The following is a 115,343-nucleotide window of genomic DNA, read 5'->3' on the forward strand; positions in this document are numbered from 1 at the left end:
ATGTTACCGTTCGACTTGCATGTGTTAGGCCTGCCGCCAGCGTTCAATCTGAGCCATGATCAAACTCTTCAATTAAATATATCGAAATTTTGAATTGTCGTTGTGACACTCTTAATGAGTGCCCACACAAATTGTCTTGTTATCTGATTTTTAAAGAACAAAGTGCAAAAAGATTACTCTATTTGCGCAAGGAGGACTTCCGTCACATTCAGCTATTTAACTGAACCTTGCTGCTTCGTGGCTGTTTAGGCCCTGCCGAAGCGGGATGCGTATATTACGCTCTTTGTTTTCAGTGTCAACACTTTTTTGAAAATTTCTTTTCGAAGAAGCTCTTCTGAAAACCACCTCAACGCTGTTATCAAACCTTGCTGAAGTGAGGCGCGCATTTTACGCTGATGGCTTTCTGTGTCAATGCTTTTTTTGAATTTTTTCAAACACTACATTTGACTGAAAGCCGCTTCCAATAAGGCCTTAGGCGTTATTGTCGGGTTCGCGTTTTAGCGCGTTCCCCGTCGAAGTGGGGCGCATTATAGAGAGTTAGGCTCACAGGTCAACGCTTATTTTAAAAAAACTGTCATATTTGATTTGTTCGCTCAGAAATACATCATAACGCGTTCTTTATGTACAATTTCCGGCGGATTAACCGCTTCTGGCCCTGGAGAAGATAGTCATACGCGAACAAAGCATGCTAGCTTGTGGTTAAACTATTACTACTTATTCCTCTTAACTTAATCATTCGCAGAGATAACTATGCAACAAACGCTCAGTAGCTTTAAAGGAATTTCCCCCAATATTGGCAACAATGTCTATATAGCAGATTCGGTTCGCCTGGTGGGTGACGTAGAGGTCGGAGACGACAGCAGCATCTGGCATATGGTCGCCGCACGGGGTGACGTGAACTATATAAAGATAGGTGTTCGCAGCAATATACAGGACGGCACTATTCTTCATGTTACCCGTAAGTCTGCAGGCAACCCTGAGGGTAATCCGTTAATTATTGGTGATGATGTTACCGTTGGTCATAAATGTATGCTGCACGGATGTGAGCTGGGTAATCGTATTCTGGTTGGTATGGGCGCGATTGTAATGGATGGTGCCATAGTAGAAGATGATGTCTTTATTGGCGCCGGTACTTTAGTGCCCCCTAACAAGCGGTTAGCGAGCGGCTACCTGTATGTGGGTAATCCTATGGTGCAAAAGCGCCCGCTAAATGAAGCTGAATTGGCCTTTTTAAAACAGTCAGCGATAAACTATGTTGAGCTCAAAAACGATTATCTGGCCCAGGAGGGCAGTTAGCTGCCACGCAGAAAATCGATAACGCCTTCGGTATCGGGTTGCTTACCCGTCCAGATAGCAAATGCAGCGGCCGCTTGCTCCACCAGCATGCCAAGACCGTCACGCTGCTGGGTGGCGCCGAGTGTTGCGGCATGTTGCATAAATACCGTTGCCCCGCCATCCTTGCTGTACACCATATCGTAGGCGAGTTCACAACCGGCTAATAGCCTGTCTGGTACCGGCGGTACCTCACCGGACAGACTGGCTGAGGTTGAATTTATCACCACGTCGTAATGATTGAGTAGTTGAGGCGTATCTACAGCTCTCACCTTGTCATTATCGGCTTTGTTGGCAATAGCGGCTGCTTTGCTGACGGTTCTGTTTAATATATCTAACTGCCCTACTCCAGCATCCAACAACGGATGTACAACGCCTCTGGCAGCCCCACCAGCGCCTAAAATCAATACTTTGGCGCCAGCCAGATTGATACCGGCAGCGTGTAGATCGGCAACCAGGCCGATACCGTCGGTATTAAATGCACAGAGCTCGCCATCATCGTTGTACATTAACGTATTAGCCGCCCCTGCCATTGTTGCCGCCGGATTCCGATGTACAGCCATGGCGTACGCCTGTTCTTTAAAGGGCACGGTGACGTTACACCCCACGGCCTGTGGATCGGCAAAAAACGCGGCGACCGCTTCGGCAAAGCCATTAACCGGCGCTTCACGCTTTTGGTAAGAAATCTGCTCCTGACTCGAATTGGCAAACATCTGGTGAATTGTTGGTGATAAACTCTGGGCTATAGGATTTCCGAATACGGCAAACTTTTTCATGGGATTACAATCTATACTGGCTAAATTGGGGATCAGTAAACAAACTACTGCGCACTCTACTGATGTTGTTACACCCTATCAAGCAATTGGTGGTGAAAAAACCGTCCTGACTCTGGCAAACCGGTTCTACGACATCATGGAACAGGATCCTGTTGCAGCGGATTTACTCGCCATCCACCCACAACCGTTAACCAGAATACGACATGTTTTTTATTTGTACCTGACCATGTGGTTGGGCGGACCGAATCAGTATGAGCAAGAGCGCGGGCATCCGCGTCTTCGCGCCAGACACTTACCCTATACAGTAACACCAGCGCTAAAAGCACAGTGGATGTATTGTATGCGTAAAGCCATGTATGAAACCGTCGACAATATGCAAATTGCCGATCAGCTATTAAAAGCGCTCGACCAACTCGCTGACCACATGGTTAACCACGAGGATTAGTCCTAAAAAAGCCCTTCAAAGAAGGGCCAAAGGGTAGTGCGAAACACTTTTATAATCTGCTTGAAGCAAACCAATTAAGCTACTTAAAACTTATAGCCCATAGAAAGCGTAAAGACATAGGGGTCAATATCCACATCGACACTGCCTGCCACACCGGCAACCGTGAACTCGGCGGTGGTATCAATGGCAATGTAACGGGCCGATGCATTAACCAGCCATTTCTCATCGATTTGATAATCGAAGCCAATCTGACCAGATAAACCGAAAGAGTTATCTAATGACAGGTCGCTAAAGGTTTGCTCTTCACGTGATGAGGTAAAATCTTCATCGAAGAATATAGTGTAATTGATACCCACACCAACGTAGGGCGTAAATGCACTTTGTGTATCAAAGAAGTACAAAGCGCTGAGCGTGGGTGGCAGGTGCGTGACTTCAGCCAGTTTACCATCACCCAGGCCAAGACCATTGTCGGCAGTATTGATCAATGTTACGTCATGGCTGAAAGGCGTAGCGGCGAGCACTTCGATACCCCAATGCGCATCGAGCATATAAACCAGATTAAGACCAATTTGTGTATCAGAGCCGACTTCTGCACCCATCCCCACGTTACCGCCCAGCGCGTCAACGTAGACATTGCCTGAATCGTCGTTGGGGCTAACCGTAGTTAAACCAGCACGTACAATTATATCTCCGGCATCGTGGGCCATTGCGGCGGGGACACCTGCTAGTGCTCCAAGCACTATTGTCGCCAGAATTGATTTTTTCATGTTGTATTTTCTCACTCGTTAAGTCAATGGCTGCACTTTACGCTTCCGGCCAAATAAAAATTTGATCTAAAACAAGTTTAAAAATACGTTTTGAAATCTGTAGGTTAAGCTTGATCCACGTCAAGAAACCGGGGCGAACTGTTTGGTTTTTACCAGTCGGTTGGTGTAAGCCAGCTCTGCAGCTTTGCTTCGGCAGAGCCTTTGGGTGCCTGGTACCCATATTCCCAGCGAGCTAACGGCGGCATTGACATCAATATTGACTCAGTGCGCCCGCCGGTCTGCAGCCCGAATAAGGTACCGCGGTCATACACCAGATTAAATTCGACATACCGGCCGCGTCGATAGAGCTGAAAATCCCGCTCCCGCTCCCCGTATGGCAGGGTTTTGCGCCGCTCTATAATAGGCACATAAGCATCAAGATAGCCGTTGCCTACTGCTTTCATATACGCAAAGCATTGTTCAAAGTCCCACTGATTGAGATCATCAAAAAACAAGCCGCCTACACCGCGTGTTTCATCGCGATGCTTTAAGTAGAAATACTCATCACACCATTTTTTATGATCGGCATACACATTATCACCAAAGGGTTTGCAGAGTTTTTTTGCCGTGTCATGCCAGTGCTGAACATCCTCTTTAAACGGGTAAAAGGGCGTCAGGTCAAAGCCACCACCGAACCACCAAATGGGCTTTTCACCGGGTTTTTCGGCAATAAAAAAGCGAACGTTGGCATGAGAGGTAGGAATGTAAGGATTATGCGGATGAATAACTAATGACACCCCCATCGCCTGAAAACTTCGGCCTGCCAGTTCGGGGCGTGATGCCGTTGCTGAAGCTGGCATCTGGGTGCCAAAGACATGGGAGAAATTAACCCCGCCCTGTTCAATGACCGCGCCATTTTTAATGACCCGCGAGCGACCACCGCCACCTTCTTCCCGCTGCCAGGCATCTTCTTGAAAATGGCCCTTACCATCGGCCAGCTCCAGGGTATGGCAAATATTGTCCTGCAGAGCCAGTAAAAACGTTTTTACTGAGTCGATAGCCTGTTGCGTATCCAGCGAAGAAGCAGTCGTCATAATTAGTTCCGAATAATTGCGCCGCTCAGGGCATCGCGAATGGTAGATGGTTGTTGCGCGCCGCCAACTTCACCATCAATATAGTGCACCCTGTCACCAAAATACGCCCTGGCCTGCTGCTGAGTTACCGCTGGTGCCTGTCCGGTTAAATTGGCGCTGGTCGATACGATTGGTCGACCCAGCTTTTCGCATAAGGCCCTGGCACCCTGATGCGCCGTTACCCGCACGGCGATAGCTTCATGTTCACCGGTTATCCAGCCAGGTGCAGTGGCTGACTTGGGCAGCAACCAGGTCACCGGTCCCGGCCAGCAGGAAAATATACTAAAGCGCTTGTCCTGTGGGATAGCGTTGTCGTTAACATAGGGCAGCAGCTGAGAATAGTTTGCGGCCAATAAGATCAGGCCCTTTTCAACCGGTCGCTGCTTTAAATCCAACAGTGCCATAACAGCGTCTTCGTTGTTAGGATCACAGCCAATTCCCATCACAGCTTCAGTGGGGTACACCAATAGCTGCCCGTTCTCAAACGCTTCAATATCAGTATCCTGATGCACCGATTCAACGCTCATTTACCACGACCTCTTTAATTACTCTTGTGAAGTAGCTTCATCTTTCGGCTCTGTATAGCCACACAGGGGTTGTGGGCAAGCCAACCGCCCTTTCTTTTCGATCAGAATTTGCCAGTTACAGTCTGGGCAGGGTTTCTGAACGGGAGCGAAATTTACCACATAACGGCAAGCAGGATAACGGTTGCATGCAAAAAATCGTTTGCCGTATTTATTGGTTCGGTCAATTAAGTGGCCATCATGGCACTTCGGACAAGTCACTGTCGTATCAGACTGCGGTTTGGCGTTTTCGATGTGGTGGCATTCGGGAAAGTTAGTACAGCCGATGAACATGCCATAACGGCCTTTTTTGATGGCCATGGCAGCGCCGCATTCAACACAGCGGCTGTCCTCCATGACTTTTAATGTCGTGGTTTGAGTATCGTGAAGGGGTTTGGCGTAGTGGCATTGCGGGTAGCCACTACAACCAATAAAGGGCCCGGTTTTGCTGTTACGCACACGCAGGTCTTTGCCGCAGTCCGGACATTGCCCGAACTGTTGCTCCAGTGCGTGCTCGTGCGCAGCAAACAGCGAATGATCTATTTTAGACACAAACCTACACTTCTCTAAACAACGTAATTAGTGAAGTATACCGTCATGCTCTTCGAATAACAGATCTTCCATTTGTGCATAGGCATTTTCTTTGCCTGGTACGTTAAACAGTACCATCAGCACAACCCATTTGAGATCTTCTAAACAAAATTCCGGAGAATCAATCTCCATCACCCTGTCGATGACCATCTCGCGGGTCGTGGCTTCTAACACGCCAACTTGCTCCAAGAATAACAAGAATCCCTGACACTCAACATCGAGGCGCATTTGCTCCTGCTGAGTATAAATACGGCTTAGGCTACTGGAAACACCCTTGCACAAATAGGGGTTAATGTCGGTTTCTTGTAACGCAGCGAGCTTTTCTAACCACGCCAGCGCCTTGTAAATCTCATCGTGATGAAATCCTGCGCGGACTAACTCTTCGGTGAGTTCATCCTGATCAACCCGAATTTCGGTTTCACTGTGGATAAAATTCTCGAAAAGATACATGAGGATATCGAACATAGCATTTTCCCCCTCAATTTGCGGCAATTGTGTTACGCACTATTGCCTAACGTCGCAAACTCTATTGTAGTGATGTGGCCTTTTTTCAAGTGTAAGACCAGCGTTGCGTACGGTTTTGATGCAAAAAACTATGGCATCTGACTTCAAGTTATCTAAAAATTGGGTTAATGCCAAGTTTTAGGCCAACTTTTTTATCAGCCACTGTAAAACAGCATAGAACGAAAACGCCTCTCCCCCCCCCTGTTCGGGTTGTTGTGAGTACCGGCAACGGCCCTATAAACGCATGTAGCCACCAGGCACCGCAGCAACCAAGCCGCTTATTTCTAACTCCAGCATAACCGCCATGATTTTAGCCACTGGCATACCTGAGCTTTGGGCTAACTCATCGACACTTGTCAGCTCTGCATCAACTAACTCAAGTAAAGGGTGATCAGGCGCCGCGTCCATCCCATCATGGTTACTTTCCCTGGCCTCTGCTGCCCAGGCATACTCCTCAATAATATCCTTGCTGCAGGTAATCAGCTTAGCACCCTGTTGTATGAGGTGGTGGGGGCCCGCACTTAAACGACTGTTGATGTTGCCCGGTACCGCAAAAACATCGTTATCTAAACCGGCCGCCAGATTAGCCGTGATCATTGAACCACTTTTAATCTCGGCTTCCACCAGCACAACGCCTTGCGACAGCGCTGCGATGACCCGGTTACGACGTGGAAAATGATACGGCTTAACAGATACCTCAGGGGCAAACTCGGATACCAGGCAGCCTTCGCATTCAACAATGTGTTGTGCCAGATGCGTGTGCGTGCGCGGGTGCAGGTATTTTAACCCACCGCCCAACACCGCAACGGTGCCACCTGCTGTAGGATAGGCCCCCTGATGGGCAGCGCCATCTATCCCCAGGGCCAGACCGCTGGTCACGGTAATGCCGCTGGTGCCCAGTTCAGCGGCAAGGCGACGCGCCGTGTTTAACCCCTGGACGGTTGCTTTTCTACTCCCGACAATAGCAATTTGCATGGCATGTAAACGCGCGGTATTGCCGCGACAAAATAATACCAGTGGGGGCGACTCAAGTTGGCGTAAGCGGCTTGGGTAAGCCTCTGATGCAATATCAATAACGGTGTGTTTGGGGTCGCTTTCAAGCCATTGCTCAACCGCATTAATCGCCTGTTGAGGGGCTTTAATCAGGTTAATCTCTTGAGGCCGGAGGCCCAGCGCTGCCAGCTCGCTGACGCCAGCCTGAAACAGACTGTTTACGTTGAGTCCGCTATTTTGCAGTAACGCCAGCCAAAACGCTGGCGTTCGCCGGTGTATAACACTTAAACAACACCACTGTTGGGTGGTAGCAGTAAACAAGTTTTGCATATTCTCTTCCGTAACCTGACCCGGTCACGGCAGAGTCAGGGTTAAGGCTGGGCCACTATATTGCCGCTTCTGACCATTTCACTGGCCCGGGTTATAATGCCGTAGCTGGCCCGGCTAAATGTACTGAATATCACCAGCTCCCCTACCTTAATAGCGGGCTGCCGGAACGTTGAACTGCTGTCAAAAATAGTCAGAAGCGAATTATTTTCGCTGGCGTACTCAGGGCTTTCACCATCGATAATCGTTGGCCCCTGTTGATAGATCCCCATCACAGTACCGGCGCTGACCTGCGCTGCACCCAGGTCAACAATGACAATGTCGTGTTTACCCAGTAACTCGTGTTGATGCAGGCTGCCAACAATAAACGACCGCTGAGACTGAGTGGCCGCCACCAGTGCCATGTCGGCACCCGATTTAGGCTCAGTATCCAGCAGTTTGTCACCTCGCTTGGCCTCGGCGTTAGAGCCGGCAATTTTTACCAGCCATTCGCCTTCGGCGCTTGCTTCCACCATCGTGGCATCGGCAATGTGATGCACCTGAATACCCAACACATTGCCGTCGAGATCCGTAATTGTAGATTGCTTACGAATAACCCGATACTGATCGTTAGCACGGTCGTTACGCCGACTCATGACCAGATCATCACTGGCAAAGAGCATGGATGCCTTTTTATTGCCCAGCAAGTGAGGCAAGTTGTCATAGCTGCCGGGGTCGATAATTTCATGCTGCTGTATATAGGGCGCTATTGCTGACCAGGGAAGCAGATTAATCGGGTTTAGTGATTTGACTGTTCGTTCGGCATCAGGGGTCAGCGTTACGCGGTTTTTTTTGCTGGTCACTTCAAGCACCGGTTCACCGTCAATAAAACGAAGCGTCAGGACATTGCCCGGATAGATAAGATGAGGATTAATAATCTGGGTATTATTGCGCCATAACTCGGGCCACAGCCAGGGCTTATCCAGGAACATACCGGCAATGTCCCAAAGCGTATCGTTTTTCTTTACCGTATACTGAGTTGGCGCATCGGGTTTAATTTCCAGCCCCTGTGCCAGTCCGGCAGTCAGGCCAAGTATTAAACCGGCGCATAACGCGGCCCATTTTTTGATTTGTTTTACCATTATTCCCCCTCGCCAAAATACCAGAGCAAGCCAGCACCTTGTTGTATTATTAGCGCACAATCCCCAATTAATCAGTATAGAAACGATTAATACTGCACGAAAAGGTGCTTTAAGCTAGAATACGTGGTGTTGATGGCAGTTAAATAGCGTCATCAACGTTAGGGTATAGTTATTAATACAGAAAGAGTGTAAATATCGACAAATGGCAATTTTAGACGTATTACGATTTCCAGACGAACGTCTTCGTACCGTGGCTAAACCTGTAGAGGAAGTTAACAGCGAAGTAAAACAGCTCGTCGCCGACATGTTTGAAACCATGCGCGAAGAAAACGGTATTGGCCTGGCCGCAACACAGGTAGACCGTCATGTGCGCCTGGTGGTTATGGATGTTTCTGAAGAGCAGAACCAACCCCGTGTGTTTATTAATCCGGAAATTGTCAGCAAGGAAGGCTCTACTATCAGCGAAGAAGGCTGTTTGTCGGTGCCGGGTAACTATGCCAAAGTTGATCGTGCAGAGAGAGTCACAGTAACCGCCCTTAATGGCGATGGCGAACCCTACGAACTGACGGCCGATGGCTTATTAGCAATCTGTATTCAACACGAATTAGACCACCTGAACGGTACGTTATTTGTCGATTATTTATCGCCGTTAAAGCGCCAGCGCATTCGCAAAAAGTTAGAGAAAGAAGCTCGCCTGGCCGCGAAAGCCTAAGAAGGTATCAGTGACTAAACCTCTTAATATTGTTTTTGCGGGCACGCCAGACTTCGCGGCCACACATTTACAAAAACTGCTCGACAGTCAGCACCAGGTAGTGGCTGTCTATACACAACCGGATCGTCCTGCCGGACGGGGCAAAAAACTTATGCCCAGTGCCACCAAGCAAGTGGCGGTAGAGCATAACATTCCGGTTTACCAACCTGCCTCACTTAAAGACAGCGACGCCCAACAACAACTCGCCGCATTGCAACCCGATATTATGGTGGTAGTGGCATACGGTTTGTTACTTCCAGCAGCCGTGCTGGCGATACCCGCGCATGGTTGTATTAATGTGCATGGCTCTATCTTGCCACGCTGGCGCGGCGCCGCGCCTATTCAGCGCAGTCTGTGGGCCGGTGATACGGAAACCGGCGTAACCATTATGCAAATGGACGAAGGCCTTGATACCGGTGATATGTTACATATCAGTAAGCTGCCCATCACGGCCGATGACACCAGTGCCACGCTTTATGCCAAACTTGCCAGCAGTGGCCCTGAGGCACTGGTGCATGTACTGGATAATCTGCATAGCCTGCGCGCTGAAAAACAAAACGACGCCGAGGCTACCTATGCCAAAAAGCTCAGCAAAGAAGAAGCGTTTTTGGATTGGCAGCAGTCAGCACAACAGTTAAGCCGCAATGTTCGCGCGTTTAACCCCTGGCCAGTATGCTGGAGTCAGGTGAAGGATAAAAACATCAAGGTATGGCAGGCATCAGCCATGAGTACCCCAGCCACAGACGCTGTCCCTGGCACCATATTAGCCGCCGATAAAAACGGTATAGTGGTAGCCACCAGTGACGGCGCGTTATGCATAGAAAAACTGCAGTTGCCGGGCAAAAAGCCGATGGCAGTACAAGATGTACTAAACGGTCATCAGGACTGGTTTGCCGTGGGCAGTGTGCTGCCCGGCGAGCCGGTATAGCTGCCATGAAACTACCGGCAAAAAGCGATTTAAGAGCGGATACAGCCTGGGTGGTGTTTCAGGTGCTGGAGCTTGGCAAGTCGTCTCGTGAAGCCCTCGCCCTTGCACAGGCCAGACACAGTAAGCAAGACAGCGCCTGGTTGCAGGAAATGGCAATGGGCGTGTTTCGTCATTTGCCACAACTGCAAATCTGGCTCCGGGCGTTACTGGATAAGCCACTGAAAGGGAATAAAAAGATCCTGGAACACCTGATCCTGCTGGGTTTTTACCAGCTGGCCTTCAGCCGTGTCTCGGATCACGCCGCCGTCTCGGCAACCGTAAACGCCGCCGATGCACTTGGCGGGGTTGGTCTTAAAGGGCTGGTCAACGCGATACTACGTAATTTTCAGCGTCAGCAAATGGCCAGTAACACCAGCGACGACGCCATTATTCAGTCAGGCTTACCCAAGTGGCTGTATAAGCGACTGCATGCAGCCTACCCCACGCAGATTGATGCGATTGTTGACGCCATGAACACGCCAGCCCCCGTATGGCTGCGCATTAACCGTCAACGCAGCAGTTTGGATGAATACTGCAGCGCACTCACGGCGCGCGATATTCCTTTTACCCTCAGCGCCGAACACCCGGATGCCGTGATACTTTCGCAGCGATTACCAATTACCTCACTGCCCGGCTATGCAGAGGGCTGGTTCAGCGTACAGGATGGTGCCGCTCAGCTCGCCGCGCCGTTGCTTAACCTCCGCGCCAACCAGCGCGTCCTCGACTGCTGCGCTGCACCGGGTGGAAAGTCAACGCATATGCTGGAAACAGAGCCGGCTCTGGACAAGCTGATAGCGCTGGACAATGAATCTGCCCGTTTAACCCGCATGAGTGAAAACATGGCGCGCCTGCAACTCAGTGCTGAGTTGGTGTGCGCCGACGCTGCAGATACCCGCAGCTGGTGGGATGGCAATCAGTTTGATCGGATTTTATTAGACGCGCCCTGCTCTGCAACTGGCGTGATTCGCCGGCATCCGGATATACGATGGCTGCGTAAAGCGAGCGATATCGAAGCGCTGCAGACATTGCAATACCGCATTTTGGAAAACCTGTGGCCAACACTCAAATCCGGCGGCGTGTTAGTTTATGCCACTTGCTCGGTGCTGCCGGTAGAAAACACTGCGCAGATCGCGCGCTTTCTGAGTGAGCACAGCGATGCATCATTATTAAAGATGGATTCACAAGAAACCGCCGAACAGCCCGGCCGGCAAATATTACCCGGCGAGCAACAAATGGATGGTTTCTATTATGCGAGACTGCTAAAGTCTTAAAAACCAAGATCATAAAGTACTCTAACAACGACGATGAAAATAATCATCCTTGGCGCGGGACAGGTTGGCGGTACACTCGCTGAGAACCTGGTAGGCGAAAAAAACGAAATCACGGTCATCGATTCTGACCCCACTATTCTGCGTGCATTGCAGGATCGCCTCGATCTGCAGGTGGTTACCGGTGTGGGTTCGCACCCTGATGTGTTACGAAAAGCCGGTGCCGAGGATGCCGACATGCTGATTGCTGTCACCAATAGTGATGAAAGCAATATGCTGGCCTGTCAGGTAGCGTACAGTCTGTTTAAAACCCCCACCAAGATAGCCCGTGTCCGTTCAGAGCAATACATTATCTACCAGGAGCAACTGTACAAACAGCAGGATATTCCGGTTGATCATATTATTGCCCCGGAACAACTCGTTACCCAGGCCATCAAACGATTAATTGATTATCCCGGCGCCTTGCAGGTGGTTGAATTTGCCGATGGCCAGGCTAGCCTGGTTGCCGTTAAGGCCTATTATGGTGGGCTGCTGGTAGGTCACGCCTTATCGGCGCTCAAAGAACATATGCCCAACGTGGAAACCCGCGTGGCGGCAATATATCGACGTGGACGACCAATCAGACCACTGGGCACAACCGTTATAGAAGCCGACGACGAAGTGTTTTTTATTGCTGCCACTAAGCATATTCGTGCCGTAATGAGCGAACTTCAAAAGCTGGAGTCCAGTTATAAACGTATCATGATTGCCGGTGGTGGCCTGATTGGCGCAGGACTTGCCAAACGATTAGAGCACAGCCATAACGTTAAGCTCATAGAATACAGCCCGGAACGCGCGCAGTATTTATCTGCCCATTTGGATAAAACCATTGTATTTAGCGGCGATGCCTCGGATTCAGACTTACTGAGCGAAGAAGGCGTAGAGCAGGTCGATGCGTTTATTGCGGTAACCAACGATGACGAAGCCAATATCATGTCGGCCATGCTGGCAAAACGCATGGGCGCTCAAAAAGCCATGGTGCTTATTCAGCGCAGCGCGTATGTCGATTTGGTACAGGGCGGTGAAATTGACATCGCTTTTTCTCCGCAGCAAGCAACGATATCGGCGTTACTAACGCACGTTCGCCGGGGGGATATAGTTAATGTGTACTCACTTCGCCGTGGGGCAGCGGAAGCTATAGAGGCAATCGCGCATGGCGACAAAAACACATCGAAAGTGGTAGGCCGGGAAATTGGCGATATTAAACTACCGCCGGGCACCACCATAGGCGCTATTGTACGTGAAGAACAAGTGATCATTGCTCACAGCGATACCATGATAGAAGCCAATGACCATGTCATATTGTTTTTGGTCGACAAAAAATATATCAGCGATGTTGAGCGTCTCTTCCAACCCAGTGCTTTTTTCTTTGGCTAAGGGCTGTTGCCACAAGACGGCGCTTAACCACGCCAGAACGTGGGTGAAAACAGCACCAACAGGGAAAACACCTCAAGGCGGCCAAACAGCATGGCAGTCACTAACAGCCACTTACCGCCATCACTTACATCAGCGAAGGTGCCAGCCACCGAGCCCAAGCCAGGGCCTAAGTTATTGAGTGTTGCCGCCGTGGCGGTAAACGCCGTAATGTTGTCCAGGCCAGTCGCAATTAAACCAATCATAATCACAACAAACACAATGGCATAGGCTGAAAAGAAACCCCATACTGCCTCAACCACCTTATCGGGCATGGCACGTTCGCCCAGCTTAACAGAGTACACCGCTTTAGGGTGGATAAGCCGGTCGATTTCACGCCGGCCCTGCAGAAACAGCAAATACACACGAATAACTTTTAAGCCGCCGCCAGTTGAACCCGCGCAACCACCAATAAAACTCGAGAAGATCAGCAATATTGGCAGAAACGACGGCCAATTAGCGAAATCAGTGGTGGCAAAGCCCGCCGTAGTACTGATTGAAACCGCTTGTATAACGGCCTGATCCAGTGCTTCTTCGGCGGTACTGTAGTGGCTATGGAAAACCAACACCAGAAAGCATATTAAAATCAGGGTGACCTGAATAAACAAAAAGGCCTTGAGTTCAGGGTCTTGCCAGTAGCTTTTAATATTGCGCCCACTCGCTGCCGCGTAGTGCAGTGAGAAATTCAGCGCCGCAATCAACAGAAATACCGCACACACCGCATTTACCACCGAGCTGTCAAAATAACCGAGGCTGGCATCGTGGGTAGAAAACCCGCCAATGGCGATGGTCGAAAACGCGTGACAAATGGCATCAAACCAGTTCATGCCCGCCAGCCAGTAAGCCAGGGTGCACGCGGTTGTCAGCGACAAGTAGATATACCACAAGTGTTTGGCCGTATCGGCAATGCGGGGGGTCATTTTGGAATCTTTTACCGGCCCGGGTGTTTCTGCGCGATAAAGCTGCATGCCCCCTACCCCCAGGATCGGCAGAATTGCCACCGCGAGTACAATGATCCCCATACCGCCAAGCCACTGCAGCTGCTGACGGTAAAACTGTACCGAGTGAGGCAGAAAGTCGATGCCTTCGATAACGGTAGCCCCCGTCGTCGTCAGCCCTGAAAACGATTCAAAAAACGCATCGGTAACCGTCATTGACGGTTGCTCAAGCAAAATAAACGGAATAGCACCAAAACTGGCCAGAACAGACCAAAACAGCACAACAATTAAAAAGCCTTCGCGAGCGCGTAAATCCTGGCGATGATTACGGTTTGGATACCAAAACGCGCAGCCGGTAAGAATGCACATTAAAAACGCTAAAAAGAAGGGTAAGCCACTACCGTCTTCGTATAGTAGAGAAACGACCGCTGGCGGGATCATAGTTACTGAAAATAACGCAACCAGTAGACCCAAAATACGAATGATAGCGCGATAATGCATTATAGTTTTTAGCTTTTATAAAGAGTGAACAAGTAGTGCATCCTTCACTATATAGTGAAAGCGGCATACAACCAAGTTTATACCGCCATGCAAAACAATTTACTATTGTAGTGCAAATACAGCCTGCACCATTTTATCGATACCTTCACCGACCTCGAGGACGTTTTGTCCGAGCATGTAAGCTGGGGTCGTCACCAGCTTGGCCTGCTGATCAATGATAACATCGGTAACTTCGCAGCTGCGGTGTGTCACACCGAAGGTTTCCAGGGCTGCAGCCGTCTCCGCATCATTACCGATAGTGAGATTCACACCTTCGCCATAAACCCTGGCCGCCAGCGCAGGTGCTATACAAGCGTATGCCGCCGGTTTTTCCGCCGTCGCAAAAGCCTGACACACTGCCAGCACATCAGGGTCAAATTCGCAGTCGGGCCCCTCAAGTGCAAAGGTACAAAGGTTTTTAGCGGCGCCAAAACCACCGGGCAGAATCACTAAGTCAAATTCGTCAGGCTGACACTGCTCAATAGGTTTTACTTCGCCGCGTGTAATGCGGGCGGCCTCAACGAGTACGTTACGGGTCTCGCCTTCAGCTACTTCGCCGGTTAAATGATTAATAACGTGCAACTGCGGCTTGTCTGGCGCAAAACACTGAAACTTTCCCCCATGCTTTAGGATGCTGTGCAGGGTTAAAACGGTTTCCTGTATCTCTGCGCCATCAAAGACGCCGCACCCGCTTAAAATTACCGCTACATTCTTCATGATCATGCCTCCATACGCTGTCATTTGTGACTTATGCAATTTGATTTTTAGAAAAGCCAAAAACCAATAAAAATTTTATCAACCAATACTATGATTTCTTCAGGTATATGCTAAATTAATCGCTTAACCATTTTTAGCTTAATTATTAGACAGCTTGGTTATCCACAATATTATATGGAAATAAGAAAGTAGAACAGGGTCTGCAACACTTTTATTTTTCTTATATATTTCAATGATATGCTTGTAAACACAGTGACAAGCATGATCCCGGTTTAAAATTATTTGATCACATTAGATCACAAAGTTATCCACAACTTTGATCGCCCTCTGTTTGTCTGAAAAACCAACATTAATCTGAACACGCTGTTAGCCTGATCCCCATGCAGACAAAGGGTTTTGAGCTGTCTCAACGAACTGTATTCAGGCCCCGGATTTGACTTAATTGGCGATCTGAAGCGCAACGTAAACGACAAAAAACAAACACACCGGCCAACACAAATTGCACATTGGGATCAAACCTGATGATCAGGTCATAATTTCCCTGAACTGTTGCACCCGTCACGTTAAACGAGCGGATATCGCGCTGTTGCGCACTCCAGCAGTAGCCATCCAATGTGGTGTATGGCATGCTTCGCACCAGACTTTTGTAAAAGAAGATTTTAATCATGTCATCCTCTTCAAAGCCCCCATTTATTCTTATTGACGGCTCATCTTATTTGTTCAGAGCATTCCACGGCATGCCCCCTTTAACGAATTCTAAGGGTCAGGACACCGGCGCCATTTACGGCGTTATTAACATGCTGAAAAGCTTGCTAAAGCAATACCATCCAACACATATTGGTGTGGTATTTGACGCCAAGGGTAAAACCTTTCGCGATGACATTTATCCGGAATATAAAGCTAATCGTCCTCCCATGCCCGATGAGCTTCGCACTCAAATCGCCCCACTGCATGAGATCATTAAGGCGATGGGGCTTCCATTGATCATTGAAGACGGTGTAGAGGCTGACGATGTGATTGGCACCCTGGCCCGACAAGCCAGCGAAGCCGGTATTGATACCCTGATTAGCACCGGCGACAAAGACATGGCGCAATTGGTTAATCAGCACGTAACGCTGATAAACACCATGAATAACCAGCTGATGGATATACAGGGTGTTCGCGATAAATTTGGTATTCCGCCAGAGCTTGTTATCGACTTCCTCGCCCTCAAGGGTGACAAGGTCGATAATATCCCCGGCGTCCCCGGCGTGGGTGATAAAAGCGCACAAGGCCTGTTAAACGGTATTGGTAGTATTGATGAAATCTACAAGCAGCTGGATAAGATTGCCGAACTGGATTTTCGCGGCGCTAAATCACTGGCTAAAAAAATGGCCGAGTACGAAGAGCAAGCCCGTCTTTCATACCAACTGGCCACCATCGACGTGAATCTGCAGCTTAACTATTCGCCGGAAACCCTGGTACCCGAAGCAGCCGATACCGCCAGGCTCGCCGACTTATACAGCGAGTACGAATTTAAGCGCTGGTATACCGAGGTGACCAGTAACCAGACAGCCGTCGACGCAGAACCAGATAGCACAACAAATGAAGACGTGACGGCCAGTGAACTGGCCAGTGATGATATTACAGTGGACTACACCACCATATTCGATGAGGCGACTTTTGAGCAATGGTTCAAAGATATCCAAGCCGCTGAACTTACCGCCTTTGATACCGAAACAACCAGTCTCGATTATATGCAGGCTGAACTCGTAGGCTTGTCATTTTCTATTGAAGCCGGTAAAGCCGCCTATATACCCGTTGCCCACGATTACCCTGATGCCCCTGAGCAACTCTCCCGCGACTGGGTACTGGCGCAGTTAAAGCCGTGGCTGGAAGACCCAACCCAACTCAAAGTGGGCCAACATCTTAAATACGACAAAAATGTTCTGGCCAATTACGATATCCATCTGGATGGCATTGCCTTTGATACCATGCTTGAGTCCTATGTACTAAACAGTACGGGCAGTCGTCATGACATGGATACGCTGGCCCAGAATTATCTTAATCATCGTACCGTGCACTACGAGGAGATTGCTGGTAAAGGTGCTAAACAACTGACCTTTAATCAAATCGACCTAGAAACAGCAGCATTTTATGCCGCTGAGGATGCAGATATTACCCTGCGCTTGCACCAGGTATTGTGGCCCAAGCTTGAAGCGAATGAAGGGTTAAAGAAAGTCCTGCTGGAACTCGAAGTGCCATTGGCTTCTATCTTGTCGAGAATGGAGCAGCAAGGCGTTCTTATTGATAGTCAGCGCTTACTACAGCAGAGTCAGCAATTAGCCACCCGAATCATTGAGCTGGAGAAAGAAGTCCACGAACTGGCTGGCGAGGCCTTTAACTTAGGATCAACCAAGCAGCTCCAGCATATCCTCTTTGAGAAAATGGAATTACCGGTAGTTAAAAAGACCCCCAAGGGCGCCCCGTCTACGTCTGAGGAAGTCCTGCAAGAGCTTGCGCTGGATTATGAATTACCGCAAAAGATCATGGAATACCGTGGTTTAACCAAGCTTAAAAACACCTATACCGACAAACTGCCTAAAATGATAAACCATCGTACCGGGCGCGTGCATACGTCTTATCATCAGGCTGTCACCGCCACCGGCCGGTTGTCATCAACGGATCCCAATTTACAAAACATTCCAATTCGTAACGAAGAAGGCCGACGCGTGCGCAAAGCGTTTGTTGCCAGAGAAGGCTATCAGATTGTTGCCGCCGACTACTCGCAAATTGAGTTACGCATTATGGCTCACCTGTCAGGCGATAAGGGCTTACTGGATGCTTTTTCCAGCGGCAAAGACATTCACCGCGCGACGGCGGCTGAGGTATTTGGCGTCACCGAAGATGAGGTTACCGACAACCAGCGCAGAAGTGCCAAAGCAATCAACTTTGGTTTAATCTATGGCATGTCGGCGTTTGGTCTTGCCAAGCAATTGCACGTTAGCCGCAGTGAAGCACAGGAATATATGGATCTGTATTTCAAGCGTTATCCGGGCGTGCTTGATTATATGGACAGCACCCGCGAATTCGCTAAAGCTAACGGCTATGTTGAGACTGTATTTGGCCGTCGTCTTTATTTACCTGACATTAAAGCCAGCAACGGTGCACGGCGCAAAGGTGCAGAGCGGGCTGCGATTAACGCCCCCATGCAAGGAACCGCGGCTGACATCATTAAAATGGCCATGTTGCGGGTAAACGACTGGCTTCAACAAGCCAATAACGATGATGTCGCAATGATCATGCAGGTACACGATGAATTAGTGTTTGAAATAAAACACGCCAATATTGATGCCCATATTGCCACTATTACAGAACTGATGGAGCAGGCCGCTACACTATCGGTACCGCTGAAAGTTGAAGCAGGCAAAGGTGAGAATTGGGAAGAAGCACACTAATAAGTAATTTGATTACAAAAAAACATAACTAAATGGGCAAAATTTCAGCTATTCTGCGGCTAACAGGTAGTAAAATTACACTTTTGACTTGCCGTTTACGTTTCACTTATGTACGCTTACCGATGTAGGGTACAGAGGTGAGAAATCTTTTTTCAAACCTTTGCTTGAGCTCCGGTATTTGCCGGAGCTTTTTTTATTTAAGCGCCAGACAATAGCAAATGCGGTTATGGCAGCGCACTCTCACCCTCTCCTCCCGGTAAAGCCTGATTTAGGGATTTTCCTGGTTTTATTTATCACTGATTAACCGCAACGCGTTGCAATACGTTAAGTCGAATTCTTGCTGTAGTCTTTCACCGCCGGTTTCAGTTGGCTCACTAAAATGTGTGTCACAGAGGTAAAAATTTATGTGCTTTGTTAGGGTTTGAACACAAAAATACAAGTTTAAGCTATTGTTTAATATAGACTTATAAAATTAATTTAATTTTATTGCAATTAATCTGAACTTTCAGTGGGATTAGGTACTCTTATTATCGGTTTTTTTATGTGTTTTCTCTCAGTCCTTAACCCCATTCATCGAATGGGGTTATTTTTTATCTGCGACTTTCTATTCGCTACGTTGACTGCCGTAAAACCATTTCAGAGCTAGTCTGGCTGGTCTTGCCGCTCAATGCCAAACCACTTATTCAGTATCGCCTCGAACTCTGGTAAGCCCTGTCGGTTAAGCGCCGAGAAAGTCTGCACCGTTACATCACCACAAAAAGCCATTGCCGCTTCCCGCGCCATTAATAGCTGAGCCTTGCGCTTACCTGCTTTTAATTTATCTGACTTGGTCATTAACGCCAGAACCGGTAAATCAGCACTCACAGCCCAATGGATAAGATCCTGGTCGAGATCTTTGAATGGGTGACGAATATCCATTAACACCACCAATCCTTTGAGGCTTTTGCGTTTTTGCAGGTATTCGCCTAACGAACGCTGCCACTTTTCTTTCATTGCCAGCGGTACTTTGGCATAGCCATAGCCGGGCAAATCAACTAACCTGCGGTCTCCCTCCAGCTCAAAAACGTTAATTAGCTGAGTCCGGCCCGGTGTTTTACTGGTTCTGGCCAGGTTTTTTTGCCGGGTTAATGTGTTTAGTGCACTCGATTTGCCGGCATTAGAACGCCCGGCAAAGGCAATTTCGACGCCAGTATCATCGTCGAGGTGTTTTATATCTGGTGCACTGGTAAAAAATTTTGCTTTGCTGTAATAACTCATTCGATTACTCAAAATGTCAGATTATCTGCTACATTGGTCGTAGTTCATTATTAAACCGATGTTATTCCATAGTTTTAGCATGGAATAGGTTTTTCTGACGCGTTAAATGTGTAAAATACGCATGATATCACGTATATCCTATCAGCCGTTGGATCCTTGTAAGAGAATAATTATGAAAAAACTGTGTTTGTTGTTTTGTTTAACCCTTGGGTTTACTGCTTCTGTTACTGCTGAAGGAGACCCTGAAGCCGGGAAAGCAAAATCAGCTGTCTGTGCTGCCTGTCACGGACCTGATGGTAATAGTATGATTGAATTAAACCCCAAAATTGCAGGTCAGCACGCAAATTACCTGGCCAAGCAATTAATGGAATTTCGCCTGGCGTCTTCGACCGGTGGCGAAGAAGGACGTAACAATGCCGTGATGAACGGTATGGCTGCCCCCCTCAGTGATCAGGACATCGCTGACTTAGCAGCGTATTTTTCCAGTCAGGAAGCCAGCCCGGGCTCTACCCCTGAAAACTTTATTGAGCCGGGCGAAGCCCTTTACCGTGGTGGCGACGCAGAACGCGGTGTTACGGCATGTATTGCCTGCCATGGCCCAAGTGGTAACGGCATGCAACTGGCTGGATTTCCGGATATTAGCGGCCAACATGCTGCCTATACGATTGCGCAGCTTAAAGCATTCCGTGCCGGTGAGCGTCATAACGATATGAACGGCATGATGCGTGATATCGCCTCTAAGTTAACCGATGAAGATATCGAAATACTGGCTAATTACGTTGCGGGCTTACACTAAAACAAGCTAACTGTTTGTTTACACTCGAATGTTAACAAAGTGTAACATTCATGGTTGTAATTTAAGCCAGTTCCTGTAATCTATGCGTTGTCGTGAAACCTGTTGTGAAACAGTCCGACAGCAACAACAAGCAATTGTTCAGGACGATATTATAAAGTGTCAGGAAGACCCAGAACAAAAAATGCTCTGTAAGCAAGAAAAATAAGGGGAGCACTGCAGGAAGCCAGCCGCACAGAGAAGTGCACTAACGGGAGAGGTGTCATCTGACACTCAATTATAAGGTGATGGTGTGATACCATCGCCTTTTTTATTACGCTCAATATGATTGAATGCCCACTTTGCCAGTGTAAGAAAGTCATCGCTTTTCATCAGGATAAACTGCGCGTTTATTTTCGATGTAAACAATGTCTGTTGGTGTTTGTTGATCCGCAATCACTCCCCACTCAACAACAAGAGCTTGCTGAATACCAGCTTCACCAGAACACGTTGACCGACAGCGGCTATCTTAGCTTTTTAAACCGCCTGGTTGAATGCGTACTACCTCACCTGACATTGCCAGCCCCCAGCATACTCGATTACGGTAGCGGCCCGTGCCATGCACTGGCGCACTTATTTGCTCAACATGGCTATCATACTGATTGCTACGACCCGTTATTTGGCCCGTTTGAGATCCCGGCAGAGCACTACGATGTTATAACGGCGACTGAGTCTATTGAACACTTTCACAGGCCGGCCCGGGAGTGGCAACGCTGGATGACGCTGCTCCAATCCGGTGGCTGGCTGGCCATTATGACTAAACGCGTACTCAGCGCCGACAAATTTGCCCAGTGGCATTACAAGAACGACCCCACACATGTGTGCTTTTTTTCAGTCGAAACCTTTACCTGGTTAGCCAGAAAGCATGGCCTCAATGTGATCTTTCCCCAACGTGACATTGTATTGATGCAGAAGCCAAAGCAATAACGCGTTATAATAGTTAACAGATGAATTCACACTAGCAGAGCATTTGGCTCGATTGGAGCGTTATGGCTAAGAAAAAGAAATCCCGTAAAGTAGGTCTTATTGGCGTGCGTAAAGACCCTGATTTCGAACACAAGACGTCGTCCGGGCGGGTAAAAAAGCGCAAGGGCAACAGCCCGGGTAGTCGTCATAATGTCGAAGACAAACGGCAGCAAAAGTCCACGTCGGGCGGCAACCAGGATCCTCGTTTGGGGAGTAAAAAACCGGTGCCATTAATTAAGACACCTGTCGCGACGCAAAAGCGTAAGTTCGCAACACCGGCAGAAGAGCTCGCTGCGCTGGAAGCCGATAGCCGGCTTATTTCACTGCTCGATAAGCTCGATCAGGGTAAGCCTCTGAACAAAGACCAGCAACACTATGTAGATGAACACATGGCCCGTCACAAGGCGCTGTGTGAACTGATGGGCATCACCGCTGACGCCGACGAAAGCGATGACGACGAAGACGAATTTGCGGCATTGGATGCTATCAAACTAGATGACTTTGAGAGGTAAGCTACCCCTATGGTATGGATGATACTGGTAAGTATTGGGCTACTCATTATTGCTGTTCTGGGCGTTTATGCAGGCCGGTTAATGTTTCGGCTGCAGCAGCAAAATGCCCGCCAAAAAGCCGCCAGAGAGCAACGTCTGGAAACCATATTTGAAAGTGTTCATACCATTTCCAGAGCGATGCTACAGCAGCAGTGTAATGTCTCTGAGGGCGTCATTCGTATTTGCCGGTTGCTCAGAGCATTACCCGAAGAAGTCACCGAAGATTACGCCGCGAGCTACCCTGCAATACATGAATTGTTCAACGAAGTAAGTGGTTTTGCCATACTCGAAGACCGTAAAGCGCTGGATAAAAAGCAGCGTATAGCCGAGGATAAAGCCCGCGAAGCCATCGAAGAGCAGCACGAGTCTAAGGTGCTCAAAGAATTACCCGCGCTGATCACATTTTGCGAGTCGCGTTACCCGGTAATGGCCAGAGACCGCACTTCGTTGTAGCAATGGCAGTCAAGGGTGTGGTCGTTGACCATACCCACCGCCTGCATAAACGCATAACAAATGGTTTCGCCAACAAAACTGAATCCGGCTTTCTTAAGTGCTTTTGCCATCGCTCTCGACTCTGGCGTGCTGGTCGGCACTTCTTTGCTTGTCCGCCACCTATTAACCCTGGTTTGATGGTCTGTAAACTGCCAGATGAAGTCAGTAAAGCTTTGCTGATGACTGATAGCCAAATACGCTCGGGCATTGTTAATAATGGCGTTTATTTTTAAGCGGCTGCGAATAATCCCTTTGTTTTGCATTAAACGCTCCACATCCTCACCGGTCATTTGCGCTACCTTGTGCGGATCAAAACCGTAAAACGCGCGCTCAAACTCTGCCTGCTTTTTTAAAATGGTTATCCAGCTTAGTCCGGCCTGCTGACCATCCAGACACAATTTGGCGAACAGTTGCTGTGGATTACGCTCCGGCCTGCCCCACACATTATCATGATAATCCTGATAAATAGGTTCATCAGACACCCACTCACAGCGGGTTAGTTGTTCTGTCATTGTTGCGCTCCTTTCTGCCAGCAGGCGGATTTTAAGGTCGTGAGCCGGATAACCTGTGCTTTCTGATTAGTAATCGATGCTTTTTAGCCAGCCAAGTCGGAATTTAGTCCTTTCAGGCCTACATTCGACGGCCTGCAGAATGTATACTAACCCACCTTTTAGTCATCAGTCAGTTATAGTCGTTAATGTATGCACAAGTACGATATTAAAACATTTCAGGGCTTAATCCTTGCCTTACAGGATTATTGGGCCAGACAAGGTTGTGTAATTATTCAGCCACTGGATATGGAAGTGGGTGCTGGTACATTCCACCCAATGACGTTTTTGCGTTCGCTGGGCCCTGAGCCAATTAGCAGTGCTTACGTGCAACCATGCCGACGCCCTACCGACGGCCGTTACGGTGAAAACCCTAACCGCCTTCAGCAGTACTATCAGTTTCAGGTAATGCTGAAACCCTCTCCGGATAACATTCAGGAATTGTATTTAGGCTCGTTGCGTGAGCTGGGCTTCGATCCTCTCGTGCACGATATCCGCTTTGTTGAAGATAACTGGGAATCACCGACACTCGGTGCCTGGGGTCTTGGCTGGGAAGTCTGGCTTAACGGCATGGAAGTTACCCAGTTTACTTATTTCCAACAGGTTGGCGGACTCGAGTGTAAGCCGGTTACCGGCGAAATTACCTATGGTTTAGAACGTCTGGCCATGTATATCCAGGGTGTAAACAGCATTTACGATCTGGTGTGGACGGACGGTCCTATGGGCAAAGTGACCTACGGAGATGTATTCCACCAGAACGAAGTGGAGCAATCAGCGTATAACTTTGAACATGCAAATGTTGATGCCCTGTTTAACACCTTCGACGAATGCGAAGCGGCCAGTCAGTTACTGATCGAAAAGAACCTGCCGTTACCTGCTTATGAACAGGTTATGAAAGCATCTCATGCGTTTAACCTGCTCGATGCGCGTCATGCCATATCAGTCACCGAACGACAGCGTTACATTTTACGTGTCAGAACGCTGGCAAAAGCCTGTGCACAAGCCTATTACCAGGCACGCGAAGATCTCGGTTTTCCGCTTTGTCAGAAGGAGCAGTAACAGTGCGTACAGAGAATTTATTAATTGAGTTGGGAACCGAAGAACTCCCTCCTAAATCGTTGATCCAGCTAGGAAGCAGCTTTGCCGCAAACGTAGAAGATGCCCTCAACAATGCGGAACTAAGCTTTACTCAGGCCCATTGGTTTGCCGCACCGCGGCGCTTAGCGGTGTACGTTGTAGGTCTTGCTGAGCATCAACAGGATAAGATCGTTGAAAAACGTGGACCAGCCGTAAGTGCCGCCTTTGATGACGAAGGAAATCCAACCAAAGCGGCGGTGGGCTGGGCACGCGGTAATGGCATTTCGGTTGAGCAAGCCGAGCGACTGAAAACCGATAAAGGCGAATGGCTGCTGTATAAAGCCGAAGTGAAAGGCCAGCCGATCAGTGCCCTGCTTCAGGACATTGTTAATCAGGCGATTGCCAAATTACCTATTTCCAAGCCGATGCGCTGGGGTAACTATGAGACCCAGTTTATTCGTCCGGTACATACCCTGTGCACATTGTTTGGCAGTGAGTTAATAGCCGTTTCGGCACTCGGCATGGATAGCTCCCGGACTATTCAGGGGCATCGTTTCCACGGTGACAAAACCTTTGAGCTCGATCATGCGGATAATTACCTGACGGCGCTCAAGTCGCATTATGTTGTGGCTGATTTCGACACCCGTGCGTCGCAGATCGCCAGCTCGCTTAATAGTAAAGCCGAGCAGCTTGGCCTTGTTGCCGATTACGACGACAGCCTGTTAAATGAAATCGCCGCCTTAGTGGAATGGCCTGTAGTGCTGCAAGCCAGCTTTGATGAGAATTTCTTAAATGTGCCCAAAGAAGCGCTCATCTATACCATGAAAGATGACCAAAAGTACGTGCCGCTGCTTAATAAAGACGGTTCGTTGTCGAATCAGTTTTTGTTTGTGACAAACATCGAGAGCAACGATCCAATACAGATTATCAGTGGTAACGAGCGGGTTATCCGCCCTCGCCTTGCTGATGCTGAGTTTTTCTTTGATACCGATAAAAAGCATACCCTCGATTCAAGACGTGCATCCCTTGACACCGTGTTGTTCCAAAAGCAATTGGGTACGCTTAAAGATAAATCTGACCGTATCGCCAGGCTTTCGGCCTCGATAGCCAGAACAATTAACGCCGATCCGGCACACGCCGAGCGCGCAGGGTTGCTATCTAAGACCGACCTGATGACCAATATGGTCATGGAATTTCCGGATGTTCAGGGCGTAATGGGTAAATATTATGCCCTGCATGACGGCGAGCCCGAGCCGGTAGCCAATGCCTTATACGAACAGTACCTGCCGCGATTTGCCGGTGATGAGTTACCCTCCTCGCTGGAAAGCGCCGCCGTGGCACTGGCTGACAAGTTTGATACCCTGGTGGGTATTTTTGGCATTGGCCAGTTACCTAAGGGTGATCGGGACCCGTTTGCCCTGCGTCGGGCAGCCATTGGGGTGTTGCGCATTATCACGGAAAAATCGCTGGTGATTGACCTCGAGGAAGTCGTCAGCGAAGCGGTTGATATCTATGCCGACAAACTCAGTAATGCACAGTGTAACGAGCAAGTGGTCGATTTTATTCTTGGTCGCTTTAACGCATTGCTGCAGGATCAGAATGTTGATACTGATGTTATTCAGGCGGTTTCAGCACGTCGTCCAACACAGCCAACCGATTATTTAGCGCGTATTAATGCGGTAGCAGCCTTTAAGGAAAACGACGCCTCAGAAGCGCTTGCAGCGGCGAATAAGCGGGTTGCCAATATTCTCGCTAAGAATAATGTTGCCGGCGATGCCGATATCAGCGGGTCGTTGTTAACCGAAGAGGCCGAGATAGCACTTTATAACGATATCGAGGCTATCAAAGGCAGTATTCTGCAGCACGCCAGTGAGCGTGAGTATACTGAGGTATTGTCTCAGCTTGCCACCTTAAGACCGAGCATTGATGCGTTTTTTGATAATGTGATGGTCATGGCAGACGATGACAAGGTTAAACAAAACCGGCTGGCCCTGTTGCTGTTACTTCGCAGCCTGTTTTTAACTACCGCAGACATATCACTGCTGGCGAAGTAAGGTTAGCCATATCCGAATAACCAACAGAGACTAAGGGCACTAACAGGTGCCCTTTTTTATAAGGAAACCAATTATATGCAAAAACGCAGGTTCGCTATGGTTGCTGTACTGCTGGTATTTCTTGCCGGCTGTACGCAAACGGGCATGTATCCAATGTACCCGGAGCAAAAGCCGAGGATTGTTTTTTCTGACTGGTATTTACGTGGTGTATTTAACTGGTGGGAAGCCAAGCCTGCTTACCAGTTGCAGCGTGGTAATAGTAAGTGGTACGTAGATGTAGAGCTTATCGCCGATGGGCAGCCCTATGACTTTAAGTTTTCCAACGCCAACTGGACGCTGTCCCAGACCTGTGGCGGCAGTTACAAAGGATTAAGAGTTATCCTTAGCGAACCAACAGTGCTTAGCTGTGCAGAGCAAGCTGAAAACCTGCAGTTTATTCCAAAGACCACGGCAACGTATCGTTTTGCGGTGACAGGCAATACTGATTCTCAAATCATCCTGACTATTACGCAGCTTTAGACCAACCTGCGCAATTGAGATTTGCTGCCTGACCTGCATCAGCCAGGCAGCGGATCATTGCATACGAGATGCTACAACAGCGATTATGGAAGCGGTCTCGCGTGCGCTGCACCACGGAATATGGTGTTCATCAGCATCACATTTAAGCCATCGAGATAGGCCCTGGTTGCAGGCTCCTGGGTAAAGGCAATCACCATTCCCCGACCCATTGGTTGATGAATCAGATAGGGTTTATAGGCAATCTGAGACTTAAATTCATCCCAGATATAGCCACTTGCCATAACCTCATCTTTACCTTTAAACCACGCCACATTTTTACCGGATGCCAGCTTAATAGGTGAATACACATCATTACCGTATATCATGGCAACGACGTCCTGATTAACGCCAGCGGTTAGCCAGTGCTCCTGGTCGACTTCGACGTTGGCAAGAATACCGGCAACATAATCAGGCATGTCTTTGTCGTTTTCGATCATGTCGATAAAGCCCGCTTTATCCTTAATGACAGTACCGGCCACCACATCGTCACCATCTGCAGTCGGCGCGCTGGCCCCCTCTTCTTTTACCGCATACTCTCTTGCGACATCAAGTAAACCGGCACTCTCGGAGGCGGCCCATTGGGTTGCATCTGCCAGGGTAATTAATACCCCGCCTTTTTGTACCCAGTCTTTTATGTTTTGAGCACCACCTGCACCTAAATCACCTGCATAATAGCCTGACGGTAAAATGAGTACCTGATAATCACTCAGATTGGCGCGGCTTAATACATTGGCACGGATACCAGTAACCGGATAGTTAAACTGTTGCTCTATCACGAAACGCGTGTTGCCGGCACTTAACGAACTGGTTGGTTCATCCCAGGCCATTGCCACCTTAGGCGCTTTCATGGTGACAGTGTTACCACTACCAAAACTCGGTCCTTCTGTCACCCAGCTGCTATCGACCCCAACCACTTTGGCACCCGTTTCGTTAGCCAGTGACGCAATGATGGTTGGTAAATCGGCGTCGTTTTTGGCGACTTCGATAATCAACGACCCCGCCGGGAAACGACCAGCTTCCATTTTGAATGCCTGATCGGCACTTTTAACCTTAATGCCAGCACGTAGTGCTGCCGTTAAAAAGCGACCTGCAGACATATCACCCCAGGGTACGATGTAGGCAACCTTTGCATCAATGTTGCTTACATCAGCCAGTAATGGTGTATCGGCGCTAATAAAGTTGCCGTCAACCGATACGGCGCGTCCACAGTGGTCCGTATCGACGTTAAACATTAACGGTAACGACCAACCGGTGACATCATAGATTTGGTCACGCAGCTTATTGGCCCGGCGACGCTCTTGTTCTTTGATGAACTCGGCTGCCATATCAACCTGCTCGGTAAAGGTGGTTTTTACAAACAAACCACGGGGCTGTGCAGTATCAATAATGTAGGCACCTTCTTTATAGCTTGTACCACAAGCTTTAAAGCTTTCTGACGCCTGTTTTACCTCTACGCCATGCTCAGCCATGAGTGTGGCTAATCGATGCGTTCCTGCGCGATCACGTTCATTTGGTAATATATACACGCGTTCTTCATCATCATTTTTACCGGCCGCAATGGCGTTTACCTGATACTGATAAAAATCAGTCAGTATTTTTTCGCGATTTAAGGCAGTGGCCTCGGCCGTAGCCATGGATGCAACAAAGTGACGCTGAACGGTATCCTGGTAAGTTAATATCTCACCATCGGCCGTTTTAATGCGTTCACCACGGGCAGACGCCACCTCATAGGTTGCGGCTGACGCGCCATAGAAAGTTGGCCAGCTGTCGCCATAACCAGGGTAAAAGGCATCAAATACTTCGCGGGTAAAGTAACTAAAACCGAATTGGTCAAAATATTTGGCGTTGTTTTTGCCGATCAGCATGCTGTTGTCCAGCTGCCCTTCTTGCATGTAAGGGTTGATTGGCTGTGCTGACGGCACAAAGAAATAGCTCGAATCACTGCCCATTTCGTGGAGGTCAATAACAACCGTAGGCTTGTACTTATTAAGTAATTTAACCCGTGCTGCAGTTTCTGGTTGCGTGATTGCAAGCCAGTCTCTGTTCATGTCAAACAGATAATGATTTGAGCGTCCACGAGGCCAGGGTTCATTGTGTTCAGCACTAAGGCGGTCATCACTGTGCATGGCACCAACCGTTGAGTAGTAGCGGCTCACAAATCGCGCGCGGCCATCAGGGTTTTGTAATGGGTCGATGAATACCAGAGTGTTGTCTAAGATGGTTTTGTTCATCTTGACGTTGGTAGCGGCTAACAAATGGTAAGCCGTCATCATGGCAGCGTCGGTACTGGATATTTCGTTACCATGTACACCGTGCTCCAACCATACTGAGCTTGGCAGCTCGTCAATAAGCTTTTGCGCGGCAGATTTTGAGGTAACCCGTGGGTCGCTCAGTTTCGCCATACCTTCGACGTACTCATCGAGATTCATCAGGTTTTCTTCTGAGCCGATCACCGCGTAGATAAGCTCCCTGCCTTCCCATGTTTCGCCAAACTTAAACAGCTTTATGCGTTTTGGTGCAGCTTGTTGCAACGCTTCAAAGTACTTAACCATATCGCTGTGGCTGGTTATACGTTCCCCGGCGTTGTAGCCAAGCAGCTCTTTGTGGGTTGGGATGCTGTTGAGATATTGAGCCGAGGGCCACATTTGAAAAGTCGTATCTGCAGCCAATGTTGGCGCTGCAATACCCAGCGATGCTGCCAGCGTAGCAGCCAGAAGTAATTTATTGCCCATATTAATCCTTTTTTTTGTGATTTTGATTAATGTATATGGCTTTGTCTGCGCTGTCATGCTCAACAGTCTGCAATATGTGTCGGTCATCGAATAGGTACAAAAAAGCCCGATTTGTTATCGGGCTTTTTTTATTCAGGCAGCTATGAGTGAGATAGCGGCGTCTATACGTCGAGGTTTTCTACGTTGAGCGCGTTAGCTTCGATAAAGGCACGACGTGGTTCAACATGATCACCCATTAAGGTGGTAAACAGCTGATCACAAGCCACCGCATCTTCAATAGTTACTTGCAGCATTCTGCGGCTTTGCGGATCCATGGTGGTTTCCCATAATTGATCCGGGTTCATTTCGCCCAGTCCTTTATAGCGCTGAATATACTGACCACGCTTGGCTTCACTCATTAACCAGTCCAGCGCATCTTTAAAGTGTTCAACCGCCAGCTTGCGGTCGCCACGTTTAATGTAGGCGCCTTCTTCCATCATTCCGTTAATGGCTTCATTCAGGGCTTTGATACGTTGATATTCCGGTGACTCGATAAAATCGCGCCCCATATTATATTCGTATTCGATGCCGTGCATGCGCATGATAATGGCAATGTAGTATTCACTTCGCTCTGCATCACGTTTGATCTCATACTTGTACAATGCACCATCGGTTTCCTGAGTTTCCAGCGCACTGGTAAACTCTGAGGCAAATTCCGCTAGCGCACTCTCATTAGTCAGATCATCAGTCGACAATGTTTTGGTGTATATCAGTTTGTACCACAAGCTCGTTGGCATAACGCGGTACATGCGGGCAATAAGCTTTTCAACGCCCTGATACTGATTAACCAGGTTCTCTAAGGCTAAACCTTTTACCGGTAACGCCTCATCGCTAGTGTAAAGCTCTGCACCGTCAATCGCGATTGAAGTGAGGTGTCGGGTTAGCGAATCATCGTCTTTAAGGTACTGCTCTTGTTTGCCCTTTTTCACCTTATACAGTGGTGGCTGGGCAATATACACATAGCCACGTTCTATAATTTCTGGCATCTGGCGGTAAAAGAATGTCAGTAATAGCGTTCTGATGTGCGAGCCATCAACATCGGCATCGGTCATAATGATGATGCTGTGATAGCGCAGTTTATCAGGGTCATACTCGTCACGACCAATCCCGCAACCCAGTGCGGTGATCAACGTTGCCACTTCCTGAGAAGACAGCATCTTGTCAAATCGTGCTTTTTCGACGTTCAGAATTTTACCTTTGAGCGGTAGGATAGCCTGGTTTTTACGGTTACGACCTTGCTTTGCCGAGCCGCCCGCAGAGTCACCCTCCACTATGTACAGCTCGCTTAGTGCGGGATCTTTCTCCTGACAGTCGGCAAGCTTACCGGGCAAGCCTGCTAGGTCCAGGGCACCTTTTCGACGTGTCATTTCACGTGCTTTTCGGGCCGCTTCACGTGCCCGTGCCGCATCAATTATCTTGTTAGCGATAATCTTACTTTCGGTTGGGTTTTCCAGTAAGTAGTCGGTCAGCTTTTCGTTCATTGCTGACTCAACAGCAGGACGTACTTCAGATGACACCAGTTTATCTTTGGTCTGAGAAGAAAACTTAGGGTCTGGCACTTTTACCGATACCACCGCAGTTAAGCCTTCCCGCGCATCATCACCGCTGGTTGACGCTTTTGCTTTTTTATTGAGGCCTTCCTTTTCCATGTAGGTATTCAGCGTACGTGTTAGCGCACCTCTGAAACCTGCCAGGTGCGTACCACCATCACGTTGTGGAATATTATTGGTAAAACAGTAGATGTTTTCCTGAAATCCATCATTCCACTGCATCGACACTTCTACTGAAATACCGTCTTCACGCTCGCTGGAAAAGTGAAATACTTTGTTGTGAATAGGTGTTTTATTACGATTCAAGTATTCAATAAACGCCTGAATTCCGCCCTCGTAATGGAAGTGATCTTCTTTGCCATCACGTTCATCTTTAAGACGAATCGACACACCAGAGTTCAAAAACGATAACTCTCTTAATCGCTTAGCCAGTATCTCGTAATGAAATTCGACATTAGTAAAGGTGTCAGTACTTGGCCAAAAACGCAGAGTCGTTCCTGTTTTGTCGGTGTCGCCTATTACGCCCAGGGGTTTTTGTGGCACACCATGTTGGTATTCTTGTTCGTAAGTTTTACCACCACGGCGTATAACAAGCTTAAGTTTGCGTGATAGTGCGTTAACCACTGACACACCTACGCCATGCAAACCGCCGGATACTTTATAAGAATTATCGTCAAATTTACCACCGGCGTGTAGCACCGTCATGATAACTTCCGCAGCTGACACCCCTTCTTCTTCATGTAGTTCTGTGGGAATTCCGCGACCATCATCTGAAACGGCAACCGAGCCATCGGTGTGGATTTGAACTGTGATCTCAGAACAGTGTCCAGCTAATGCTTCATCTATTGAGTTATCGACAACCTCAAATACCATGTGATGCAAGCCAGTACCGTCGTCGGTGTCACCAATATACATGCCAGGACGCTTCCGAACTGCGTCCAAACCTTTCAGAACTTTAATACTCGAAGAATCATAATTGTTCTGTTCTGACATTTAGTTTTACTCCTCGTTCACGGAACCATGTTCCACGTGAAACATTTTTTTGTCTTTATATTTATTCACAAATTCAAGTTGTTCTTGTTCAATCGCTGTAACAAAAACCTGGGTCTGTGTTTCTATTAACCCGTCAATGAATCTTTCTCGTTTGTCTGCATCTAATTCTGCACCAATATCGTCAAGTAAAAAGATACTGTGTCTATTGGTTTCTAAGGTAAACAATTTTGTTTGTGCTAACTGTAGCGCTGCTACAGCCATTCGTAGCTGACCTCTTGATAACACTTCCTGAGCCTGGTTTTTATCAACCTTAAAGCGTAAATCCGCTTTGTGCGGGCCCGCTGAAGTGTATCCAACTTTTTGATCGTAACTGTGTTTACGACGCAGAACCTCAGACAATTCAGTGTCTTTATCCCAACCCCTATAATACGAGATTTCGACTAAAAACTCAGGTAGAAATTGCAAACAAGTCTCTTTAAATATGGGTATTAACTTATTCACATATTCCAGCCGTAAGGCGTCTATGCGTTCACTCAGGACGATAAACTGTTGATCCCAGTAACCTGCATCAAATTCCCGAGAATCTCTATTATAGTCCTTTAGCAGCGCATTACGATGCCTAAGTACTTTTGTGAACTGTTTAATCAGATCTGCATAGGATTGTTCCACGTGGAACAATCCCCAATCACAAAAACGGCGACGTTCTGAGGGAGAGCCAATAACGAGGTCAGTACTTTGAGGCGTAAACAACTGGATGGGCAGTAAACTGACTAAATCCGTGAGCCGCTTAAAATGCTCACCATTGACACTGCATTTGAACTGTTCGCCGTGCCCCCTGCTCAAACCAATCTTATACTGCTTATCCCCTTCACTAATACAATTAGCGAATATAGTGAACGCATCACAATTATGCTGCACAACCGATTGATGCTTAGACGTTCTGAATGAACGTCCGTAGCCTAAGTAATGTAGCGCTTCCAATAGCGACGATTTACCGCTGCCATTTTTACCGGTAATAATACTTAGTGTTGGAGAAGGCAGTAGTTGTACCGAATCGAAATTACGAAACTGTGTGAGCTGAACCTTATCCAAAATCATAAAATGATGAGCTTAATAAAGGCGGGATGCTGTGCAAGGTAAATACTAATCACGTGATAAAACTTTACTGAGTAATCCTGGCAAACCGGGCTGGGAGAAAACATTAATCTTGCGACCAAATGTTAACACCCCAGCAAAACAGTATTCATGCACAGCAGCGACAGTCACTCTACAAACGCATGGGCATGATAACGTACAACGCCGCGTCGTCATCTGCATCTTCAATTAGCGCGCTGGAGTTGGCGTCCATCAAATTGATTTTAACGTTATTTGAATTAATCGAATTGAGTACATCAATTAAATAGGCAACGTTAAAACCAATCTCTAGTGAGTCACCCTGATAATCAATATCGACAATTTCTTCGGCTTCTTCCTGCTCAGGATTATTCGCTGTGATTTTCAATTCACCAGAAGAAATATTGAGGCGAACACCTCTAAACTTTTCGTTAGATAAAATTGCCGCTCTGGAGAAAGCATCTTTTAAAACACCTTTGCTTGCTAAAATTGCTTTATCACTCTCTTTAGGCAATACACGACGGTAGTCCGGGAAACGCCCATCAACGAGTTTACTGGTAAAAATAAACTCAGTGGAAAACATGCGAATATGATTAGCGCCGATTTGTATCTTTAAGAGCTTGTCGTCGTCTTCTATAAGGCGAGAAATTTCCAACACGCCCTTACGCGGAATGATCACTTGTCGGGCAGGCAGCGACGCCGCGGTATATTCGAGTCTGCATAAAGCCAGGCGGTGACCATCTGTAGCAACAGTTCTTACCAGGTTTTCTTCCGTTTCCAGCGACATACCATTGAGGTAATAACGCACATCTTGTTGTGCCATCGAAAAGGAAACACTATCGATAAGATGTTTAAGATTGGCACCTGAAACTTCGAATTCTGCTTCGCCTTCCCAGTCTTCAAGGTTGGGATAGTCACTGGCAGATAACGTCGATAAGGTATAACGACCGCGCCCCGCTCTTATAATCGCTTTATTACCATCCAGGGAAAAATTAATTTGCGTGCCTTCTGACAAGCCACGACAAATATCAAATAATTTTTTGGCAGGTACGGTGATTTCACCCTCAGAAAATTCATCTTCCAATTTGATGCTAGAGATCAGTTCAACCTCTAAATCTGTACCTGTTAGCCATAGTGCGCCTTCACTAACCTTAATTAAAACGTTAGATAAAATTGGCAGGGTGTGACGTCTCTCTACTGCCCCGGATACAAGTTGCAATGGTTGTAAAAAGTTTTCCCGGCTGATGGTAAATTTCATCGAATTCTTTTCTCACCTGTGTTGGTTTTTATTAAGAAGACAGCGTTCTGATTAAATTCTTATAGTCTTCTTTTATATCATGACTTTCTTCTTTTAGCTGCTCAATTTTGCGGCATGCATGCAACACAGTTGTATGGTCACGGCCACCAAATACATTGCCCAACTCGGGTAAACTGTGGTTAGTTAACTCTTTGGCTAACGCCATAGCAACCTGCCTGGGTCTGGCTACGCTGCGACTGCGCCGTTTAGACAGAATATCAGATACTTTTATTTTATAGTAATCTGCTACGGTTTTTTGAATATTATCAACTGTAACCAACTTTTCTTGCAGAGCGAGTAAGTCTCGCAGCGCTTCGCGAACAAAATCGATAGTAATAGGTCGCCCGGTAAAATTGGCATTGGCTATAACCCGGTTTAACGCGCCTTCCAGCTCACGAACATTTGAGCGCAGACGCTTGGCAATGAAAAACGCCACTTCATTAGGCAAGTTAATATTATTCTCGGCTGCCTTACGCATAAGTATAGCCACCCGCGTTTCAAGTTCCGGCGGCTCAATAGCTATGGTTAGCCCCCAGCCAAAACGTGATTTTAAACGGTCTTCAACGCCATCAATCTCTTTAGGGTAACGATCAGAGGTCAAAATAATTTGCTGGTTACCTTCCAGCAACGCATTAAAAGTATGAAAAAACTCTTCCTGCGAACGCTCTTTATTAGCAAAGAACTGAATATCATCGATTAACAATGCATCTACGGAACGATAAAATCGCTTAAAGTCTTCAATCGCATTGTTCTGCAAAGCCTTAACCATATCCTGAACAAACCGCTCAGAATGCATATAAATAATCTTGGCATTGTCTTTTGAATCTAAGATGCCGTTGCCCACCGCGTGCAACAAATGCGTTTTACCTAAACCGGTACCACCGTAAATAAATAAGGGGTTATAAGAGCCACCTGGATTATTCGCTACCTGACTTGCTGCAGCTCTGGCTAATTGGTTTGACTTACCCTCAACAAAATTCTCAAACTGATAATTGGGATTAATATTGCTTTTGTGGCTTACCCCTTCAGGAATAGGTATTACCTGATTAGCTCTTGGTTGAGATTGTCTTGTTTGCTCGACTGCTGCCCTAGCCACCGATGACGAGGACTGACTAAAACCCGCCGCATTACTGCCCGGAAAGGATTGAGCTTGTGGTGAATTACTGGCCGCAGGATCAGGCTCTGCCGGCGCCCTGCGAGTATCCTCATTGCCCCTGTTCGACTGCATGGGAGGGGTATTAACCGCGGCACTGCTACCAGTACCAGAAGAAGGTCTGCGCTGAACAACTTCAAAACGCAATTGCGGTGTTTGCTGGGATCCGCAAAACTCTATAAAAAGTTGATTAATTTTGTCCCGGTACTTTTCACGAACCCAGTCCAAAATAAACCGGTTAGGAGCATACAGTGTAACAGCATCGTGATCTTGATCTGAGGTAAGTGGTCTTATCCACATAACAAACTGCTGTGTTGGGAGTTCCTGGCGTAAACGTTCCAGGCACTGATTCCATAAAGACATATTACTATTATGCTCCGTTAGTAGGTGTAGACCTTATTTTTATTGTTCTTATTCTTTATTAAAGTTATGTAATGATGCAGAACGATACAGAAAGTAAAAGCTGATATTCGTGCGTTATCTGATGACAACACAGCAGATCTACTGACAACTTGTGGATTATCTTACTTATTCGATCCGATGTAAATCGGGATCTCATAAAAAGGCCTTAAATAAACCTTTAAAACGATGTTTCATAAAGAAAAACTTATAATATCAATATACGATCACACGCCTTGATCGAAGATCCTGTATAGGCGATCAGTAGCTGCGATCAGGCTTGACATCCGTCTCAATAACTGTCAGAGAACACTTTTCTGTGGATAAATACAGTGTAAAACCAATTTATGCACAGATGGCCGCTAAATCCTCACTCACATCGCGTTTATTTGTACAAAAATAAACGCTTTAAAACGCCATTGGCATTGACATCAGGCCAATAGATCTCTAGAATTCAGCGTCCTTTTGCAGCACGTACATTTTTTACGCAGTTGCAGTAACTATTATTTAACTACGAAAAGTGAGACTTTGGTCATGAAAAGAACATTTCAACCGAGCAATCTTAAGCGTAAACGCTCTCACGGTTTCCGTGCTCGTATGGCGACTAAAAATGGTCGTAAAGTACTAGCCGCTCGCCGTGCCAAGGGTCGTGCTCGCCTTTCTGCTTAGTGGTATCTGCCAAAAGTGGGCGAAAATCAATTTTCCAGGGAGTTAAGGCTACTTGCTCCCTCCCACTTTACCTATGTCTTTGATAACGCAATTCCTGCCGTTTCACCGTGCTTTACGGTGCTTGCCAGACATAATCAACTTTCCCATCCACGTATTGGCATTACACTCGCCAAGAAACGTATTCGCAAAGCAAACCAACGCAATCGAATTAAACGACTGATTCGTGAAAGCTTTCGTCATCGCGCTAACATACTGCCAGGTATCGATATTATTGTAGTGGGTAAAACCGGTGCAGATGCCCTATCGAACCAGGAAGTATTTGCCACGCTGGAAAAATTATGGAAAAAGCTCGAAAAGCGCTGCACTTCGGGCTAATAGCATTGCCCTTATGTCTGATATACTTCTACCGCTGGTTTATATCACCAGTACTCGGACAACGCTGTCGGTTTCACCCAAGTTGCTCTGTTTATGCATTAAATGCACTTAAATCGCACGGATTGCTATTTGGCGGTTGGTTATCTATCAAACGCATATTAAAATGCCAGCCCTTGCACCCAGGCGGATATGATCCGGTGCCCGAACACAAACAACATAATAAACACTCAAATTAAAAAGAGACCAGTATGGAATCGCAACGAAGTATTCTGATAATTGCAATAGCATTTGTAAGCTATTTGCTCTGGCAACAATGGCATGCGGATTACGGTCCTCAACCTGTTCAACCAATCAGTCAAACACAAACTGATAACGTACCAGCGGGTGTGCCATCTGCATCGTCAGTTTCTGCTAACAATGGTACCGATGAAGATGTACCGGTTGCCACTAACGATTCGCTCCCCCAGGCACCTGTTAACAGTGGTAATCAGCAGCACTATGTGACCGTGCAAACCGATACACTGAATGTCACCATAAACTTAGTGGGCGGTGACGTAGTTCATGCTGATCTGGTTAAGTTTCCGGTGACCCAGGGCTCAGAAGAGTTATACAGTTTATTACGCGCCAATGCAGGTCTGTATGTAGCGCAGAGTGGTTTGGTTGGCCAGGACGGTCCCGATGGGAGCTCTGAGGGTCGGCCCCTGTATCAGGCATCTGCCGAGTCGTATACGTTAACCGGTGACACCTTGTCGGTCCCCCTAACGTGGTCAAGTAATGATGGCATAAGCATTACCAAAACCTTTACATTCAGCCGTAACCATAACGATGTTGATGTGAGTTATGCTATCAGCAATAACTCGGGCAGAACTGCCACATTCCAACAATATGCGCAGCTTAAACAAACCACCGAAGAAGCGGAAGGTGGCAATATGTTTATGCCAACGTACCGCGGTGCAGCCTACTCTACCGCCGACAACCGTTACAAAAAGTACTCGTTCGACGATATTGAAGACGACAAACTGCGCATCTCCACCACCGGTGGCTGGGTAGGTATGCTGGAACACTACTTTGTGTCGGCCTGGGTACCACCGCAAAGTGAAACTAACTCGTTATACAGCAGAATGCTAAATGGTCAGTATGCCATTATTGGTTATACCGGAACTCCGGCGTCAGTGGCGTCAGGCCAAGCCCTCGAGTTGTCCAGCACGCTATATTTAGGGCCTAAGGATCAAGATAAACTTGCAAAACTGGCACCTGGCCTGGATCTCACGGTTGATTACGGCATTTTATTTTGGATTTCGCAGCCTCTGTTTGCCTTGCTTCAGTTCTTGCACAGCCTGGTAGGAAACTGGGGTGTCGCGATTATCCTCATCACTATTATTGTTAAAGGTGCCATGTACTGGTTAACCAAAAAGCAATACGAGTCGATGGCCAAAATGCGTAATTTAGCGCCTAAAATGCAGCAGCTTAAAGACCGTTTTGGCGATGACCGTCAGAAGATGTCGCAAGCCATGATGGAACTGTACAAGAAAGAAAAAGTAAATCCCATGGGCGGCTGTTTCCCACTATTGCTGCAAATGCCAATATTTTTAGCATTGTACTGGGTGTTGCTGGAAAGCGTTGAATTACGCCACGCTGATTTTGTGCTGTGGATTACAGATTTATCGGTCAAAGACCCCTACTTTGTGCTGCCAATATTAACCGGCGCGAGTATGTATCTGCTGCAAAAACTGCAGCCAACTACCATGACCGATCCTATGCAGCAAAAGATCATGCAGTTTATGCCTGTGGCAATGAGTATTTTCTTTATCTGGTTCCCGGCCGGTCTGGTACTGTACTGGCTTGTCAGTAATGTGATTACCTTAATTCAGGCTAAAATTATTTATGCCTCAATGGAAAAACGCGGCATAAAATAATCACCGCAGGAATACTTAACATTATCAAGCCCGCGTGAATGCGGGCTTTTTTTAAACAGGAGCAGCCCAATGCCTTCGTTTGATATTGTCTCAGAAATTAACATGGAAGAAGTGCGTAACGCGACGGAGAATGCCAATCGTGAACTGGCTACCCGCTTTGACTTTCGCGGCGTAGAAGCCCATTTTGAATATAAAGATAAAACCGTAACCATGCATGCTCAGGCAGAGTTTCAACTTCAGCAAATGGAGTCGATGTTTCGTAATGCCTGTGCCAAACGTAATATGGATACCTCTTCTATTGACTGTAAGCCACTTACGGTAACCGGCAAAAATCATCGTCAGGTTATTGCGTTTAAAGAAGGTATCGAACAACCCATCGCGAAAAAAATCGTTAAACTGGTAAAAGACGCTAAAATTAAGGTACAAACTGCTATTCAGGGCGACCAGCTGCGGATTACCGGCAAAAAGCGTGATGACTTACAGCAAGTTATGGCGTTGGTAAAACAAGCCGATTTGGGTCAGCCATTTCAGTTTAATAATTTTCGCGACTAACCACTATGACTCACCTAAGCCACACAGACACCATCGTTGCACAAGCCACGCCACCAGGCCGTGGCGGCGTAGGTATCGTTCGTGTGTCAGGTCCTCTGGCCCTCTCTGTTGCCCAAACCTTACTGCGCGTAACACTGAAACCACGCCAGGCCAGTTACACTGATTTTTACAATGCCAGCGGCGACGTTATTGATCAGGGTATCGCGCTCTATTTTAACAACCCTCACTCTTTTACGGGCGAAGATGTGGTGGAGTTTCAGGGTCATGGCGGGCCAGTCATTATTGATATGCTGCTGGAGTCAATTTTAAGCGTACCCGGCGTGCGTCTGGCACGGCCAGGTGAATTCAGCGAACAGGCATTCCTTAACGACAAACTCGATTTGGCCCAGGCCGAAGCGATTGCAGACCTTATCGACGCCAGTTCACAGCAAGCCGCAAGAAGCGCGTTACGCTCGTTACAAGGCGAGTTTTCTGAGTACATTCATGCGCTGGCTGAGGCCATTATCCAACTGCGGATGTATGTCGAAGCAGCTATCGACTTCCCGGATGAAGAAATCGATTTTTTATCCGATGGTAAAGTCAGCAACGATCTCAACAACATTTTGAGCAAAGTACATGATGTCAGAAACCAGGCAAAACAAGGCGCATTGCTGCGTGAAGGTATGCAAGTTGTTATTGCTGGTAAACCCAATGCAGGTAAATCCAGCCTGCTAAATGCGCTGGCCGGTCGTGACAGCGCCATTGTTACCGATATCGCTGGCACCACCCGTGATGTACTCAAAGAACACATTCATATTAATGGTATGCCGCTGCACATTATCGACACAGCCGGACTACGTGACAGCCCCGACAAGGTCGAGCAAATCGGTATTGCCCGCGCATGGGATGCCATTAATCAGGCCGACAGAGTACTCTTTGTGGTCGATAGCACCACATCGAGCAGCATTGATCCCTACCTTATCTGGCCTGAATTTATGGCCCGTTTACCAGCCGGTATGCCGGTAACGGTGATCCGCAACAAAGCCGATAAAACCGGTGACGACATACAGTTACAACAAAGTGTATCTGAACATGGTACCTTTACTACCATTGCATTATCAGCAAGCACTGGTGAGGGCATAAATCTGCTGCGTGATCATCTGGCGGCCAGTATCGGTTTAGACACCACCACTGAAGGTCAGTTTATTGCCAGGCGGCGCCATATCGATGCTATCGATACCGCACTTGAACACCTGCAAACAGGTAAGCAACAGCTTGAAGATAATCTCGCCGGCGAGTTACTGGCTGAAGAATTGCGCCTGGCGCATCAGTCGCTCACCGAAATAACCGGCGAATTTACCTCCGATGACCTGCTGGGGCGCATATTCTCGTCATTCTGTATTGGTAAGTGATCTGTCCCGGTAAAGCCTGTTAGCATAAACAGGGTGTAAATTTATTACCTGCGAAGCTATTGTTGATATAATAACGCTCAAACTTAAACTCAGCTAACAGGTTTTACCGGAGCAATATGGATCGTCACTTTACGTTACTTGTAGGTTCAGTATTAGGCGCAAGTGAATATGTCGCAGATGCTATAGCTGAAACCGTGCGCGCTCGCGGCTACAAAGCAACAATACTCACCCAGCCAGATATTGATGATATCGACGAAGACTCAACCTGGTTTATTTGTACCTCTACTCACGGTGCAGGCGAATTACCCGACAACATACGGGCTTTTGCCAGTCAGTTAGAAGGCGAAGAGCTCAGCGACGTAGAGGCATTTATTATCGGCCTGGGCGACAGCAGCTACGATACGTTTTGTCAGGGCGCAATGATAATGCAATCGCTGCTCGAAAAAGGCGGCGCAACACTCATCGCCGATCCGTTGCACATTGATGTGCTGCACCACCCGATACCAGAAGATCGCGCCGTAGAGTGGTTTGAGCCCATTCTCGATACACTCGATTAAATGTTTACCCAGGCCGAACTCAACGCACTGACTACCGCAGTGAGTAATGCTGCGCGGGTTTTATATTGCCTGGCCTTCAGACCCAAAGCCAATACCGATACCTTGTTAACGCCCCCGTTGCAGTACAAAGAGCTGCTGTTATTGGTAAATGGTGACCACAGCCAGCAACTGTTTACCCGTGGTCGGCAAATCAACTCCCTCATCGAGGAACTTGCTCTGGCAGGCCTGGTGACAATCCCTGAGACACTTAATCTCGATGCGTCGTTAAACGGTGAACAATTGCTGTTACCGCTGATTAAAAAAGACCAGCAGTATATGCCGCTGCACCAACAGCATCATGCTATGCATCGTGACTGGCAGCCCGATAAGGCCGTATTTGAAGATATTGCCACACTTATCGGGTTAATCGATAAATCTTACGACGAACAAAATGTTGGCGAGTTTGTCGCCTATTGGTTAGGCCGACCAGAATCGGTATTAAGTCCTTATCAATGGACGCAAAAATTTACCTATTCGTTAAAAAACAGACGCACCGCAACGGGCTACCAGGCAGTCAAAAAGGTAGGCAGCCAGAACGTTGTCATTGAACCTGGCATCGAAGCAGATGATAATGCCAGACAACTCGTTGCTAAATACGCCCACAAACCACAAAGTAAATAATCATGGATTCATTTAAAAATAAGCTTAATTCGCTGGCTAAAACACTGGGTAAATCGGTACCGAATGAATCTGAATATATCGATTATAAAACCCTGCGTAAGCATTACGAAGCGCAGGCAAACCGAGAGATAGCCCAGCTTCAGCAGCAAACTAAAAAACAACGTATAGAACAGTTACACGGTAAATCAGACCTTAACCCACGCTGGACATTCAGTAACCTGGTAGAGGACAGTGACGACGTCATAGAAGCGGTGAGCATTGCCCAGTCGTTTATTGCCGCTCACGAAGATAAAGCCTGGCGCGATGCAGGCTCACATATGATGATATTTTACGGTGACTATGGTCGCGGTAAGTCCCATATCGCCGGTGCAATTGCGCATCAGCTCATCGACCAGTTTGAAATAACCGTGTTATACCGTCAACTGTCAACCTTACTGGAAATGCGCTATTCATCGTATGATTTTGGCGCCCAGGATAATGTTGGTCAGAAGTTTCGTCAGGCCAACCAGGAACTGCTCGACGTTGATATGTTGATCCTCGACGAAGTGTGCGTTAACGAGTCGGTATTAAAGAAAAATGCCCAAAGCTGGCTCGGAAACCTGCTAAGACAGCGTCTGGTAAACAAGAAGAACTGCATATTGATTACCAACCATTCGTTAAACGATCTGGCTCAGGCGTTAGGCAGTTATTGCTTTGAATCACTCAAAGAATACGACACCTACAAAGTGAAATTTTCCGGACCAAGCCGGCGAAACGGCTTAGAAATGGATGACCAGGACGACTTACCACCGCCCCGTTATCAGCCCAATCAGCTGAGATAATCAGTTTGTGTCATAAAAAGCGGGTATCTATACCCGCTTTTTTTTGCGATCAATAAAATAATTAACCGATCCGAAGTGCTCAGATCTGGATAACTCTTTTCCACAGAAAAACACGCTTAAATGCCTTATAATACAGTGATTGAACCGATCCGATCGTGGATCTAGTGAACAACTTATCCCCAGCTAGATCAAAGCTAGATCACCGCTGTGTATAACCTCTCCTAAGTAGCTGTGTACAAGCTTTGATCTCAACTTTGATAAGATCGCAACGAACCTCGCATGTGGATAAAACACCCCCTTATGCACAGGATCAAGAACTGGTTATGATCGGGGTAATACAGATCTTGTTGATCGCGTAATTTAATGTTTTATATGCCAAATAGTGAGTTACCCACAGATCCTGCCGCCCTTAATAAATATAAATATAAAAGATCTATATAGATCCTATATATTAATAACGCGATCCAAAAATACCGTTTCAGGCTTTAATGTAGAAAATTTAACCATTTCCATTAGGCAAGATCTCAGCTAAAATACGCGCCCTTTTTTCGACACTGGCTAAACGATTAAATTTCGTGAGGTAACTATGTTCTATCAGCAAAATTACGATGTAATTGTCGTCGGCGGCGGTCATGCAGGCACCGAAGCTGCACTCGCTGCTGCACGGATGGGCGTTAATACATTATTGCTTACCCACAATATCGAAACCATTGGCCAGATGTCTTGTAATCCGGCGATTGGCGGTATTGGTAAAGGTCATCTGGTCAAAGAGATCGATGCATTGGGTGGCGCAATGGCACTGGCCACCGATCAGGGCGGGATCCAGTTCAGAACATTGAATTCCAGCAAAGGGCCGGCAGTGCGCGCAACCCGCGCCCAGGCTGACCGGTCACTGTATCGCCAGGCGATCCGCAGTATGGTTGAAAATCAGCCCAACCTGACGCTGTTTCAACAGAGCTGTGACGATCTGATCGTCGAAAATGATCGGGTATGCGGCGTTGTTACCCAAATGGGCCTTAAGTTTCGTGCTAAGTCCGTGGTGTTAACCGTGGGTACTTTCCTGGGCGGCACAATCCACATTGGGCTTGAGAATTATCGCGGCGGTCGAGCCGGCGATCCGCCCTCTATCGCCCTCGCAGAGCGTTTACGCGCATTACCGTTTCGGGTAGATCGCCTTAAAACCGGCACGCCTGCGCGTCTGGATATCCGATCGCTGAATTTCGATGCTATGCAGGCACAACCGGGCGACACCCCAGAACCGGTATTTTCGTTTATGGGTAGCCGCGACATGCATCCAAGGCAGATCCCGTGCTACATCACCCATACCAATGAAAAAACCCACGATATTATTCGCAGTGGCCTGGATCGATCGCCCATGTTCACCGGCGTCATCGAAGGGGTTGGCCCGCGTTATTGCCCGAGTATCGAGGATAAAATCACCCGTTTTGCTGACAAAAATTCCCATCAGATCTTTGTTGAGCCAGAAGGACTCACCAGTGTTGAGGTCTACCCTAACGGGATCTCCACCAGTTTACCATTTGATATCCAGCAGGCACTGATCCACTCGATTAAAGGCTTTGAAAACGCACATATTATTCGCCCTGGCTACGCCATTGAGTATGACTTTTTCGATCCCCGTGACCTCAAGCAAACCCTGGAAACCAAGTTTATTGACGGGTTGTTTTTTGCCGGTCAGATCAACGGTACTACCGGTTATGAAGAAGCCGGTGCCCAGGGCTTAATTGCCGGTGCGAATGCGGCCATTCAGGTGCAGGAAAAAGATCCGCTTATTTTGCGTCGCGATCAGGCGTACATGGGCGTATTGATTGACGATCTGGCGACCATGGGTACCAAAGAGCCGTATCGTATGTTTACCAGCCGTGCCGAATACCGTTTACTGCTGCGCGAAGACAACGCCGACCTGCGTTTAACCGCTATCGGCCGCGAACTGGGATTAGTCGATGACGCCCGCTGGCAAAGATTTGTGACCAAAAATGAGGCGGTGGAGCAAGAGCAGCAGCGTCTGCGTGGGCAGTGGATCCATCCGGAACACGCCGCCACGCCTAAACTTAATGAGCTGCTTAAAAATCCGGTAAGTCGTGAGCACTCGCTTGAAGAGTTGATTCGTCGGCCGGAAATGACCTACTCAACGCTGATGAATATTGCCGGGATAGGCCCTGGTCTTACCGATCCTATTGCGGCCGAGCAGGTTGAAATTCAGATCAAGTATGCCGGTTACATTGCCCGGCAGCTCGACGAAATTGCCAAAACACAGCGTCATGAAAATACCCTGTTACCGGCTGATTTTGATTACAGTAAGATATCCGGGCTGTCTAACGAAGTGGTTGCCAAGCTCAGCGACGCACGACCAGAAACCATTGGTAAAGCGGCGCGAATATCCGGAATTACGCCCGCCGCAATTTCGTTATTGCTGGTATACTTGAAAAAACACGGCATGTTACGAAAATACGAGAAGCAGTCAGCCTAAATGAGTTTTGAGCGCGAAAAACTAAGTCTTATGTTACGTGACGGTGCGGCAGCAATGTCGCTACCGCTATCCGGGCAGCAACACAATCTGCTGCTTGATTATGTTGAACGCATCCACAAGTGGAATAAAGCATTTAACCTTACGTCTGTGCGCGACCCTGAGCAAATGATGGTCAAACACATTCTCGACTCATTAGCTGTGGTGCCATTTTTGGATCAACAACACTATATCGACGTGGGAACCGGGCCGGGTTTACCCGGTATCCCGCTGGCGATTGCCTGCCCGGAAAAGTCGTTTACGTTGCTCGATAGTTTGGGTAAACGCGTGCGGTTTATGAAGCAATGTGCCTTCGAGATGAAGCTGATTAACATTAACCCTATTCAAAGTCGGGTTGAGGAACATCAGCCCGAGCAGTACTATGATGCAGTACTCAGCAGAGCGTTTGCGTCGCTAAAAGATATGTTGCACTGGTGCCAGCATCTGGTAGATTCAAAGGGTAAGTTTCTGGCCCTCAAAGGGCAGTATCCGGCCGATGAAATCGCAGCAATACCCGATGCCTTTACTCTGGAATCTTCTGTAGAGCTTTACGTACCGGGGCTACAAGGCGAGCGTCACCTGCTGACGGTTCAAAAATCATAGTTGGGATCAAACGTGGCTAAAGTAATTGCAATTGCAAATCAAAAAGGCGGTGTGGGTAAAACCACCACGGCGGTCAATGTTGCCGCATCAATGGCCGCCACTAAGCGAAAGGTATTACTGATTGACCTTGACCCGCAGGGTAACGCTACGATGGGCAGTGGCGTTGATAAGTACGAAGTTGACGCAACCAGTTATGAGCTTCTGATTGAAGACAAGTCGGTCGATGAGGTAATCGTAAAAAATACCACCGGCAAATACGACCTGATTGCCGCTAATGGTGATGTCACCGCAGCGGAAATTAAGCTGATGGAGCAATTTGCCCGTGAAGTCAGGTTGCGTAACGCGCTGCAGTCAGTGCGTGATTATTACGATTTTATTTTTATTGATTGCCCGCCTTCGCTTAACTTACTCACCGTCAACGCACTGGCGGCCGCTGACTCAATTTTAGTCCCCATGCAATGTGAGTATTACGCGTTGGAAGGATTAACCGCACTGATGGACACCATTCATAAACTGGCGTCGGTGGTAAATCCTGAATTAAAAATAGAAGGTGTGCTGCGGACCATGTATGATCCGCGCAATCGCCTCGCCAATGATGTATCGGAACAACTTAAACGTCATTTTGGTGAACAGGTTTACCGTACGGTCATTCCTCGCAATGTACGCTTAGCCGAAGCCCCCAGTTTTGGCGCACCGGCGATGTATTATGATAAATCGTCTACCGGTGCAAAAGCGTATTTAGCATTGGCCGGTGAAATATTACGGCGACGCGATAAGTCAACAGAAATGCCTGCCAAGGCTAGTTAATAAAAAAAATATTCAGGCATTGAGGATACTATGTCAGCAAAAAGAAGAGGGTTAGGACGCGGTTTGGACGCTTTATTGGCGACCAGTCAGTCATCCTCTCGCCAAGAGAATGGCGAACAGACAGAAAATTTCACCCAGCGTAGCGAACTCAGCAAGTTACCCATTGAATTTATGCAGCCTGGCAAATACCAGCCGCGTAAAGATATGTCGCCGGATGCGCTGGAAGAACTGGCCTCTTCTATTCGTTCACAAGGTATTATCCAGCCCATCGTTGTGCGTGCTGTCGGCGTTGACCGCTACGAAATTATTGCGGGTGAACGGCGCTGGCGTGCTGCGCAACTCGCGCAGCTTGATGTAATCCCCTGCCTGATTAAAGAAGTGGCTGATGAAGCGGCGGTGGCCATCGCACTGATCGAAAATATTCAGCGCGAAGATCTTAATGCCATGGAAGAGGCCCAGGCACTCGACCGGCTGATGAACGAATTTGAACTGACCCACTCAGAAGTGGCCGACGCCGTAGGTAAATCACGCACCACCATTACCAATTTGTTGCGCCTGAATAATTTAAATGATGACGTGAAGCTGCTTGTTGAACATGGTGACATTGAGATGGGCCATGCCCGCGCTTTGCTGGCATTACAAGGCGAAGCCCAGTCGGAAGCCGCTCAGATTGTTTCCGGTAAAGCGCTGACGGTGCGTGATACCGAAAAACTGGTGCGTAAGATTCTCGAACCGGCCGAACCCAAGCCGCCTAAAGAAATCGACCCGGACGTGAAAAGTCTGGTGAATCAATTATCCGATAATCTGGGTACACAAGTCTCTATCGATCACAACGCCAAAGGAAAAGGCAAGTTAGTGATTAATTTTAGCGACCTTGATCAGTTAGACGGCATTTTATCGCGCATTAAATAGCATTTTTACAGGCAATTTAATGGTTAATTTGTCTGACCTTTTGTTATAGACGCAGAAAATTTTCACAATAACATACAAAAAGTCCATAACGGTTGAATTCTATCGCTAAAACAGTATACTTCTGTCGCTTTTTGTTGGGTTTCGAGACCAGAGAATTTAAGTGACAAATAACTTGGCCGACAATGGAAAATCTTTGGCCAAAAAAGCGGCGCTTTTTCAGTGTGCGTCGGCGATAATTTTCATTCTCTTAACATGGGTGATAAGTACCGTTGATATCGCAGTCGCTGTAGCCGCCGGTACGCTCATCAGTATTATACCCAATCAAATTTTCGCATTGTTTGCGTTCAGATATGCCGGGGCCAGCCAAATGCGGCGGGTCACGAAAAGTTTTAGCCAGGGGTCAAAATTAAAACTGGCTGCAACAGTTATATTGTTTGCTATAGCATTCGCGGGGTTAAAACTGGCCCCGCTGCCGGTATTTGCCGGTTTTGCTATAGCCATAGTCAGCTACTGGCTGGCATTGTTTCGTCTGCGATAGTACTAACGAAAAAAATAAAACGCGTCGCCTTAACAAACACGACGGCGAAGGTCGTAAAGACGGAACCGGCAAAGAATTTTAAACTTTAATTTTTAGGTTGAACAATGGCATCTGAATACACTACCTCAGAATATATCAAGCACCACTTGACCAATGCCTCCATGTGCAGCACCGAGAATGGCATAGCGTTTAATGCGCAGTGTGCCGACGCTGGATTTTGGGTATGGCATGTGGACACATTAGGCTGGTCTATCGCACTTGGCCTGTTGTTTTTGGCGCTGTTTCGTTCGGCAGCCAAAAAAGCCACGACGGGTGTGCCTTCTAAATGGCAGGCGTTTGTCGAACTGGTTATCGAATTTGTTGATGACAACGTTAAAAGCACCTTTCATGGTAAAAGCAATCTGATCGCGCCACTGGCTCTGACCATTTTTGTTTGGGTACTTCTGATGAACCTGATGGACTTGGTTCCGGTTGACTGGTTACCGTCGATTGCCGGTATGATTGGTCAGTATGGCTTTGGTATGGATCCGCACGATGTGTATATGAAGGCCGTACCTACCACCGATCTTAATCTGACCTTCGCCCTGGCACTGGGTGTATTTGCGCTGATCATTTTCTATTCAATCAAAATCAAAGGTGTTAGCGGTTTTGTTAAAGAGCTGACTATGCAACCTTTTGGCCACTGGGCGTTTATTCCGGTTAACTTTATACTGGAAACCGTGACGCTGCTGGCGCGTCCATTATCACTTGCGCTGCGTTTATTCGGTAACCTTTACGCCAGTGAGCTTATCTTCATCCTGATTGCAACGCTGGGCTATTTCCAGCTGCCATTGCACTTTGTGTGGTCGGTATTCCACATCCTGGTGCTACCGTTGCAAGCCTTCATTTTCATGATGCTGACCATCGTTTATCTGAGTCTGGCATCAGAGGATCACTAAGAATATTGGGTTGTTGTGCGCTACCTGGCAGTACACGGCAACCCCATTGAAACGTGTTTTATTTACTTTAACTTTTAACTTTAAATTTAACTTAATCGGAGACGTACATGTTATACATCGCTGTTGCACTACTGATCGGTCTTGGCGCCCTTGGGACTGCCATTGGTTTTGGTCTGTTGGGTGGTAAATTCCTGGAATCTGCTGCACGCCAACCTGAACTGGCACCTCAACTGCAAGTTAAGATGTTTGTTGTAGCGGGTCTTATCGATGCCATCGCAATGATTGGTGTTGGTATCGCTTTATACCTCTTGTTCGCTGTTGGTGCTTAATTTTTATTAACTCAAGTCTATTAGCGAACATATATGAGGAGGAGCGGTTGTGAATATTAACGCCACTCTAATTGGTCAAACAATCGCATTCATCGTTTTTGTGTGGTTCTGCAAAAGCTATGTATGGCCACCATTGATGGCCGCGATTGAAGAGCGTCAGAAGAAGATAGCCGATGGCCTTGCTGCTTCTGATCGCGCTGAGAAAGACCTGGAGCTTGCTAAAGCCAAGGTTTCTGAGCAATTAAAAGAAGCGAAAGCACAAGCAGCTGATATTATCGAGCAGGCCAAAAAGCGCGGCAATCAACTTGTTGATGAAGAAACGCAACGTGGCCATGCTGAGCGTGAAAAAATTATCGCGCAAGGTTATGCCGAAATTGAAGCTGAACGCAATCGTGCCAAAGAGGAACTGCGTAAGCAGGTAGCAGCCTTAGCTGTTGCTGGCGCACAGCAGATCCTTGAACGTGAAATCGACGCTAGCGCGCAAAGCGACATTGTTGAAAAACTTGTCGCCGAACTTTGATAAAGGAGATGAGCCATGTCTGAATTGACAACCGTAGCTCGTCCCTATGCAAAAGCGGCTTTCGATTTTGCTATTGAGCATAATGCCATCACACAATGGCAGGACATGCTGAGCTTTGCAGCAGAGGTCTCTAAAAACGAGACTATTCGCAAGTTATCGACAGGCTCGATGGCGGCGGACAAGATTGCAGAACTCTACATTAATGTCTGTGGTGATTCGCTCGATGAACATGGTCAGAATCTGATTAAGATACTGGCTGAGAATAAACGTTTAACGGTACTGGCCGACATCTCTGCGATGTTTAATTTGTATAAAGCAGAGCATGAAAAAGAAGTAGAAGTGTCGATCACCTCTGCGTCTGAGCTTAGCGAAGCTCAGCAATCTGGACTCAGTACAGCGTTAGAAAAACGTTTGGCACGTAAAGTGAAGCTTATTTGTAACGTGGATCCTGCCTTGGTAGCTGGCCTGGTAATTAAAGCCGGCGATACAGTTATCGATGGTTCCGTGAAATCTAAATTGAACCGTCTCGCAGACGCGTTGCAAGCATAACGGGGATAAGAGCATGCAACTTAATTCCACTGAAATTGCAGAACTGATCAAGAAACGAATTGAACAGTTTGATGTAACCAGTGAAGCACGCAACGAAGGTACTATCGTCGCAGTAACTGACGGTATCATCCGCATTCACGGCCTGGCCGATGTCATGCAGGGTGAAATGGTTGAGCTTCCTGGAGGTCGCTATGCGATCGCACTGAACCTGGAGAGAGACTCTGTAGGTGCAGTGGTAATGGGTCCTTACTCGGACCTGCAAGAAGGACAAAAAGTCCAGTCTACTGGCCGTATTTTAGAAGTACCAGTAGGTCGTGCACTGTTAGGCCGTGTGGTAAACACCCTGGGTGCGCCGATTGACGGTAAAGGATCTATCGACGCTGAAGGTTTTGAACCTGTTGAAAAAATTGCACCGGGCGTTATTGAACGTCAGTCTGTTGATCAGCCGGTACAAACCGGTTACAAATCAGTTGATGCAATGATTCCAATTGGCCGTGGTCAGCGTGAGCTGCTTATCGGTGACCGTCAGACTGGTAAAACCGCGATGGCCGTTGATGCCATCATTAATCAGAAAAACACCGGTGTTAAATGTGTGTATGTAGCCGTAGGCCAAAAAGCCTCGACTATCGCTAACGTGGTTCGTAAGCTGGAAGAGCACGGTGCAATGGATCATACCATTGTAGTGGCAGCGTCAGCGTCTGAGTCAGCAGCACTGCAATACCTGGCGCCTTACTCTGGTTGTACCATGGGTGAATATTTCCGTGACCGCGGTGAAGACGCGCTGATCGTATATGATGATTTGTCTAAGCAAGCTGTTGCTTACCGTCAAATCTCATTGCTGCTTAAGCGTCCGCCAGGCCGTGAAGCTTACCCGGGTGACGTGTTCTATCTTCACTCACGCTTACTTGAGCGCGCTGCCCGTGTTAACGAGCAGTATGTTGAGCGTTACACCAAAGGTGAAGTGAAAGGCAAAACGGGTTCATTAACCGCCCTGCCAATCATTGAAACACAAGCCGGTGACGTTTCAGCATTCGTACCTACTAACGTAATCTCGATTACTGACGGTCAGATCTTCTTGGAAACTGACTTATTCAACGCAGGTATCCGTCCGGCGGTTAACGCTGGTATCTCGGTATCGCGTGTTGGTGGTGCAGCGCAAACCAAAATCGTTAAGAAGCTGGGCGGTGGTATCCGTTTAGCCCTGGCTCAGTACCGTGAACTGGCGGCGTTCTCGCAGTTTGCTTCTGACCTTGACGAAGCAACTCGTGCCCAGCTTGAGCACGGTGAGCGTGTTACCGAGTTAATGAAACAGAAACAGTATGCGCCATTGTCAGTGGCCTATATGGGTGTTTCCCTGTTCGCGGTAGAAAAAGGCTTTTTGAAAGACGTGGAACTGAACAAGATCCTCGATTTCGAAGCAGCCCTGCATTCATACATGAGCAGCGAACACGCTGAGCTAATGAAAACTATCAATGAAACAGGTAACTACAACAATGACATTGAGTCTCAGTTGAATGACGCTTTAACCAAATTTAAAGCGACACAAACTTGGTAATCAATGGCTGGTGGTGAAAACCACCAGCGAAACGTTGAGTAATCGGAGAGATAGTCATGGCCAGCGGTAAAGAGATAAAAGGTAAGATTGGGAGTATTAAAAATACTCAAAAAATTACCAGTGCGATGGAAATGGTTGCTGCGTCTAAAATGAAAAAGGCGCAGGAACGAATGGCTACTGGTCGTCCGTACGCACAAAACATGCTTAAAGTGATTGGTCACATTGCTAACGGTAACCTGGAATATCGCCATCCTTATCTGGAAGAGCGTGATGTAAAACGGGTTGGTTACATTGTGATTTCCACTGACCGGGGCTTGTGTGGTGGGTTAAACACCAACGAGTTTAAATTGGTAACCCAGGAAGTAAAAGCCTGGCGCGCCAAAGACGTCGAAGTGGACTTTGCAGCGCTAGGTTCTAAGGCGTGTGCGTTCTTTAAACGGTTTGGCGGCAACTTACTTGCTGCAGAATCCGGTTTAGGTGATGCACCGAAAGTCAGTGACATAGTGGGTGTCGTTCGTGTCATGCTTAAGGCATTCGACGAAGGAAAACTAGATAAAATATTTTTGGTTTTCAATGACTTTGTAAACACTATGACACAGCAGCCTGTAAGCAATCAATTACTGCCTTTGCCAAAGTCAGAGGACGAAACATTAAAGCATCGCTGGGATTATATTTACGAGCCGGATCCAAAGCCAATTTTGGAAGCATTAATGGTTCGTTACATTGAATCTCAGGTTTATCAGGGTGTAGTAGAAAACGCTGCGTCAGAGCAAGCTGCTCGAATGGTTGCAATGAAAGCCGCAACCGATAACGCAGGTAACCTGATCGATGATCTTCAATTGGTATACAACAAAGCGCGTCAGGCCGCGATCACACAAGAAATCAGTGAGATCGTGAGCGGTGCAGCGGCGGTGTAGGCAAAGGTTTATAAAAGTTAATGAGGACAAATTATGAGTCAAGGTAAGGTCGTCCAAGTCATTGGCGCCGTTGTGGACATAGAGTTTCCACAAGACGCGGTTCCAAAAGTATATGACGCACTTAAAGTTACCGAGGGTGGCTTGTCTGGGTTAACCCTGGAAGTGCAACAACAATTAGGCGGCGGTGTAGTACGTACCATCGCTCTGGGGTCTACCGACGGTTTGCGTCGTGGTTTAGACGTTGAAAACACGGGTAAGCCAATTCATGTGCCGGTTGGGGTTAAAACTCTGGGTCGCATCATGGATGTACTGGGTAACCCGATTGATGAAGCGGGTCCAATTGGTGAAGAAGAGCGTATGTCTATTCACCGTGAAGCGCCCAGCTACGAAGATCAGTCAAGCTCAGTAGAACTGCTTGAAACAGGTATTAAAGTAATCGACCTGGTTTGCCCATTCGCTAAGGGTGGTAAAGTAGGTCTGTTCGGTGGTGCCGGTGTTGGTAAAACCGTTAACATGATGGAGCTTATCCGTAACATCGCCATCGAGCACAGTGGTTACTCTGTGTTTGCCGGTGTTGGTGAGCGTACTCGTGAAGGTAACGATTTCTATCACGAAATGAACGACTCCAACGTACTGGATAAAGTATCACTGGTTTACGGTCAGATGAACGAGCCACCAGGAAACCGTTTGCGCGTGGCGCTGACCGGTTTGACCATGGCTGAGAAATTCCGTGACGAAGGCCGTGACGTACTGTTCTTCGTGGATAACATCTATCGTTATACCCTGGCCGGAACCGAAGTATCAGCACTGTTAGGCCGTATGCCGTCAGCGGTTGGTTATCAGCCAACGCTGGCTGAAGAAATGGGTGTTCTGCAGGAACGTATCACGTCGACCAAGACTGGTTCAATCACGTCGATTCAGGCGGTATACGTACCAGCCGATGACTTGACTGACCCGTCACCAGCAACGACCTTTGCTCACTTGGATGCAACGGTGGTTCTGTCTCGTGATATCGCGTCTTTGGGTATTTACCCAGCGGTAGATCCACTGGATTCGACTTCTCGTCAGTTAGACCCACAGGTAATTGGTCAGGAACACTATGACACAGCGCGTGGTGTACAGTCAGTTCTGCAGCGTTATAAAGAACTGAAAGACATCATTGCGATTCTGGGTATGGATGAATTGTCTGAAGAAGACAAGCAGGTGGTATCACGTGCGCGTAAAATTCAGCGTTTCCTTTCTCAGCCATTCTTCGTAGCAGAAGTATTCACTGGCTCTCCGGGTAAGTATGTTTCTTTAAAAGACACGATCAGTGGCTTTAAAGGCATTCTGGCTGGTGAGTATGATGATCTGCCAGAACAAGCCTTCTACATGGTTGGTTCGATCGATGAAGCGATGGAAAAAGCCAAAAAAGCTTAATTTACGCGTAGCCGGTAATAGCAATATCGCCGGCTAACAATGTAGACAGGCTTTACGGACCTATCAGGAGGTTATTATGGCAATGACAGTTCATCTGGATGTAGTAAGCGCAGAAGAGGAAATCTTTTCTGGTCTCGTTGAAACTTTGCAGGTGACAGGAAGCGAAGGTGAATTGGGTATATACCCGGGTCACGCGCCTCTCATCACTCCAATTAAACCTGGCATGGTGCGTTTGGTTAAACAGCATGGTGAAGAAGAAGTTATTTATGTTGCCGGTGGTGTGCTGGAAGTACAGCCTGGCAGCGTAACTGTTCTGGCGGATTCCGCTGTGAGAGCAGAAGACTTGGATGCACAAGCCGCTGAAGAAGCTAAACAACGTGCTGAAGAGCACATCGCCAATCCAGGCGCTGATTTCAATTATGCTGAAGCTGCCATTGAGTTAGCCGAGGCAATTGCGCAATTACGCTTAATTCAAAAACTGCGTAAGTAAATTGCAATGAATCATGATAAAAACCCGGGCTTTCCCGGGTTTTTTTGTATCTGTTGTTTTTAGCTTTATGTGCTGACTAAGCATCAATAACCGTGGTTTGACGCTATTGTTGTCGGCTCAACGGCGTGTGCATCGGTTGTAAATCTGCAGGTAACATAGGGTTTTCAAGGGTAATAAAACGAATGTGTTGACCCTCAAGGTAGTTAAGTTCAGTGGCAAAATATTCTTGCAGCAATCGGGCAATGTCACCATTTTCCTGCAGACGTTTTAAGCCAAATTGCAGCCGGTCGGCCATATTTTGTCTACCGGCAGGTACATAAAACACCACTGCAAAAGGGTACACGATCACCAGCTCAGGGACTGCAAAGAGCAAGTCCGGTTCGCTAGCCTGATTTAAATCGTCCTCCAGCGCCAGAATACTGGACGGAAAAAAGTCAAACCGTTTGAGCTCTAGCATACTGAATAACGTGGTGACATTCGCCGTATCATCCACCAGCATGTTATTTGCACGGAATACATCAACATCAAGCCAATCCCGTGCCAGGCCAACCGAAAACTTTTTCAAATCACTTAAGGTATTAACCCCGGTAAATGATTGCAGGTTATCCTTATGCACAACCAAACGCCGGTAACCCAGCAAATTTTGCATAATAGGCACCGGCACGACAAGGTTAACCTCGGCCGGGTTATTAATGTCGGTTGAACCTAAATACGGCCCACTTCGAACATTAATCACCTCGCCAGCATTAATTTCGCGACGAACACGATTAGTGCTCAACTCGAGTTGAACACGTTGAAGTTGATAAGGCCCAAAAGCTGAAGAACTTGCTTCAAGTGCCATTCGCAACAACGCGAACTCATAATTTTCCCTGGCTGGTGAATGTCCCCAATCCCAATACTTATAAACCTCATTTGCCCACAACGCAGGGCTGCACGCCCAAATAAGCATTATCGGTATTAGTGTTTTCATACCCACTCAGGCATCCTCCCTTATCAGATCAATAACACGGCCAGTTATTGCAGGCGGATCCGCCTGATAATTATCGTCAATTTGCAAAGGCATAACCCAACGATGCGTTGTTAATTGGTGATGCTACATTAGCGTGTACTATAAACGTTGTGATAGCACAGTTAGTAATGCGTGTATTTGTTAACGACACTATTTATATACGTTCCATGGCAAGAATCAGTTTGTCTTTGGTGTTAAGTTCATTTGACTGGTCTATCTATGCCTTGCCAGTGAAATGGTTAGCTGGTTGTGGCGTTTATACACCGGCTCTGCCGACGTTTGTTGTGTGTAAGGGTATGGACTATTACTTTGCCGAGAAAACCTCCTGTATAACCGTAACGGTAATATTGGTACAATTTTCGGAACGACAACGATGACCGATTCAACATTCATTAACTAGAACTGCCCTGCTGCGACATCCCCCGCTCCATGGCTTTTTTTGCTGAGGCATTCGGTTGGTCATTTAACGACTACACCAGGGTAAGGGCGCCGGGTATTGTGAGTTTAAAGAGCACGGGATTACAGGCGGTTTTAACCAGTCAGATAAATCATCGCTGACAGATAACGGAGCCGCACCACTGGTATTTTATAGTCCGTTACTGGCCGCCATGCTTGCCAGTGTAGAAAGTCATGGCGGTAAAATAATAAAACCTGTTTTTGCTTTTTCTGGCGGACAGCGTTTCCACTTTACGGAGCCCAGCGGTAATGAGTTTGTTGTCTGGAGCGATCATTAATGCGAAATTGAAGTGTATTCGCTACTATAGCGACTATGAGCGTCATACATTAATAGCGAACCGCACGTGTTGTAAAAGAGCATGAATAAGAAAAAAAATACTGTGCTGCAGTTGTGGATGTTGCCATTGCTATTTGTGGTTGGTTGTTTTGCCGTTAACTACGCCACCGGTGCCCTGGATTATCGAAACATCAGTAGTGAGAGTTCCCAACGGGACTTTAATGCGGCATTGGGTATGCCACTGGTTATTGGTTACCTGTGGGTTTCGCTGAGAATAATGCACCGGCGAGCCGCCAACGGCATGGCCGAATTTCTGGTTAAGATTAATCAGGTAAGTGCCTTCGAACGCCATATCAGAGTGCTCGAGGTTAAGCTGGTAAAACATGTAATACTGGCGTTGGCATTAGCCATATCGGTAACGTTAGTTTATTTAATCACTGAGGATTTACTGGCTTTCAATCAGCCTCTGTCTGTGCTGGTTCTCAACATGATGGCAGTGCCTTTTTGGTTTTTGATTTTTTTATTTACTGTGCAATCTGCATGCTTCCCCCGATATTTGTACCGACACCTGCTAAGGCCTAATATCAGTGACGTCAGCGCTATTTGTCATTGCAAACTCATTTACGATCTGGGCATGAATAACACTATATTGTGTTTAATGATGTTTGCGTTGTTTCCTGTATTTTGGTTTGGTAAAACCATACCAATTATCGATATCATAATCTTGTTTGTGGTATTTGCTGCCCTAACGATTTTATTGTTTTTGCCGGTTATCAGAATGATATTGCTGATGAAAAGGCACTGTCGCGAGAATATTTATGCACTGGAGCTTCGCATTCGCGAGCGCGTTGTTGCCGGGCAGAGTGACCAGAACATCAATGACTTATCAGATCAGCTAAACCGTCTTAACCAGCTTGATGATGATTTAAAGCATATACACTATTGGCCCGGAGACCTTTTGGCAAACCTGCAGATACTCCTGCTGACGATTGGTATACCTGTTGTTTGCCTGCTATTAGCCTGGGTCATAACTTGAAACCATCACAGTTGCTAACCTATCTGCGTGGTATTTAGTAAGCTATCTATTGCTTGTCTTTACTACGCTGAACAAAACTTTGCCAACGCCGGGTAAAGCTAGTTAATAATTGCAGTAATGGCTTGGTATCGAGTTGTTCAATGGTGTTTAAGCTGTATGCCACGGCTTCAAGCGTGGATAAGCTGATATCGAGCTTTGATTTCCTGATCGCATATTGCCCTGCATTGGGAAGTGCGAGTTTATAAAACGGGAAACGGTTCAACCATTCATTATTTTTCCACATGCCATAGGCCTGTTTCCAACTACCATCAATAAAAATAACTCGCTCAATCTTCGTCTTGCGAGCCTCTGTTATATTAAGAACCTGACTGTTTGGCGACGGGTAAAGAACAACAGTATTGAGCGGTTGTGAACGCAATAACTCCTGTAATGAACTAAAGTCTATGGCAGATTTACCTACATAAATTTTAATTTTAGCTAAACTATGAGTAAGTAACCGTACTGTATTTTTTGCATGCGATGCCTCTTTAGGGTGTTGCAGTATAATTATTTCTGCCTGGTTATTTACCGCAGCAATATCCTGGCAAAGGCATGTTTTTAACGGGTAGCCACAATCTGAGCAGCATTGGCGCATGGTAAATACACTTTTATGACAAGTTTGGTAAAGCGTACCGCAATAGAGCGGGTAAGGCACACAGTTAGTCTGGTACCAAGGGGGAAAATCGCAAGCTATGGTCAGGTGGCAGATTTAGCTGGTTTGCCCGGTCGCGCCAGATACGTGGGCTATTGTCTGCGCAATACGCCCGCAAGTGAACGTTTGCCCTGGCATCGTATTGTTCGTAGTGATGGTAAATTGGCGTTCCCTCCACAGAGTGATTCTGCCCATACACAGCAAACACTTTTGCATGCAGAGGGTATTCGTGTACAAAACAACCGGGTCAGTATCAGCGAGTTTGGCTGGCAGCCCGACCTGGGCGCACTGCTACATGAAATACCGTATTAATTGATAAGTGAAACAACGCATTATGACAACATTAACGATTGGTATTGATAAACTCGAAGTGGGTATGTTCGTGTTGAAAATTGCCGAGCAAAAAGCCGGAGCCGTGCAAATTAAAACGCGCGGACGGGTTACCAGTCTGGCTATTATTGAGGAGCTCAAGCGCAAGGGCGTTAAACGTGTTGTCATTGAGACTGAAGCATCGGCTGCCGGAGCCTCATCTGAAGTCGTTAAACCCGATGTGGTTCAGGACGTCCATAACCGTGTCCCCTTAGCTGAAGAGCTTCGTCGTGCCGAGCGCTTATATCGAAAAGGCCTGGATATTCAGGCCAGTTTGTATGATGCCGTTGATAAAGACAAACCATTCGACGAGAGTATACCCAATGAATTTGCCCGTGCCCTGGTAGGGTCACTGAACAGAAACCCCGATGCCCTCCTTTTGCTATCGCGCATTCGTGAAAAAGACACTTACCTGCTGGAGCACTCTTTAAACGTAGGCATTCTCTCAGCCAACTTTTCGCGCTTTTTGGGGTTGCCTGAAGAGCAAGTCGTCATGGCGGCTTACAGTGGCATGTTGCACGACCTGGGTAAAATAAAAATTCCTGATCATATTTTGCATAAACCCGGCAGGTTAACCGCCGACGAAATGGAAATCATGAAGCAACATGTAACCTTTGGTGTGGATTTTCTGACGGATATGAAAATCGATAATCATCTTATTCGTGTGGTGAGTGAACATCACGAACGACTCGACGGGCTTGGCTACCCTGCGCAAAAACCTGCCGATGATATTTCGTTTAATGGCCGTTTACTGGCGATTACTGATATGTACGACGCACTCACTGCCGATCGATGCTACAAAGCGGGTATGTCGAGTCAGAAAGCGTTGAATATCCTGTTGCAGGATAGTGAAACAAAGCTCGACAAAGGCTTATTACAGCAATTTATAAAATGTATGGGCATTTACCCCATGGGCTCGCTGGTAGAGCTGTCCAACCAGAAAATTGCCATAGTGATGAAGCAAAATCCGTCACAGCCTTTACAGCCTGTAGTAAAAGTGTTTTATACCAAAATCGGTAATCACTATGTGACGCCCAAAGACATAGATCTGTCGAAAGACAACAAGGTCGCGATAGAACGATCCGTTGTTGCCTCCGACTACGATCTCGATATCAATCGATTTTTTAACCAGTCAATCTCTTTGTAATGTTGCAAATTTGCGACATTCCTCCTTTGTCTGTAATTCTTTCACAGAGGAACTGATTTCCTGCCGCATTGGTGTCTTTTAATTTATGGTTCATCACGGGCCTTTGTTGTGCTATGTGCTTATTCCGGCGCGTATTCAGTTAGCATTAAGGCAGGTGTGCAATAGTAGATATCAAGTTGGAATAAGACTTGCTCAACTAATCTTACATAAGTAACGGAATAGAGGATGTTATGAAAAAGCTCATGTTAGTTTGTGCTGTATCGGCGGCCATCACAGTGACCGGCTGCGCAAATAGCAACAATACACAGCGCGGCACGGCTATTGGCGCTGTTGCAGGGGCCTTACTCGGCAAAGCAACCGGAGATAACGACAAGAGTCGGTATGCCTGGGGCGCCGTTGTAGGGGCGATTGCTGGTGGTGCCATCGGTAATTATATGGATAAGCAGGAAGAGGCACTACGCGAAGAACTGGCCGATACTGGCGTTGATGTGGTTCGCGAGGGCGATACGTTGCATCTTATTATGCCCGGCGATATCACCTTTGCCACCAACAGTGCAGCGGTTAGTCCTAATTTTAACCCCGTATTAAACGACGTGGCACTCATACTGAACGAGTATGAAAAAACCGTGCTGATGATTAAAGGCCACACGGATGACACCGGCGCCGAGGAATACAATCAGGCCCTCTCAGAGCGCCGTGCTAATGCAGTGAAAAACCTGCTAACCACCTACAACGTTAACAGCCAGCGCATTACTACGGTTGGCCTGGGCGAATACAAACCAAAAGTACCCAATACCTCGGCCGAAAATCGCCAGCAAAACCGGCGTGTTGAGCTTTCGATCGAACCGATTAAACGCTCCTAATCTGGTTGGCACCTGGCAGGTCTTCGCTAGGTACCGGCGTTGTCGGTTAGCTCATATGACACCAGGCCGGAAGTTACTGTAAGGCCTGGTGTGATTTTATTTGTTTGGCGACGTCACGGGCAATATCGTTAGGAATGGGGATGGTGAGATGGTACTGCGAGACTTTCCAGCCCTGCTCTGTTTTAACAAGAACGCCCGTTCCACGGGTCAGGCCCAGCGACGCGTTATCGAGAAGTTCATCAAACCACGCCACATCCCCGCCCGGAGAAAAATAAATATGTCGGTCCTGTAAGGTATACGTCCAGCCAGTCCCCCTGTCGAACACAGGTTTTGCATAGTTTTTAAAGGATTGCAGATCCCATGTTTCCGAGGCATCGGTACCAATAAATACCGCATCATCACTATAAAGAGCAAAATAGGCTTCGAAGTTGGCCTCAGAGGCATTGGCATGCAGCGAATTTAATACCCTATCAACAGCCTCCTCATTATTTGCTGACGCCGACAAGGCGATAAAACACATTAAACAGAACCATAGACGCATAATAAAAACCTTAATTGGGAATGGAATCAGACGTTTCAATTCGTTTTGATTGTGTCATCGAGTGTCCATTGGTTTACAAGAAATTGTTTTTTAATGGTAATTATTAAAAAGTATAGTTGCAAACCATGGCTTGTGGACTATTTTTTGTATAAGCCTTGTTTTTGGGGCCTTGTACCTAGTCTATATTCGGGGTCTGTTACTTTATGAACTTTTTATCAAAGCTCACCGTGGGTCAGAAGATCCTGCTTATACCCGTGATTGGCACGCTGAGCTTTATACTGTTTATTGTTATCAACAGTGTTGTATCGTCACAAAATGCGAGCAAGTTAGAAGTTGCTCAAAATATTGATTTTCCAGCCCTGCAGCTAAGCACCTCGGCGTTGACTAACATGGAAAAGGTGCGGGATACCTTAGCGTCGTCAGTCACAACCGGTGATACCGAAGCCATTTCTATTGCCAGCGAAAAAGCCGATGCCGTGCGGTCTGACTTAAAGTCGATCAGCCAGATCGCACCAGCGTTGAAAAATGACATTAGCGCGATTCTTTCGGCATTTAACGCTTACCATGATACTGCTGGGCCGCTGACATTGTCGATACTCGATAATACCGCTGACTTTGCCACCCTCGGTGAACAACTGGAAGTGATGAATGGCAAGTACGATGAGGCAATAGACAAACTCAATCAATTTAAACGCGCTCGACAGCAAACCTTTGAAGATGCGTTTGAACAATACAACAATGCCCAGGACTTTTTGTTTTGGCTGGGTATTGTTATGGGCGGGCTAACAACGTTAGTGCTGTTCGGTACGGCAATCCCGGTTACCCGAACAATAACTGGTAACCTTTCGCGGGTGGTTAAGTCGCTGCGCGATATTGCTGAGGAAGATGGGGATCTCACCATTCGTATCCAGACTAACGCCCAGGACGAAGTAGGCGACCTGGTAAAGTATTTTAATCGCTTTATGGAAAAACTGCAGCGGGTGGTGAAAGACATTGTTGATACCACCTTGCCGTTGTCTGACTTAGCGCAGAACCTCAACCAACTCACTGATGTAACGAATAAAAATATTGTCCGGCAAAAAGGGGCAGCAACGCACGCAAAAGACGCCGTAGACAACATGAATCACTCAGTGATTGCGGTTGCTGAGAGTGCTGCGGAGGCGGCCAGTGCGGCAGATGAAGCGTCTAACGCCTCGGCGAATGGTCAGTCAGTAGTAAACAGTACGGTAAGCAATATTCAGGCGCTGGCGAAAAATGTCGAGCAAACATCTGTTGTGATACGCCAGCTGGAAAGCGATTCGAATCAGGTTGGGGTGATACTGGATGTGATTAAAGGCATTGCCGAACAAACTAACTTATTGGCGCTTAATGCTGCGATAGAAGCCGCTCGTGCCGGTGAGCAAGGTCGCGGCTTTGCAGTCGTTGCTGATGAAGTACGAACGTTAGCTTCGCGCACTCAGCAGTCGACCGAACAAATTCAAAAAACCATTGAACAACTGCAAAATGCAGCGCAAAAAGCGGTAGAGGTAATGTCCAGTGGTACGTCTCAGGCTGAAGGCAGTGTTGCTGAGGCCAATAAAGCCGGTGATAGCCTTACTGTGATCGCTGAAACCATTCATCGCATCAGCACGATGAATGGTCAGATTGCCAGTTCTACCGACGACCAACAGGCCGTTGCTCGACAAATAGTGGGTTTTGTCGATGAAATCAATGCGCGTACCGATGAAACGTCCAACAATTCAACACGTTTGGCGTCGGCGAGTAACGAACTCGCCGGTTTAGCCAAAAATCTGGAGAATATCGCGCGGCAATTTCGCGTTTAACCAGTGTGGCGTGCCAGCTCATTAAAACCAAACCCGGGGATAACGGGTTCATACAATAATCGTCTGCTACTCAAGGGTAGCTGGTTATACATTTACCTGGAAAAAACTATGAAAAAACAAACGATTTTGGCCGCACTTGCACTGTCTACAGTGCCACTTAGTGCCGGTGCAGAAATTAATTTTAGTGGCTTTGGCAGTGTTGTTGGCGGGGTTGCACTGGACGATGAAGTGACTGTTCGTCGCTACTCCGATGATATTGAATTTAAACAAGGCTCGTTTTTTGCGTTGCAAGCGTATTCAGATTTAACGGAAGGGCTCAGTGCAACCGTTCAGTTGCGGGCGCGCGGCAGTGATGACTGGGAGCCGGATTTTACCTGGGCATATCTCTCTTATGAAATTGATCCAAGCTGGCGAATTCAAGCTGGTCGGCAGCGTATTCCATTTTATCTGTATTCTGACTATCTGGATGTTTCCTACGCATATCATTGGATCTCACCGCCGTCAGAGGTATATAAAGCGCCCTTTGATTCAATTGATGGTATTGCCACCATCCATAACTTTAGTGTGGGTGATGCGCTGGTGGATATGCGCTTGTATTTCGGCCAGGAAGATTTTGAGACCACTACTAATTCCTTTGAAATCAGCAATATCATCAGCGCGGTAGCCAGCGTAAATTACGGCTGGTGGACCTTTAAAACCAGCTATACGCAGTTTGATATAACCGGCGAATTAGGCCTGGAGCCGTTGGTGCAAGCGTGGTCCAACTCGCCATTTCCGTTAGTCGGCTCTGATTTAGATGTTAATGAGGATGAATATAGCGGCCTGGAAGTCGGTGTGATTTATGACAATCAGGATTGGTTATTCTTAGCAGAATATATTCCTTCATCGTTGGATAAAGGGGTTATCGGCGACTATGGCCCATGGATGATCTCAGTCGGAAAGCGCTTTGGATCGACGATGTTTCATGCCACGGTGGGTGAAGATAAAGTTGACGCGTACAATGAAAACTTTAAAAACGTACCGAGAGGGTTAGATGCCGGTCTCGATGCGTTAATTGGTGCTACCCAGGACGTTATTGATAGTAATACCTACACGCGACCCTTTTACTCGGTTGGCATGCGTTGGGATTTTCATCCTTCGGTGGCTTTTAAAGTGGAATACACCAACATCGATTATGAAAATCTGGGTAATCAGGGTGTCATTCAAACAGCGCTAGTGACAGTGTTTTAGGAGGCCGCCATCATGAATAGGTTTAACGCAAGGTTACTCGTTGTTGGCGCCTTTATGTTATTAAGCCGGGTAGCGGTGGCAGATGTCGCCGTTGTGGTAAGCCCGGGTTTTGCGGGTACGCCGGATCAGGCACAAGTGGCGCAGGTGTTTTTAGGTAAAGATAAATCGCTCACGCCATATATGCAGCAGGGGCCGCTGGCTGAGGAATTTATCGATAAGGTGCTGTCTCGTAATGCCTCTCAATATAAAGCGTACTGGGCTAAGCTGGCTTTTACCGGTGGCGGGCGACCACCTAAAGAGCTCGGCAGTGACGCCGAAGTACTCAGCACAGTAAGCGGTGCATCAGATGCCATCGGCTTTGTTGATGCTGGTGCGGTGAATGACTCGGTGAAAGTGTTGTTCACGCTGTAATAGCTTAAACAAAATAAAAAACCCCGCTTAAGCGGGGTTTTTTGTTAAGGGCTCGTCAGCGATTACATTCTGTAACGAATACCTAAAGAGAAGGTACGGTCGCGAATGTAAGTATCGCGCGGATACAAACGGGCGTCGTCAGCAGAACCACCACCAAAGTAGTCATTGGCAACATCATCTGCCAGGTTGGTGCCGTCAAACGTAACCGTTAGGTTTTCATTCACGTCGTAGTTGACCGAGAAGTCCAGTGAGCTGATTGGCTCATGCACAACCGAGCTGCCTGGTTGGTCGCCGGCTTCGTCGAAGCTGCCATACCATTCACTACGCCAGTTGTAAGCCAAACGCATGTTAAGACCGCCACGCTCATAAATTAATATCGCGTTATACGACTCATCCGATACCGACGGTAACGGCTCCATGACGCCCTCGGCGTTTTCCGCTTCGTGATCCATCAACGTGGTGTTGAGCTGAACCCCTAAGCCATCCAGCACACCCGGCAGGTTTTCGAAAAACTGCGTGTAGGCCAGCTCGATACCCTCAAGCGAGCCTGCACCACTGTTAACAGGACGAGTGATGTTGAAGTCCTGCCCGTCTACCGTTTCGATAAAACCACGGTATTTTACGTAGCCGTCAATGTCGCGATAGAACACGGTTGCGGTTAATGAGCTGGCTTCGGCAAAGTACCATTCCGCCGCTAAGTCATAGTTTTGCGATTCAACCGCTGCCAGTTCAGGATTACCGCCATCGCCATAACCCAGATCGCCACCTGTCTCTGAGGGCAGGAAGTATGTCACGCTGGGGTTAAGCGCGGCAAAGGCTGGACGGTTAATGGTCTTACCATAGGCAGCACGTAAATATACCTCGTCGGTTACCTGTAAGCGCAGGTTAACCGATGGCAGTAATTCATTAGATGATGTGTCTACCTTGATTGGCTCGGCCACACCATCGATGATGTTATTACCATTGAGCTCTGTTTGCAGTCGCACAAAACGAACGCCCGCCTGACCATCGAGGATCATGTCGCCGAACTCCGTTGAGAAGTTTGCCTGGGCGTAGGCGGCATAGTTTTTCTCGGTGTTATCGTAATAACGTGCCGGCAGAAACTCCGGTTCTGCTCTGGAGTAACCCATGGCTTCACGAATGTCACCGCGGTTATTAAGCAGATAGGTGGCGTTTGGCGTTAGCCACTGAGTATTATTCAGATCGGTGACATCACTCATGTAGCCCGATGGAGAATAGTCTTCCAGTCCCGGAAAATCTGACAGTAACAATTCATTGCCAGAGATGTTGCCACGCCCACCGGTTTCAGCTTCCTGGTTGAATGCTGAACGTTCATTTAAGCGTACACCCACATCGACTGAGTAAATCCACGAGTCCAGTGCAATGTTCGCGTCCAGAGTCCAATCTAAAGCGTCACCTTCCTGACGACCACGATTATCAAAAATGGTGTTGAGATTGTACTGGTCGAGGTTAGTCATATCATAGGGCTGACCATTGGCATCCCGAATATCGACATCAGAAATACCTGCACCATTCTTATCAAAGTTGTAGATAACAGTGTCGGCGAAAAAGGTTAAATCCAGAACAAAATTCTGGCTGGTTGCCTTGGTATCGGTATAGGCAAGATCAGATTTTAACGTTACCCGGTCGAACAACCATTCACCGCCAACCGCAAACTGGTAGGTGTCTGAATCGTTATAAAACGCCTGGTTACTGGTAATGGTGCCGGGTGCATCAGGACGCACGGCTACCTGGGCGACATTTGAGCCTTCTTTGTAAGACTCGATGTAGCCTTCGCCCCAGCCACCCCAGTCTGGTAACGGTACCCAGAAGTTAAGCTGGCTGGTTTGCTCATAATTTACACCAAACACGTCAACGTAGTAGGAGCTGTTGCTGTTAGGTTCCCACTGGAATGAGGCATTGAATGAGTCGCGCGTGCGGTCGCCATAGCGAAAGTAGCCACCAATAATATTTGGCGCCATGGCAGGTTCACCTTCAACATTCAGCGGCGCTGAGTTGGGATTATTGACTACCGAGTCAGGCAGTATAAACGGCGCAGTGATGAAGTTGACCTGATCCTGAAAATCTCGATCCTGATGAGATACACTGAGCATCGCACCAAAACGGCCGTTGCTGTTTTCCCAGTTATTGTTCAGCGTGATACTACCAATCGGATTCCACGACTCCGCTTCATCGCTGTAGGCGTAGCGCAAGCCACCTGCGGCAGAGAAACCGTCGTCAAAATCAAAGGGACGGCGTAATTGCACGTCAATGCTGCCAGCGATACCGCCTTCGATATCAGACGCGCTGATGGATTTTTTTACATCAACCGAGTAAACCAAATCAGCAGGGATATCCGCCAGAGAGATTGAGCGGCCGGTAGTGGTAAAAACATTGCGGCCATTCAGAGTGGTAATCACGTCGGGTAAACCACGGATCAATACCTGGTCAACTTCACCATTAGTACGGGCAACCTGAATACCAGTAACACGCTGCAGCGCTGCTGCTACGTTGTTGTCGGGTAATTTACCGATGTCCTGCGCGACGATAGAGTCGGTAATGTTCGAGGCATTCATCTTCATGTTTTGTGCGGAATTAAGGCTCGCCTTAACACCCCGTACATCGATAACTTCAATCGAAGCTTCATCAGGTACGCTTTCGTTTGTGTCCTGTGCGTATAAAGGTTGTGCAGTCATGGCAAGTACAATTGCACTGGATAAATATGCTCGTTTAAACATCTTTTTCTCCAAGAGTTTGTGATTGTGCGCAACCTACAGATTCAATCCTGTCTGCAGTGAGTGTTGCTGAGCGCATAAAGACTATCGATTGCTCAATTGAGCGTTATCGACGGTGACTATTATTATTATGAAGTTGGGTGATACTATTGTATGATAAAAGAGACGTCAACATGTCATTAACTATTTACTAATATAAATTCATGATTTTATTTTAAGATACAAGCGAAAATAGCTGAATATCAGATATTTATTTGGTTTATTTGGTTTTTTGGATTATTTTCAACCAACACTTTCTTAACAACTTCCTCAAGTGCGTATTTTTAATTGTGAATTAATTGTATTACAAAATATTAAGAAAATGTGTCGATTGGTCGCTGCTGAACGCATGTTGTACAATGCCTTTTATTTCAACAACTTTCTGGGTTGAAAACCGATAAGTGCATTACGTAGGAACCCCACATGCTTGATTGGCAGTTTTACCGATTTGACCAGCTCACCACGATCCAGCTCTATACCTTAATGAAACTGCGTACCGACGTTTTTGTGGTAGAGCAAAATTGCCCCTATCCAGAGTTGGATGATAAAGATCTGGTACAAAACACCGGTCATTTACTGGGTTACGATGGCACTACTCTGGTGGCCTACGCGCGCTTATTACCGCCAGGATTAAGCTACCCTCAGGTCAGTATCGGACGTGTGGTCGTGGCCGCATCAGCGCGCGGAAAAGGTTATGGTTTCACGTTGGTTAAACAAGCGCTGCATCAGTGCCAACAGTTGTGGCCGGATCAGGATATACAGATAGGCGCGCAACTTCATTTGGAAAAGGTGTACGAAAAGTTTGGGTTTAAGCGCCATTGTGATGATTATCTCGAAGACGGTATTCCCCATGTGGATATGCTGCTGACCAAAGGCGAGTCAGCAGCACTCTGATCTGGCATTACAATTTAATCAGTAACTTACCTTTATTACCGCCACTGAAAAACAGGTTGAGCGCGGTCATGGCACTTTCGAGGCCATCAAGCACATGCGTACGGAACTGAATATTACCGTTCATAACGTAGGGCGTGAGCTTGGCCAGCAACTGCGGTGCGTCGGCCAGGTGATCCGGCATGGCAAAACCCTGAACCGTTAAGCGTTTTTTAATCATGGGGATCCAGTTAGGCCCGGGTGACGGCGCCGACGCCGTATAATCGGCAATCATGCCGCACACTACCACCCGGCCATGGACGTTCATGCGTTCAAAAATATGCGCCTGAACCGGCCCGCCGGTATTTTCAAAAAACACATCCACGCCGTCTGGAGTAAGCGCAGCTAAGGTTGATTTGAGATCATCAGTTTTATAATTGATGGCACCATCAAATCCCAGTTCCTTGACAATCCAGTCGGCTTTTTCATCGCTCCCTACCACGCCAATCACGCGCAGACCATCAGCTTTAGCTAGCTGGCCCACCATAGAGCCAACTGAACCTGCGGCGCCGGTTACTACCAGGGTTTCACCTGGCTGAGGTTTACCAACGTTAAACAAGCCCTGTACGGCGGTGAGTCCGGGTAAGCCAAATACCGCCAGTGCTGTTTCACCATCGACTGCAGCGGTAAGTTTATTAATACCCTGGCCGTTACTGATTGCATATTCAGTCCAGCCCATCATGCCCATGACTTTATCACCGGCCTGGTAATCCGGGTGATTCGAGGCAACCACCTCACCATAGCCACTGGAGCGCATCCGGGTGTTAAGGGCTACCGGCGGAATATAGCTGTCTTCGTCAGGCATCATCCAGCCCAGCATGGCCGGATCCATCGACATATGGGTTTGTTTAATCAAAAACTCACCCTCGCCCGGCGTAGGGATGTCTTTTTCGACTACCTCGAACAGGTGAGGCCCTACTGGCTTACCGTCCGGGCGTGCCGTTAACAGAATTTCTTTGTATTGGCTCATTGTGTTCTCCTTCGTTTATACGGCTAAGTATTACATAGGAGCTTGCTGTCAAAAATGGTATAAAAAGGTAATTACTTTTGTTTTTAAGACAATAATATGGACAAGCTAAGAGCCCTTACTTACTTTGTAGAAACGGCTGAAAACGCCAGTTTCTCTGCCGCAGCAAAACGATTTGATGTCCCTGCGTCGTCGGTGTCGCGCCGTATAGCAGATTTAGAATCCAGTTTGGGCGCGCAGCTATTAAAACGCAGTACCCGCGCTGTCACACTGACCGAAGTGGGTGAGCTATTTTTAAACGAGGCAAAAGGGATATTAGCCAGAGTGAAACTGGCTGAGCAAACCGTGCACAATTATCAAACGGAACCCTCAGGTGTGCTCAAAGTCTCCGCGATGGCGGGCTTTGGTGAGCAAATTTTATTGCCCATACTCGAAGATTTTGCCAACCAGTACCCGAATATTACGCTTGATGTGACAGTCAGTGACGAACTGACCAAACTGGCCAGAGACGATGTGGACATTGCAGTACGGGGTGGGTTTGCGCCCAATGAGCATGTCATCGCAAAACGTTTGATGGATAACGCCTTTATTCCTGTTGCTGCGCCCGCTTATATTGCTCAACACGGCTTACCGGAGACACCACTGGCTTTAACCGGTCATTCAGGATTATTTTTTAAAACCCCAAGGGGACCTAACCGCTGGTTTTGCGAAATCAACGGTCAGTGGCATGATGTTTCGGGCAAAACGCTGCTAAGCAGTAACAGCGGACGCTGGCTGATAAATAGTGCGGTAAAGGGCAAAGGCATTTTGATGCTACCGCGTTGGTCGGTTAAACGGGAACTCGCGACGGGCCAACTTGTAGAACTCACCTTCGAACAACCGCTGCAGGTAAGTCGTGGTCAGGATCTGGGCATTTACTTGTTATATCAAAAAGTCGATTATACCAGCCCTAAGGTAAAAGCGGCGGTAGATTTTATTGTGGAGTCAATTTCCAGCCTCACTTCTAACCCCGCTATAAGCTTGATGAGTAAGGAATAAATGTATGAGCGAGCAAATAAATAAAGCCTGGCTGCAGCGACTCAAAGATGAAAGCTGGGAGGCCGAACTGTTAGTTGCTGCCATCAGCATTTATGGCACCCTGCAGTTGTTTACCTTTGTAGAATGGGTAACCAACCTGTTTATTAGCCTGTTGCCGCCCTCATTTTACCTGGTGGCTTACTTTGTTGTATTCACGGCTTTATTGGCCATCAGTATACTATCTTCGATGTTTATTATTCACTTTATGCTGCGAGCTTACTGGGTAGGTCTGGTGGGGCTTAACTCGGTATTTTCCGGCTACAGTTTTGAAGAATCAAACGCATCAAAAATCTATATTGAAAAGCTGGCAGCGCGATTGCCAGAACTGGATGAGAGCATCGATAAAGCGGATCGCTTATGCAGCGTGATTTTTTCAGCGGCGTTTGGCTTTTTAATGGCTTATGGATGGATGTTTTTTAGCAGCGCAATTTATATTTTAATTGCTAACCTGCTCTCTGACTATGTGTCTGGCCTCGTGCTGTTAATTCCAGTGATGCTGTTTGTCGTGCTAGCTGTTGCCCAGATGATTCTTATGGCGCTGAGTAATTTAGCAAAATATAAAAATCACCAGAGGCTGCAAACCACTTACTATAAAGTGTCTATGCTGGTTTCTGTGTTGAGTTTTGGGCCTTTATACAAAGCCATTCTGCAAATTAGTGCTATTTTTGGCTCTAATTTTAAAAAAGACAAAGCCCTGGTTTACCTGGTGTTAGTTTTTGTTGCCTGTGGCTTTTGCTTTGCGGCGGTTAAGCTGGTATCAACCAATGTGCCCTACCTGATTAACCACAAGGCGTTTTACAATTCAACCCTGGCAGAGCCGCGCTATTATCGCAGTCAGTCGAATAACGACACCTTCTTACTCGCCCCACAGCTAGGCAGTGATGTGATCAAAACGCCGTTAATAGAAGTGTTTATTCCGGTGTTTAGTCATGAGCGCTCAGTTCACAAAAGAAAATGCGAGGCCTATAAAAGCCTTTATGAACCGGACCGCCAGGCGCGCAGGCAGGCAACGCTTGAGTGTTATACCCAGTACCATGAGATTTTTATAAACGGCGAAGCGGCCCAGTTTGACGTAATAAAATCAGAGCACCAGCATACAGGCCAGTCCGGTGTTACCGCGTATGTAAAACTCAATAATTCAATAGGAAATGGCTTTCATCGTATAGAAATACGCAAAACGATCTTCGATGAGCCCCAGTCGTGGTCTATACCGTTTTATTTGCTTTATTAGGCTGAGTTTTGAAGTGTTCGAACCCTGATTAAAAAGTCATCCGTGGCTTATATCTTATTATTTGAGATGGTGTTTTTGTTAGTGGAGCGCGGACATTTTTGAATATTCTATGCGACAGGGATTAGTCTGCTGAAAAGCTCGCTGTCCACCTCCTCCTTAATGGGACATTTCTAAATGAGGTTTTCCAGTTTTGTTCGATAAGCGACTCGCACATTCACCCCAAATCAAATAAGGTATATGGGGTGGAATGGCGGCTTATGACGAACTACTCAATATTCTGGATCTTCTTGTTTAATTTGTTTTTAATTCTTTAAAAGCATATGTTTTATAATATTTATTTTGTTTTTTTTACCATTTATGTAACCGTTATTGCTTCACCAGCTTCACCAGCTTCACCAGCTTCACCAGCTTCACCAGCTTCACCAGCTTCACCAGCTTCACCAGCTTCACCAGCTTCACCAGCTTCACCAGCTTCACCAGCTTCACCAGCTTCATCAGCTTCATCAGCCTGTCCTGGATTACGAGATTCGAAACCCTGAATACTCCTATTCAGACTTTCATCTAAAATCGCGTGCATTCCAGTGAAGGTGCAAGGGTAAACATATTCATTGAGATATTGAATAACATCTGAGACATGCTCGAATGAGTTATTTTTGTCAACTTCAGCTTTGAAGTCTTTTTGTTTTTCTCTGACAAGCTTTTCAATTAACCCTAAGTCCGGAGTAACTAAGAACGCTGAATTGTATGCATCGAAAGCAGATTCAGCACTACTGAAAAGCGCTCCAGTTCCACCGACTACGGCTGAATTAACGTCTCCCAACCCCATCAAACCTGTTATAAAGCCACCAGCAATATTTGTCTGACTTTTAGCATGGTCTCGAAATGACTTGGTTCGCGCAACCCTGCGGAAAAAATCGCTGCATAACGTGCGAGCGTAAACTGTCCCTTCTTTCCAAAGAAGCCTATTAATACGCTGCTGGCTTCCCGATGGGAGATTGGTCAATTTCATTGAATTATCAGTGACTGTATAACCTGCTGACGTCAGTGCTTTAGAGTATGTCGCCCAATATCTGTCATTTGTAGAGTTAATCATTTTTCCGGCAGCGAAAGAGTTGTCTCCTTTGATAGTAGGATCTTCTACTGAATAGGGAGTCTGATAATTTGGACCAAAAGCGCAAGCATTTAGTACTGTACTGGCAATAAGTATAAAAACTCTTTTCATTCTAAGTCCCTTTAAGAATTGTATGAATTTTATACAGAAGTATTTCTTGGAATTCAACTACTGAATTTCTAGGGGAAGTGGACAGTACCTTCTATTGATAAACGTTGACAAGCTAAAGCGTTTATCTCAGATTTATACCGTGGTAGAGGGAATATCTGCCGCCTGTGCTTTTAAATATTCTGCTCTCGCGAAAATGTTGTCACGTAATGCCTCAAAATACGCAATGTCCTTGATCGTAACATACGCTTGTTCTTTCAGGTCGTTGATAAAAACATTACCAGACAGTTGGTTCAGTACTCTATCTGCGAGTCCAACTAATAGTCTCGATAATAGCCTTTTGTCAATGTTGCAGTTTTCCGCAAAGTCAGCCAGTTGATAGGCGTGAATGTCCTCTGGCTCAAATTCATCGCCCATCGCCATAGCTAACACATGCTTAAACTGCGGGAACATGGCGATATTCACCAGATCATAAGCAGGCGTAAATCGCGAATTGTGTTTATCGAAATACAACGAGACATTTTTGCCATGACTGTCGTAGTTGCTGATCATTAGATTGAATAATTGCCAGTGGATCAGCCATTGGGTGCTTTCAACGGGTGAAGACATGCCCTGGCAAAATACAAATAGTCTTTCTAAACTGGCCCCATCCCGAATGTGCTGAACGTCGCGGCCATCACCAAGGTTGCGTTCGTATTTGTGATCTCTTGATAAGTTGAGGGCCTGGCAACCATCGATCACGTGACGCCTCAACACTTTGTTATCGTCACTTATATATTTGCGGTCAAATCGTTTGACGATAAGTGCCGGGTGAGGGCCAAAACGTCTAAACGTCACATCGGCGGTAGGTAGTCCAATGGCTTTTGATAGCTTCATACAGAAGAATTCATTTAAAACCAGATTGGGGCAGTTTTTCTTTTCAAACTTGAGGATATGGGTGGAGCACAATGAGCCGCCGCCAAAGCCAATGTTCCCTGCTGCATCTATAAAAACATTTAGCTTGTCTTGCACACCCGCTACGCTGAGCCGTGGCTTACCATCCCATGTCAGCAGGCCGAACTCTTCCCTGTTATCGAGCCTTTCAATGAGCTCTGCATCTTCAAGCGCTCTAAAAACGGGTTGTGTGCCCTTTTCCTGACTTTCTTGTGCCGGTTTAAAGGTCACCGCCCCGGCTAAATCGTTGCCAATTGCACGCACTTGTGAATACACGTTTTTTTCTGACACACCGAGGTTTTCAGCCAGTAGTTTGCGTGCTTCTCCCTCTGGTAAGGCGTTATCAAGGTAGTTGTAGGCAACCTCTGGCGTATGTCGGTTGTTGAGTGGCAAATGGGGCGAAATGGCAAAGCCGTTTTGCTGCCATTGTGGCGAATAGCTTAGTTTTAACTGGTTGGTGATGCTATCCAGAGCCAATGTGCCGATAACATCATCACCGTAGCTTACATTCAGTTGGTATGCATGGGTGTTCGCCATCGGTTAAATCCATTCCTCGTCTGATGAGGAGTTTGCTGTCGGTGTTAGCGCTTTTGATGTCAGCTTGATACCCAACCCATTCAGAACAGAAAAAACCGCAGCTAAGGTACAATTCGCATTACCGTTTTCAATACGTGACAAGGTGTTAATGCCGATTCCACACAGCGCTGCGCAGTCGGATAGTTTAATACCGAGTTCTGTGCGCTTGGCTTTGATCAGTTGCCCAAGTATCACTGCGCTATCGATAAAGTCCGTACTTGGCATGTCTGAAGCAGTTACTTTCTTGGCCATGAGATTATGATTACTTGAGTATTGTTCACCATAACTGGTGATTATAGAGTGGTTATGAGAAATTTCAAATATAATCACCAATAATAGTGAATTTATATGTTTTGGTATGTGAAATGTCTTATATTCACCGATAACAGTGATTTATTGAGGGGTAATAATAAAAAGCCGCTAATTTAAGCGGCCGGGATGAAACTATTGAAATAAGCTAACCGTCATTCAATATTCTGAATCTGCTCGCGCATTTGTTCGATAAGCACTTTAAGCTCTACCGCCGACTGGGTAATGTCGGTACTGATGGATTTAGAGCCTAAGGTGTTCGACTCGCGGTTGAACTCCTGCATCATAAAGTCGAGTCTGCGACCACAGGCACCACCCTTTTGGAGGATTTTGCGGGTTTCGCCAACGTGTGAGTGCAGGCGATCGAGCTCTTCGGCCACATCGACTTTTTGCGCCAGTAAGATCATCTCTTGCTCTACCCGGGCGGCGTCGAGTTCTATCTGGGCTTCTTCAAAGCGGGTTTGCAGGCGCTCACGTTGCCATTGCAGAATTTCCGGCATACGCTCTGCGACTTTATTTGCCTCTGCTTCAATGGCGTCCAGGCGTTGCTCAATGAGTACTTTGAGATTGTCTCCTTCGGCACCGCGCGCGGCAATAAAGTCGTTCATGGCCTGATCCATTCCGGCCAGTAAGTCGGCCTGAATGGTATCGGTGTCGGCTTCTTCGGCGGCAATCACGCCCGGCCAGCGCAATACATCGAGTGGGTTTACCCCGGTCGACTGGCCGTGAGACTGCACCCAATCGGCAGCGTGAAGCACCTGTTTGGCCAACTCTTCGTTGAGATTTAATTTAGTCACGGCAGCGTCGTTAGCGGTAAAGCGCAGGGCACATTCTACCTTGCCCCGTTGCAGACGCTTACGGAATCGGTCGCGCAGCACGGGTTCCAAGCCACGAAACTGCTCTGGCAGGCGAAAGTAAGTTTCGAGATAGCGCTGGTTTACGGAGCGCACTTCCCAGACTGCTGTTCCCCATTCTTTTTTTACTTCGCAGCGTGCGAACGCCGTCATGCTATAAATCATTGTCGTATCCGTCGGGCATATTGCTGTACTTATGGCTTATTATCATACTACATTCAGCGCGGTAACCCTATGCCTTTGCATCCGCTTGCCGGGCGCTGGCTATTTATAAAGTGCAAATTGCATACAGATGTTGTGCGCTGATATTCGTCGTTCAACTTATGGGGCTAAATACGGTATACTATCGCGGTTAATTTATCCGAACACAGATAAACCCAATTTCAGGAGAACACCATGCGCCCAAGTGGCCGAACTGCCAGCCAAATCCGCCCAGTCACTCTTACCCGTAACTATACTTGTCATGCAGAGGGTTCTGTACTGGTTGAGTTTGGTAACACCAAAGTATTGTGCAACGCTTCTGTCGAAGAAGGTGTACCGCGCTTTATGAAAGGCCAGGGTAAAGGGTGGATCACTGCCGAATACAGCATGCTGCCTCGTGCTACGCATACCCGCTCGCAGCGCGAAGCGGCGCGTGGCAAGCAAGGCGGTCGTACGCTGGAAATTCAGCGTTTAATTGCGCGTTCATTGCGCGCTGCGGTTGATCTTAAATTATTAGGCGAAAACACCATTACCTTTGATTGCGATGTGATCCAGGCTGACGGTGGCACGCGCACGGCGTCAATCACCGGTGCCTGCGTGGCGCTGGTGGATGCCCTCACGTATATGCGCAGCAAAGGCATTATTAAAGCCAACCCGCTTAAGCATATGATTGCGGCCTTGTCGGTGGGTATTTACGAAGGTCTGCCCGTTGCCGATCTGGAATATACCGAAGACTCTGTTGCCGAAACGGACATGAACGTGGTGATGACCGAAACCGGCAAACTCATCGAAGTACAGGGCACAGCCGAAGGCGAACCCTTCTCGTTTGAAGAGCTACAGGAACTGCTGGATATTGCCAAGCATGGCCTGCGCGAACTGTTTGATATTCAAAAAGCGGCCCTGGCTTAAATTCTGGAGACGACATGAAAGCATTCCAACAAGCATTTATTGAGTTCGCGATTGCCCGTGGCGTTTTAAAATTTGGCGAGTTCACACTTAAATCAGGCCGTACAAGCCCGTATTTTTTTAATGCTGGCTTATTTAACCGTGGCGGCGATTTAGCCAGGCTGGGCCGCTATTATGCCGATGCGTTAACCGATGCTGGCATTGAGTTTGACGTGTTATTTGGCCCCGCCTATAAAGGCATTCCTATTGCCACCACAACGGCTGTTGCGCTGGCTGATCATCATGATATGGACGTGCCTTATTGCTTTAACCGCAAAGAGGCCAAAGCCCACGGTGAAGGCGGCAATCTGGTCGGGAGTCCGTTAACCGGAAAGGTTATGCTGGTGGATGACGTGATCACAGCGGGTACTGCAATTCGTGAATCCATGGGGCTTATTGAGGCCAACCAGGCATCGTTAGCCGGTGTCCTCATTGCCCTGGACCGTCAGGAGCGCGGCACCGGTGAGCTATCGGCAATTCAGGAAGTCGAGCGCGACTACAATACGCGTGTTGTGTCTATTGTAACGCTCAACGATGTGGTGACCTACCTGCGCTCAGCCGGTGGTTATGACGACGCAATTGCTGCCATTGAGCAATACCGAAAAAGCTATGGCATCTGATTCATCCATTAACTTCGACAGTGCCGATCAGCAACTCGACGCTCTGGGTTTGCGTTGCCCGGAGCCGGTAATGATGGTGCGCCTGCAAATGCGCAAGCTTGAAGACGGCCAGACGCTGTGTATTACTGCTGACGATCCGGCAACAGTGAGGGATATCCCGAGCTTTTGCCGGTTTATGCAACATACCCTGGTGGCCGCCAGCACCGACTCGACGCCCTACCGCTACCTGGTAAAAAAAGGCCTTTAGCGCAACGCCAAACTAACGTTCTGACAGTGCCTGCAAAAGTAATTGTTGCAGGCATTGTTTGTGCGCCAGCGACGTACCATGCACATCGCTAAGATGTATTTGCTGGCCTTGTAACAGCTGTTTCAGCACACTTACCCGCACGTTTACGCTGACAAATTCAGGTTGTGCATGATCCCTTTTCATACCCGAAGTCTCCTCACACTAATGCATTAGCACAGATTGCTGTAATACGCTGTTGCAACGCAGCCACTCTTTAAGCTGGCTGATCGTGTCGAGTAGTTTGGGTTCGCTGGCATACAGCGGCAGCAGCGCTGAAAGTTGCTGCTGGGTATCGGCAAGTACACTGTGATGCGCCGCGCTTTCAGGCTCTGGCTGTTGTTCGCAGCATTGTTGATGAGCCATTGCTGCGGCCGCAAATATCACTAAATCCTGATAGTGCTCGGCACTATGATTATCGGGTCGACGTAACGAAAACAATATTGACTGGGCTATTTCCCATACCAGCCGGTACAAATTAGTTGCCTGACGAATATCACCTTTACGTCGCGACGCGAGCGCTTCAGCTTTAAGTGTCTGGCGCTTAATGCGTGCCTGTTCAGGATGCAGTTGCAGCCATTTTCGGTAAACCGGACAGAGAACGGATGATTGCATGGCGGTATTCTCCTTGCGTTAGTAGATGTGACGTTACTAAATTAATGCAAATGAGAATTATTATCAACAATGTTTGGTGGATTTTTGTGCCGTTATGTTACCGGGGTAGCAAATTTAGCTTAAAACCCACCATAACCCTGCCACCACAATGCTAATTGCAATCATCGCTTTGACTTTGTATTTTTTGATAACGTGCTCAGCCTGGTTACCAATAATTTTAACGATGAGTGCGAGCGCAAAGTAGCGTAACGAACGGGCAATAACCGTGGCCAGTATAAACAGGCCAATTGAATATTGCGTCGCGCCGGCGGCTAACATGGCGATTTGAAATGGCACCGGTACAATCCCCAGCGATAACACAAACCAGAAACCCTGGACGTCCATTTTGTGTTTAATGGTTTCAAACTGCTTTTCAGAGCTAAACCACTGGATCAGATCCTGACCTATCGCGTCAAATAAGTAGTAGCCAATGGTATAGCCAAATACTGCACCAATCACGCAACCTACCGTTGCCATTAAAGCCAGTAGCCAGAGCTTGTCGCGTTTAGCCTGCATAAGCGGCACAAGTACCGCTTCCAGAGGAATCGGTACAATGGTCGATTCCAAAAAAGACGCAATGGTCAGCCCTCGCAACATATGCTTTGACTCAACCATTGCCCTGGTCTTGCGCCTTAAAGTGTCCTTTACCAAGTATATTTACCCTACTGTTTGTAGATTTTTCCGCTTTTCATTACAAAGTCGACTTTTTCAAGCACGCTAATGTTGCTCAGCGGATCGCCTTTCACGGCAATAATATCCGCGAGTTTTCCGGCTTCCAGGCTGCCCAGTTCATCACTGATGCCGATCATGGTGGCGGCATCAATGGTGGCCGACTGAAGAGCTTTTGCAGGTGGCATGCCAGCTTCAACCATCAACGCAAATTCCTGACCATTGTCACCATGGGCCGACACGCCACTGTCGGTACCAAAGGCGATTTTTACGCCGGCTTTATAGGCTTTGCCAAAGGTGGCCTGAATAAGCGGGCCAATTGCTGCGGCTTTAGGACGGACTATTTCCGGGAAGTAACCATCGATTTTTGCTTTCTGGGCTACAAAGTTACCGGCCAGTATGGTGGGAACATAATAGGTGCCATACTCTTTCATGAGATCCATGACTTCTGCGTCCATGTAGGTACCGTGTTCTATCGATGTAACGCCGGCTTTAATGGCGCGGATCATGCCTTCTTTGCCGTGGGCATGCACTGCTACCGTCATGCCGTAATCCTTGGCCGTGGCAACAATGGCGTCAAGCTCATCAGTCATAAACTGAGGGTTCTGGCCGCTTTTAGCCACACTCAGTACGCCACCTGTGGCGGTGATTTTAATTACGTCGGCACCATCTTTATAGCGCTGACGTACGGCCTCGCGGGCCTGGGCGACACCATTAACCACGCCCTCTTCCGGGCCTACATGGGGGCGGATCAGTTTGGCCATACCATTACTGGGATCAGCATGGCCTCCTGTAGTGGCTATCGATTTTGCGGCGGTATAAATACGCGGCCCGGTGGCGATGCCCTTATTAATGGCATTGCGCAGCGCGACCGTTTCGTTGTAGCTGTCACCCAAATTACGCACCGTGGTAAAGCCCGCCAGCAGGGTTTTATTGGCAAAGTCGGCAGCCGCCAGCGCGTAGTCGGCTTCGTTTTGAGTAAATCGTTTCAGGTATGAGGACGTACCGCTTTGTTGTGAGCTCAGGTGAACGTGCATGTCCATCAGGCCCGGTAGCACTGTGGCATCGGTTAAATCCACCAGCGTATCGCCGCTGGCAATGCTGATATGGCCGCGTTCCACCCGCGATATGGTATCGCCTTCTATGACAATCGACAGCGGGCCGGTTAGTGAGTCGCTTGTGCCGGTAAAGGCGTTTCCGGCATGTATAACGGTGGCAGCGTTCAACAGGCCGACTGGCAGCACTGCCAAACACAAAGTCACTGATTTCAATAGGTTCTTCATTTAAATATGCTCTTACTGTTGTGAACTTAGCTTCACTGTAAGTTAAGTCTGATAGATTTACAAAATTCTGCCTGATAAAGGCCGGGCCGGCTCAAAGGGGGGCGTCCTTGTACCGGGGAGTAAAACTATCGTCCTATGCTACAGGCAGCATCGCGCCGCGCTGGTGGCCGTTGCGCGTAACAGTGCGTTGAGGGGGCTGACTTTTTAAACTTCAGGGTGAAAATGATCGCTGGTGCTTTTAAACAGTTTAGGGCTACAGCCGTATTCATTTTTAAACAACTTATTGAAGTAGGGTACGTTTTTGTAGCCTACGGTATAGGCAATTTCTGACACATTTGAATCGTTATTTTCCGACAGCAGGCGAGCTGCCTCGTGTAGCCTTAGTTTGTTTAAATACGCTGAAAACGTATAGCCTAATTCGTCTTTTAAGATTTCGTTGATTTTGTTGCGGTTAATACCAGACGTATGCACTATGTAGTCGAGGTTGACTTCCGGGTTGGCATATTCTGTGGCCATGAGCCTCAGTATGGTGGTTTTGTCTTTGTCTTTGTGCGACTCGATAGATAATTGCTTGTAAGCAATTAACGGACGATCCTTTTGCATTTTTTCTCTGATGTCAGCCATTAAATGGGAAGCGTGTTGTCTGATCAGCCACACCAGCAACACAATCCAGCCCGCCCCACATAACGAACCAAACAGATATATATAAAACCAGTCCCTGCCTAAAAAGCTCAGTGAGCGAATATTAATATTAGACTGAACGTTCTTAGGACTTTGTATCGAACTGCCAAAGGAGATTTTTATCACTTTTGACAAGCTGTATTCCTGATCACTGAGTTGCTGCTCGTACCACTTATACCACCATTCCGGCGTGTCCAAATGGGTAATATCAATGTCAAACTGCTGCCATTCCTTATTACAGTGAAAATAGCGTGTGGAAATACGGTCTGAGCGCGCATCGTCAAAGTTCAATACATCCTCATCAAGGGTAAACAACGAGAAGGTCAGGGTGTTTTCAGGCATACATTTAGCCATAAACGACAGGGCTTTAAACTGCCTGAGATCAACGGTTATCGGTGTGCCCTGGGCGTCTACAAACTCCATTTCTCCCATTGCAAAGGGGCTTTCCTTATCTTCGCGGAGTACCATGTTTAGCGAGTAAGTGTAATCATCATCGATAATTTCTATGCTCGACGAGCCGCCTTCGGCGGCATCAGAGTAAGCGGTTGCCCGCCACTGTAATTGCGACGTTTCTGTAGAGGGTAACAACGGCACCTTGAGAAACGTTAAATCCACCGCAATAAAGCCAAGCAAAGCCGTAATCAGCAACATGAATATTAACGAATATGTAACTTTCTTATAGTAGCTAAACATATTTAGCTCAACAAACCTTGCTTAAAGTGACCACTGTAGTGGAGATATATAACCAAACAGTCGCCTGTCCGTCAACGAGTATAGATTGCCAGTGTATCTGGTGTTCACATGCGAATAATGCTTCTATTTTTTGCCTGAATTAATTGTATTTTTTGCACAGTAATAGGGTTTTTACCGAAAAAAATAACGCCAATCCCTTAATTCACTTAGCCTTCGCAATATTAACATTAAAGTAACAATAAGTTATTAAAAAGGTAACGATAGTGCTACAAGGTCAATGTGAAAAAAGGCTGTCTTCGGTTGCAACAGGTGCGGTTGAAATAAGTGATTTCTATATCACCTTAACTGCTCGCTTTGCCACCAAACTCGCCTGCTTTTTCGCCAGCGCCTGGCTGGTGTTGTGCACCTTTTCACTATTTAGTTTACAGGTTAGTGCTGCTAAGTCTATGACGCTGTCGTACACGCAACCGGGTCAGGATTGGGAATCAGAATCATTGCCTCTGGGTAATGGTCATCTTGGTATGACTGTATTGGGTGGCGTACAGAGGGATGCCCTCCAGTTCAACGAAAAAACCCTATGGACAGGCGGGCCCGGCAGCAAACAAGGCTATAACTTTGGTTTTCCGCAACAAACAGAGACCTATTTAAAGCGGGTTCAGTCGGTGCAGGCAGCGCTGACAAGTAAGGGCCAGCTTGCGCCGGAGCAGGTTGCAGAGCAGCTGGGCAGTGCTCAAAGTGGTTATGGTAGCTATCAGAGCTTTGGTACGCTGACCATTGACTGGCCGGCAAGCCATGGCAGCTATCATCACTATCAGCGCGAACTCGATATCGCCTCGGCAACCGCAGCAGTGCGTTATCAAACGCAGGATAGTCAATTTGTGCGCGAATACTTTGTTAGCTATCCGGACAACAGCATTGTGATCAGGCTTTCCGCCAGTGGCACTGAAAATATCAGTTTTAAGGCGTCGCTGAAGTTCCCTGAAAACCGCACTCGCAAGGCCCTGCAACTGAGCCCAAACGAAGTGCTTTATGCCGGCGTTTTACATGACAACACGCTGCAATATGCAGCCGGCTTAAGAGTGCTGAACAGTGATGGAACGTTAACTTATCAACCAGACGGGGGCTTTTCGGTCGACGGTGCGTCTGAGGTAGTGCTGGTACTTACTGCTGCCACAAACTACGCCTTGCAGCATCCGACCTACCGTGGCGAAGATGCGACGCATAAAGTGCGCCGACAGTTAGGTCAAACCCGCGGTGTTGGCTATGCCACGCTTAAACAAAACCATCTGGCCGATTACCAGCCGTTGTTCAAACGGGTGGAGCTCGATTTAGGTGGTGCGCCTATTGAGGACATGGCCCACGCGTTAGCGCATTACCCTGGCGACGAGCAAGCCGCCAACCGAGCCCTGGAACAATTGTATTTTCAGTATGGACGTTATTTGCTGATAGCCTCGTCACGCCAAGGCTCGTTGCCAGCTAACCTGCAGGGCATATGGAATAAAGACATCGTTGCGCCCTGGAACGCTGATTATCATTTAAATATTAATCTGCAAATGAATTACTGGTTGGCGCTGAGCACCAATCTTGCTGAAACCCTGCCACCTTTGTACAACTTTGTTGAAAACCTCACCGTGCCCGGCCAGCAAGCCGCGTCAACCTTGTTTGATTCCCGTGGCTGGGTGGCGTTTCTCAATACTAATCCCTGGGGGTCGATTGGCTTAATTAAGTGGCCAACGGCCTTTTGGCAACCTGAGGCAGCCGCCTGGATTGCCCTGCATTTCTATCACGGCTACCAGTACAACCAGGATCGCGATTTTCTTGCTGAGCGCGTGTACCCGCTGCTTAAACTCACCAGTCAGTTCTGGCTGGATAATCTTACCACCGCTACCGACAACAATAGGTTATTGGTGTCACCCAGTTACTCGCCGGAGCACGGCAACTTTACGGTGGGCGCCGCCATGTCGCAACAGCTGGTGTTTGATCTGTTAAGCAAAACCTACGAGGCGGCCGGGCAACTCAACGACACGCTGTTCAGGGAAGAACTCGCCACCGCACTGAACCAGCTTGAGCCCGGTTTGCGAATTGGTCAGTGGGGGCAATTACAGGAATGGCGTGAGGATATCGATGAGCAAGACAATCAGCACCGTCATGTTTCGCACTTATATGCGCTTCACCCTGGCAATCAGATATCACCGCTTACAACGCCCCACCTGGCGGCTGCAGCGAGCACGTCGCTCAATGCCCGTGGCGACGCCGGCACCGGCTGGAGTCGGGCCTGGAAAGTAAATTTTTGGGCGCGTTTGCTGGAAGGGGATCGCGCCTTACGCTTGCTCCGGCATCAGTTAAGAGACAGCACCTTAGCCAACCTGTGGAGCACGCATCCGCCTTTCCAGATTGATGGCAACTTTGGTGCCACGGCGGGTATGGCCGAAATGCTCCTGCAGAGCCATTTGGGTGAGCTACATCTGTTGCCAGCACTCCCCACTGCGTGGGGGACTGGCAAGGTGACGGGGCTGCGCGCCCAAGGCGACCTGACCGTGTCGATGGCATGGCAAAACAATACCCTGCAAAGCGCCACAATCGTCACCGGTAAAGACGCACAAGTGCGTCTGCGCAATCGCGCGCTTGAGGGCAAAGTAACGATTACCAGTAACCAGCACGTGCTCGACTATCAGCAGATAGAAGAGGGCGTTATTAGCTTTATAAGTAAAGCCAATCAAGAGTATGTCGTCCTTGTAGGCAACACAAAATAATCGCCACCATGCAGAAACCGTGGCAACAAACAACTCAACATGGACTTTTATTATGAAAGTGAAAAATTCAGGACCAAAACAGTTCAAACAAGCAAAAATTACCCACTGTATTTTGCTCTCTTTAGGGTTATTGGCACCTGGCCTAGCGTTGGCCCAGGAGACGACTGACGATGACGAAGAGGTTGTTGAAACAATTGAAGTCAAAGGCATGCGCTCGAGTGTTATCTCTGCCCAGGCTACCAAGATGAGCTCCGACAAAATCATGGACGGTATTAGTGCCGACGACATTGGTGCCCTGCCCGACCGCAGTGTTACCGAAACGCTGCAACGCATTGCCGGTGTTGCCATCGACCGCTACATGTCACTGGGTGATCCCGAGCATTTCTCCGTTGAGGGAAACGGCGTGATTGTGCGTGGCTTAACCCAGGTGCGCTCCGAATTAAATGGCCGTGGTACATTTAGCGCTAACGGTGGCCGAACCTTGAGCTTTGGCGATGTGCCGCCAGAACTACTGAATGCCGTGAATGTCTATAAAAGCCCCTCGGCAGACCAAATAGAGGGCGGTCTGGCGGGCACGATTGACTTAGAAACCCGACTGCCTTTTCATAGCGACAAACAGCAAATCTCTTTTGATATTACGGCTAACTATGGCGACGTGATTAAAGAAACAAAGCCCGCTTACTCGTTTTTGTACTCCAATACCTGGAATACCGACGTGGGTAAGATCGGCTTCTTATTTGATATAGCCAAATCAGAACTTTCCACACGTAATGACTCTATGTACGTGCGGCCGTTTTTCTATCGCGATGATATAGCGGGTTACGAGGGGAGCACGGTATATGTGCCGCGCGGTGCTGACTGGCGCACCATGTATTTTGACCGCGAACGCACCGGTGCTTACGCGGCAGTGCAGTATGCCCCCGATGAGAACAGCGAATTTACCTTAACTTACTTCTCCAGTGACTATGACATGCAGTGGAGCGAGGATGCCATTTTCGTGGATAACTGGCCCTATGGTGTGCAGGTGGAGTCCGGTGCGCAATTCAGCGACAGTGGTGTATTGGAAAAAGGCAGACTCACTCAGGACGGTGGTGTGCCGATGGGCGCCGATGTGCGTTCGTCAACCCAGGATGCGCGCACCGACGATATCGCGCTGCGGTATCGTTACAGTAACGAAAATTTAATTGTCGAAAGCTCCTTACAGCGGGTCGACTCAACATCGAAAGGTATCGATAACACCGTTGCCACCCAGGTCAGTGTGCCTTATATCGATGTGGATCTCACCGGCAGCCTGCCTACAGTGACCTCCGATGCTGATTATTTGTCTGATCCCAACAATTATGTTTGGAACTTTATTATGGACAATCAGTACGATCGCGAAGCCGACATGACCGCCGTGGATGTCGATATTACCTACATTCTTGAAGATTCTTTTATCGAAGCGGTCAGGTTTGGTGGCCGGTATAGTGATACTAACTCCGAAAATGCCGATACCGGTTACAACTGGAGTCCGTTAGCGCCGAACTGGTTACAAGCGGCGATTGTTGAGGGCCAGGAAAACATCGTGCCGAACGTTGATGAATTGTATCTCAACACCTTTGATAATTTCTTTGGTGGCGATGTGCCCTCTCCCGCCAACGTGTTTGCGCCAAAATCGAGCTTCGCACTGGATTACCCTGAGAGCTTTCAGGGGCTTCAGGATAAGTTTGTGTATGCTGATTGGTCGAGCTGGGCCTATTGGAACCAGCGTGATTTAAATGCCGATCAGTTCAAGAACGATCAGTCTGAAAAGACCTCAGCAGCTTATGTCATGCTGGACTTTTTCACTGACTCGCTGGGCAAGCCGGTGTCGGGTAATTTTGGCGTACGCTATGTAAAAACTGAAAATACTGCCCATGGCTTTGTGCAGTATCCTTTTAATCCGCTGTTTGGTGATGGGGCCTATACCGAGCTTAACGCTGAGCACGACTACAGCAACTGGTTGCCCAGCCTGAACGTTAAGGTAGAACTGACCGATGAGTTATTGCTGCGGTTTGCCGCTGCCAAAGCTATGGCACGGCCAAACTTTGCTGACTTAGGCGCCAATATTACCTTAAATGCCAACCTGACCAGCGCGGGTGAAGCCAGTCAAAATGCAGGTAACCCGCCGCAGGTGCAAGATTATGAATTAACACTGGATTCTACCCAGAACCCGTATCTTGATCCGATGGAGTCAACCCAGTTTGATGTGTCATTAGAATGGTACTACGCCGAGGATAGCTCCGCTTACATCGCGTTGTTTACCAAAGACATCTCAGGCTATCAGGTACCTCAAGCCTCGCAAGTGGAGTTTGGCGGCTTTACTTATAATGCCCGCTGGCCGGTGAGCAGTGCCGAAGCCGATATTACTGGTGTTGAACTGTCACTCAATCATTTCTTCTCGTCACTGCCGGCGCCTTTCGATGGTTTCGGTGTGCAGATGAACTACACCTATATTGATAGCTCCACTGACGGCGATCCATCGACGGCACCCGCCGATACCGATGGCTCAGGCTATGGACCTATGCCGTTTCGCGGGCTTTCTGAGAACGCGGTTAACGTGGTGCTCATGTACGAGAAAGGCCCGTTTTCAGCTCGCCTGGCCTACAACTGGCGTGATGAGTTCTTAATGTCGACCAATGCTAATGGCTTTGCCGGTACCGAAAATGGCATTTCGTATGGCCTGCCGCTGTTTAATGCACCGACGGCGTATATGGACGGCTCGGTGACCTATCGCATCAATGACAACCTGTCCGTGGTGTTGCAAGCCAATAACCTCAATGATGCAGTGACCAAAAATGAGATGCGTCAGAATGGCCCGGGTAATCACTACAGTGCATACCACGTGAATGATATTCGCTACGCGTTATCGCTGCGTGGTTACTACTAACCCTTGTTGTGTGCTTGCCAGGACCGGCTACATGGAATGTATATCGTCGCGTCCTGGCTTTTCTAATCCAGTTGCTACAGATAAGTATATGAATTTTTTTAAATATATGAGTGGTGCGATTATGTGTGTGCTGGGGCTGACGGCCTGCCAGTCGGCTAATGTGCATCACCAGAACCGTCAATCGCAAAATGCCTCGCAGGCGAGTGTGCCACTGCCTGACATTGTCACCCGAGAGGGTAAGCATGCCTTCCTTGTTGATGGTGAGCCTTTTTTATTATTGGGTGCACAAACCAATAACTCCGCAAACTACCCGGCCATGTTAGACAAAGTATGGCCTGTGGTAGCGGCTATGCAGGCTAATACACTGGGCATTCCGGTGGCCTGGGAGCAAATCGAGCCGGTCGAAGGCCAGTTTGATTTTAGTTTTTTGGATGTGCTTATTGAGCAAGCCGCCGAGCGCGATATTAAAGTGGTACTGCTGTGGTTTGCGACCTGGAAAAACAATGCACCCCATTATGCGCCGGCCTGGGTAAAGCTGGATAATCAGCGTTTCCCCCGAGTGGTTACCGAGAATAAACGGGTACTCAATTCTTTGTCGCCGCACGGTAAGAATACCCTGGCGGCCGACAAAAAGGCGTTTGTGCGGTTAATGACCTATTTGCGTGATCACGATCCTGAGCACCAGGTGATTATGGTGCAGGTACAAAATGAAGTGGGTACCTATGGGTCTAAACGGGACTTTTCGCCAGCAGCCGAAGCACTGTTTAATCAGACCGTTCCCGAGGCGCTGTTAAAGTTGTACCAACAACCCGCCGGCACCTGGCAACAGGTATTTGGTGAGAATGCCGACGAGTACTTTCATGCCTGGTCAATTGGTCGTTATGTTGATGACATCGCGGCGGCAGGTAAAGCCGTTAAAGATTTACCCATGAACGTTAACGTAGCGCTACGCAACCCGTTTAATCCGGGCGACGGGTATTCCATGGGCGGCCCGACTGACAATGTCATTGATATCTGGAAAGTGGCTGCACCCCATATTGATATGATTTCACCGGACATCTACTTTCGCGATCACAAAACGGTAAACCGGGTGTTGGAGCTTTACAGCCGCGATGATAACCCGTTGTTTGTGGCCGAGATTGGTAACGATCAGCCTTACGCGCGCTACTTTTTTTCTACCCTGGGCAAGCAGGGCATTGGTTTTGCGCCCTTTGGTATGGATTACACCGACTACGCTAACTTTCCCCTGGGCGCCAAAGTGGTGAACGACGAAACTATAGCGCCGTTTGCTGAGCTTTATTCGCTGATGGCGCCCTGGGCGTCGGTATGGGCGAAGCTAAGTTTTGAAAACGATACCTGGGGAGTGGCCGAACCGCACGATTCGACAAGCGATAAGGCGGTATGGAATGCCCGGGTATCGGCAAAATCTGACGATGATTCACAGTTTCAACAAACCCTCGACCTGGGTCGCTGGAACGCCGAGGTGTCTTACGGACGGCCGATGTTCTGGATTGACCCGCCAACGGGTAATCACCCCGCTTCGGGCGGCGCGCTTATCGCTAAGCTGGGTGAGGATGAATACCTGATCACGGCGTTGCGAGCGCGGGTAACGTTGAGCCCATCCAGCGAGATTGAACAACTGCCTTACATGATTGAGCGAGTCGAAGAAGGACATTTTGATGCCGATGGCAATTGGGTGTTCGAACGGGTATGGAATGGCGATCAAACCGACTGGGGTCTGAATTTCACGTCTCAGCCACATATTTTAAAAGTAAAAATGGCGACATATAAACAATGACTTTACTAACAAAAAGCACGGAGAAAGGCATGCGAAACAGCCATCTTACAGGGTGTTGTATTGCGCTGACGTTATTGTCAGCAACATTAATGACCGGCTGCGAACGAAGCAGTGTGACTGAACAGGTATCGATGGCCGGCAATTTTCAGGAGATTGCACAAGGCATTGTGGTTAACCCGGCACAGGGCCAGGCTAAAGCGGTTCGTTTGCAGGTGATGGCCGATGATATCATCAGAGTGACATCGCTGGCCCATAGCGACTTTAGCAGTGTGGCTGACAGCCTGATGGTGGTGGCCGAGCCCGGGGCGCCATTCAACACTGAGACAAACGGCAAAAAGGTTATGCTGACCACTGGTGCGCTCACTGCCGAAGTCTCGCTGACAGACGGACAGGTCGTTTTTAAAAACGCCCGGGGTGAGGTTTTACTGGATACGGTTAACAGCGGCGAGTTTGGCCCGGTAACGCAGGATCCTATTACGCCCGATGATGACTCTTATGCAATACGTCAGCAGTGGAATGCAAATTCTGACGAAGGCTTTTTTGGTTTGGGGCAGCATCAGAATGGCCAAATCAACTTCGCCGGGGAAAACGCCGAATTAAGCACTCACAACTTACAAATATCCATTCCGTTTGTGGTTTCAACCCGCAACTATGGAGTGCTATGGGACAACGCCTCGATAACCCGGTTCGGCGATCCCGAATTATCTGCGCCGCTTGATGAAGGCTTTACCCTGTATAATGAAAACGGCGAGGAAGGTGGCCTGACTGCCTATTACTACGACGGTGATACGCTCTTGCTCAAGCGCACCGAAGCCGATTTGGATTACCAGTATTTAGCCCATAACACGGTACGCGAAGTGCCATTCCCTGAAGAGCTGGGAGAGGTAAACCAGCCACGGGTTGAATGGAAAGGACAAATCAGCGCCGATGACTCGGGGTTACACAAGTTTCGCATGTACAGCAGTGGCTATGCGTCACTCTCAATTGACGGCGAGGCGCTGCTGGATCGCTGGCGGATGAACTGGAACCCCTGGTTTCATACTACCGAGACAACCTTAACCGCCGGCGAAAAAGTCGACTTTGCGGTGAACTGGGACTCTCAGGGCGGCTATTTTCGGTTGCTGCATAACGGCCCGCAGTCGAAAGCCAATCAGTACAGTTTGTCGCTGGCCTCCGAAACGGCCAAAGCTATCGATTATTACGTGGTGGCTGGCAACAATTATGATGAGGTGATTGCCGGCTACCGGACCCTCACGGGTAAGTCGGTCATGTTGCCCAAATGGGCCTACGGTTTCTGGCAAAGTCGCGAGCGGTATACCAATCAGGATGAACTACTGGATGTGTTAAAAACCTATCGTGAACGGCAAATCCCTATCGACAATATTGTGCTGGACTGGTCGTACTGGCCGGAGGATGCCTGGGGAAGCCACGAATTTGATAAAACTCACTTTCCCGATCCGCAAGCTATGATTGATACCGTACACGAGCTTAATGCCAATATTATGATCTCGGTATGGCCTAAGTTTTACAGCACCACCGATAACTACAAAGAGTTTGATGAAAAGGGCTATATGCTCAATAAAAACGTAGAGGTGGAAGGCAACCTGGACTGGATTGGTAAAGGGTATCTGAACGGCTTTTACGACCCTTATCCAGAAGAGTCTCAAGCCATATTCTGGCGCCAACTGGAAGAAAAGCTCAACGTGCTGGGCATTGATGCCTGGTGGCTTGATGCCTCAGAGCCGGATATTCACTCCAACCTGTCTTACATGAAACGCAAGGAGATCATGAGCCCGCTTTCGGTAGGTTCAGGGGCGGAGTACTTTAACTCTTACGCCCTGCCCAATGCGGAAGGCGTGTACAAAGGCGAGCGCGAAACCGATGGGCATAAACGCAGCTTTATTTTAACCCGCAGTGGGTTTGCCGGCATTCAGCGCACCGGCGCTGCCATTTGGAGTGGCGATACTGTACCGCGCTGGTCCAATTTAAAAGAGCAAATTGCCGCTGGCGTAGGCACAAGTTTGTCGGGCATGCCCAACTGGACCATGGATATCGGCGGCTTTACGCCGGAAAACCATTATCGCTATTACCAAGGGAAAGTGGTTGGCCATTATTCCGAAATGCCACCAGAGCATCAGCAGGAATGGCAGGAGCTAAACCTGCGCTGGTTCCAGTTTGGCGCGTTTGTCCCGCTGTTCCGCTCGCACGGGCAAAACCCTTATCGCGAGATATTCAATATTGCCGATGAAGGTACGTCGGTGTATGAGTCGCTGGTGTACTACACCAAGCTGAGATACCGTTTGATGCCGTATATTTATACGCTGGCGGGCGATATGTATCATAAAGATGGCACCATGATGCGCGGATTAGTCATGGATTTTCCGCACGACGAGACCGCCATTAATCTTAATGATGCCTATATGTTTGGGCCGTCGTTATTGATTAACCCGGTGTATGAGCATCAGGCCCGCACCCGTGAGGTATATTTACCGGGCCAGGGTAGCTGGTTTGATTTTTATTCCGGTAAAACCTATCAGGGTGGGCAAACCATCAGCGCCCCGGCACCGCTTGGTCAAATGCCGCTGTTTGTGCGGGCCGGTGCGATTATTCCAACCGGCGAAGACATTCAGTACGTCTACGACAAGCCGGATGGTGACTACACACTCAATGTGTTTACCGGTGCTGACGGCGAGTTTGAAATTTACCATGACGACGGCAAGTCATATGATTATGAAAACGGCGGCTATTCGTACACGCCAGTGGCCTATGACGACAGCACAGGCACGCTGACCATTGGTGAACGCAGCGGTGGTTTTGATGGTATGGTGTCGTCAAGAACCTACCATATCCGCTTTATTGGTGAAGGTGAGTCGCTGGCTGATTTTAGCGCCGCGCCCGATGCCAGTATTGTGTATACCGGTCAGCCAATTACAGTAAAAAATGGACAATAGAAATATGCGTAGTTTGTTAGCGTTAGTTGTTTTACTTTCCCCCTTATCGGCATGTACCGCCGATAAGGGGGCGGGTACCCCCCCACATAGTGTGTTAGGGGCGCAAATGTCACCCTCAACACCGTTGTTTATTGAAAACAACGGTGTTGTCGCCTCGCTATCAGAAGGTGAGACTGCACTGGAGGATGGTCACTTACGCGCGACCATCAGCGATAGTGACCGCGGTAAGGTGGCGGCCATTACTTTTGAGCAGGCATGGAGCGGCCGTTTGTTTGCCACGGCTAAGCAACCCCTTGATTTGTCGGACGTGATTAATAGCGGCGTTTTAACCTTTGCCATGAAAGTGACTGATGTTGCTCAGGCCGGGCTGCTAGTAGAAGTCAGTTGCGGCGAAAACTGCCGCAATGCCGTGGATATCTGGCCAAAAATGAAGCCCCTGCAGCAGCAAGGATGGCAAGAATTCGCTATGCCGTTGTCGTGTTTTGACCGGACAGGCGCAGACTTCTCGGCGGTGAAGCATCCGCTGCGGTTTTACTTTTATGGCACCGGTGCCTTCTCCATCGCGGATGTCGCCATTAAGCCCCAGGGCGAGGGCAATATGGCGTGCCCGGATCAGGATGCGATAACCGTAACGCCCGCACCGCTTCGAACCTACTGGGCTGATGAGTGGTGGATGTCACGCCACCAGCAGAAGCTGGCGGAAAAGGACGCAATAGACCCGGAGCTAGTGCTCATTGGTGATTCTATTACCCATGGCTGGGAAGACGCCGGTAAAGCGGTATGGCAGGCTAATTTCGGTCATATTCCTACGCTGAATTTGGGATTTAGCGGTGATCGTACCGAAAACGTCCTGTGGCGCTTTGAACATGGTGAGCTCGAAGGCATATCGCCTAAGCTTTCTGTCATTATGATTGGTACCAATAACACCGGCCACCGCATGGATACCCCAGCGAGTATTCGTGACGGTGTGGCGCAAATCATTGCTGAATTAAAGCAACGTGTGCCAGAAAGCCGCGTGTTGCTACTGGCTATATTCCCCCGTGGTGCAGATAACGCAGACAAAGAGCGGATGAATAATCAGCGCGCCAACACGCTGCTCAAGGCCCTCGCTGAAGAGCAAAATGTGATGTTTGCCAATATTAATCAGCAGTTTCTTGAAGATGATGGCACACTCAGTAAGGACATTATGCCCGACTTGCTGCACCCCAACGAAACCGGCTACCGGATATGGGCTAAGGCATTAGCCCCCTACCTGTCAGCCCATCTCGGCGACAAAAGCGGCGACGAATAGCGCCAGCCGCTACCACGGTAAGCAACATCGCGGATGCGATTGACGGCCCCTACATGCAGGCCGCCAATCGCAACCGGCCCCTGGCGGAAAATGGCACCGACAGGGTTAGTTGTTCGCTCTGATGACGTGTACATTACTGAACTTGAGCCTTAAAAGTTGCGTAAAACGAAGAGTGCTTAAATACAGTCGAAACGTTATGGAGCTGGTATGAACCGAATTAACCCTGCTAAATTACAAAACAGTAAATGGACAGCAGTAAAGCCGATAAATCGAGAAAAGCATTTCCTGGTATCAGAAATGGAGTTCGACGAGGATGGTTCTGTCATTGCGTGTAAATTGGAAGCGGTGCTTTCTAACAACGAGTATTCAATACAATGGACAGAGTTGAAAAGCCGGGAGAAATGGCTCCAGGGCTGGAAATAATGGCCTCGATTTGATGGCTTCAAATTGTTCTGCTGGCTCTACCGTTAGCTTGTTTGCGGCTCATGGTAAAGAAACGTTTCCTACGGTTATAGGGACGTAAGGGGCTGTTAGAGCATGAGTTTCGAACGATATCAAAAACATCAACATGTCGTTGCGGGTACCACCCTTGACGTCTCATATGACCGCTTTACTACTAAATTCGCACTCAGTGTCAATGGTGCTATGGCCTACTCCAGGCGCTTGTGGTTTTGACCCAGACATAATGCTCTGATTCAAATCGACGCCAATTCGTATATGCTAAGTATTTATTGGTTTCTAATCTGGGGAGCCAAATTAAAAAAAGCAGATGCTGTGGTAGTCGAAGAGTTGTTACCTAAACGTCGCAGACGTTCAATTTCACTGCTTGGGTATGGCGTTTTTATTATTTTGGTCAGGGCTGCGGTGGTTATATTTGCGTCATAGCAGCTAACAAACGAGTATGAGGCGGGTTGTTGGGATACTAACACGGGCCATGCCTCGTTACTTTCGTACAGACATTCGTAGCTTATGTCAGCGTTATGCATATGATAAATATTTATCCCTGTAGAGGTTCTATGCGGTTATTCAACAAGTTGTTATTGGTACATATTTTAATGATCAGCGTCGGCTTGCCTGTGCTTTCAGAGGCCAATCATGACATTGAGGATAAAATATACATCGCACAATCAGATGGAAAGGTAACCGCTGTGGTTTCTGGCGTTAAGTCGGATACATTCAGACTTAAACCTAAAGAGAGGGTGTTGTGGCGTAACGCGTCAGGTTATCTGGGCGCCGTGCTGACAGACGCTGGTTTTAATGTCATATCCGTGTCGTCAAATTACTGGAATAATATACGTCTTTCACCCTATGAAATAGAAACGGCAACTGCTTCCGTATCGCCATTTATTGCGCTGCTGGTCACAGAAGATCGTGCCATTGGCTACAATATTGCCACGGATAGTTTTTATGAAGTTCGCCTACCACTGTATGACAGTGTCATTGCTGTGAAGTCAGCTGAAAATGTTGCTGTTGTTGTTACGTCTGGCACGTTACTCGGACTCCAGTCTAAGTCTTCATATTTTACCGAAGCCCGGCTCAAAATTGGTGAAACCGTTGAAAACGTGCACCTGACCGATAATAACGTAACCGTTCAAACGCGGGAACGATTATATACTTTTACCTCTACAGGCTCTGGGTGGCAGGTAACAGATCTCGACTAGAGCAAGGCGGGCTTACAAATAACGAGTGCTGCCAACTGAACAATACTGTGGTGCTCGTTGGCGCCATCTGCTGCAGGTGCTATTGTTCACGGGCAGTAGGAGGATTTACCAGAATAAATTAATCTAAAACGACATGCTTTAAAGTCGCAAAAGGTAAAGTTACCCGTGTTTTATTTACTCTAAAGGAGAAGCTCACAGTGCACTTCCTGTTAATCTATGAAACCGTGCCCGACTACGTAGCGCTTAGAAGCAAGTTTCGAGCGGCGCATCTGTCCTATGCTCAGGCAGCTGTTGACAGGGGGGAGCTAATTCTTGGCGGCGCGGCCGGTGACCCTGTTGACAGTGCCGTGCTGGTATTTAGCGCCAATTCCGAGGATATTCCGCGCATCTTCGCAGAGAATGACCCTTATGTCATCAATGGTCTGGTGTCAGGTTGGCAAATTAAACCCTGGCATACGGTTGTCGGGCCAACGGCTTCAAATGCTGTAATTACCGGTAATACAACGGACGCTTAATACTCATTAGCGCATGTAATGCTGAGTACATTATGTACGCTGGCGCTTAGTTCAAAGCAATTTGCAGATTTCTCTAGCGATACAGATTTTGCCACTAACAAAAAAGCCACCTCAGGGTGGCTTTTTTAAATAACATTCAAGTTTGTTAGTGCTTACTTATTGGGTGCGGCTACTCAAACTGTCTTTTAACTCTCTCAGCTTGGCCTTAATGCGGCGCATGTTGTCCGGACCGGTGCGCAACAGTTGCTTTTGTGGCGCTGATAAGCTTTCTAACCTTTCGTCGGCGTACTTGTACATCACCGAATCGGTGTACACCTCAATTGGCATTTTCACTTCAGGGGTATCCAGTAAGGTATCAATGGCCTCAATGAGCACCTCAGTGAAAGGCTGATCAGGATCGCCAATTTCGGCATATTTGGCCTGAATTTCTTCCTGATAGCGCTCATACAAGGCAATTAAGTCTTCATTGCTCATGGATTCCAGCGCATCAACATAGGGCGTATAACGCTTATAGCTGGCAGCATCTATCCATTCTCTGTCGGCCTGGTTATACACTCTGAAGTCTTGTTCAGGCGGAGTCAGCAAGCGGTGGTTGGGAGCCATGTCCTCGTCGGCCAGATTGGTCGCCGATACTACAAAACGCTGCAACAAACCGTTCGTTACCAATAAGCGGCTAAGGGTTGGAGAGGTTGCTATTGTTTCCAGCGCAGATTTAATCGCGGTATCACTGATATCCAGCGGCTCAGGCTCTGCCATAGGTTCTGGCATAGGGGTAGCTTCCTGGTCGGGATCGATCTCAACGGGCTCTGGCGGCGGAGCGGCCTCAAAAGTGTCGGCCGGTTCAGGCTCTGTTTCTTCGGGCTCAACAACAGCCGGCGTTTCAACCTCAACAACAGGTTCCGGCTCTGGCTCACTGGCTGGCCAAAATAGGACCACTGCTAACACGATAACGATTACACCAATCACAATGGCATAAGGTAACCAGGATCGCTGTTCAGAATTTTCGCTCATAAATTATCCACCTTGATCGTTGGCTGCGATATTCATACTACCAGAGTTAATGGCAATTCGCTGAAAATCAATACACTTTTTCTCTATATTTGGATGATGACGCGCATCATTAGTTCCCATCAATATTAGACAGACAACTGACATGCAACAGTAAAACGTTAACAGGTTCGATTTTATAGACCGTATCACAAAAGGCGGGCTGACATTATTAAAAAGACCGATTTAGCGCAATTCATCCTTTAATTTGTTTCGCGCGTATGAGTGAAGGTAGCTAATTTTCAACACGGGTTGGTAAGGCCGGAGGTAACAACAATGCATAAATTTTTAAGTAGCGATATTGAAGGTACACCAATGGTTATTGATAACCTGGAGGTGCAGTCATACGAGATGAATGTTTATTTGGTGCAGATCACTGCTGATGGTCATACCGGTATTGTCTTTAATGCAAAAGGCGACCCGATGCGGTTTCACAGCGCCGGTCATATCCGCGAGTTCTTTGCCCACTGCGATATTAAGAATGCCTACATGAAGCACGACACCCCCTACGATGAAATGATTGGCAATCCACCAAAAGCCACGCAGTCCATGGCGTTGCCATTTAGCATGACCTTACCTTACTAGGGTTAGCCCAGCCAGCGCTGAGCGGCAATGCGCAAATCCACTTGTACATTAAGCCGCTTGGCAAGGAAATATAAACCGCCAAGCTTGCGGTGAATAAAAATCGCATCGGCAGGCGGTACATGCCAAAAGTCCTGGTCAAAACTCAGTGACATACCGGCAGCCTGCACGCGGGTGAGTAAGTCGCTGTTACCAAAGTCATAAGGGCCGTCGGTATACAGGGCTTCACAAGCCAGTTTACCCATGGCCAGTACCGCTGCCTGCTGGTCGTCAGTGTGAGTGTCCAGCATTAAGCCAATGTCCTGTGCCGCGCGTGCAACGCCTGTCATATCATCACTTGCCATGGCGCGTAGCAGGGCTAAATAGCCATCAGCAATAGGCGCAGGCACTTCCCGACAGGCGCCAAAGTCAAGTAACGCAATTTGTTGAGTATCTGGCATGTAGCGAAAATTGGCCATATTCGGATCGCTTTGAATCAAACGAAAATCAAATACTTCATCAAAAAACAGCCGGAACATATCGGTCATCAGCTGGTTACGGACATCGGCAGGCGCCTCGCTAAGGCTTTCAATGGGCTCGCTGTTAAGGTGCGTCATTGCCAGCACCGTGTCGGTCGACAGGGCGCTGTGAAGGGCTGGTACAACAAGAGCCGGGTAATCGCCAAGTGCGGCGCCGTAGCGGGACATCATGCGTCCTTCACGCCGGTAATCGGCTTCATCATGGAGCTGCTGTTTGGCCTCGGCTAATAATGGCTTGATATCCAGTGCTGCAGGCAGCATACCCGATAGTTTAATGATGCTGGCAACATTATCCACGTCGCTGTTAATGCTGTCGCGTATACCGGGATATTGCACTTTGAGGGCCAGCGTTTCGCCGTCCATGGTAATCGCCTTATGCACCTGGCCAATAGAGGCCGCTGCGATGGGCGCATACGAAAAATACAACAGGCGGTCTTGCCAGCCGGTGCCAAGGGCACTATCCAGCACTCCTTGTAGCTGGGCTTTGGGCATGGGGTCGGCGTCTTCGCGCAGACGTGCCAGTATGGCACTGAGCTGCGGTGATAACAGTTCACCGGCATCCATCGAAATAAGCTGGCCAAGTTTCATGGCAGCACCGCGTAGTGAGGCAAGTTGATTGGTAATGCGCTGCATGTTCTTTGGTGTCAGCAGCATGTCCGACAGCACCGGGCGCTGGCCCGAGAGTAATTTGGTGGTGCCCTGCGCGACCACACTACCGGCAATTTTGGTGGCTAAGGAGCCAATTCGTGACAATCTCGCTATGCGAGAACTGGGTACCGCTTTGTTTTTTGGGGGTTGGCTCATACAGCCTAAACGAGTTGTGAGAGTATTTGGATCAGCATACCTGCTGCACTGCCCGCCGCAAAGCCAAACCAGCCACTACGGCCGAGGTATCTGAATAAAGACGCGCCAAAAATACCGCACCACAACATGGCACTGTAGATATTGAGCATGCCGGTGCCCATGCCGGAATCAGGCAAAAATAGCATCACGATGAATGTCATGGCCATGGCGCCCGACAGAATTACCCACAGGATGTTTTTTTTCGGTGTTGATGCGTCAGATTGATTGGTATCACTCATTCAACTTACCTTGTCATTTTTTATGCAATCATGACTACTTAAGCGGAGCAGGTCAAATACGACCTTGGTCTGAATGGGCTTTTATAACACAAGCGGATAAAAACAGGCTGCTTTGCATGGCTTAAAAGCGGCAGCAAAGCAGCAGCAAAGCAGCGGTTTGATGCTGGCTGAGGTGAAACTAAAAGTGCACCTCAAGTAATTCAACGTTTTCAGTGAAAGTCAGCGTTTGTAAATCGCCTTTACCCTCAACATTAATGGTGTTGACCTGGCTTGGCCATAGGTCTCGCAGCGCGTCATGACGTACCTGTAAACCTGCCAGCGCTGGTGGCTGTTCAGTTTCCTGGTATACCCAGAAATGCTTACCGTCTACCTCATAACCGACCAACTTTAGTGCCAGATTGCTTTCTTCTGCGTTACGCAGCATAAAGCGCTCTGCCACATACCCGGCAAAGGCCGTTTGGGTTTCCTGATCATCCAGAATATCAGCGGTTTTCTTAAACAGCGCTTTTACCGCATGCTCGGCATCATGCAGGTTAAACCGATGCATAATTTCGATATTTTCGGTTCGCGGGTTGAAAAGTACCGTTGTAATGGCAATTTTTTGCTGATGCGCCACGGCTTGTCCACATGCCATAAACAACAGCAGGGCATAAAGCCCTGCCTGAATGACACTTGAAACCCGATTGAGTTTAGTTGTCATTACCTTCGCTTTCCTCTTCGTCTTTGTCAGTATCCAGTTCTGTTTTGATATCCTGCATGATATCGCGACGTACCTTGGATGAGCTGCGCTTAGACTTGTAGGCTTCAATACGCGACGGAATAATGCGGCGTGGATAGTGATTGTTTTCAACATCAACGTCAGCAGTTTCCCAGCGTGGATCAACGGTCACACTCACCAGCTCTTTGTCTTTGTCAGTGATGACCAGCTTGCTTACCGCTTTAGGGGTACGGCGCCAGATCTCAGCAGGTATACGCATCATTTCTGTGCTGCCATCCTCAAAGGTCATTTCGAGAATGATTGGCATCACCAGACCGCCTTTGTTAGAAAACTCCATTACGTAGTAATTTTTATCTTCTTCAACGGCGCGTTCAAAGGCTTTACGTTCCCATGGTTCAAGTTTATCGAGCCATTTTTTGTACTTGTTACGCTCTTTGTTGGTAACCGTAAATTGATCGTTTTCGTCATAAAAATCAGAGATATCTGAGAAACGGTCGACCCATAACTTTTTGCCTTCGGCTTCGTTACGTTCAACGGTTAGTGATTTTGGCTTGTCGAGTTCATGCTGACGCTCACGCGCAAAATCAATATCTGGATCCTGAGTATCTAAACGGAGCTTGTAAACGCTGTCCAGTGAGATATCAACATGATCGGTGCTGTAGAACCAACCGCGCCAGAACCAATCCAAATCGACCCCTGAGGCCTCTTCCATAGTGCGGAAAAAGTCAGCCGGTGTAGGACGCTTAAACATCCAGCGCTGGGCGTACTCTTTAAAGGCAAAATCAAACAGCTCGCGACCAAGAATGGTTTCGCGCAGAATGTTCAGCGCTGCAGCCGGCTTGGTGTAAGCATTAGGACCAAGACGCAGCACAGAGTCTGACTGAGTCATGATGGGTACCTGGGTTTGTGACTTCATATAGCCGGTAATATCACGCGGCTCAACACCCCATGGAATATCCGGATCCCATTCACGACCGGCAACACCGTCTAAGAAGCTGTTTAAGCCCTCATCCATCCAGGTCCACTGACGTTCGTCAGAGTTAACCGTCATCGGGAAGTAAATGTGCCCTACTTCGTGAATCACCACGCCAATCAGGAAGCGTTTTTCAGCCAGTGAATAGGTGCGTGAACCGTCGTCCTGCAGTTCAGTACGTGGGCCGTTAAAGGTGATCATGGGGTATTCCATGCCGCCTACCGGACCATTTACCGACTGGGCTACCGGATAAGGGTAGTCAAAAGAGAAACGTGAATACACATCCATGGTGTGAATGATGGCTTCGGTAGAATACTTTTTCCACAGATCGCCACCTTCTTTGGGGTAGAAAGACATTGCCATTACCAGTGGCTGAACATCACCACCCTGCTGGTAGCCGCGCGCATCCCACATAAATTTACGTGACGACGCCCAGGCAAAGTCACGCACGTTTTCGGCTGCGAAATGCCAGGTTTTGGTTTTGCTGGTACCTTCTTTTTCGTTTTCCAGCGCTTCTTCCGGCGTTACGATAAACACGGTGCGGTCGGCTGTTTCGGCTTTCTTAAGACGCTCACGTTGTTCGCTGGTCAGCACGTCACGTGGGTTCTGCAGTACACCGGTAGACGATACGATGTGGTCAGCCGGAACGGTGATTTCTACATCATAATTACCAAATTCCAGGGTAAACTCACCACGGCCAATAAACTCTTTATTGGTCCAGGCTTCATAGTCGGTGTAAGCCGCCAGGCGCGGGAACCACTGGGCCAGCAAAAAGATGTCGTTACCGCCCTCGCGCTCGTCATCAGGGAAGTGCTCATAACCGGCACGTGCTGAAACCGCATCTTCCTCAACGATATTAAAGCCAAAGTCGATATTCACTTCGGTATCTTTACCGGGCTTAAGGGGCGAGTCGAGATCAACACGCATTAGTGTACCCACAATGACATGGTGCAGCGGGTTGCCGCGGCCATCGGTGACTTTGTTAATCTGATAGCCCAGTTCGTTATCGTCAACAAACTGTTGGCGACGAAGGGCACCCAGCGACAATTTTGCCGGGCTGTCGCCAGAGGCCGCAGAGGTTGCCGGTCCACGATTGCCAATACCACCAAAGGTGGTGGTTAACGCCGACATTGAATCATCACGGAATTTGTTTTGATCTAACTGGATCCACAAATACTTCAGCGTATCAGGCGAGTTATTTTTGTAGGTAATCTGCTCTACAGCCTCAATCCGGCGCTTAGCCTCATCAAGTTTTACGTCGATGTCGTAGTCGACTTTTTGCTGCCAATACTGATGGCCCGGCTCACCCGCAGCGTTGCGGTATACGTTAGGAGTTGGAAGCACTTCATCCAATTGGCGGAACTTATCTTCAAAGTCCCCTTTTGTTTGCTTGATTGCTGCATTGACTGACACTGAACAGGTCAGCAACGATAGCACCGGCATGAGCCAAATTAACTTTGGCATACGCTTGCTCATAGATTTTCCTTCGTCGTCGTTGTAATGCCAGGGAAACGCCGAGTATTGCGATAATCCTACCGCTGTACTCATCCCCCCAATTATTATTAGAGCCACATAGTTTAATTCTAATGCGACGCGTTTTGCCAGCACTTGGCCGTAAATAGCACAAAACTGGACGCAAACTCAGCATAACAGCGGTGCTTTTACGGCTTTGAGTCAGGTATCGTCTCAGGCTTCGGGCGTTTGCCTGCAGTGCGGTCCGCGCGGACCATTGAATCCTGTGGCGTGGCAAGTCCGCTGCTATTTTTACCGGCCCTGATCAGGCACGTAACACCTTGTCTGAGATACGCTTTTAGTTTGTTTTACGCACACTTTGTAATATTCTAGAGGCCTGCCCGCTTACAGATTGATTTCACCCGGATGAATGCATTTTCATGGCAACGCGCTGTCATTAAGATTGGAAGTGCCCTGATCGCGCCAGACGGCGCCCAGTGCAGTGACCGTTTTTTACTGCCCATTGCACGTTTTATCATCGCCAGCCGTGCCGCTGGCAAAGAAGTTATTTTGGTGTCGTCCGGCAGTGTTGCTGCTGGCCGGGCTAACATTCCGGTTAATCATGTGCCCTCCATTGCCGAAAAACAGGCAATGGCGGCGATAGGCCAAATAGGGATGATGGCGAATTGGCAGCGCCTGTTTGACTTTCCCTGTGCGCAGGTGCTGGTTACCTATGACGACCTGCATGACCGCACGCGTTACGTAAATATCAAAAATACCCTGCGAGAGCTGCTTAAACACCAGGCATTACCCATCGTAAATGAAAACGATACTGTGGCAGTCAATGAGCTTAAAGTGGGTGATAACGACAATCTGGCGGCCTACACGGCATTGGTGGCAGGCGCCGATACGCTGATTATATGTTCGGATATCGATGGCTTGTATACGGCCGATCCACGCAAAAATGCCAACGCTACGCTCATTCATGAGGTGGATCATATTACTCCTGACATCTACGCTATTGCAGGGGGAGCCGGGACGTCTGTGGGCACTGGCGGTATGCGCACAAAAATTGAAGCCGCCGATAAATGCACCCGTAGTGGCATTCAGACTCTTATTGTGAATGGCCGCAATGGAACAGTATTTGATGCCTTGCAAGCCGGCCAGATACCGGGCACGCTGTTTCGGGCACAGCAGTCACATAAAAAAGCGCGCCGCTTGTGGTTGGAGCATACGCTTAAAACGCGCGGTAAAATTGAAGTAGATGCAGGCGCCAGTGCGGCGCTAAAAAACCAGGGGGCGTCTTTACTGCCGTCGGGTATATTAACAGTAAGTGGTCACTTTGACGCCGGTGACGCAGTGGAAATTTGCAGTCAGGGCAAGCCCGTGGCAAAAGGCCTTGCGCTGTACAGTGCGCAGGAGTTACACGTTATAAAAGGTGTAAAAAGCACACAAATTCGCAGTAAGTTGGGTTACGACAGTGGCGAGGTGGTCGTCCATCGTGACGATCTTGTGATGTTCGACTAAAGGAGTCTCTTATGAGTTTCTCAATCCGCGCCGCGGCGCGCGACGCCAAAGTCGCAGCCAGACAAGTGGCGAGCTTAAGTGGCGAACAAAAACGTGCAGTATTAATGGCCATCAGTAAGCACCTTATTTCGCAGGTCAGTAACATACTGAGTGCTAATCAACTGGATCTGGAACACGCGAAGTCTGTTGGACTGGATATGGCCATGATGGACCGCCTTACGCTCAACGAAGAGCGGGTGATGGCGATTGCCAGTGCGGTGGCCTCTGTGGCTAATCAGGAAGACCCGGTCGGCGGCATCCAGCAGTTAAAAACCATGCCCAGTGGTATCCAGGTTGGCAAAATGCGCATTCCACTAGGGGTTATCGCGATGATCTACGAATCGCGGCCAAATGTTACCATTGATGCTGCGGCATTGTGTTTTAAGGCCGGTAATGCCGTGATTTTACGCGGCGGTAAAGAAGCGCTGCATTCCAATCTCGCCCTGGCCGCATGTATTCATCATGTGTTGCGCGAATTTGATATAGATACCGCGGCAGTAACGGTTATTCCCGATCCGAATCGCGAAATCATGAATAAACTCATGACCCTTAAAGAATACATCGATTTGATTATTCCCCGTGGTGGCGAAGGCTTAATAGAGTACGTTAGCGAGCGCAGTCAAATTCCGGTGATTCAGCACTACAAAGGTGTGTGTCATTTATATGTCGATAAACACGCCGATCTTGAGCAGGCGTTGAACATCCTGGAAAACGGTAAAACTCAGCGTACCGGAGTGTGTAACGCATTGGAAACGTGCCTGGTGCATAGCGACGTCGCCGATGACTTTTTACCGCGGGCGGCGGCGATGCTTAAACAGCACAATACATTGATTCATGCCTGCGATGCGTCGAAAACCCATTTTACCGATGCGCTATCGGCAACGAATGCAGACTGGCACGCCGAATATCTGGCAATGGAAATTGCCGTGCGGGTTGTAGAGAGTTACGACGAAGCCATTGCGCACATTACCGAATACGGCTCCGGGCATACCGAAGTCATCGTCACGCAGCATTATGCCACGGCCAATGCCTTTATCCGCGATATTCACTCGGCAGTGGTCATGGTGAATGCGTCGTCACGCTTTTCAGATGGTGGTGAGTTGGGGCTGGGCGCCGAAATTGGTATTTCTACCAGTAAATTACACGCTTATGGGCCTATGGGGGCCGAGTCCTTAACCACAGAAAAGTTCGTTGTGCTTGGCAATGGCCAGATCAGAAACTAGTAATACCATTTTTACTATGCCGGGCATTATACAGCGCCGGCCCTGCACACCTGTTTGGCGGTCTTAAGACTGCCATAGCGGGCATAAATTGTTGCCAACACTCAACAGACTCTGGCGTTACCGGCGAGGAGTCGGTAAGCTAAAATTCTGCTCGTAATATCAGAACGCTAGATTAGAAGGATGAAAAACTATTATGACGGACATTACCCCGTCCCTAAGCGACTATCCCTATGCGGTAACGTTGCCAACACGTTGGCAGGATAACGATATCTACGGTAACGTGAACAACGTGGTTTTTTACAGCTTTTTCGATACGGCGGTTAACCGGTTTTTGTGTGACGAAGCGGGCATGGACTTTCGCACCAGTCCGGTGGTGGCGCATGTGGTAAGTTCACAATGTCAGTTTATTTCTCATGTTGCTTATCCTGAAGACGTTGATGTTGGTGTGCGGGTGGCTAAAATTGGCCGCAGTTCGGTGACCTACGGCGTATCGATTTACGCGGGTACTAATCAGCGTCGGGTAGCCCATGGCCAGTTTGTTCATGTGTTTGTTGATCGCTCTTCTGACCGGGTCGTGCCGGTGCCGGCTCGCACCAAATCAGCCCTTGAACGGATCATCGAGTCATTGTAATGCGCGCGGTACTGTTAGACGGCGACTCACTGGGGAATGACTTATCCCTCAACGAATTTAAACACCTGCCTGTTGAATTAACCATTTATCCAGCGACGCAGCCCCACCAGGTTGCGCAGCGTATACAAGATGCCGACATTATTTTAGTCAACAAAGTGGTGTTGAGCGCGGATACCCTCAGACAGGTAAAGCAGCTAAAGTACGTCGGCGTCCTCGCCACGGGGATGAACAATGTGGACACCGCATATTGCCGGCAAGCCGGTATCACCGTGACAAATGTCGACGGCTATGGCACTGACGCGGTGGTTCAACATGCCTTGATGTTGTTGTTAAATTTAGCCACGTCCTTTGTACCTACACACCAACAAGTGCAGCAGGGCGATTGGAGCCGCTCGCCATTTTTTTGTTTACTCGATCAGCCGGTCATGGAGCTGGCGGGCAAGCATTTGGTAATTGTGGGGTATGGTACATTAGGAAAACGTTTTGCGACCCTGGCCCGGGCTCTGGGCATGCAGGTGTCGGTTGCCGCCCGTCCGGGCACCGAGGTAAAAGGCCGCGAGTCTTTAGACGCTTTACTACCCCAGGCTGATGTCATCAGTTTACATTGCCAGTTAAGCGCCGAGACAGACAAGCTGATCAACGCTGAGCGACTGGCAGCAATGCGCCCCACAGCGCTGCTGATTAATACAGCGCGCGGCGGCCTGATTGATGAACCAGCACTGCTTGCGGCGCTTAAAGGCGGGCAAATCGGTGGCGCCGGACTTGACTCCCTGACCGTAGAGCCGCCCCCTGCCAATCACCCGTTGCTCAATGTAAAGCTACCTAATTTACTCATTACTCCGCATTCTGCCTGGACAGCGAAAGAGTCGCGCCAACGCCTGGTAAAAATGGCTGCCGGGCAGTTAGAAACGTTTTTACGAGATACGGCTTAACCTTCTTTTCGTAGCTGGTTAAGCTGCTGGTTGAGCTCAAAGGCGGGTTCGGTCACAATCGCTTCCAGCGTGGCTATGCGCGCTTTGAGGCTGGCAATTTCTGCGTCTTTTGACGCTGCCGGCGTTGCTTGCACAGTTTGTCTGGCATCAAAGGGATTCACGGGTTTACCATAAAACCAGGCACTTAACTGCCAGTTGTATTTAGCATCAAGGTAGTGGCAAAACAAGCCTGCAGCAAGCATAGTCAATACCAGCAAGGTTATTTCGAGTGTTGTCATCAGGGTTCTCCGAGTCAATTAACAAGTTAACACCGCCCGGTTGATCGGCAGCATACTGTTACAGTCTTCGGTGAATAAAAAAAATTACAGCAAAGTGTAATTTTTTTGCGCCGCTTTAGACTATACCCACACTAGCTTAGGCAATAACGATGGAAGTGGCGTGCAAACGGACTTTGAGCAAATTCTTAATGAACATCAGGCACTACTGAGTCGCGTTGCGGCCAGTTATGAGGCCAATGAGTCGTTGCGCCAGGAATTATTGCAGGAAATCGCCCTGGCGGTTTGGCAGGGCCTGGCCCGTTTCAATGGTGACGCAAGCCTCAAAACCTATATGCTTAAAATTGCCCATAACCGGGCAATCAGTCATGTCAGCAAAGAGGTAAAAGGCAGTCACATTCATCATGGTGATGATGAGTCCATTAATACCTCATCAGCCCCCGCTGATACCGAACCTGCCTATGCCGCTGAACGAAACCGCGATGTGGTGAACCTGCTTGATGCTATTCGGGACTTGCCGGTGACCATGCGTCAGGTGATGACCCTCACGTTAGAAGGGTTGAGCTATCAGGAAGTCGCCGAGGTGTGCGGGATCAACAAAAATCATGTCGGTGTGTTACTGCAACGAGCCAAAAAAGCACTGCAACAGAGTATGAATCATGAATGACGAATCAACCGATTTAACCGCACTTTGGCAGCAACAGCCGGTTAGCAACATTGATATGGCTGATCTAACCAAACGTTTAAAGCGCCAGCAACGTTTGCAACGGCTGTATGTAATAACGGATTTTATGTGCCTTTTTATGAGTATCGGCTTCATTGCCTATACATGGAATTCCCTGCCGAGTGTATTAATTTATATGCTTTTTGGGGTATCTGGCTCCGCCCTGGCGATGACGGTCTATTTTGTTTGGTTACGCCGCCATGCAGCGTTAGCGACCTTTGAAGACACGGCGCAGTTTCGTGAGACGCTCAAAAAACAACTGCGCAACAACCAGACAATTGCCCGCGTAACCTTTCATTCCGGCTGGGTAAGTATCGTTATGCTGCTGACTATTTTTGGCGTGTTAGTGTATTCAGGTGAGATGAGCATGGATAAACTGGTCAGCAAGTTACCGGTCATAGCCGGTTTGTGTGTACTGATGGCAGGCTTTATGCCCTGGGCTTATCAGCGCGAACGCAAGTTTAAAGCCGAATACCAGCAACTGATTGAGCAGGAATAGCCCCCGGGCATGAAGGCTAATCGTTCGTGTCGTCGTTGCTTTCCTGTTTGTCCTGGTCGCCTAATGTAAACTGATAGTACATATCAACCGCCGTAGACAAGCTGCGCACCACTTCGATATAGAGGTTGGTCCAAACCTGATAACGTAACGCCACTTCCTGACCGGCACTGCCTTCGTTTTCAAACATAGCAACGCCGTAGCGCACGGTGAGGTTGGGGGCTATTTTTCCTGATACGGCAAGTTTGGTGTCGTTACCCTGTCCGGTGGTGGTCACCGCAAAATCCTCGATCCCCAGGGTCTTACCCACATTACTGGTGATACCCTCGGTTCTCGATAAGCCTAAACCAATCAGCATGGCGGCATAGCCATTATCACCCTGCCCACTGCTACGCAGGCTGCCACTGCCATTTAGCAGGTACGCCAGGTTTTGCGCCTGATCCATGCTCGGTTCTGAGAATAAACTGATACTGGGTTCGCTGGCCAGGCCATCGATTCGCACACCGGCAATCACATCATCCTCTGTCAGCTTGGGGTCGCGAATGGCCTCAACCAGTAATAACGGCTGATTGATCGGGCCATTAAATTGTACTTCACCGGTACGGATAATCAGGTTTTGCCCCCACGCTTCGTAGCGGCCATTGAGTATTTGCAGGTCGCCGTAACCGGTGATGGCCGGTTGTGTCTGCACATTTATACCCCCACTTAGTGCCGCCGTGAGGCCAAAGGCATCCAGCCGGACTTCGCCTTTTTTGCCTTTATCAAGGGTAATGGAGACATTGGCGTTAATATTGTCGACCAGAGCGTCGCTGGGCGGTTCGCCACGTAAATGTACGTCCCGCGACGGTGAGATAGCGCTGGGGGGTAATTCAGTGATATTGATCCGTGCCCAGGGAATATTAATGTCGCCCGCGATGTCTACGCCCTGCGGATCGATGTGGGCGCTAAGGTTGGGCGAAACCTTAACACTGCTGGCATCATAGTGAACGGTGAACGCGTTCCCTTTAAGGTCAACGTCGATGATGAGCTCGTCCTGCCAGTTTACTTTGCCGGCAATACTCCCGGCACCGTCGCCAAGCATATAGCTGCCATCAAAGGTGGCGTTATCACCAAAAAATTCGATGGTTTGCTGCCAGTCAGAGACCACCACCGGCAGGTCATCGCTGTTGATAGAGCCTTGCTTAAGAGAAAGCTGACCGGTTACCGCAGGCAAATTGACCGGGCCTTGTAGTTCCAGGGTGCCATCTATCTGGCCATCAAGCTCCTGCATGTTATTAATGAGGTGCTGAAAAGGCGCTAACTGCCATTGGCTTAACTGCAGTTTGCCCTGCAACTGTGGGGTTTGGGTAAAGGGATCAATGGTCAGTTGGGTACTAATATTGCCAATCTCAGGGCTGGTAATACTGGCATCTACAGACAGCTGACTGTCGGTAAATTCACCGTTGAGGTTAAAGGTATCAAGGTTGATGCTCACACTTGGTTCACTGCCCAACTCCCAGCTATCCGGGCTGATGCTGGCACTAAAGGAGCCTGTTGCCTGCTGACTTTGCGGGGTAAACTGCCCGGCGGTGGTCAGTGACAGGGTGGCATTATTACGCTTGGCCAACATTTCCGGGAATACTTCATTGGCCCATAACCCCACGGGGAGCAAGTTGGCGCTGAGGTCCCATGTAATTTGCTGCGGGGTGTAATTAAGCGAGTTAATGCACAGTTCGCCTTCCTCACGTGCCTGCCAGCAATGCTGGCTCATCATAAACTGTTGTTGCTGTTGCTTATAAGTGAGCTGCAGATCTGACTGTTGCTGCCAACTGGTATTTAAAATAGCGAGCTGCGAATCGCTCAGGGTGGCCTGCCACACCTGTTGTTGCCAGTGACCTTCAAGATTCAGTTGGGTGGTATGTTCGGGTAGCTGTAAATCGGCCTGTAAGCGATGGCTGGCCAGTGAGCCAGATACCGCTATGTCACCATTGAGCGCACCCTGGCCGGCGGCGATAGGGCTTAGCGCCCTGCTCGCCACGACGTTTTGCAGGTTAATGCGTGAGTCAATCACCGGATCTGCCCAGTCGCCCTTGACCGCCACGGAGCCGGTAACCTGACCGCTGATATCCGGGTACAGCGTGGCTAGTTGTTGCAGATCCAGTGTAATCAGTGCATCCAGGTATTGTTGGTTAAGTACCTGTCCGGCAATCGTCAGCTGGTTTTCGGCAATGTCTGCATTCAGGTTCGCTACTACGATATCGCTGTTGGCCGAGTAAACAACGTCACCCGCTATAGTAAAGAGCTCATTTAAATGAGTGCCGCTGAGGGCCAGTTCTGACAGCAGTACATTGGGGCCCTGCTCACTCATGTTAACGTGCGATTTCATGCCACCGTTTATATCTTGCGGACCCTGCGCCAGCCAGGTGTCCAGGTCGAGGCTCACAATATTGGTTGTACCCTGCCAGCTAAGCGCTTCGCTAAAATACATCACGCCGGAATTGCTGATCTCGCCGTTAAATAAGGTGGCGTCGAGGGTCGACACCGCCAGCGAATGCTTACCTAATAAAGCGCGAGCCTTAACAGTGACAGCGGTTAACTCGTCAAGGTTGGCACCGCCATCGAGCTGAACACTATAACCGCCCATTTCTCCCTGTGCGGACAGCGTACCGGGTGAAAGTTGTCCGGCCACAAAGGGGCTGAGCGACTGCTGCGGCCAATGTGCCTGCAGCGACAACGGCAACTGATCGCTGAGCAGGTTAACTTGCGCCGCCGTCGCTGCGGTGATTGGTCCTTCACCTTTGATATCCAGTGTCAGTGCACTGAGTTCGCCTTTCGCGGTCAGTGCCAGGCGCTGAGATTGTTGGGCCAGTGTCAGGGTACTATCCAGTGTCAGCGACAACGGATACTCACCCGCCAGGGTTACCTCGGCGGTGGCCGTTGCGGAATGTTCCGGGGTGTCTACCTGCAGCGTATCAATAACTACCGTGCTGCCTTTCGCTGTCGCGTGTTGCAGGCTGGCACTGAGGCTAACGAGTTGCTGTTGCGCGCGGCTAACGGTCAGCTGACCGAGCGTTACCTCATGCAGTTCAACTGCCAGCGGCAGCACGATTTCAGGCAGCACCGGTGCCTGATAAGCGATTGCTAAGGGAGTTGCCGGCTGCGGCTCGCTCTCAGGTAACTGCACCGTTAATACATTCACCATCAGTTCATTGACAACTAACGAGTCCAGCCATTCTGCGCTGATGTTGCCGGCCGTCATCTCAAGGGTTACCGCGGGTGATTCAAAATAAGCGTTGGTTATATTCAGGGAGTCCAGGAAGAGTGCGAAGGGTAATGAGATATCCTCTGCCGGTGCCGGTTCTTCAGTTGCGGGCTCGTTGCGACTGGTTTGGACTATCCTGGGCGTGGTGAGCGTTGCCTGCTCAATACACACGGCACTCTTAAGCAAACAGGTCCATTCGTGGGCAACCGTTACCGCATCAACGTCGACCTGCCATTGCGCGTTTTGCCAATGAATGCCTTCGAAGGTAATTTTGCTCAGCAAGCTCCCTGATACCGTTTCCAGTGTCAGGCCCGGTACAAACTTGTTGGCAGCATAGTTGATGGCTGGCGTGCCCAGCGGTGACAAAACCAGTACCACTAATCCCAGCAATAGCAGTAAGGTCACTAAAAATATTTTTGCGAGGCGGTTAATCGTCATAGTTCTGGCCCCAGCGTGAAGTGGATTCGCCATGTGGACTCAAACGCATTTTTACCCCGAGCAACATAAAATCGTACAGGGCCAATCAGTGTTAACCAATGCGCACCAATACCGACACTTCGGGCCAGTGGATCCGAGAAATCATTGGTTGAGGTTCCCACATCGCTGAATACAGCGGCGCGCCAGTTGTCGGCAATGGGATAGGCGTATTCGATACTGGCGGTGGCCAGGTACTTGCCGCCGGTTAACACCCGATTGCCCTCATCATTGAGCACAAAAGGGGATATCTGCTGATAACCAAAGCCACGTACACTTTGATCGCCACCGGTAAAAAAGCGGATTGACGACGGCACCCGGTTAAACTCTTCGGTATAAATGGCGCCGGCCTCAGCACGGAAAAACAAACGGTGGGTATCATCCAGCGTGGTTATAATTTTGGCCTGTGCCAGCACTTTTGCTAAAGAGATATCACTGGCCAAATCTTCGTGCGCCACCTGCGCAGAAATGCGGTAATACTGGCCCTGATCAATATCCACTTTTTCTTCGGCATTATTGAAGGCAATGGAGTAACCAGGCATAAGCAAATTAATGGTTTGCGGGTCGCTGAGGCCCTGGGTAAACATTTCCCTGTCGTAGGTTAGTGACAGGCTGCGTTGCCAGGGCGATTCAGCCTCTTTCCAAAAACGATGGGCAGAAATACTCAGGGTTTCGCGTTTAGTATCGCTGTTATCGTTGTCCTGAAATTCATAGCTGGTCTTGATGCTTGCATAATCGTTGTTGACATCTTCGAGCGGGATGCGGTAATCGAGACTGGCAGCCTGCTCGAGTTGCGAGGCAAATAACTCACCGGTAATAGAGTGCCCCCGGGTATTTACCCAGGGACGTTCCCAACGGCCACGCACTCTGGGCCCGGTGTCTGTGCTTGCGCCACCCCCAACGTTAAAGATATCGCGCGGCAAATGTGCCAGGGTCACTTCGATGGGGACGCGGGCGCCTTTGGCCTGGCTGACCAACGGGCGCGCGATCACTCTGGAAAAATAGCCCGTTTGATTTAACTGCTGGTTAAATTTGGTTAGCTTTGCAGAGGTGTACTTTTCACCTTCCTGAAAAGGCTGTATGCGGCCGATAATGGCGCTGGAGCGGGTGTCACCCTCGAGTCGGACCTCGCCAAATTCATACTGGCGACCACTTTGCGCAATCAGCAATACGTTGGCTTCGTTTTCCTCGCGCACTAAATCCAGGCGCGTTGCCTGCCAATGGTAGTCAAAGTAACCGTTGGACAAAGCATAGTTAAACATAGATGACTTAAAGCTTTCGTAGGTGGGCTGATGCATGACATCACCGGGTTTAAGCTTAAAACTGTTAAAGCGTTGTTTAAACTCAGGATCGTCACGGCCCTCGCCGATGATTTCGCGGGTAACATTGGCCACACGCAGCGGTTCACCGAGGTCCACGTCAATGATTAGCGCCTGCTTTTCGGTACGCAATGCAATGTCAGTATTGTAAAAACCAAAAGGTTGCAGTGCAGTTTTTACAGACTTAATAATGCGCTCTTCGGTGGTCTCGTCGGGGTCCCCGTTGGTGACCGAAATAGGATTCAGGTGAAGTTTGATGTTGTCTTTCAGATCGCTGCGACTCACACCGTTGAGAGTATACTCCAGCGCCAGAGCAATTGGCGCTAACCCTAATAGACAGGCAATGCCAGAAAAATAAAGAGTGCGACGGAAAAAAGTCGGGCTAAAAAACATTGACGACGTGAGTGCTCCTCGCACGGCTTACAAAAAATAAAGATAAGAACATTACGCAATATTCAGACCATAAGTTTACCTGATAAATCCCCTGGCTACAGCAAAATCGGATAATCAACGGAGTATTGCGTTGGGTGTTGTGTTGTCGTTATAGTAATGCCGAATGCACAAATACAGACAAGGACGTTTTATGATTCATCTGCTCAAGCGGTTAGCAGTGGTTTGCTATGCAATGAGTGTGTTGTTGGTAACCCCCGCTCAGGCTGATCCTCAACCCCTCGATGTGTTTAGCCGCCTGCCCCAGTTCTACGGTGTAGCGCTCTCGCCTGACGGCCAGCGTGTTGCCATGGAACGCAATTCGCCCGATGAGGATATGGCGGCGCTGATGACCTTAGATGTCGCCACCGGTAATGTTTATTACTTACTCAACTCCGACAACAAAAAGGTCAAAATAAACTGGTATAAATGGGCCAATAACGAAGACCTGTTAGTAAGTGCTCGCTATGAGATGAGTGCCAGAAATGGCCAGAAATATTTCTCAACCCGCCTTTACGTGATGCGCTACGACGAGCAAGGCGAATCGCCCCAGCCGGTTATCGACTGGCGACATATCCAACGTTATCAGAACGACGCAAAGTACGTGCCGCAGTTTCAGGACAACGTGATCGATATTTTACCCGATGATCCCAATCACATTCTTATGGCTATCGATATATCCCGGCCGTTTGAGAAGTCCGTATTTGAAGTAAACATTAAAAATCAAAAAATAAAGCGCATTGTGCGAGGTACCAAACAGATCCGGAACTGGGTGACCGATCAGCAAGGAAACGTACGAATTGGTATTTCACTGGATTACGATTCCGGTGAAAAGCAGATTTTCCTGCGTGATAAAGAAGGCAATTTCGAAGAACTGTACAGCTTTAACGTCACTACGGATAAACCAGTGCACGTGGCGGGCTTTGGTGTTGATCCCAACACACTGTACATAAAAAAATACCTCAACGATTATCAGGCATTGTACACGCTGGATTTAGCGACCCGCAAAGAAACGCTCGTGTACGCCGATGAAAATTATGATGTCGACGGTAGCCTGATTTATTCACCGTTAACACGCGATGCCATTGGCGTCCGCCATGCACACGCGCCCAATGGCCGTTATTACTGGGATGACCGATACGCCCCCCTGCAGCGGGGTTTGGACAGGCTGTTTAGCGACAAGCACAATGTGCTCACAGCGTTCAGTGATAATGAAGAAATTTATCTGCTTTACTCTGAGAGTGATGCACAACCGGGTAAATACTATCTCGGTAATCAAAAAGATCCGCAAATCAGTTTTCTGTTTGATCAGTATCCACAGATCGATACCGAGCAGTTAAGCGCCCATCAGCTAATTACTTTCACTGCCCGCGACAAAGTCGAAATTGAAGGCTATTTAACGCTACCTAAACAGGGTGAGGCGCCTTATCCCACCGTGGTATTCCCTCACGGTGGTCCCGCGGGACGTGATCGCGCCGGTTTCGATTACTGGGTTGCCTATTTTAACAGTCGTGGCTACGCCGTATTACGGCCAAACTTTCGCGGGTCTACAGGCTATGGGTTTTCCTTCAGCGAGTCGCAAATGCAAAACTGGGGCATGGCCATGCAGGATGATGTGGTTGACGGTACGCAATGGATGATTGATCAGGGTTATACCGACAAAAATAAAATATGTATTGTGGGCGCCAGTTATGGCGGCTTTGCCGCACTTGCCGCGGCAGTTAAAAGTCCGGACTTATACCAGTGCGCAGTGAGTTTTGCCGGCGTCAGTGATTTAG

Annotated in this window: 104 protein-coding genes and 1 rRNA gene (1 of these 105 running past the window's edge); 65 read left to right on the top strand and 40 right to left on the bottom strand. The window is 48.3% G+C overall.

What is annotated here, in order from left to right; translation table 11 throughout:
* A 16S ribosomal RNA gene (locus OIK42_RS00005) occupies positions 1-75 on the bottom strand; the annotation flags it as partial.
* A 675-nt stretch (positions 76-750) separates the two neighbouring features.
* Here OIK42_RS00005 and OIK42_RS00010 point away from each other — a divergent pair.
* Positions 751-1,296: a gamma carbonic anhydrase family protein gene (locus tag OIK42_RS00010; protein WP_273637502.1), complete on the top strand. Its 546-nt coding sequence runs from the start codon at positions 751-753 to the stop codon at positions 1,294-1,296.
* Here the strand turns inward: OIK42_RS00010 and aroE are convergent.
* The gene (gene aroE / locus OIK42_RS00015; RefSeq protein ID WP_273637503.1) at positions 1,293-2,108 is read right to left on the bottom strand and encodes a shikimate dehydrogenase; all 816 of its coding nucleotides are present in this window, start codon (positions 2,106-2,108) and stop codon (positions 1,293-1,295) included. The two genes, OIK42_RS00010 and aroE, sit on opposite strands and share 4 nt — an antisense overlap.
* Between aroE and OIK42_RS00020 the strand changes: the two genes are divergently transcribed.
* Positions 2,107-2,553: a group II truncated hemoglobin gene (locus OIK42_RS00020; RefSeq protein WP_273637504.1), complete on the top strand. Its 447-nt coding sequence runs from the start codon at positions 2,107-2,109 to the stop codon at positions 2,551-2,553. The genes aroE and OIK42_RS00020 overlap by 2 nt on opposite strands.
* An 83-nt stretch (positions 2,554-2,636) precedes the next feature.
* Here OIK42_RS00020 and OIK42_RS00025 read toward each other — a convergent pair whose 3' ends face one another.
* The 7 genes from OIK42_RS00025 to OIK42_RS00055 form a co-directional block, all read right to left on the bottom strand.
* Positions 2,637-3,320 (bottom strand): OmpW/AlkL family protein, encoded by a 684-nt coding sequence (locus OIK42_RS00025; RefSeq protein WP_273637505.1) that lies wholly within the window; start codon positions 3,318-3,320, stop codon positions 2,637-2,639.
* Positions 3,321-3,469: 149 nt separating this feature from the next.
* Positions 3,470-4,393, bottom strand: a complete 924-nt coding sequence (gene hemF / locus OIK42_RS00030) for an oxygen-dependent coproporphyrinogen oxidase (RefSeq protein WP_273637506.1) — start codon at positions 4,391-4,393, stop codon at positions 3,470-3,472.
* A 2-nt stretch (positions 4,394-4,395) separates the two neighbouring features.
* Positions 4,396-4,959 (bottom strand): L-threonylcarbamoyladenylate synthase type 1 TsaC, encoded by a 564-nt coding sequence (tsaC, locus tag OIK42_RS00035; protein ID WP_273637507.1) that lies wholly within the window; start codon positions 4,957-4,959, stop codon positions 4,396-4,398.
* An 18-nt stretch (positions 4,960-4,977) separates the two neighbouring features.
* On the bottom strand, positions 4,978-5,547 hold the full coding sequence (locus OIK42_RS00040; protein ID WP_273637508.1) for a DNA topoisomerase family protein: 570 nt from the start codon (positions 5,545-5,547) through the stop codon (positions 4,978-4,980).
* A gap of 27 nt (positions 5,548-5,574) precedes the next feature.
* Positions 5,575-6,051: a DUF494 family protein gene (locus tag OIK42_RS00045; protein ID WP_273637509.1), complete on the bottom strand. Its 477-nt coding sequence runs from the start codon at positions 6,049-6,051 to the stop codon at positions 5,575-5,577.
* A 273-nt stretch (positions 6,052-6,324) separates the two neighbouring features.
* Entirely contained in the window at positions 6,325-7,413 is a 1,089-nt protein-coding gene (dprA, locus tag OIK42_RS00050) for a DNA-processing protein DprA (protein WP_273637510.1), read from the bottom strand.
* Between the two features lie 41 nt (positions 7,414-7,454).
* Complete coding sequence (locus OIK42_RS00055) at positions 7,455-8,531, bottom strand: LysM peptidoglycan-binding domain-containing protein (RefSeq protein WP_273637511.1); 1,077 nt, start codon at positions 8,529-8,531, stop codon at positions 7,455-7,457.
* 202 nt (positions 8,532-8,733) lie between these two features.
* On the opposite strand from OIK42_RS00055, the gene def reads away from it, so the two are divergent.
* From def to trkA, 4 genes are read left to right on the top strand one after another with little or no spacing between them, the layout of a single operon-like run.
* Entirely contained in the window at positions 8,734-9,243 is a 510-nt protein-coding gene (gene def, locus OIK42_RS00060; protein WP_273637512.1) for a peptide deformylase, read from the top strand.
* Positions 9,244-9,253: 10 nt separating this feature from the next.
* Positions 9,254-10,210, top strand: coding sequence for a methionyl-tRNA formyltransferase (fmt, locus tag OIK42_RS00065; protein ID WP_273637513.1), 957 nt, complete (start codon positions 9,254-9,256; stop codon positions 10,208-10,210).
* On the top strand, positions 10,207-11,520 hold the full coding sequence (gene rsmB, locus OIK42_RS00070; RefSeq protein ID WP_374211855.1) for a 16S rRNA (cytosine(967)-C(5))-methyltransferase RsmB: 1,314 nt from the start codon (positions 10,207-10,209) through the stop codon (positions 11,518-11,520). Before fmt ends, rsmB begins: the two co-directional genes overlap by 4 nt.
* Before the next feature lie 33 nt (positions 11,521-11,553).
* Complete coding sequence (gene trkA / locus OIK42_RS00075) at positions 11,554-12,933, top strand: Trk system potassium transporter TrkA (RefSeq protein WP_273637515.1); 1,380 nt, start codon at positions 11,554-11,556, stop codon at positions 12,931-12,933.
* A gap of 23 nt (positions 12,934-12,956) precedes the next feature.
* Here the strand turns inward: trkA and OIK42_RS00080 are convergent, their stop codons facing one another.
* Entirely contained in the window at positions 12,957-14,408 is a 1,452-nt protein-coding gene (locus tag OIK42_RS00080) for a TrkH family potassium uptake protein (protein ID WP_273637516.1), read from the bottom strand.
* 102 nt (positions 14,409-14,510) lie between these two features.
* Positions 14,511-15,164, bottom strand: a complete 654-nt coding sequence (gene elbB, locus OIK42_RS00085; protein WP_273637517.1) for an isoprenoid biosynthesis glyoxalase ElbB — start codon at positions 15,162-15,164, stop codon at positions 14,511-14,513.
* 665 nt (positions 15,165-15,829) lie between these two features.
* Here elbB and polA point away from each other — a divergent pair.
* The gene (gene polA, locus OIK42_RS00090; RefSeq protein WP_273637518.1) at positions 15,830-18,601 is read left to right on the top strand and encodes a DNA polymerase I; all 2,772 of its coding nucleotides are present in this window, start codon (positions 15,830-15,832) and stop codon (positions 18,599-18,601) included.
* A 642-nt stretch (positions 18,602-19,243) separates the two neighbouring features.
* Here polA and yihA read toward each other — a convergent pair.
* Complete coding sequence (gene yihA / locus OIK42_RS00095) at positions 19,244-19,858, bottom strand: ribosome biogenesis GTP-binding protein YihA/YsxC (RefSeq protein ID WP_273637519.1); 615 nt, start codon at positions 19,856-19,858, stop codon at positions 19,244-19,246.
* 172 nt (positions 19,859-20,030) lie between these two features.
* On the opposite strand from yihA, the gene OIK42_RS00100 reads away from it, so the two are divergent.
* From OIK42_RS00100 to OIK42_RS00115, 4 genes are all read left to right on the top strand, one after another.
* Positions 20,031-20,654, top strand: coding sequence for a c-type cytochrome (locus OIK42_RS00100; protein WP_273637520.1), 624 nt, complete (start codon positions 20,031-20,033; stop codon positions 20,652-20,654).
* A 321-nt stretch (positions 20,655-20,975) separates the two neighbouring features.
* Positions 20,976-21,617 carry a class I SAM-dependent methyltransferase gene (locus OIK42_RS00105; protein WP_273637521.1) on the top strand — a complete coding sequence of 214 codons (642 nt, stop codon included), beginning with the start codon at positions 20,976-20,978 and terminating at the stop codon, positions 21,615-21,617.
* Positions 21,618-21,679: 62 nt separating this feature from the next.
* Positions 21,680-22,168, top strand: coding sequence for a Der GTPase-activating protein YihI (gene yihI, locus OIK42_RS00110; protein ID WP_273637522.1), 489 nt, complete (start codon positions 21,680-21,682; stop codon positions 22,166-22,168).
* 9 nt (positions 22,169-22,177) lie between these two features.
* Positions 22,178-22,660 carry a DUF2489 domain-containing protein gene (locus OIK42_RS00115; RefSeq protein ID WP_273637523.1) on the top strand — a complete coding sequence of 161 codons (483 nt, stop codon included), beginning with the start codon at positions 22,178-22,180 and terminating at the stop codon, positions 22,658-22,660.
* On the opposite strand, the gene OIK42_RS00120 is transcribed toward OIK42_RS00115, so the two are convergent.
* Positions 22,624-23,211 carry a DNA-3-methyladenine glycosylase I gene (locus OIK42_RS00120; protein WP_273637524.1) on the bottom strand — a complete coding sequence of 196 codons (588 nt, stop codon included), beginning with the start codon at positions 23,209-23,211 and terminating at the stop codon, positions 22,624-22,626. The genes OIK42_RS00115 and OIK42_RS00120 overlap by 37 nt on opposite strands.
* Positions 23,212-23,400: 189 nt before the next feature.
* On the opposite strand from OIK42_RS00120, the gene glyQ reads away from it, so the two are divergent.
* The 3 genes from glyQ (at position 23,401) to OIK42_RS00135 (ending at position 26,897) form a co-directional block, all read left to right on the top strand.
* Positions 23,401-24,306, top strand: a complete 906-nt coding sequence (glyQ, locus tag OIK42_RS00125) for a glycine--tRNA ligase subunit alpha (protein ID WP_273637525.1) — start codon at positions 23,401-23,403, stop codon at positions 24,304-24,306.
* 2 nt (positions 24,307-24,308) lie between these two features.
* Positions 24,309-26,378, top strand: coding sequence for a glycine--tRNA ligase subunit beta (gene glyS / locus OIK42_RS00130; protein WP_273637526.1), 2,070 nt, complete (start codon positions 24,309-24,311; stop codon positions 26,376-26,378).
* Positions 26,379-26,453: 75 nt separating this feature from the next.
* Positions 26,454-26,897 carry an early set domain-containing protein gene (locus tag OIK42_RS00135; RefSeq protein ID WP_273637527.1) on the top strand — a complete coding sequence of 148 codons (444 nt, stop codon included), beginning with the start codon at positions 26,454-26,456 and terminating at the stop codon, positions 26,895-26,897.
* A gap of 83 nt (positions 26,898-26,980) precedes the next feature.
* Here the strand turns inward: OIK42_RS00135 and OIK42_RS00140 are convergent, their stop codons facing one another.
* The 5 genes from OIK42_RS00140 to dnaA form a co-directional block, all read right to left on the bottom strand.
* Positions 26,981-29,668 carry a M14 family metallopeptidase gene (locus OIK42_RS00140; RefSeq protein ID WP_273637528.1) on the bottom strand — a complete coding sequence of 896 codons (2,688 nt, stop codon included), beginning with the start codon at positions 29,666-29,668 and terminating at the stop codon, positions 26,981-26,983.
* A gap of 161 nt (positions 29,669-29,829) precedes the next feature.
* Positions 29,830-32,250 carry a DNA topoisomerase (ATP-hydrolyzing) subunit B gene (gene gyrB, locus OIK42_RS00145; protein ID WP_273637529.1) on the bottom strand — a complete coding sequence of 807 codons (2,421 nt, stop codon included), beginning with the start codon at positions 32,248-32,250 and terminating at the stop codon, positions 29,830-29,832.
* Positions 32,251-32,256: 6 nt separating this feature from the next.
* On the bottom strand, positions 32,257-33,348 hold the full coding sequence (gene recF, locus OIK42_RS00150) for a DNA replication/repair protein RecF (protein ID WP_273637530.1): 1,092 nt from the start codon (positions 33,346-33,348) through the stop codon (positions 32,257-32,259).
* A gap of 169 nt (positions 33,349-33,517) precedes the next feature.
* Positions 33,518-34,621: a DNA polymerase III subunit beta gene (dnaN, locus tag OIK42_RS00155; protein ID WP_273637531.1), complete on the bottom strand. Its 1,104-nt coding sequence runs from the start codon at positions 34,619-34,621 to the stop codon at positions 33,518-33,520.
* Between the two features lie 31 nt (positions 34,622-34,652).
* Entirely contained in the window at positions 34,653-36,176 is a 1,524-nt protein-coding gene (gene dnaA, locus OIK42_RS00160) for a chromosomal replication initiator protein DnaA (RefSeq protein WP_273637532.1), read from the bottom strand.
* A gap of 570 nt (positions 36,177-36,746) precedes the next feature.
* Here dnaA and rpmH point away from each other — a divergent pair.
* The 22 genes from rpmH (at position 36,747) to OIK42_RS00270 (ending at position 55,254) form a co-directional block, all read left to right on the top strand.
* Positions 36,747-36,881, top strand: a complete 135-nt coding sequence (gene rpmH, locus OIK42_RS00165) for a 50S ribosomal protein L34 (protein WP_014290886.1) — start codon at positions 36,747-36,749, stop codon at positions 36,879-36,881.
* Between the two features lie 15 nt (positions 36,882-36,896).
* Positions 36,897-37,256 (top strand): ribonuclease P protein component, encoded by a 360-nt coding sequence (gene rnpA, locus OIK42_RS00170; RefSeq protein ID WP_273637535.1) that lies wholly within the window; start codon positions 36,897-36,899, stop codon positions 37,254-37,256.
* Complete coding sequence (yidD, locus tag OIK42_RS00175; protein WP_273637536.1) at positions 37,220-37,492, top strand: membrane protein insertion efficiency factor YidD; 273 nt, start codon at positions 37,220-37,222, stop codon at positions 37,490-37,492. The genes rnpA and yidD overlap by 37 nt, the downstream gene beginning before the upstream one ends.
* 12 nt (positions 37,493-37,504) lie before the next feature.
* Positions 37,505-39,172, top strand: a complete 1,668-nt coding sequence (gene yidC, locus OIK42_RS00180) for a membrane protein insertase YidC (protein WP_273637537.1) — start codon at positions 37,505-37,507, stop codon at positions 39,170-39,172.
* A 69-nt stretch (positions 39,173-39,241) separates the two neighbouring features.
* Entirely contained in the window at positions 39,242-39,724 is a 483-nt protein-coding gene (locus OIK42_RS00185) for a YajQ family cyclic di-GMP-binding protein (RefSeq protein WP_273637538.1), read from the top strand.
* 5 nt (positions 39,725-39,729) lie between these two features.
* Positions 39,730-41,115 (top strand): tRNA uridine-5-carboxymethylaminomethyl(34) synthesis GTPase MnmE, encoded by a 1,386-nt coding sequence (gene mnmE / locus OIK42_RS00190; RefSeq protein ID WP_273637539.1) that lies wholly within the window; start codon positions 39,730-39,732, stop codon positions 41,113-41,115.
* Positions 41,116-41,231: 116 nt separating this feature from the next.
* Entirely contained in the window at positions 41,232-41,672 is a 441-nt protein-coding gene (locus tag OIK42_RS00195) for a flavodoxin domain-containing protein (RefSeq protein ID WP_273637540.1), read from the top strand.
* Positions 41,673-42,332 (top strand): DnaT-like ssDNA-binding domain-containing protein, encoded by a 660-nt coding sequence (locus OIK42_RS00200; RefSeq protein ID WP_273637541.1) that lies wholly within the window; start codon positions 41,673-41,675, stop codon positions 42,330-42,332. It begins immediately after the preceding gene.
* Between the two features lie 2 nt (positions 42,333-42,334).
* On the top strand, positions 42,335-43,153 hold the full coding sequence (locus tag OIK42_RS00205; RefSeq protein ID WP_273637542.1) for an ATP-binding protein: 819 nt from the start codon (positions 42,335-42,337) through the stop codon (positions 43,151-43,153).
* 586 nt (positions 43,154-43,739) lie between these two features.
* On the top strand, positions 43,740-45,641 hold the full coding sequence (mnmG, locus tag OIK42_RS00210; RefSeq protein WP_273637543.1) for a tRNA uridine-5-carboxymethylaminomethyl(34) synthesis enzyme MnmG: 1,902 nt from the start codon (positions 43,740-43,742) through the stop codon (positions 45,639-45,641).
* On the top strand, positions 45,642-46,280 hold the full coding sequence (rsmG, locus tag OIK42_RS00215) for a 16S rRNA (guanine(527)-N(7))-methyltransferase RsmG (protein ID WP_273637544.1): 639 nt from the start codon (positions 45,642-45,644) through the stop codon (positions 46,278-46,280).
* Between the two features lie 12 nt (positions 46,281-46,292).
* Positions 46,293-47,087 carry a ParA family protein gene (locus tag OIK42_RS00220; RefSeq protein WP_273637545.1) on the top strand — a complete coding sequence of 265 codons (795 nt, stop codon included), beginning with the start codon at positions 46,293-46,295 and terminating at the stop codon, positions 47,085-47,087.
* Between the two features lie 30 nt (positions 47,088-47,117).
* The gene (locus tag OIK42_RS00225) at positions 47,118-47,999 is read left to right on the top strand and encodes a ParB/RepB/Spo0J family partition protein (RefSeq protein ID WP_273637546.1); all 882 of its coding nucleotides are present in this window, start codon (positions 47,118-47,120) and stop codon (positions 47,997-47,999) included.
* A gap of 160 nt (positions 48,000-48,159) precedes the next feature.
* Entirely contained in the window at positions 48,160-48,537 is a 378-nt protein-coding gene (locus tag OIK42_RS00230; protein WP_273637547.1) for an ATP synthase subunit I, read from the top strand.
* A 104-nt stretch (positions 48,538-48,641) separates the two neighbouring features.
* A complete protein-coding gene (gene atpB / locus OIK42_RS00235) occupies positions 48,642-49,475 on the top strand; it encodes a F0F1 ATP synthase subunit A (protein WP_273637548.1) in 834 nt (277 codons plus the stop codon).
* A gap of 107 nt (positions 49,476-49,582) precedes the next feature.
* Positions 49,583-49,804 (top strand): F0F1 ATP synthase subunit C, encoded by a 222-nt coding sequence (gene atpE / locus OIK42_RS00240; RefSeq protein ID WP_017444080.1) that lies wholly within the window; start codon positions 49,583-49,585, stop codon positions 49,802-49,804.
* 49 nt (positions 49,805-49,853) lie between these two features.
* The gene (atpF, locus tag OIK42_RS00245; protein ID WP_273637549.1) at positions 49,854-50,324 is read left to right on the top strand and encodes a F0F1 ATP synthase subunit B; all 471 of its coding nucleotides are present in this window, start codon (positions 49,854-49,856) and stop codon (positions 50,322-50,324) included.
* A gap of 15 nt (positions 50,325-50,339) precedes the next feature.
* Complete coding sequence (atpH, locus tag OIK42_RS00250) at positions 50,340-50,873, top strand: F0F1 ATP synthase subunit delta (RefSeq protein ID WP_273637550.1); 534 nt, start codon at positions 50,340-50,342, stop codon at positions 50,871-50,873.
* Positions 50,874-50,886: 13 nt separating this feature from the next.
* Positions 50,887-52,428, top strand: coding sequence for a F0F1 ATP synthase subunit alpha (gene atpA / locus OIK42_RS00255; RefSeq protein WP_273637551.1), 1,542 nt, complete (start codon positions 50,887-50,889; stop codon positions 52,426-52,428).
* 56 nt (positions 52,429-52,484) lie between these two features.
* Positions 52,485-53,345 (top strand): F0F1 ATP synthase subunit gamma, encoded by an 861-nt coding sequence (gene atpG / locus OIK42_RS00260; RefSeq protein ID WP_273637552.1) that lies wholly within the window; start codon positions 52,485-52,487, stop codon positions 53,343-53,345.
* A 33-nt stretch (positions 53,346-53,378) separates the two neighbouring features.
* Entirely contained in the window at positions 53,379-54,764 is a 1,386-nt protein-coding gene (atpD, locus tag OIK42_RS00265; RefSeq protein ID WP_273637553.1) for a F0F1 ATP synthase subunit beta, read from the top strand.
* Positions 54,765-54,840: 76 nt separating this feature from the next.
* A complete protein-coding gene (locus OIK42_RS00270) occupies positions 54,841-55,254 on the top strand; it encodes a F0F1 ATP synthase subunit epsilon (protein WP_273637554.1) in 414 nt (137 codons plus the stop codon).
* Positions 55,255-55,357: 103 nt separating this feature from the next.
* Here the strand turns inward: OIK42_RS00270 and OIK42_RS00275 are convergent, their stop codons facing one another.
* A complete protein-coding gene (locus OIK42_RS00275; RefSeq protein ID WP_273637555.1) occupies positions 55,358-56,224 on the bottom strand; it encodes a transporter substrate-binding domain-containing protein in 867 nt (288 codons plus the stop codon).
* 854 nt (positions 56,225-57,078) lie between these two features.
* Here OIK42_RS00275 and OIK42_RS00285 point away from each other — a divergent pair.
* Positions 57,079-58,032, top strand: coding sequence for a hypothetical protein (locus OIK42_RS00285; RefSeq protein WP_273637556.1), 954 nt, complete (start codon positions 57,079-57,081; stop codon positions 58,030-58,032).
* Positions 58,033-58,078: 46 nt separating this feature from the next.
* Here the strand turns inward: OIK42_RS00285 and OIK42_RS00290 are convergent, their stop codons facing one another.
* Positions 58,079-58,666, bottom strand: coding sequence for a tRNA-uridine aminocarboxypropyltransferase (locus OIK42_RS00290; protein WP_273637557.1), 588 nt, complete (start codon positions 58,664-58,666; stop codon positions 58,079-58,081).
* 15 nt (positions 58,667-58,681) lie between these two features.
* On the opposite strand from OIK42_RS00290, the gene OIK42_RS00295 reads away from it, so the two are divergent.
* From OIK42_RS00295 to OIK42_RS00305, 3 genes are all read left to right on the top strand, one after another.
* Positions 58,682-59,035 (top strand): MGMT family protein, encoded by a 354-nt coding sequence (locus OIK42_RS00295; RefSeq protein ID WP_273637558.1) that lies wholly within the window; start codon positions 58,682-58,684, stop codon positions 59,033-59,035.
* Between the two features lie 22 nt (positions 59,036-59,057).
* Positions 59,058-60,239 (top strand): HD-GYP domain-containing protein, encoded by a 1,182-nt coding sequence (locus tag OIK42_RS00300; RefSeq protein WP_273637559.1) that lies wholly within the window; start codon positions 59,058-59,060, stop codon positions 60,237-60,239.
* A 230-nt stretch (positions 60,240-60,469) separates the two neighbouring features.
* Positions 60,470-61,102 carry a YiaD family glycine zipper/OmpA-like lipoprotein gene (locus OIK42_RS00305; protein WP_273637560.1) on the top strand — a complete coding sequence of 211 codons (633 nt, stop codon included), beginning with the start codon at positions 60,470-60,472 and terminating at the stop codon, positions 61,100-61,102.
* A gap of 73 nt (positions 61,103-61,175) precedes the next feature.
* Here the strand turns inward: OIK42_RS00305 and OIK42_RS00310 are convergent, their stop codons facing one another.
* Complete coding sequence (locus OIK42_RS00310) at positions 61,176-61,643, bottom strand: nuclear transport factor 2 family protein (RefSeq protein ID WP_273637561.1); 468 nt, start codon at positions 61,641-61,643, stop codon at positions 61,176-61,178.
* Positions 61,644-61,846: 203 nt separating this feature from the next.
* Here OIK42_RS00310 and OIK42_RS00315 point away from each other — a divergent pair, with 203 nt between their 5' ends.
* From OIK42_RS00315 to OIK42_RS00325, 3 genes are all read left to right on the top strand, one after another.
* Positions 61,847-63,466 (top strand): methyl-accepting chemotaxis protein, encoded by a 1,620-nt coding sequence (locus OIK42_RS00315; RefSeq protein WP_273637562.1) that lies wholly within the window; start codon positions 61,847-61,849, stop codon positions 63,464-63,466.
* A 108-nt stretch (positions 63,467-63,574) separates the two neighbouring features.
* The gene (locus OIK42_RS00320) at positions 63,575-64,696 is read left to right on the top strand and encodes a porin (protein ID WP_273637563.1); all 1,122 of its coding nucleotides are present in this window, start codon (positions 63,575-63,577) and stop codon (positions 64,694-64,696) included.
* 12 nt (positions 64,697-64,708) lie between these two features.
* On the top strand, positions 64,709-65,107 hold the full coding sequence (locus OIK42_RS00325; protein WP_273637564.1) for a phosphate ABC transporter substrate-binding protein: 399 nt from the start codon (positions 64,709-64,711) through the stop codon (positions 65,105-65,107).
* Positions 65,108-65,169: 62 nt separating this feature from the next.
* Here OIK42_RS00325 and OIK42_RS00330 read toward each other — a convergent pair whose 3' ends face one another.
* A complete protein-coding gene (locus OIK42_RS00330) occupies positions 65,170-67,845 on the bottom strand; it encodes a TonB-dependent receptor (protein ID WP_273637565.1) in 2,676 nt (891 codons plus the stop codon).
* Positions 67,846-68,304: 459 nt separating this feature from the next.
* On the opposite strand from OIK42_RS00330, the gene OIK42_RS00335 reads away from it, so the two are divergent.
* Positions 68,305-68,775 (top strand): GNAT family N-acetyltransferase, encoded by a 471-nt coding sequence (locus OIK42_RS00335; RefSeq protein WP_273637566.1) that lies wholly within the window; start codon positions 68,305-68,307, stop codon positions 68,773-68,775.
* Between the two features lie 7 nt (positions 68,776-68,782).
* Here the strand turns inward: OIK42_RS00335 and OIK42_RS00340 are convergent, their stop codons facing one another.
* Entirely contained in the window at positions 68,783-69,781 is a 999-nt protein-coding gene (locus OIK42_RS00340; RefSeq protein ID WP_273637567.1) for an NADP-dependent oxidoreductase, read from the bottom strand.
* Positions 69,782-69,877: 96 nt separating this feature from the next.
* On the opposite strand from OIK42_RS00340, the gene OIK42_RS00345 reads away from it, so the two are divergent.
* Together OIK42_RS00345 and OIK42_RS00350 are read left to right on the top strand one after the other, a co-directional pair.
* Complete coding sequence (locus tag OIK42_RS00345; protein ID WP_273637568.1) at positions 69,878-70,816, top strand: LysR family transcriptional regulator; 939 nt, start codon at positions 69,878-69,880, stop codon at positions 70,814-70,816.
* Positions 70,817-70,820: 4 nt separating this feature from the next.
* A complete protein-coding gene (locus OIK42_RS00350) occupies positions 70,821-72,086 on the top strand; it encodes a hypothetical protein (RefSeq protein ID WP_273637569.1) in 1,266 nt (421 codons plus the stop codon).
* A 355-nt stretch (positions 72,087-72,441) separates the two neighbouring features.
* Here the strand turns inward: OIK42_RS00350 and OIK42_RS00355 are convergent, their stop codons facing one another.
* The 4 genes from OIK42_RS00355 to OIK42_RS00370 form a co-directional block, all read right to left on the bottom strand.
* On the bottom strand, positions 72,442-73,308 hold the full coding sequence (locus OIK42_RS00355) for a hypothetical protein (RefSeq protein ID WP_273637570.1): 867 nt from the start codon (positions 73,306-73,308) through the stop codon (positions 72,442-72,444).
* Positions 73,309-73,440: 132 nt separating this feature from the next.
* Positions 73,441-74,775, bottom strand: coding sequence for a HipA domain-containing protein (locus OIK42_RS00360; protein ID WP_273637571.1), 1,335 nt, complete (start codon positions 74,773-74,775; stop codon positions 73,441-73,443).
* A 3-nt stretch (positions 74,776-74,778) separates the two neighbouring features.
* Positions 74,779-75,066: a helix-turn-helix domain-containing protein gene (locus tag OIK42_RS00365; RefSeq protein WP_273637572.1), complete on the bottom strand. Its 288-nt coding sequence runs from the start codon at positions 75,064-75,066 to the stop codon at positions 74,779-74,781.
* 212 nt (positions 75,067-75,278) lie between these two features.
* The gene (locus OIK42_RS00370; protein WP_273637573.1) at positions 75,279-76,142 is read right to left on the bottom strand and encodes a YicC/YloC family endoribonuclease; all 864 of its coding nucleotides are present in this window, start codon (positions 76,140-76,142) and stop codon (positions 75,279-75,281) included.
* A 231-nt stretch (positions 76,143-76,373) separates the two neighbouring features.
* Between OIK42_RS00370 and rph the strand changes: the two genes are divergently transcribed.
* The 3 genes from rph to tusA are packed head-to-tail and all read left to right on the top strand — an operon-like array spanning position 76,374 to position 77,990.
* Positions 76,374-77,087 carry a ribonuclease PH gene (gene rph / locus OIK42_RS00375; protein ID WP_273637574.1) on the top strand — a complete coding sequence of 238 codons (714 nt, stop codon included), beginning with the start codon at positions 76,374-76,376 and terminating at the stop codon, positions 77,085-77,087.
* Positions 77,088-77,101: 14 nt separating this feature from the next.
* Entirely contained in the window at positions 77,102-77,743 is a 642-nt protein-coding gene (gene pyrE, locus OIK42_RS00380) for an orotate phosphoribosyltransferase (RefSeq protein WP_273637575.1), read from the top strand.
* 7 nt (positions 77,744-77,750) lie between these two features.
* Entirely contained in the window at positions 77,751-77,990 is a 240-nt protein-coding gene (tusA, locus tag OIK42_RS00385; RefSeq protein ID WP_273641343.1) for a sulfurtransferase TusA, read from the top strand.
* A gap of 12 nt (positions 77,991-78,002) precedes the next feature.
* On the opposite strand, the gene OIK42_RS00390 is transcribed toward tusA, so the two are convergent.
* The 5 genes from OIK42_RS00390 to OIK42_RS00410 form a co-directional block, all read right to left on the bottom strand.
* Positions 78,003-78,173 carry a hypothetical protein gene (locus OIK42_RS00390; RefSeq protein ID WP_273637576.1) on the bottom strand — a complete coding sequence of 57 codons (171 nt, stop codon included), beginning with the start codon at positions 78,171-78,173 and terminating at the stop codon, positions 78,003-78,005.
* 18 nt (positions 78,174-78,191) lie between these two features.
* The gene (locus OIK42_RS00395; RefSeq protein WP_273637577.1) at positions 78,192-78,641 is read right to left on the bottom strand and encodes a hypothetical protein; all 450 of its coding nucleotides are present in this window, start codon (positions 78,639-78,641) and stop codon (positions 78,192-78,194) included.
* A gap of 114 nt (positions 78,642-78,755) precedes the next feature.
* Complete coding sequence (locus OIK42_RS00400; protein ID WP_273637578.1) at positions 78,756-79,295, bottom strand: YqaA family protein; 540 nt, start codon at positions 79,293-79,295, stop codon at positions 78,756-78,758.
* Positions 79,296-79,342: 47 nt separating this feature from the next.
* Positions 79,343-80,632, bottom strand: coding sequence for a metal-dependent hydrolase family protein (locus OIK42_RS00405; RefSeq protein WP_273637579.1), 1,290 nt, complete (start codon positions 80,630-80,632; stop codon positions 79,343-79,345).
* A 204-nt stretch (positions 80,633-80,836) separates the two neighbouring features.
* Entirely contained in the window at positions 80,837-81,964 is a 1,128-nt protein-coding gene (locus OIK42_RS00410; RefSeq protein ID WP_273637580.1) for a helix-turn-helix domain-containing protein, read from the bottom strand.
* 305 nt (positions 81,965-82,269) lie between these two features.
* On the opposite strand from OIK42_RS00410, the gene OIK42_RS00415 reads away from it, so the two are divergent.
* From OIK42_RS00415 to OIK42_RS00450, 8 genes are all read left to right on the top strand, one after another.
* Positions 82,270-84,759: a glycoside hydrolase family 95 protein gene (locus OIK42_RS00415; RefSeq protein ID WP_273637581.1), complete on the top strand. Its 2,490-nt coding sequence runs from the start codon at positions 82,270-82,272 to the stop codon at positions 84,757-84,759.
* A 52-nt stretch (positions 84,760-84,811) separates the two neighbouring features.
* Complete coding sequence (locus tag OIK42_RS00420) at positions 84,812-87,667, top strand: TonB-dependent receptor (protein WP_273637582.1); 2,856 nt, start codon at positions 84,812-84,814, stop codon at positions 87,665-87,667.
* An 88-nt stretch (positions 87,668-87,755) separates the two neighbouring features.
* Entirely contained in the window at positions 87,756-89,465 is a 1,710-nt protein-coding gene (locus tag OIK42_RS00425) for a DUF5597 domain-containing protein (protein WP_273637583.1), read from the top strand.
* Between the two features lie 29 nt (positions 89,466-89,494).
* Positions 89,495-92,416, top strand: coding sequence for a glycoside hydrolase family 31 protein (locus OIK42_RS00430; protein ID WP_273637584.1), 2,922 nt, complete (start codon positions 89,495-89,497; stop codon positions 92,414-92,416).
* Positions 92,417-92,420: 4 nt separating this feature from the next.
* Positions 92,421-93,707 carry a GDSL-type esterase/lipase family protein gene (locus OIK42_RS00435; protein ID WP_273637585.1) on the top strand — a complete coding sequence of 429 codons (1,287 nt, stop codon included), beginning with the start codon at positions 92,421-92,423 and terminating at the stop codon, positions 93,705-93,707.
* 207 nt (positions 93,708-93,914) lie between these two features.
* The gene (locus OIK42_RS00440) at positions 93,915-94,130 is read left to right on the top strand and encodes a TIGR02450 family Trp-rich protein (RefSeq protein ID WP_273637586.1); all 216 of its coding nucleotides are present in this window, start codon (positions 93,915-93,917) and stop codon (positions 94,128-94,130) included.
* A gap of 593 nt (positions 94,131-94,723) precedes the next feature.
* A complete protein-coding gene (locus OIK42_RS00445; protein ID WP_273637587.1) occupies positions 94,724-95,368 on the top strand; it encodes a hypothetical protein in 645 nt (214 codons plus the stop codon).
* Positions 95,369-95,565: 197 nt separating this feature from the next.
* Positions 95,566-95,883 carry a YciI-like protein gene (locus tag OIK42_RS00450; protein WP_273637588.1) on the top strand — a complete coding sequence of 106 codons (318 nt, stop codon included), beginning with the start codon at positions 95,566-95,568 and terminating at the stop codon, positions 95,881-95,883.
* A gap of 156 nt (positions 95,884-96,039) precedes the next feature.
* Here OIK42_RS00450 and OIK42_RS00455 read toward each other — a convergent pair whose 3' ends face one another.
* The gene (locus tag OIK42_RS00455; protein ID WP_273637589.1) at positions 96,040-96,894 is read right to left on the bottom strand and encodes a DUF3014 domain-containing protein; all 855 of its coding nucleotides are present in this window, start codon (positions 96,892-96,894) and stop codon (positions 96,040-96,042) included.
* Positions 96,895-97,206: 312 nt separating this feature from the next.
* Between OIK42_RS00455 and OIK42_RS00460 the strand changes: the two genes are divergently transcribed.
* The gene (locus OIK42_RS00460) at positions 97,207-97,515 is read left to right on the top strand and encodes a DUF6482 family protein (RefSeq protein WP_273637590.1); all 309 of its coding nucleotides are present in this window, start codon (positions 97,207-97,209) and stop codon (positions 97,513-97,515) included.
* A 2-nt stretch (positions 97,516-97,517) separates the two neighbouring features.
* On the opposite strand, the gene OIK42_RS00465 is transcribed toward OIK42_RS00460, so the two are convergent.
* From OIK42_RS00465 to OIK42_RS00480, 4 genes are all read right to left on the bottom strand, one after another.
* The gene (locus OIK42_RS00465; protein WP_273637591.1) at positions 97,518-98,834 is read right to left on the bottom strand and encodes an AarF/UbiB family protein; all 1,317 of its coding nucleotides are present in this window, start codon (positions 98,832-98,834) and stop codon (positions 97,518-97,520) included.
* Between the two features lie 5 nt (positions 98,835-98,839).
* The gene (locus OIK42_RS00470) at positions 98,840-99,112 is read right to left on the bottom strand and encodes a hypothetical protein (RefSeq protein WP_273637592.1); all 273 of its coding nucleotides are present in this window, start codon (positions 99,110-99,112) and stop codon (positions 98,840-98,842) included.
* 178 nt (positions 99,113-99,290) lie between these two features.
* Positions 99,291-99,812, bottom strand: coding sequence for a DUF6702 family protein (locus tag OIK42_RS00475; protein WP_374211830.1), 522 nt, complete (start codon positions 99,810-99,812; stop codon positions 99,291-99,293).
* Positions 99,802-102,279, bottom strand: coding sequence for a M1 family metallopeptidase (locus OIK42_RS00480; protein ID WP_273637593.1), 2,478 nt, complete (start codon positions 102,277-102,279; stop codon positions 99,802-99,804). The genes OIK42_RS00475 and OIK42_RS00480 overlap by 11 nt, the downstream gene beginning before the upstream one ends.
* Positions 102,280-102,681: 402 nt before the next feature.
* Between OIK42_RS00480 and proB the strand changes: the two genes are divergently transcribed.
* The 4 genes from proB to OIK42_RS00500 all read left to right on the top strand — a co-directional run bounded on the left by proB (position 102,682) and on the right by OIK42_RS00500 (position 106,607).
* Complete coding sequence (proB, locus tag OIK42_RS00485; protein WP_273637594.1) at positions 102,682-103,782, top strand: glutamate 5-kinase; 1,101 nt, start codon at positions 102,682-102,684, stop codon at positions 103,780-103,782.
* Positions 103,783-103,793: 11 nt separating this feature from the next.
* Positions 103,794-105,044: a glutamate-5-semialdehyde dehydrogenase gene (locus OIK42_RS00490; protein WP_273637595.1), complete on the top strand. Its 1,251-nt coding sequence runs from the start codon at positions 103,794-103,796 to the stop codon at positions 105,042-105,044.
* A 193-nt stretch (positions 105,045-105,237) separates the two neighbouring features.
* A complete protein-coding gene (locus tag OIK42_RS00495) occupies positions 105,238-105,675 on the top strand; it encodes an acyl-CoA thioesterase (RefSeq protein ID WP_273637596.1) in 438 nt (145 codons plus the stop codon).
* Positions 105,675-106,607 (top strand): D-2-hydroxyacid dehydrogenase, encoded by a 933-nt coding sequence (locus OIK42_RS00500; RefSeq protein ID WP_273637597.1) that lies wholly within the window; start codon positions 105,675-105,677, stop codon positions 106,605-106,607. Before OIK42_RS00495 ends, OIK42_RS00500 begins: the two co-directional genes overlap by 1 nt.
* Here OIK42_RS00500 and OIK42_RS00505 read toward each other — a convergent pair.
* Positions 106,604-106,885 carry a hypothetical protein gene (locus tag OIK42_RS00505; protein WP_273637598.1) on the bottom strand — a complete coding sequence of 94 codons (282 nt, stop codon included), beginning with the start codon at positions 106,883-106,885 and terminating at the stop codon, positions 106,604-106,606. The two genes, OIK42_RS00500 and OIK42_RS00505, sit on opposite strands and share 4 nt — an antisense overlap.
* Positions 106,886-107,045: 160 nt before the next feature.
* Here OIK42_RS00505 and OIK42_RS00510 point away from each other — a divergent pair, with 160 nt between their 5' ends.
* The gene (locus tag OIK42_RS00510; RefSeq protein WP_273637599.1) at positions 107,046-107,549 is read left to right on the top strand and encodes an RNA polymerase sigma factor; all 504 of its coding nucleotides are present in this window, start codon (positions 107,046-107,048) and stop codon (positions 107,547-107,549) included.
* A complete protein-coding gene (locus OIK42_RS00515; protein WP_273637600.1) occupies positions 107,542-108,105 on the top strand; it encodes a hypothetical protein in 564 nt (187 codons plus the stop codon). Before OIK42_RS00510 ends, OIK42_RS00515 begins: the two co-directional genes overlap by 8 nt.
* A gap of 16 nt (positions 108,106-108,121) precedes the next feature.
* Here the strand turns inward: OIK42_RS00515 and OIK42_RS00520 are convergent, their stop codons facing one another.
* Both OIK42_RS00520 and OIK42_RS00525 read right to left on the bottom strand, forming a co-directional pair.
* Positions 108,122-111,814, bottom strand: coding sequence for a translocation/assembly module TamB domain-containing protein (locus tag OIK42_RS00520; RefSeq protein WP_273637601.1), 3,693 nt, complete (start codon positions 111,812-111,814; stop codon positions 108,122-108,124).
* Positions 111,778-113,529 carry an autotransporter assembly complex protein TamA gene (locus tag OIK42_RS00525; RefSeq protein WP_273637602.1) on the bottom strand — a complete coding sequence of 584 codons (1,752 nt, stop codon included), beginning with the start codon at positions 113,527-113,529 and terminating at the stop codon, positions 111,778-111,780. The genes OIK42_RS00520 and OIK42_RS00525 overlap by 37 nt, the downstream gene beginning before the upstream one ends.
* Positions 113,530-113,719: 190 nt before the next feature.
* On the opposite strand from OIK42_RS00525, the gene OIK42_RS00530 reads away from it, so the two are divergent.
* Positions 113,720-115,343, top strand: the 5' portion of a protein-coding gene (locus tag OIK42_RS00530; protein WP_273637603.1) for an alpha/beta hydrolase family protein. It continues 323 nt past the right edge of the window; 1,624 of the gene's 1,947 nt are visible here — the first part of the coding sequence; it begins with the start codon at positions 113,720-113,722; its stop codon lies beyond the right edge, outside the window.

Origin of the sequence: Alteromonas gilva, from assembly GCF_028595265.1 — a bacterium.
GTDB lineage: Bacteria > Pseudomonadota > Gammaproteobacteria > Enterobacterales > Alteromonadaceae > Alteromonas > Alteromonas gilva.

Excerpts from the sequence above, each read along its gene's own strand:
- OIK42_RS00010 (WP_273637502.1), top strand. The coding sequence starts at position 751 with ATGCAACAAACGCTCAGTAGCTTTAAAGGAATTTCCCCCAATATTGGC.
- OIK42_RS00020 (WP_273637504.1), top strand. The coding sequence starts at position 2,107 with ATGGGATTACAATCTATACTGGCTAAATTGGGGATCAGTAAACAAACT.
- aroE (WP_273637503.1), bottom strand. The coding sequence starts at position 2,108 with ATGAAAAAGTTTGCCGTATTCGGAAATCCTATAGCCCAGAGTTTATCA.
- OIK42_RS00025 (WP_273637505.1), bottom strand. The coding sequence starts at position 3,320 with ATGAAAAAATCAATTCTGGCGACAATAGTGCTTGGAGCACTAGCAGGT.
- hemF (WP_273637506.1), bottom strand. The coding sequence starts at position 4,393 with ATGACGACTGCTTCTTCGCTGGATACGCAACAGGCTATCGACTCAGTA.
- tsaC (WP_273637507.1), bottom strand. The coding sequence starts at position 4,959 with ATGAGCGTTGAATCGGTGCATCAGGATACTGATATTGAAGCGTTTGAG.
- OIK42_RS00045 (WP_273637509.1), bottom strand. The coding sequence starts at position 6,051 with ATGTTCGATATCCTCATGTATCTTTTCGAGAATTTTATCCACAGTGAA.
- dprA (WP_273637510.1), bottom strand. The coding sequence starts at position 7,413 with ATGCAAAACTTGTTTACTGCTACCACCCAACAGTGGTGTTGTTTAAGT.
- OIK42_RS00055 (WP_273637511.1), bottom strand. The coding sequence starts at position 8,531 with ATGGTAAAACAAATCAAAAAATGGGCCGCGTTATGCGCCGGTTTAATA.
- def (WP_273637512.1), top strand. The coding sequence starts at position 8,734 with ATGGCAATTTTAGACGTATTACGATTTCCAGACGAACGTCTTCGTACC.
- trkA (WP_273637515.1), top strand. The coding sequence starts at position 11,554 with ATGAAAATAATCATCCTTGGCGCGGGACAGGTTGGCGGTACACTCGCT.
- OIK42_RS00080 (WP_273637516.1), bottom strand. The coding sequence starts at position 14,408 with ATGCATTATCGCGCTATCATTCGTATTTTGGGTCTACTGGTTGCGTTA.
- elbB (WP_273637517.1), bottom strand. The coding sequence starts at position 15,164 with ATGAAGAATGTAGCGGTAATTTTAAGCGGGTGCGGCGTCTTTGATGGC.
- polA (WP_273637518.1), top strand. The coding sequence starts at position 15,830 with ATGTCATCCTCTTCAAAGCCCCCATTTATTCTTATTGACGGCTCATCT.
- yihA (WP_273637519.1), bottom strand. The coding sequence starts at position 19,858 with ATGAGTTATTACAGCAAAGCAAAATTTTTTACCAGTGCACCAGATATA.
- OIK42_RS00100 (WP_273637520.1), top strand. The coding sequence starts at position 20,031 with ATGAAAAAACTGTGTTTGTTGTTTTGTTTAACCCTTGGGTTTACTGCT.
- OIK42_RS00105 (WP_273637521.1), top strand. The coding sequence starts at position 20,976 with ATGATTGAATGCCCACTTTGCCAGTGTAAGAAAGTCATCGCTTTTCAT.
- yihI (WP_273637522.1), top strand. The coding sequence starts at position 21,680 with ATGGCTAAGAAAAAGAAATCCCGTAAAGTAGGTCTTATTGGCGTGCGT.
- OIK42_RS00115 (WP_273637523.1), top strand. The coding sequence starts at position 22,178 with ATGGTATGGATGATACTGGTAAGTATTGGGCTACTCATTATTGCTGTT.
- OIK42_RS00120 (WP_273637524.1), bottom strand. The coding sequence starts at position 23,211 with ATGACAGAACAACTAACCCGCTGTGAGTGGGTGTCTGATGAACCTATT.
- glyQ (WP_273637525.1), top strand. The coding sequence starts at position 23,401 with ATGCACAAGTACGATATTAAAACATTTCAGGGCTTAATCCTTGCCTTA.
- OIK42_RS00135 (WP_273637527.1), top strand. The coding sequence starts at position 26,454 with ATGCAAAAACGCAGGTTCGCTATGGTTGCTGTACTGCTGGTATTTCTT.
- OIK42_RS00140 (WP_273637528.1), bottom strand. The coding sequence starts at position 29,668 with ATGGGCAATAAATTACTTCTGGCTGCTACGCTGGCAGCATCGCTGGGT.
- gyrB (WP_273637529.1), bottom strand. The coding sequence starts at position 32,250 with ATGTCAGAACAGAACAATTATGATTCTTCGAGTATTAAAGTTCTGAAA.
- recF (WP_273637530.1), bottom strand. The coding sequence starts at position 33,348 with ATGATTTTGGATAAGGTTCAGCTCACACAGTTTCGTAATTTCGATTCG.
- dnaN (WP_273637531.1), bottom strand. The coding sequence starts at position 34,621 with ATGAAATTTACCATCAGCCGGGAAAACTTTTTACAACCATTGCAACTT.
- dnaA (WP_273637532.1), bottom strand. The coding sequence starts at position 36,176 with ATGTCTTTATGGAATCAGTGCCTGGAACGTTTACGCCAGGAACTCCCA.
- rpmH (WP_014290886.1), top strand. The coding sequence starts at position 36,747 with ATGAAAAGAACATTTCAACCGAGCAATCTTAAGCGTAAACGCTCTCAC.
- yidD (WP_273637536.1), top strand. The coding sequence starts at position 37,220 with ATGGAAAAAGCTCGAAAAGCGCTGCACTTCGGGCTAATAGCATTGCCC.
- yidC (WP_273637537.1), top strand. The coding sequence starts at position 37,505 with ATGGAATCGCAACGAAGTATTCTGATAATTGCAATAGCATTTGTAAGC.
- OIK42_RS00185 (WP_273637538.1), top strand. The coding sequence starts at position 39,242 with ATGCCTTCGTTTGATATTGTCTCAGAAATTAACATGGAAGAAGTGCGT.
- mnmE (WP_273637539.1), top strand. The coding sequence starts at position 39,730 with ATGACTCACCTAAGCCACACAGACACCATCGTTGCACAAGCCACGCCA.
- OIK42_RS00195 (WP_273637540.1), top strand. The coding sequence starts at position 41,232 with ATGGATCGTCACTTTACGTTACTTGTAGGTTCAGTATTAGGCGCAAGT.
- OIK42_RS00200 (WP_273637541.1), top strand. The coding sequence starts at position 41,673 with ATGTTTACCCAGGCCGAACTCAACGCACTGACTACCGCAGTGAGTAAT.
- OIK42_RS00205 (WP_273637542.1), top strand. The coding sequence starts at position 42,335 with ATGGATTCATTTAAAAATAAGCTTAATTCGCTGGCTAAAACACTGGGT.
- mnmG (WP_273637543.1), top strand. The coding sequence starts at position 43,740 with ATGTTCTATCAGCAAAATTACGATGTAATTGTCGTCGGCGGCGGTCAT.
- rsmG (WP_273637544.1), top strand. The coding sequence starts at position 45,642 with ATGAGTTTTGAGCGCGAAAAACTAAGTCTTATGTTACGTGACGGTGCG.
- OIK42_RS00225 (WP_273637546.1), top strand. The coding sequence starts at position 47,118 with ATGTCAGCAAAAAGAAGAGGGTTAGGACGCGGTTTGGACGCTTTATTG.
- atpB (WP_273637548.1), top strand. The coding sequence starts at position 48,642 with ATGGCATCTGAATACACTACCTCAGAATATATCAAGCACCACTTGACC.
- atpE (WP_017444080.1), top strand. The coding sequence starts at position 49,583 with ATGTTATACATCGCTGTTGCACTACTGATCGGTCTTGGCGCCCTTGGG.
- atpH (WP_273637550.1), top strand. The coding sequence starts at position 50,340 with ATGTCTGAATTGACAACCGTAGCTCGTCCCTATGCAAAAGCGGCTTTC.
- atpA (WP_273637551.1), top strand. The coding sequence starts at position 50,887 with ATGCAACTTAATTCCACTGAAATTGCAGAACTGATCAAGAAACGAATT.
- atpG (WP_273637552.1), top strand. The coding sequence starts at position 52,485 with ATGGCCAGCGGTAAAGAGATAAAAGGTAAGATTGGGAGTATTAAAAAT.
- atpD (WP_273637553.1), top strand. The coding sequence starts at position 53,379 with ATGAGTCAAGGTAAGGTCGTCCAAGTCATTGGCGCCGTTGTGGACATA.
- OIK42_RS00270 (WP_273637554.1), top strand. The coding sequence starts at position 54,841 with ATGGCAATGACAGTTCATCTGGATGTAGTAAGCGCAGAAGAGGAAATC.
- OIK42_RS00275 (WP_273637555.1), bottom strand. The coding sequence starts at position 56,224 with ATGAAAACACTAATACCGATAATGCTTATTTGGGCGTGCAGCCCTGCG.
- OIK42_RS00285 (WP_273637556.1), top strand. The coding sequence starts at position 57,079 with ATGAATAAGAAAAAAAATACTGTGCTGCAGTTGTGGATGTTGCCATTG.
- OIK42_RS00290 (WP_273637557.1), bottom strand. The coding sequence starts at position 58,666 with ATGCGCCAATGCTGCTCAGATTGTGGCTACCCGTTAAAAACATGCCTT.
- OIK42_RS00295 (WP_273637558.1), top strand. The coding sequence starts at position 58,682 with ATGACAAGTTTGGTAAAGCGTACCGCAATAGAGCGGGTAAGGCACACA.
- OIK42_RS00300 (WP_273637559.1), top strand. The coding sequence starts at position 59,058 with ATGACAACATTAACGATTGGTATTGATAAACTCGAAGTGGGTATGTTC.
- OIK42_RS00305 (WP_273637560.1), top strand. The coding sequence starts at position 60,470 with ATGAAAAAGCTCATGTTAGTTTGTGCTGTATCGGCGGCCATCACAGTG.
- OIK42_RS00310 (WP_273637561.1), bottom strand. The coding sequence starts at position 61,643 with ATGCGTCTATGGTTCTGTTTAATGTGTTTTATCGCCTTGTCGGCGTCA.
- OIK42_RS00315 (WP_273637562.1), top strand. The coding sequence starts at position 61,847 with ATGAACTTTTTATCAAAGCTCACCGTGGGTCAGAAGATCCTGCTTATA.
- OIK42_RS00320 (WP_273637563.1), top strand. The coding sequence starts at position 63,575 with ATGAAAAAACAAACGATTTTGGCCGCACTTGCACTGTCTACAGTGCCA.
- OIK42_RS00325 (WP_273637564.1), top strand. The coding sequence starts at position 64,709 with ATGAATAGGTTTAACGCAAGGTTACTCGTTGTTGGCGCCTTTATGTTA.
- OIK42_RS00330 (WP_273637565.1), bottom strand. The coding sequence starts at position 67,845 with ATGTTTAAACGAGCATATTTATCCAGTGCAATTGTACTTGCCATGACT.
- OIK42_RS00335 (WP_273637566.1), top strand. The coding sequence starts at position 68,305 with ATGCTTGATTGGCAGTTTTACCGATTTGACCAGCTCACCACGATCCAG.
- OIK42_RS00340 (WP_273637567.1), bottom strand. The coding sequence starts at position 69,781 with ATGAGCCAATACAAAGAAATTCTGTTAACGGCACGCCCGGACGGTAAG.
- OIK42_RS00345 (WP_273637568.1), top strand. The coding sequence starts at position 69,878 with ATGGACAAGCTAAGAGCCCTTACTTACTTTGTAGAAACGGCTGAAAAC.
- OIK42_RS00350 (WP_273637569.1), top strand. The coding sequence starts at position 70,821 with ATGAGCGAGCAAATAAATAAAGCCTGGCTGCAGCGACTCAAAGATGAA.
- OIK42_RS00355 (WP_273637570.1), bottom strand. The coding sequence starts at position 73,308 with ATGAAAAGAGTTTTTATACTTATTGCCAGTACAGTACTAAATGCTTGC.
- OIK42_RS00360 (WP_273637571.1), bottom strand. The coding sequence starts at position 74,775 with ATGGCGAACACCCATGCATACCAACTGAATGTAAGCTACGGTGATGAT.
- OIK42_RS00365 (WP_273637572.1), bottom strand. The coding sequence starts at position 75,066 with ATGGCCAAGAAAGTAACTGCTTCAGACATGCCAAGTACGGACTTTATC.
- OIK42_RS00370 (WP_273637573.1), bottom strand. The coding sequence starts at position 76,142 with ATGATTTATAGCATGACGGCGTTCGCACGCTGCGAAGTAAAAAAAGAA.
- rph (WP_273637574.1), top strand. The coding sequence starts at position 76,374 with ATGCGCCCAAGTGGCCGAACTGCCAGCCAAATCCGCCCAGTCACTCTT.
- pyrE (WP_273637575.1), top strand. The coding sequence starts at position 77,102 with ATGAAAGCATTCCAACAAGCATTTATTGAGTTCGCGATTGCCCGTGGC.
- OIK42_RS00390 (WP_273637576.1), bottom strand. The coding sequence starts at position 78,173 with ATGAAAAGGGATCATGCACAACCTGAATTTGTCAGCGTAAACGTGCGG.
- OIK42_RS00395 (WP_273637577.1), bottom strand. The coding sequence starts at position 78,641 with ATGCAATCATCCGTTCTCTGTCCGGTTTACCGAAAATGGCTGCAACTG.
- OIK42_RS00400 (WP_273637578.1), bottom strand. The coding sequence starts at position 79,295 with ATGGTTGAGTCAAAGCATATGTTGCGAGGGCTGACCATTGCGTCTTTT.
- OIK42_RS00405 (WP_273637579.1), bottom strand. The coding sequence starts at position 80,632 with ATGAAGAACCTATTGAAATCAGTGACTTTGTGTTTGGCAGTGCTGCCA.
- OIK42_RS00410 (WP_273637580.1), bottom strand. The coding sequence starts at position 81,964 with ATGTTGCTGATTACGGCTTTGCTTGGCTTTATTGCGGTGGATTTAACG.
- OIK42_RS00420 (WP_273637582.1), top strand. The coding sequence starts at position 84,812 with ATGAAAGTGAAAAATTCAGGACCAAAACAGTTCAAACAAGCAAAAATT.
- OIK42_RS00425 (WP_273637583.1), top strand. The coding sequence starts at position 87,756 with ATGAATTTTTTTAAATATATGAGTGGTGCGATTATGTGTGTGCTGGGG.
- OIK42_RS00430 (WP_273637584.1), top strand. The coding sequence starts at position 89,495 with ATGCGAAACAGCCATCTTACAGGGTGTTGTATTGCGCTGACGTTATTG.
- OIK42_RS00435 (WP_273637585.1), top strand. The coding sequence starts at position 92,421 with ATGCGTAGTTTGTTAGCGTTAGTTGTTTTACTTTCCCCCTTATCGGCA.
- OIK42_RS00440 (WP_273637586.1), top strand. The coding sequence starts at position 93,915 with ATGAACCGAATTAACCCTGCTAAATTACAAAACAGTAAATGGACAGCA.
- OIK42_RS00445 (WP_273637587.1), top strand. The coding sequence starts at position 94,724 with ATGCGGTTATTCAACAAGTTGTTATTGGTACATATTTTAATGATCAGC.
- OIK42_RS00455 (WP_273637589.1), bottom strand. The coding sequence starts at position 96,894 with ATGAGCGAAAATTCTGAACAGCGATCCTGGTTACCTTATGCCATTGTG.
- OIK42_RS00460 (WP_273637590.1), top strand. The coding sequence starts at position 97,207 with ATGCATAAATTTTTAAGTAGCGATATTGAAGGTACACCAATGGTTATT.
- OIK42_RS00465 (WP_273637591.1), bottom strand. The coding sequence starts at position 98,834 with ATGAGCCAACCCCCAAAAAACAAAGCGGTACCCAGTTCTCGCATAGCG.
- OIK42_RS00470 (WP_273637592.1), bottom strand. The coding sequence starts at position 99,112 with ATGAGTGATACCAATCAATCTGACGCATCAACACCGAAAAAAAACATC.
- OIK42_RS00475 (WP_374211830.1), bottom strand. The coding sequence starts at position 99,812 with ATGACAACTAAACTCAATCGGGTTTCAAGTGTCATTCAGGCAGGGCTT.
- OIK42_RS00480 (WP_273637593.1), bottom strand. The coding sequence starts at position 102,279 with ATGAGCAAGCGTATGCCAAAGTTAATTTGGCTCATGCCGGTGCTATCG.
- proB (WP_273637594.1), top strand. The coding sequence starts at position 102,682 with ATGAATGCATTTTCATGGCAACGCGCTGTCATTAAGATTGGAAGTGCC.
- OIK42_RS00490 (WP_273637595.1), top strand. The coding sequence starts at position 103,794 with ATGAGTTTCTCAATCCGCGCCGCGGCGCGCGACGCCAAAGTCGCAGCC.
- OIK42_RS00495 (WP_273637596.1), top strand. The coding sequence starts at position 105,238 with ATGACGGACATTACCCCGTCCCTAAGCGACTATCCCTATGCGGTAACG.
- OIK42_RS00500 (WP_273637597.1), top strand. The coding sequence starts at position 105,675 with ATGCGCGCGGTACTGTTAGACGGCGACTCACTGGGGAATGACTTATCC.
- OIK42_RS00505 (WP_273637598.1), bottom strand. The coding sequence starts at position 106,885 with ATGACAACACTCGAAATAACCTTGCTGGTATTGACTATGCTTGCTGCA.
- OIK42_RS00515 (WP_273637600.1), top strand. The coding sequence starts at position 107,542 with ATGAATGACGAATCAACCGATTTAACCGCACTTTGGCAGCAACAGCCG.
- OIK42_RS00520 (WP_273637601.1), bottom strand. The coding sequence starts at position 111,814 with ATGGCGAATCCACTTCACGCTGGGGCCAGAACTATGACGATTAACCGC.
- OIK42_RS00525 (WP_273637602.1), bottom strand. The coding sequence starts at position 113,529 with ATGTTTTTTAGCCCGACTTTTTTCCGTCGCACTCTTTATTTTTCTGGC.